The following is a 112866-nucleotide window of genomic DNA, read 5'->3' as shown; positions in this document are numbered from 1 at the left end:
CCTGGACAGCCTCGATCTTCTGGCCGAGGCCCGGGGTGGCCATGTGGAACTGGACCACTCCGCGACCCAGGACTGGGCGGCCCTGCGCGCCCGGGTGATCGAGGTGGGCATGCGCAATTCCAATGTGCTGGCCATTGCGCCCACCGCCACCATCTCCAACATCGTTGGCGTCTCCCAATCCATCGAGCCGGCCTATAGCCAGCTTTATGTGAAGGCCAACATGTCCGGCGACTTCACGGTGGTGAACGCCCATCTGGTGCGCGACCTCAAGGCCCGAGGCTTGTGGGACGAGGTGATGGTGTCCGATCTCAAATATTATGATGGCATGGTGAGCGCGATTGATCGGGTGCCGGAAGATCTGAAGGCGCTTTATGCCACCGCGTTCGAGATTGCGCCGGAATGGCTGATCCGCGCCGCCGCGCGGCGCCAGAAATGGATCGATCAGAGCCAGTCGCTCAATCTCTACATGGCCGAACCCTCGGGCCGGAAGCTGGACGAGGCCTATCGCTTCGCCTGGCGGCAGGGGTTGAAGACCACTTATTATCTGCGCGCCCGCTCCGCCACCCATGTGGAGAAGTCCACCCTGAAGGGCACAGACGGCAAGCTCAATGCCGTCGGTGCCGCGCCCATCCTGGTGGAGGCGCCGCGCGCCTGCGCCATCACCGATCCCACCTGCGAAGCCTGCCAGTGAACGGGCAAGGAGATATGGACATGCTCGATTGGTCGGAGCCCGCGGCCCCTCCCTTTTCCGATGCGCCGGTGCTCCCGACGGCATCCGGGCAGAGGGCCGAGCCGCCGCCGGCGGATGCCACCGGACTTGGTGCCATCGATCGTTCCGGTGGCCGGGTCAGCGTGGATGAAAAGCGCATGATCAATGCGCGGGCGGATGTGAACCAGATCCTACCCATGAAATATAAGTGGGCATGGGAGAAGTATCTGTCTGCCTGCAACAATCATTGGATGCCCACCGAGGTCTCCATGCAGGCGGACATCGCCTTGTGGAAGTCGAGGGACGGGCTGACCGAGGACGAGCGGCGCATGGTGAAGCGCAATCTCGGCTTCTTCGCCGCCTCCGAGAGCCTGGTGGCGAACAATATCGTGCTCGCCATCTATCGCCATCTCACCAATCCCGAATGCCGGCAATATCTGCTGCGCCAGGCGTTCGAGGAGGCGGTTCACACCCACACCTTCCAATATATTGTCGAAAGCCTGGGCCTTGATGAAGGCGAGCTGTTCAACATGTATCGCGAAGAGCCTTCCATTACCGACAAGGCCGCCTGGGCCCTCGCTTACACGCAGAATCTGGCAGATCCCCTGTTCGCCACGGGCACCGCCGAGACGGACCAAGCCTTTTTGCGCGATCTGGTTGCCTTCTACGTCGTCTTCGAGGGCATGTGGTTCTACACCGGCTTTGCGCAGATCCTCTCGCTGGGCCGGCGCAACAAGATGGTGGGTATTGCCGAGCAGTATCAGTACATCTTGCGGGATGAGAGCATTCACCTGAATTTCGGCATCGACGTCATCAACCAGATCAAGGCGGAAAACCCGCATCTGTGGACGCCGGCGTTTCAGGACGAGGTGCGCGGCATGCTCAAGGATGCGGCGGAACTGGAGGTGGCCTATGGGCGCGATACCATGCCCCGCGGCCTGCTGGGCCTGAATGTGGGACTGTGCGCGCAATATATGCACGTCATCGCCAACCGCCGTTGCGCGCAGCTCGGCCTCGCCTCGGTGTTTGCCGAGGCGGAGAACCCCTTCCCCTGGATGAGCGAGGCCATGGACCTGAAGAAGGAAAAGAACTTCTTCGAGACCCGGGTCATCGAATACCAGAACGGCGGCGCCCTGGCCTGGGATTGAGGGCGGGATAGACAAAGGCCGCGGTCTCGCGCCGCGGCCTTTGTCTTACTTCAGGAGGAAAGGGCGGCCCGTGGCCACCCGGGCTCAATCCACATCCGGCGTCAATCCACGTCTTCGACCTGCTCCGGTCCGCCGCCGTAGGCGCGCTGGGCGAGCGCGGCCTGCATGAAAGCGTCGAGATCGCCGTCGAGCACCTCCTGCGGGGTGCCGGAGGTGACGCCGGTGCGCAGGTCCTTGACCAACTGATAGGGCTGCAGCACGTAGGAACGGATCTGGTGACCCCAGCCGATGTCGGTCTTGGCGGCCTGCTCGGCGGCGGCTTCCGCCTCCCGCTTCTTCAGTTCAAGGTCATAGAGCTTGGCGCGCAGCATGTTCCAGGCCGTGGCGCGATTCTTGTGCTGGGAGCGGTCGCCCTCGCTCACCACCGCGATGCCGGTGGGAATGTGGGTGAGGCGCACCGCCGATTCGGTCTTGTTCACGTGCTGGCCGCCAGCGCCGCCGGAGCGCATGGTGTCCACCCGCACGTCCGCCTCTTTGATGTCCACCACGATGCGGTCGTCCACCACCGGGTAGACGTCGACGGAGGAGAAGGAGGTCTGACGACGGGCGTTGGAATCGAAGGGGGAGATGCGCACGAGCCGGTGCACGCCGGCCTCGGTTTTCAGCCAGCCATAGGCATTGTGCCCCTTCACCTGGATGGTGGCTGACTTCAGGCCGGCCTGCTCACCCTGCGATTCGTCCATCAGCTCCACCTTGAAGCCGTGCCGTTCCGCCCAGCGCGTATACATGCGCAGCAGCATCTCGGCCCAGTCCTGGCTGTCGGTGCCGCCGGCGCCCGCATGGACTTCGAGATAGGTGTCGTTCGAATCGGCCTCGCCCGAGAGCAGGGATTCCAATTCGCGCCGGGCGAGCTCGGCCTTGAGGGTGTCGAGAGCCATGCTGGCTTCACCCACCACCCCTTCATCACCCTCCGCCTCGCCGAGCTCGATGAGCTCCACATTGTCGGCGAGGTCCTGGCTCACCCGGTCGATGGCGCCCAGCGCATCTTCCAGGGTGGTGCGCTCCTGCATGATCTTCTGGGCGCGCTCGGGCTCGTCCCACAAGGTGGGGTCTTCCACCATGGCATTGAGCTCGTCCAGGCGCCGACGGGAACGGTCCACGTCGATGTGGGACCGCAGCAGATCCAACGACTGTTTGATCTCGTCGACTTTCGCGGCGAGTTCCGCACGCATGGCTTCATCATCTCCGGGTAGGGCGGCGGAAAATAGCGGCGGGCGGCACCGGTGTAAACGGGGCCCGCATGGGTCTCTCGCAATGGCGGGCTTCGCTGCACCGCCACGGCGCCCCCATCATGGTGGGTCAGGTCAGGGATGCGGGCTCGACGCCGGTCGCGGCGCCAGGTCCGCAGCCGCGGGCGAGGCGCCCCTCGAGCCAGCCTTCGAAATCGGCGGGCGCGAGCGCGCGGGCGAACAGATAGCCCTGCGCGGCGTCGCAATCCAGCTCCTGTAGCAGCCGCATCTGCTTGTCCGTCTCCACGCCTTCGGCCACCACCGTCATGCCCAGGCTCTGGCCGATGCGGATGACCGCCGTGGCCAGAGCCTGGGCATGCTGGTCGCGCTCCAGGCTCAGCATGAAGGAGCGGTCGATCTTCAGCTCGGCGATGGGCAGGCGGGCGAGGGCGGACAGGCTGGAATAGCCGGTGCCGAAATCGTCCATGGCCAGGCGCACGCCCAGGGCCTCGATGGCGCGGGCGGTGGCCAGCGAGTTGGGGTGCTGATCCATCATCACCCGCTCGGTGATCTCCACCCGCAGATCCGAGGGGGTGAGCTGATGGCGGCGGAGCTCCTCGACAATGACGTCGACGATGGCATCGGAACGGAAACTGACCGGCGACAGGTTGACGGAAATGTGGGGCACGGGCCGCCCCTCCGCCCGCCACTTGGCCATCTGCGCGCAGGCGGTTTCCACTCCCCACTGGTCGATGCCGGAGATGAGGCCATATTCTTCCGCCAGGGCGATGAAGCGCGGCGCGGGCACATCGCCATGCACCGGGTCGTGCCAGCGCGTCAGCGCTTCCACGCCGTGCAGCGTGCCGGTGTCGATGCGCACCTGGGGCTGGTAGTATTGCTTCAGCGCGTGGCTCTGGATCGCCTTGCGCAGGGCGACGCTGAGCACGAGGCGGCTCTGGACCCGCTGGTTGAGGTCCTCGGTGAAGAAGCGGAACTTGCCGCGCCCCTCCCGCTTGGCTTCGTACATGGCGGTGTCTGCGTGCTTCAGCAGGGTTTCGGCATCCACCCCGTGGTCCGGGTAGAGGGCGATGCCGATGCTCACCGACATGGCAAGGGTGAGCGCCTCCACATTGAAGGGCGCCGCGAGGTATTCCAGCAGCCGGCTCGCTATGCGGCTCGCCTCGTCGCCGCGGCAATTGTGGATGAGGATGACGAATTCGTCGCCGCCGATGCGGGCCACCATGTCGCCGGTGCGCAGCTGGGCCTTCAGGCGGCGGGCCATTTCCACCAGCAATTGATCGCCAGTGGAATGGCCGAGGGTGTCGTTCACATCCTTGAAGTGATCGAGATCGAGGAACAGGAAGGTCAGCGGCAGCTGCAGGGCCTCCGCCCGCAGGATCTCCTTGCCCATGACACGCAGCAGCTCGCTGCGGTTGGGCAGGCCGGTGAGCGTGTCCATGGTCGCCAGCCGGTCGATATGGCGCTTGGAATCCTGCCGCTCCATGGCGAGCGCCGACAGGCCGGCGCAGGCGTTGACGATCTGCTGGTGCCAGGGGGAGGGGGTGCGCCGATCGGTGAAATAGAAGGCGAATGTGCCGGCCACCTTGCCACAGCGCAGCTTCACCGGAATGGACCAGCACGCCAACAGCTCGGGAGGCAGAGGCAGCCAGCGAAAATCGTCCCACAACGGGCTGGTGGCGATGTCTTCCACCAGCACCGGCTCACCCAGGAAGGCGGCGGTGCCGCAGGCGCCCACCTTCGGACCGATGGTGAGGCCGGTGACCGCAGCGGTGAAGCTGGGCGGCAGGCTGCGGCCGGCCAAGGGTTGCAGCTGGCCGTCGTCGGTGACGCTGATGAGCGAGCACAACACGCCGGGGGCGATGGCTTCAACCTTGGTGCAGATGAGGTCGGCCACGTCGGCGAGCGGCTCGTCGGAGACGATGGCGGCCAGCACGTCGCGCTGCAGCTCCTCGATCTGCTTCGTCTGGGTGATGTCCGCCAGCACCGCCACGATGTTGCGCAGCTCGCCGGTCGCATCATCCTGAACGCGGTTGAAGGTGGCAGACACCCAGACGCCCTTTCCCGAGCTGTCGTGCAGAAGAACCTCTTCGGTGAAGCCGGTGGTCGTCGTCAGGCGCTCCACCAGCCCTTCACTCAGCTCCCGGTGTTCATGATCCTTCGAGAGACGGTCGAAAGGCAACGTCCCGGCCACGTCCGGAAGGGCATAGCCGAACATCTCTGTGAAGGCGTGGTTAACGTAGACAATCCTGGCGTGAGAATCCGTGACGAGCACAATCCGGCCCGTGGTTTCGGCCACCAGGGACAAGATGCGCAATTGCTCGCGCCGGCTCACGTCTTCGGTTACGTCCCGCACGAAGGCGGCGTAATAGCTGGCGTCGTTGAGCTCGATGGCGGTGAGCGCCAGCTGGCCCCAGACGCGGCTGCCGTCGCAGCGCTCGATTGGCATCTCTCGGCTCGAGCCGACGATACGATTGACGCCGCTGGTGCGATGGCGCGCGATGAAGTCGTCGTGATGGGCGCGCATCTCCGGCGGTACCAGGCAGCGGACGTTCTTATGCAGGACGGTGTCGGCGGAGACGCCCCAGAGGCGTTCGGCGGCGGCATTGAAGAAGACGATGTCGTTCTTGTCGTCGATGAAGACGACGGCATCCAGGCACTGGGTGAGGGCCGCGAAATTGAGTTCCATCAGCCCTTCTGTGCCCATGCCCATCCCCCCGCCGCCCCGCGGGGCGGGAATGGCTCTGACTGCACGCACGGCGAGCGTGCCGATCCGCCGACTTCGCCCACTCCTTTGTTAAAGTTAGCAAATTCCTCAACGTTGTACAGCTTGACGCGCGGTTTTCACGGCGGGTTGTAAAATCCAACTGCCGATTGTGTTGCGCGGAGTAGCCTATGCTGAAGCGCAGCGGGCCGTCCCAAGGACGGCCCGCTGTCAATCTTCAGTAGAGCCCGCCGGTGGCGGCCGGTGTGGCCGCCGAAGGCCCGCCGCTGGACGGCCCGGAGTAGTCCGACACCGAATAGCTGTCCGGCGGGGCGGTGCCGGGCTTGAACGCCTCGAGGATGGCGTAGCCGCCGGGGCCGGTGCGCTGGCCGCTCTTGCGATCGACCCGCACCAGCTTGATGCCGGCGGGAACCGGGAAGGGAATGGCCGGCCGGTCCGCCAGGGCGGTCTTCATGAAGTCGCGCACGATGGGCGCGGAGATGAGGCCGCCGGTGGAACCCTTGCCCATGGGCTTGGGCCGATCGTAGCCGAGGTAGACGCCCACCACCATTTCCGGCGTGAAGCCGATGAACCAGGCGTCCTTCTCATCATTGGTGGTGCCGGTCTTGCCGGCGATGGGCTTGCCCAGATCCTTCAGCGCGGTGCCGGTGCCGTACTGCACGACGCCTTCCATCATGGAGGTGATCTGGTAGGCGGTCATGGGGTCGAGCACCACCGGCCGCCGATCAATCAGGGTGGGTTCCGGCTGGTTCTCCCACTTCGTGGCCTCGCAGTCGCGGCATTCGCGCTCGTCGTGGCGATAGATGGTGTGGCCGTAGCGGTCCTGAATGCGGTCGATGAGCGAGGGGGTCACCTTGTGCCCGCCATTGGCGATCATGGCGTAGGCGCCCACCATGCGCATCAGCGTGGTCTCGCCGGCGCCGAGCGACATGGACAGGAGCGGCGGCATCTCGTCATAGACGCCGAAGCGCTTGGCATATTCGGCGATGATGGGCATGCCGATGTCGTTGGCGAGCCGCACCGTCATCACGTTGCGCGAATTGGTCAGGCCGAAGCGCAGGGTCTGGGGCCCATAGAACTTGCCGGAATAGTTCTCCGGCCGCCAGGTGGCCTGGCCGGTCTGCTCCAGCTCGAACGGCGCATCCATGACGATGGACGAGGGGGTGTAGCCATTGTCGAGCGCGGTGGCATAGACGATGGGCTTGAAGGAGGAACCCGGCTGCCGCATGGCCTGGGTGGCGCGGTTGAACTGGCTCTCGTCGAAGGAGAAGCCGCCGGTGAGCGCCAGCACGCGGCCGGTGGTGGGTTCCATGACCACCATGGCGCCTTCCACTGCCGGCAGCTGGTGCAGGCGGAACTGTCCCTGGCGGTTGGGCAGGGCTTCCACATAGACCACGTCACCGGGCTTGAGGACGCTGGTCAGGGGCCGGCGGGTCCATTTGGCGCCGTCGGGCGTGATGAGGCCCACCTCGCGCTCGGTGGAGCGGGCGCCGGACTTGGTGCGCGGCGGCTGCAGGCCGATGCGGGCGGCGTCCTTGTTGACATCCAAAACCACGGCGAGGCGCCAGGGAATGTCATTCAGCTCCTTCACCTCGCCCAGCTTCACGCCCCAATCGGCGGCAGAAATGTCGATGGTGGTAACGGGCTTGCGCCAGCCGCGCTGCTCGTCGAAGCGGATCAGGCCGTCGGCCAGGGTCTTCTTCGACAGCGCCTGCAGCTTGGGGTCGAGGGGGGTGCGCACCGAAAGCCCGCCCTCATAGAGCTTGCTCTCGCCATAGCGCTCGTAGATCTGCCGGCGCACCTCCTCAGCATAATATTCGGAGGCGAAGATCTGCGCACCGGACGTGCGGTTCACCACGTCGAGGGGGGCGTTCTTGGCGGCCTCGCCTTCGGCGGGGGTGACGAAGCCGTTCTCCACCATGCGATCGATCACCCAGTTGCGGCGATCGGTGGCGCGGGCGCGCTCGCGGAAGGGGTTATAGGTGGACGGCGCCTTCGGCAAAGCGGCGAGATAGGCCACTTCCTGAACGTTCAGCTCGTCCACCGACTTGTCGAAATAGACCAGTGCCGCGGCGGCGATGCCATAGGCCCCCATGCCGAGATAGATCTCGTTGAGATAGAGCTCGAGGATGCGATCCTTGGAATAGGCGCGCTCGATGCGCAGGGCCAGCAACGCTTCCTTGATCTTGCGGTCGATGGACACCTCATTGGTGAGAAGGAAGTTCTTCGCCACCTGCTGGGTGATGGTGGAAGCGCCCTGGGGGCGGACGTTCTTGCCGTAGTTCTGCAGATAGAAGGACGCGGCGCGGAAAATGCCGGTGGGGTCGACGCCGCCGTGCTCGTAGAAATTCTTGTCCTCGGCGGAGAGGAACGCCTCGATCACCAGCTTGGGCACCGACTCGATGGGGATGTAGAGGCGGCGCTGCTTGGCATATTCAGCGACCAGCGCGCCATCGGCCGCGTGCACGCGGGTCATCACCGGCGGCTCGTAATTCTGCAGCTGGGTGTAATCAGGCAGGTCCTTGGAATATTTCCAGACCATATAGGTGGCGCCGGCGGCCCCCACCAGCAGGACGAGGGTGCAGAGCGCGAACACGAAGCCCAGAAACCGCATCAACACACGCATCTCGCCGGGTTCCTCCGCAACAGAAAGGGCGCGCCGCACGCACCATCTGCCCCAAACCGCACCGGTTCACCGCGCGGACAGAAAGGGGCGACATCGCCTTACCGCGACTCGGCTCCGCTGCGAAGTGCCATGTGTGCGTGCGGCGCCGATCAGCCGCAACTGCCCCATCACATCCGCGCGAAGCCCCCGGTGCGACGGGACGGTGGCCACGGGGCGGCCGAAAGCCCATCGTCACCATCGCGGTGGCGCTGCTGCGCCTGCTATGAGGGCCAAACATGGCCGCTTCGCGACGGGGCGCCGGTGCGTTGCCCGCGGGCCTCAGTTCGCAGGCCTTTGCTCCGCCCGGGCGGCACGCCAGGGGCCACCGGCGCGGGTGGCGAAGAAGGCGTCGACGGCCCCCGCCATGGCATCGGTGACACGGTCCCGCCATTCGCTGGAGGTCAGCTGCTTCAGGTCCTCGGCGCTCGACATGTAGCCGAGCTCCACCAGAACCGAGGGCACATCATGCGCCCGCAGCACCCGGAACCCAGCGGATTTCAACGGCGTGCGATGGGTGCGCACGGTGCGTTTCAGCTCCTGCACCAGATCGCGGGCGAAGTGGGCGGAGAAGCTGCGGGTCTCCCGCTGGGCCAGGTCGACGAGGATGCCGGCGACCTCGTCCGGCTCGTCGCTGAGGTCGACGCCGGCGATCAGGTCCGCCTTGTTCTCCTGCTCCGCCAGGTGGGCGGCATCGGCATCGCTGGCGGTATCGGAGAGGGTATAGACGCTGGCGCCGCGGGCCTGTCCATCGTTGCGGGCGAGAGCGTCCGCATGCAGGGAGATGAACAGGGCGGCGCGGTTTTTCCGGGCGATGCGCACCCGCTCGCCCAGGGCGATGAAGGTATCTGTGGAGCGGGTCAGCACCACGCGGTAATGGCCGGTCTTCTCCAGCTTGTCACGCAGGGTCAGGGCGGCTTCGAGCACGATGTTCTTTTCGGCGAAGCGGCTGTAGCCGGTGGTGCCGGAATCGATGCCGCCATGGCCGGGGTCGAGCACGATCACCGGTCGCGCATCGGTTGCCGTCTCCGGCGCCGGTGCCGCTGTGGTCGCCTGGGCCGCCGCGGTGGCGCGCGCCACCGTGCGGCGGAACGTCTCGGCATCGGTCGGCACGAGGTCCACCACCAGCCGCGCCGGCTGATCATCCACCGGATCGAGCACGAACGCCTTGTCGATGCGCACCGGGCCGGTGGCATCCAGCACCATGCGCGCCTTGCCGGCGGCGAAGACACCGTAGCGATAGGCGGAAACCAGGCCGCGCCGCTGCGGGCCCGCCTCGCCGGACATGGCGAAGACCGTGTCGGTGAGGTCCACCACCACGCGGTACGGATCGGCCAGGGTGAAGGTCCGCACTTCCACCGCGCGGTTGAGATCCACCACCAGCCGGGTGCGCTGGGCGTCGCCCGCCAGGAGAAGGTCGTGGGCGACCACCGGTTGGGCTGTCGTGGCCGGGGATGGGGCGTGGGCGGCCGGAGCGACGTCGGTGCCGGCGGGCGAGGGTGTGGATAAGCCGAAAAGGCCGCACCCCAGCACCGCTGCGGCCAGGGCCACCCGCCAGCGGGGGGCGGAAAGGCGCCGGGGTGGCAGTATTCCGCTGCCGCTTGCGGCGGCAACCGAAGCTGCGATGTGCTCGGGCGTATGGTCCATGCGCATCCCGTGTTCGCCAGCGTCCCTCTCCCACAAGGGATAGGAGCGCGTCCGTTAACTGAAGGTTGACGGCGGGAGCGCGGCCCGCAGCAGGGTATGTTCCCTTGGGATATGAGGGGTCGCGCGGCGCGTTTTGGTGCGCCGATGGATCATGAGCACACGCATAAACCTTGCCAAGCACGAAGTCGCGCGCGTAAAAATGGGCGGTACACAGTTCGCGTTCCGGACCAGGCTCTTCGGCCCCCGGCTGCCGCGGCTGCCGCGGGTGTTGGTCGCGGCCGGGAAATCCACGGGGATCCTTTGCGGGTCCCGTGTTCCGGCTGGTGTCCTCGCCCTTTCGCAGGTGGTTTCCCGGGCTCGCGGCTCCGTCGCGGCATTGTCCGGGTGCCTTGCGCGGCGGTTTCGATCAGCCTTCCGAAGCACGCCTTCGAGGGACGATTTGGGGAATCGGGCGGGCGTGTGCCGTGCTGGGTCGGGGCTTTCCGCTTCGGATCCAGTGGGACCCTTCATTGAGGATCGGGTAGCCGAGGGCATGGATTTTTCTCCGCACGACAGGCGCGTTCGCCGCGCCACCGTGTGCCCCGACGCCGCGGGTGTGAACGACACCCCGCGGCGCGACCGAGCCTCCGACTCTTTACGTCATCACATCCGGCGTTCTTGCGGCGCCCGGGCGGGTCTTTTGGAGATCCGCGCCCGGGGCTTGTGGCGGAGCCTTGGCTCCGGCGCCGTGAAGAGAGAATTCCATGGCCAACAAGATGCTTATCGATGCGACCCATCCGGAGGAGACCCGGGTGGTTGTCGTGCGCGGGAACCGGGTCGAAGAGTTCGACTATGAATCCGCATCCCGCAAGCAGTTGCGGGGCAACATCTATCTCGCCAAGGTGACGCGGGTGGAGCCCTCGCTCCAGGCGGCGTTCATCGAATACGGCGGCAACCGCCACGGCTTCCTCGCCTTCAGCGAGATCCATCCGGACTATTACCAGATCCCGGTGGCCGACCGGCTGGCGCTGATCGAGGAAGAAGAGCGCGCGGCCCGCCTAGCCGAGGACGAGGCCGACATGCGCGAGAAGCGTCGCGAGCGCGGCCGCTCCAAGAAGGCGCGCGCCGATGCCAGCGTGAGCGAAGAGGCCGAGGAGCCCGTCGCCGCAGAGGTGGAGCCGCAGTCCGCCGAGGGGGCCGACGCCGCCCCCGAAGCTGCCGCGCCCGAGGCCGAGGCCGCCGCCGTCGAGGCGGCTGTGGGAGAGGCCGCCCCCGCTGCCGTGGAGCCCGCCGAGATCACTGCGCCCGAAGAGGCCCCCTCCGACGAGGTGACCGAACCGGCCGAGGCGCCGGTGGATGTGCCGGCGGCCGAGGATCATCCGATCCGCCATGTGGATACCGTCAGCGAGCTGCTGATTCCGGCCGAAGCGGTCGCGGCCAGCGAGGAACTGGTGGAGGCGGCGGCCGACGCCGTGCTGGGTTCCGCCCTGCCGGCGCCGGTCGAGCAGGAGCTCGACGACGCGCGCGCCCGCCGCCAGGAGGCGGAAGCCGGCGAATCCCATCCCGCGCCGATCCTGCCCGAGGATGACGAGGCCGGTGACGAGGTCTCCGCTGAGGCTCCGGCGGAAGCCCGTCGCGCCGAGGAGGACGACGAGGACGAGGACGACGGCGACATCCACCAGATCGACGAGGACGAGGAGATCGAGCACCTCGGCGCCGATGAGGACGCCCTGGAAGAGGTGCCCGAGCGCGCCCCGCAGCGTCGCGCCCGCACCTATAAGATCCAGGAGGTGATCCGCCGCCGCCAGGTGATGCTGGTGCAGGTGGTGAAGGAGGAGCGCGGCAACAAGGGCGCTGCCCTCACCACTTACCTCTCCCTGGCCGGCCGCTATTCGGTGCTGATGCCCAACACCGCCCGGGGCGGCGGCATCTCCCGCAAGATCACCAACACCACCGATCGCAAGCGTCTCAAGGAAGTGGTGCAGGACCTGGAGGTGCCGGAGGGGATGGGCGTCATCCTGCGCACCGCAGGGGCCAACCGCACCAAGACCGAGATCAAGCGCGACTTCGAATACCTGCTGCGGCTGTGGGAGACGGTGCGCGAGCTCACCCTGTCGTCCGCCGCGCCGAGCCTGGTCTATGAGGAGGGCTCGCTGATCAAGCGGGCCATCCGCGACCTCTATAACAAGGACATCGACGATATCCAGGTGGCCGGCGAGGAGGGCTACAAGGAAGCCAAGGACTTCATGCGCATGCTCATGCCGAGCCATGCCAAGGCGGTCCTGCCCTATCGCGAGCCCCAGCCCATCTTCGCCCGGTTCGGGGTGGAGCAGCAGCTGGACGCCATGTTCTCCCCGGTGGTGCAGCTGAAGAGCGGTGGCTACATCGTCATCGACCCCACCGAGGCGCTGGTCTCCATCGACGTGAACTCGGGCCGCGCCACCCGCGAGCACCATATCGAGGACACGGCGCTCAAGACCAATCTGGAGGCGGCCGAGGAGATCGCCCGCCAGCTGCGCCTGCGCGATCTTGCCGGCCTGATCGTGGTCGACTTCATCGATATGGAGGAGAAGCGCAACAACCGGGCGGTGGAGCGCAAGCTCAAGGATTGCCTCAAGAACGACCGGGCGCGCATCCAGATCGGCCGCATCTCCCATTTCGGCCTCCTGGAAATGTCGCGCCAGCGCATCCGCACCGGCGTGCTGGAAAGCTCCATCGAGGTCTGCCCCCATTGCGGCGGCACCGGCCACGTGCGCTCGGCGGCCTCGGTGGCGCTGCAGCTGCTGCGGGCGCTGGAAGAGCAGCTGCTGCGCTCGGTCACCCACAATCTCGTCGCCCGCACCCGCACCGAGGTGGCGCTCTATGTGCTGAACCAGAAGCGCGCCCATCTGCGCGATCTGGAAGAGCGCTTCAACGTCACCCTCTCGGTGGCAGCCGACGATACGGTGACCGGCCACCAGCCCTTCATCATCGACAAGGGGGATCTGGCCGCCCCGCCGCCGCCGCCGCCCCGCGCCGCCCCGGTGGTGCACCCCGATTCAATCGCCCCGGAAGAGGCGTTCCTGGATGAGGAAGAGGACGATCTGGAGGAGGCCTCCGCCGAGACCGACGCCCAGGGCGAGGACGCCGGGGACAAGGGAGACGAGAACGGCCGCCGTCGCCGCCGCCGTCGCCGTCGCCGGCGGCCCGATGAGCGGGAGGAGAGCCGCGAGGACGCCGCCGAGGGCGAGGATGAGGACGAAGCCGCCGCTGCCGCAGACGACAGCGAGGGCGAGGACGACGCCCAATCCGATGAGGAGCGCGGCGATGACGACGCCGCCGATCGCCGCCGCCGCCGGCGCGGTCGTCGCGGTGGCCGCCGCAATCGCCGGGAGCGCGATGGAGAGGGCGACGAGACGGCGTCCGACGACACCGCCGATGATGCCGCCACCGGGGACATGGCCAGTGAAGACACGGCGAGCCAGGACACGGTGACCGGCGCCGAGACCGAGGACAAGAGCCCGGCGACCGAGCCGGTCGCCGGCGCGGACGACGCGACCGCCGCCGCACCTGCCGCCGTCACCGAGGCCCCCGCCGAAGGCGCGGCATCGGTGAGCGCGCCGGAACCGGTTGCCGAAGCGGTGGAAGAGCCGGCCGCGCGGCCGGCGCGCCGTCGCCGTTCCACGGTGCGCGAGAAGGCACCGCCGGTGGCCGCCGGTGCGCCGGTGGAACCGGTCGCCGAGCCTGCCGCGAAGCCTGAGGCCGAGCCCGCCGAGGCCCCCCTGGAGCCGGCCTCGGCCGAGACCCGGGAGGCCGAGACCCCAGAGGCCGCGCCCAGCGAAAGCACCCCCTCGGAGCCGCCGCCCGCCGAGGCCTCCGCCGAGCCGGCCCCGACCGACCCGGACACCCCGCCCGCCAAGCCCCGCTCGGGCTGGTGGCAGCGCAAACTGTTCGGCGGCTGACCGACAAGCAGCCGGCGGCGCGGCCGCCGGCTGTCCTCAGATGAGAAAAGCCGGAGTTGGGGCCTGATGCCCCGGCTCCGGCTTTTTTGTTGGTGTGAGGGGGAGGGCTTCTAATATTTCGGGGCGGGGGCTTGTTGGACCCATCGCGGACGTTCGAGCGTCCGTTATGTGGGCGTGATATTGGGCTTGGGGTTATTTGTGGGCCGTGAAGCATGTCGGCTGACGGGGCCCGATTGTCGTCACCAGCACTGTGCGAGCACTTCAACCGAATGCCGGGCGTGACGGGCGAGAATGGCCTGAGCACTATTCCGAAAGCTGATCCGGCATGCGGCACAACAGAAGATGAATTGCGGGGACGGCAGATCTGCTGCAGGTTTTGATTTGGACCATCGTTTTACCATTGGAGACAGTGTGGGTCGGTTGCCGTCGCAGCACATCCAGCATGGGCGGCAGATGCCGCCTATCGTGCGTTGGGTGACGCTGGGCATCGCCATGGGCTGGCTGGCCTTGGCGGCCGGGCTGGGGTGGTGGATGTCGCAGCGCCTCATGGCCGAGGAACTCGAAAGCCTAGCCGCCAGCGCTGAATATGAAGCCAATATGACCGCGCGCGTCGTTGATCGGTTGTTCACCGAATTGACCAGCATGGCGAATATGGTGGCAAGCCAAAGTCAGGTGGTTCAGCTCGCCGCACGCTATCGCGTCGATCCGCCCGGCTTCGCCGAATTGACACGTGAGGAGCGCGCTGCAAAGTTCACGAGCGATCCCTTGGTGCGCAGGGTCGGTGATTTCATGACGCGGCTATCCAATGACCTGCGTTATGCTCGAATTTATATGAATAATTTGTCACATGATACGGTGATCGCCAGCCAATGGGCGGAGCCGTTTAACATCGTGGGCCAGATCTACACGGGCCGGGCCTACCTTATTGATGCGTTGCGCGATGGCAGCGGGCAGCAGTTCGGTATCGCTCGCCTGAACCACACGGCATCCTATTTCGTGGCCAGTCGTATCGATGATGCCAACGACGTGCCGCTCGGCTCGGTCACCGTGAAGTTCGACGCGCCGGATATGGCGCTCTATCTGACTGGCCGGCATATGGCGCTGATCGTGAACCGTCAGGGGCGCGTGACCACGGCTTCGTCCGCGCCGTTCATCCTACGCAATGTGGCGGCACTTCTGCCGCCGGACACTCTGCGACGTTCCGACAACGACGACGAAGATCCCGGCAAGCCGATGGACGTGCGCGCGTTGGCCGGCTCTGGCCTCGGCGATCAATGGCTCATCGACGGGCACCCCTATCTGCTCCGCCGTCAGCCATTGAACAACGCGCAATATCAGTTGCTCACGCTGGCTGCGCTCGATCACCTCGCGCCCATGCGCCGGCAGCACTTTTGGATCGCGAGTTTAGTGGCGGGCTTCGGCCTTGTCTTAGTTCTGCTGTCCGGTCGTCTCGCTGGAGAAATGGTAAGCCGCCACCAGGAAGAGCGGCATGCAGCGCGATACGACGCGCTGACCGCGCTGCCAAATCGCCGGGCGATTCTCGCGGAGTTGGCTCGGTATTTCGCTTTGGCGAAGCGTACGAAGCAGTTTGTCCTGGTGGCATTCATTGATCTGGATGGGTTTAAGGCGATCAATGACACCTATGGGCATGAGATCGGCGACGAGTTCCTGATCGAGGTTGGGCGGCGCCTCTCGACCGGTCTGCGTGCGGGCGACATGCTGGGGCGATGGGGGGGCGATGAGTTCGTCGTGATCGGGCTGACGGCCTCTTCCGGGACCGATGATCCAGGCGGTGCATCGGAGGCGATGCGCCGACGATTGGCGCCGCTCCTGAGCGGTACATATGCTTTTGCCGAGTGCCGTTTCGACTATCCGGGCGCAAGTCTGGGCATTGCCAGCGCCGATCCGTCTGTCAGTTCGTTGCAAACTGTACTTAAGGAGGCCGATCAGCTCATGTATGCCGACAAACAGGAACGGCGGGCGCGGGTTGGCTCGCCGCAGAGGACGGAAGCCTAGGCGAAGACGGTCCCGGACCAATGACGATGTCATCATGCGCTTGCTTGGTTTGGCCCGGCTGTTGTTGAGGTCGTTCTGCCGCGGAGTGGCCGCGCCGGTTCGCGCATAGGAGAGGGCGCTCCGGTAAACGCTTGCGCGGCTTCGGCTTGTCGTCCCTGACGTGCGCCCGTGAATTCCTGCATATCCGTTCGTGGGCGTTGTTTGCGGAATGGTGGTCGGGCGCGGAGGTCTCGCCTGCCGCTGACAGAACTGATGTTGCGTCTGCAGCGTGATGACTGGCGTGTCGGTATCGTCTGAATTTGCCGGCCATGTGGTCGGATCGGCGGCAGGCCGGCGCTGGCGGGGGCTGTGGCAGCCCGCGCCGTCTCCGCCCCCCAACTGGCGCGCAATATGCCTGCGGGGGGCGGGCCCGGCGGTTTGGTCGGGTTTACGACGCAGAACCCGACAGGAGCCGATCTTGCCCGTATTGCAGGAAACCCGCGTCAGCGTTGCCCTCGCTCCCGCCAAGCCGGTTGGCCTGGCCGATCTCGGGGTGCCCCTCGATGACGCCACCGTGGTGAAGAAGGGCCGCGTGCACGAGTTCCATCAGCTTTTGGCGGAAGGCGCCATCGGCCGGCGGTTCCAGGATCTGAAGGTCATCGCCATCAAGACCACCGAGGCGGGGCTCGCCGGCGCCAAGGTGTTCGTGCAGTTCGAGGCGTTCGGCGACAATACGGCAGCGGTCGGCCCGGCCGGCACGTTCGAGGCCACTTTCTTCGCCGGGGAGCGGGTGCTGGCCACCGTCGCCTCCAGCGATCTGTTCCTGCCCTATGCCAGTTTCTGGTACGCCAACCGCTTCGTGTTCGCGCTGCCGCTCGCCGATTTCGACGCCGCCGACCGCATGGCGTTCATCGCCACGCCCGCCGAGGTGCGGATCGTCTAGGGGCGGAGGGGGCATGATCTATCCGCGTGTGACGCGCGTTCCGCACCGCCTGTTGGGCGACATGCTGCGCATGAGGCTGAGCGAGACGGTGTCTTTCGACCTCACCCTGGAGGAGGGACGCACGCTGTCGCGGGCCTTCACCGCGGTGGCCCATGATTTTCGCCGCACCGATGCGCTCTATCTGAGCCCGGTGGGGAGCGATGATGCATTTTCCGCCGCCGTCGACGCCGGCGGCGTCCATGTGGAAACCCCCGCGGGGCCCCACCACCTCAGCTGGGAGGACGTGAGCGAGCTGGCGGAGCGGCTGGCGGTGGAGTGAGGGGCCGGCCCGTCCTCAATTGGACCAGTGGTCGATCCACATGCGCTCGCCGATGGTGCAGGAGATGCGCGGGGCGCCGGCGGCCGTGGGCACCACGAGACCCGGGCCCGGCGGCGGCACCACGCCGGCCACCTCCAGCACCAGCTTGGTCTTGATGGCGCGGGCGAATTCGCTGGTCCGCTCCACCGGGATCACGAACGCGCCCGGCCCGCCGATGACGCAATCTTCGTAATAGACGTCGATCTCCGGCACATCGATGGCGGCTGAGCTGCCCCGCTTCAGCACCAGGGGCAGGCCGTTGATGGTGATGCCCCGCTGCACCACCGCGTCGCGCACCAGGTGAACCGGCGGCCCCTGGTTGTTCACCCCGTCGCCCGAGACGTCGATGACCCGGCGCAGGCCCTTGAAATCATTCTGGTCGAACAGGTCGGCGCTGAACAGCAGGGCGCTGGAAATGGAGGTGCGGTAGACCCGGTGCTGCGGCGCCGTGGCGATGGCGTCGGCAAAGGCGCGGGCACTCTGCGGCCCGTCGATCAGCTGCCAGTCCACCACCACCCGCTGCTCATGCTCGCCGGCCCATTCCACATAGAGGACGGCGATGCGGCCCTCGGGGCCTTCCCGCAGCGCCTGCAGGAATTCGGCGGAGGTGATGGCGCTCACATAACCCTGGCGCTGCAGGGTCTGCTCTTCCGTGTCCATGGAGTAGGACACGTCCACCGCCAGCACCAGCTCGAGGTCCACTGGCCGCCCGCCGGTATCGGCCGCCGCAGCGCCCGGCGCCAGCAGCAGGGCGAGGCCGGCGCCCTGCAGGCCGGTGCGCCAGATCCACCCCCATTGTTCCCGCCAAGACGTGCGCGTGCTCATGCTGTGTCACTCCCCGACGGGCGGTGTCCACCGCGACATTGCGTCGCGATGATGCTGACACCTTCCGGTCGGGGGCAAAAGAGCTGAGCCGCCTCTTTTCCCCTTGAAGTGGCGGCTACTGGTCGACGGTCTCCGTATCGACGATCTCGATGCCGAAGCCGCCGAGCCCCACATAGGTGCGGGTCTTGGAGGCCAAAAGGCGGATGGAGACGATGCCGAGATCCCGCAGGATCTGGGCGCCGAGGCCCACCTCGCGCCAATGGCGGTCGCGCTCGGCCTCGCTCGGGGTCATCTCGCCGGCGCCCATGGCTGCCGGCGGCACGCCGGCGGTGCCATCACGCAGATAGACCAGCACGCCGCGGCCCTCCGCGTCGATGCGCTCCAGCGCCTTCTGGATGGTCCGCCCACCGGCGAAGGCGTCGGCGATGGGGTCGGCCCGGTGCAGGCGCACCAGCACCTTCTCGCCATCTCCGATGCGGCCCTTCACGAGGGCCAGATGGTTCACCGAGTCGAAGGGGGTGGTATAGGAATAGCCCTGCAGCTCGCCCACGCAGGTGGGCACCGGGAATTCGGCGGCCCGGGTCACCAGCTTCTCGCGCGACTGGCGATAGGCGATGAGATCGGCCACCGAGATGCGGGTGAGTTTGTGGGTATCGGCGAACTCGGCCACCTGGGCGCCGCGCTTCACGGTGCCATCGTCATTCACCAGCTCGGAGATGACGCCCACCGGCGGCAGGCCGGCGAGGCGGCACAGGTCCACCGCCGCCTCGGTATGGCCGGAGCGCATGAGCACGCCGCCTTCCTTGGCGATGAGCGGGAACACGTGGCCGGGCCGCACGAAATCGGCGGCCCCCATGTTGGGGTTGGCGAGCGCGCGCACGGTGTTGGTGCGCTCTTCCGCCGAGATGCCGGTGGTGGTGCCGTGCTTCACGTCGATGGAGATGGTGAAGGCGGTGCCGAGCGGCGCGTCGTTGGCCGACACCATGGGGTCGAGCCGCAGGCGCTTCGCCTCGGAGGGGGGCAGCGGCGCGCAGACGATGCCGGAGGTGTTGCGGATGATGAAGGCCATCTTCTCCGGCGTCGCCAGCGAGGCGGCAACGATGAGATCGCCTTCATTCTCACGGTCATCGTCGTCAGTGACGACAATGATCTCGCCGCGGGCGAAGGCTTCGATGGCGGCTTGGACGCGGGCCTGGGTGGTATCGGTCACGGGCAATTCTCGCACGCTGAGCGGAGGAAGACCGAGGAAGTCGTTGGGCGTCACCTCGTGGCCGGTGGCCTCTGCGATCCTCTCGGCCGTCTCGCGGGAGATCCAGGCCCTGTCATCGTTGCACAGCGCGGTGACGCTGGCGGGCGACAAGCCCACCTGCCGCGCGAACGCGCTGCGCTTGGTGCCGGTGCTGGAAAGCCATTCCGCGAGCTTCATGGCCCCACCATAACGCCGCGAATTTCAGTGACAATGAAAAACGCGAAATTTCGCTATCACTGAAATTTGCCGTCAGCGGGGAAACGGCCAGTGTGTACCGTCCCCCACCTGGCCGCGATGGCGCAGCAGGTGATCGGCGAGCACGCAGGCCATCATGGCTTCGCCCACCGGCACCGCGCGAATGCCCACGCAGGGGTCGTGGCGGCCCTTGGTGAATAGCTCCGTCTCTTCGCCGAACTTATCGACGGTCTGGCGCGGGGTGAGGATGGAGGAGGTGGGCTTCACCGCGAACCGCGCGACGATGGGCGCGCCGGTGGAGATGCCGCCCAGAATGCCGCCGGCGTGGTTGGCGAGGAAGTGGGGGTGGCCCTCATTGCCGCGCCGCATCTCGTCGGCATTCTCCTCGCCGGTGAGGCGGGCGGCGTTGAAGCCCTCGCCGATCTCCACCCCCTTCACCGCATTGATGCCCATGAGGGCGCTGGCGAGATCGCCGTCGAGCTTGCCATAGAGCGGTGCGCCGAGGCCCGCCGGCACCCCTTCCGCCACCAGCTCCACCACCGCGCCGATGGACGAGCCTTTCTTGCGGATGGCATCGAGATAGTCGGTCCAGGCCGGCACGGTGCCGGGATCGGGGCAGAAGAAGGGGTTGTTGTCCACTTCCGCCCAGTCCCAGCGGTTGCGGTCAATGGCGATGTCGCCGATCTGCACGAGGGCGCCGCGCACCACCACGCCCGGCAGCACCTTGGCGGCGATGGCCCCCGCCGCCACCCGGGTGGCGGTTTCCCGCGCCGAGGAACGGCCGCCGCCGCGATGGTCGCGGATGCCGTATTTGATGTCATAGGTGAAATCGGCGTGGCCCGGCCGGTAGGCGCCGGCGATGTCCGCATAATCCTTGGAGCGCTGGTCCACATTCTGGATCAGGAGGGCGATGGGGGTGCCGGTGGTGACGAGCCCGCCGTCCGGGTGGGGCAGGGTGCCCGACAGCACCTCCACCGCATCGGGCTCCCGGCGCTGGGTGGTGAAGCGCGACTGGCCCGGCCGGCGCCGATCAAGCGCCGCCTGCACCTCTTCCAGGGTGAAGCGCAGGTTCGGCGGGCAGCCGTCCACCACGCAGCCGATGGCCGGCCCGTGGCTCTCGCCGAAGGTGGTGACGCGGAACAGATGCCCGAAAGTGTTGAACGACATGGCGCGACCTTGTTGCCTCTGCTGTGCTCAATAGACGAGCCCGGCCGCGATGCAAACGGCGGCGCGCCGCATCGAGGGCCCGATCGGGCGCGCGATGCCCTCTCTGATGCCCTCTTCGATGCGTCCTCGGGTGCGGCGGCTGGGCGCGGCAACGCGGCGCCGTTCGGCAGCTGCCCCAATCGGCGGCAGATGTGCTAAGGAGGAGCCGACGGAGCCCTATTTCCCGCCATGCCTTTCCTTGAAATCATCATCGTCCTGGTCCTGGTGCTGCTCAATGCGGTCCTCGCCGCCGGCGAATTGTCCATCGTCTCGTCCCGCCCCGCGCGGCTGAAGCCCATGGCGGAGCGCGGCCAGCGTGGCGCCCGGGCGGCGCTCATGCTGGGGGCCGAGCCCGGCCGCTTCCTCTCCACGGTGCAGATCGGCATCACGCTCATCGGCATTCTGGCCGGCGCCTTCTCGGGCGCCAGCCTCGGCGCCCAGCTGGGCGATGTGCTGCGCGATGCCGGCATGCCGGCCGGCTTCGCCGGGCCGGTGGGCTATGCCACGGTGGTGGCGGCCATCACTTATGTCTCGCTGGTGATCGGCGAATTGATCCCCAAGCGCATGGCGCTGCAGAATCCGGAGAAGCTCGCCTGCCTGGTGGCGCCCATCATGGTGGCGTTGTCCAAGGTCTCGGCCCCGGCGGTGTGGCTGCTGGATGGCTCCACCCGCATCATGCTGCGCCTGCTGGGCGCCGGCGACGATGGCCGCAACGCGGTGACCGACGAGGAAATCCGCGCCATCATCACCGAGGCGGAGACCGCCGGCGTCATCGATCCGGCGGAGCGGCGCATGATCTCGGGGGTGATGCGCCTCGCCGACCGGCCGGTCACCGCCATCATGACGCCGCGCCCGGACGTGGAGTGGGTGGATATCTCCAAGAGCCCGGACGAGGTGCGCGCCGCCCTTTTGGACACGCCCCATTCCCGCCTGCCCGCCTGCGAGGGCTCGCCCGAGGAGACGGTGGGCGTGATCCAGGCGAAACGGGTGCTCGACGCCTATCTGAAGGGCGAAAATCCGGACCCGCGCGATTTCGTGCAGCAGGTGCCGTTCCTGGTGGAGAGCGTGGGCGCGCTGGAAGCCATGCGCATCCTGCGCGGCGCCTCGGTGCCCATGGGCATCGTGGTGGATGAATATGGGGACATGGCCGGCGTGGTGACCGGCTACGACCTTCTCGACGCCATCACCAGCACCGTGCCGGTGGACGAGCAGGGCGAGCCCGGCGAGCGCAATATCGTGGAGCGGCAGGACGGCTCCTATCTGGTGGCCGGCGATACGCCCATCGACGAGCTCATGGAGCTTTTGGCCGTCGACCTGCCGGTGGACGAGGGCTACCACACGGTGGCGGGCTTCGCCCTCTCGCGCATCAAGGAACTGCCGGAGGAGGGCGCGGTGTTCCACGACCTCGGCTGGCGGTTCGAGATCGTCGACATGGACGGGCGCCGCATCGACAAGCTCCTGGTCTCCCGCCCCCACGTCCTCCACCGCCAGAAGGTCGCCGGCGGGGAGTGAGGGGCGGGCGCGGGCTGCGCGCCGAAGCAGCCCTTTGTCGTCCGTAGCCGCGCCGTCCGCTCGTTCGCTCCCTCTCCCGCCTGCGGGGGAGGGCTGGGGAGGGGAAAGGCGCAACGCTCCGGGTCTGCGCCGGCGCTTGGAGTTTGGCTCCCGCCCATTGGCGGATGAGGTGCGCGCGGCTGCGGGGCGTGCCCCCTCCCAACCCTCCCCCGCAGGCGGGAGAGGGCTTTAGCGCGCGCCCTCCGCCATGTGTGGCGGCTCCGGCCCGCGGCCTTAATCCCGTCGTGCGAGTGAGCGCAGGAAGCCTTCGTATTCCTCGGTCAGCTCCATATCCACGCCGAACGCATTCTTCAGGAGAAGGTTGGCGATGAAGGCCTGGTCGTTGCGCGGGTCGTCCAGGGTGTCGCGCAGCACCGGCACCGTGTCCTCGATGTGCTTGAGGAAGGCGATTCCCTTCTCCAGGGTTTCGGTCCACTTGGCGCGGTGCCACAGGGCCAGCGGATACATGATCTCGTGCACGAAGTTAGATTTGCGGGCCTTTTCAAAGAAGCGCAGGCCGGCGCTCCAATTCTCCTTGGCCCGCAGCGGCGGCGGCGGAATGTCGCCGAGCAGCATCTTCTTGCCCGCCTGGCCGACGAAATCATCCAGCGTCACCGGCGCGTCGATCTGGGCGCGGAAGTGCCAGAGGGCGAAATTGCCAGGATATTCCTTGCCCATGGCGGCGACGAGCGCCTCTTCCACTTTGTCCACGGCGGCCTTGTCGCCCTTTAGCGCGGCGGTCATGGCGAAGGCGAACAGGGTGTCGTTGCCCACCGTGTGGACGCCGCCGGTGGCCAGCTGCTGGGGCGTCAGGGTTGGCGTCTTGCCGTCCACCGGGGCCACCGGCTCGCCGGCGCGCTGGGCCATGATGTAGGTGGTGATCTCCAGCCACGGCACGTAATGGGTGATGAAGGCGTCGGGGTCCACATGCACGATGGCCAGGTTGAGGGGCATCTTGCGCTTCTGCAACTCGGCCATATCGGTCATGGAAACCCCCGGGGCAATGGGACAATGAGGCAAAGGACGCCGTGAAAAATGGCGCGTGAAGGCGACGCGACGCCGCCGCGTCGGCTTCACGACACGGGGACGCGATGCGGCGCGCCGCGGAGAAAACGCAGCAAGAACAATGCCAGGGAAGGGGTGGGACTCAGTCAGCGACGGCGAAGCGGCCGCCGGAGACCACATAGACCGCGCCTTGCCGCACCGGCAGGCCGGAGGCCTCCGCCACCGGCATGCCGGCGAGCACGTGCAGCGCCGCGCGGATGACGCCGCCATGGGTCACCACCACCGCATCCCCGGGCAGCTCGTTGATGGCGGCGGCCACCCGGTGGCTGAGCTGAACGTAGTTCTCGCCCTCCGGCGGGGTGAAATGCCAGGGGTCGCGATCGCGCTTGCGCACCGCGTCGTAATTGCGCCGCCGCAGCTCCGGCCAGGTCTGGCCTTCCCAGCGGCCGAAGGAGAGCTCGGCGAAGCGGATGTCGGTGGCGAAATCGTGCGCCGGCAGATCGAGGCTGGTGCGCAGGATGCGCATGGTCTCGGTGGCGCGCACCAGCGGGCTGCAGACGAAGGACAGGGTGTGCGGTGGGCGGGCGAGGCGGTGCAGCACCCGGCCGACGCTGCCCGCCTGAATGCGCCCCAGGGCATTGAGCGGCACATCGCGGCGCCCCTGCAGGCGGCCGGCGACGTTCCAATCGGTCTCGCCATGGCGCACCAGGAACAGGCGGCGCCCGCCCGGCGGCGGCGCGGCGCCCTCTTCGGTGCGGCGGGCGGGGTCCATGCCGGCGGTGTCGCCGGGGGCGGTGCTCAACGGGCCGGCACCGGCACGACGTGATCGTACCAGGCCCCGGTCACCGGATAGGTCACGCGCAGGGAAACGGTTTCGCCCGGCCGGCGCGGCCCCTTGTAGGTCACCACCGTGCCCTTGAGGGTCTGGCCCACGCATTTGGTGGTGGCGCCGCCATTCAGGCCGAGGGCGCCGCCATCGATGCCGGTGGCGACGAAGCGGCCGAAGCCGATGCCGATCTTGGCGCCGGCCGGGGCCGACAGCACCTTGATGGTGGGCACCTGGGTCTGCTGGCAGTTGAAGTCGGTGGTGCCCGCCGCGAAGATGGCGCCCTTGGCCGAGCCGACGCCGGTCATATAGGACGTACCGCCCTCGCTGGGGTTGGAATAATCGGGAAACAGCGCGCCGCCCGGGCCGAAGACGCGGTCGCGCAGCGGATATTGCTGGAAGGTCGGCAGGGTCTGGGCGACCGCGCCGCCGCAGAACGCCGGCGCGCCACCGAGGAGGGCGACGGCCACGACCATCCGCAGAGCTGTCCGCATCATCAGTCTCCTGTGCGTGCGCCCGAGGCCCTCAGTCCTGCGCCAGAGCGAGGTCGGGGGCGTCCGGGTGCTTCATGCCGACGATATGATATCCGGCGTCCACATGGTGCACTTCGCCGGTCACACCGCGTGACAAATCGGAGAGGAGATACACGCTGGTGTCGCCCACCTCGTCGGTGGTGACGGTGCGGCGCAGCGGCGAATTCAGCTCGTTCCACTTCAGGATGTAGCGGAAATCACCGATGCCGGAAGCCGCCAGGGTCTTGATGGGGCCGGCGGAAACGGCGTTCACGCGAATCGCCTTGGGGCCGAGGTCGGCGGCCAGATACCGCACCGAGGCTTCCAGCGCCGCCTTGGCCACGCCCATCACGTTGTAATGGGGCATCCACTTCTCGGCGCCGTAATAGGTGAGGGTGAGCAGCGAGCCGCCCTCGGTCATCAGCTTCTCGGCCCGCTGGGCGATGGCGGTGAACGAGTAGCAGGAGATGAACATGGTCTTGGTGAAATTGTCCGCCGTGGTGTCCACATAGCGGCCATCGAGCTCGTCCTTGTTGGAGAAGGCGATGGCGTGCACCACGAAGTCGAGCTTGCCATAGAGCCGGGCCGCCTCGGCGAACACCGCGTCCAGGGTCTCCGGCTCGGTCACGTCGCAATGACCCACCACCTGGGCGCCCAGCTCGTTGGCGAGGGGCTCCACCCGCTTCCTCAGGGCCTCGCCCTGGTAGGTCAGGCCAATCTCCGCGCCCTGGGCGCGGGCCGCCTTGGCGATGCCGTAGCCGATGGATCGGTTGTTGGCGACACCGAGAATCAGCCCGCGCTTGCCCTTCAGAAGACCGCTCGCGAAACCGTCCGTCGCCATTTGCCCTTACTCCACATTGTCAAAATCATTACAGCCACACGGAGAGACCCCGCGGGCCGGCATCCTATGGCATGGGGCCATCCACCGTTCAAGCGAGCAAGGTGCACAACACCCCTTGCATCTGCGCAGCGGAGCATGTTAGAGGCATCGCCCTGGCCACGGAGTGTAGCGCAGTCTGGTAGCGCACCACGTTCGGGACGTGGGGGTCGCAGGTTCAAATCCTGCCACTCCGACCAGTTATCGCAGTCTTCTCCCGATGGGGGCTGCGGAAAGTCTGCCTTCCCCACGCGGGCAGCATCGAGGTTTCTAGCCTCGCCTTTCCCGATTTCTCTCCTCATCTTTCGCAAAGCCGAGCAAAGGCTGCCTTTTGCCCGGCAATATTCCGGCAAGAGATCCGCGCGGACACGGGCCCCGCTCGCACCCGCGGGCATTCAGGCCCGTGAGCGCGAATCGCCGGCAGACGCGCCGAATCGTGCGCGAATCGGCGCGCTGGCAGCGGGGTGTGGAGCCAGGCCGAGCAGCCGGCGGCTGGCCCTACGCCCCCGGCCGACTCACTCGCCCGACTGCGCCCGCCCCTTGCTTCCGCCCCTTGCGCCAGACCTGAACGCTTGGGGATGCGGGATGGTGCGATTCGCCGGCTCCCGTGATGGCGCGCTGTTGCCAGAAGGCGGTGCGGGACAGGGCACTGGGGTGGTGGTGTCGGTCGGTGCGCCGGCGGCGCCGAGTTGCATCGGCAGGCCGCGGCGGGCCGCCTTGGTCGCCGCGGTGGTTCAGAAGAACTTCACCGGCTCCTGGCTGCGCTCGGCGGGACGCTGGCGCTCCAGCCGGTCGAACAGCTCACGCAGGCGCGCTTCCACGCGCATCATCCACACCAGAGCCACGACGATGAGAATGGCAGTGATGGCGGTCATCATAACGAAGCATTCCTCAGAAACTGGGGCCGTCTCGCAGGCCTCCGGGGGATAACGACCGATCCCGCCCCAATACGCTGGGCGCTACCTTCAGGTTGCAGCAAGTTGCGGCAACCATCAATCGTATTCTGAGAAGGTAAAATATTCCGGCTGACAGGCTCAGGGAATGCTGATCTCGACCCCGAGGGAGAGGCTGTAGCGCATGGGCGCGAAGCGCTGCCACAACGCGGTCATGGCGGCGATGTCGAGGGGCTGCAGGCGCACGTGGGCGCGTCGGGCGGCCGCCTCGGGGGCGAGGCCGAGGGCGACGGCCGCCGCCTGCAGCTGCTCCGGGGCGATGACGGGCTGGGCCAGCAACTGCGCCGTCGTCGCGCCGATCAGCCGGTGAATGGCGAGATCGCTGGGACCGAAGGCCCCCGCCAGCAGCCGCAGCCGCCAGGAGGGGGCAGGGCGGAGGGGCGCCTGTGGCTTCGGCGCGGGATCGCGCCACGGCTCCAGATCGTAAAGATGAAGGAACAGCCCGTTCTCGGGCGCGCGCCAGGGAGAGCTGACGGCGACCATCGCCGCCGGGTCGATGTCCGCCACCGCCTCGGCCAGGGCCCTGCGCAGGGCTTCCACCGCGAGGGCGGGCAGATCGGATTGCGCCATCTCGCCCTCCATCCGCTTCGGGCGCCGCCTTACAAAATGGTGCCGTGCAGGAACACCCAGGCCACCGAGAAGTAGATGACGATGCCGGTCACGTCCACCAGGGTGGCGACGAACGGCGCCGAGGCGGAGGCCGGATCGAACCCCACGCGCTTGACGATGAAGGGAAGCAGCGAGCCGGTGATGGAGCCGAAGGTGACGATGCCCACCAGCGCCGCGCCGATGGTGACCGCCAGCAGCGTCCAGTGTTCGCCATAGTCGAAGATGCCGGTTTCCTGCCAGATGGTGATGCGGATGATGCCGATGACACCGAGGATGGCGCCGAGCACGATGCCGGTGGGCAACTCGCGCAGGGCCACGCGCCACCAGTCTTTCAGCTTCACCTCCTGCAGCGCCAGGGCGCGGATGATGAGGGAGGTGGCCTGCGAGCCGGAATTGCCGCCCGAGCTCATCACCAGCGGGATGAAGAGGGCGAGCACGATGGCCTTCTCCAATTCGTCGGAAAACACCTGCATGGCCGAGGCGGTGAGCATTTCCGCCAGGAACAGCACGCACAGCCAGCCGGCGCGCTTCTTGATCATCTGCGCAAAGGAGATGTCGAGATAGGGCTCGTCGATGGCTTCCATGCCGCCCATGCGCTGCACGTCCTCGGTCTGCTCCGAGATCATGGCGTCGATGACGTCGTCGACGGTGACGATGCCGATGACGTGGCCGGTGCTGTCCACCACCGGGGCGGCCAGAAGGTCGTATTTGGAGATGGTGCGGGCCACCTCCTCCCGCGGCAGGGTGGGGCTGACGGAGATGGGGGCGTAGGGCTGGGCGACGCTGCGGATGCTGGCATCCGGCGCCCCCGAGATCAGCCGCCGCAGGGTGACGATGTCCAACAGCCGGCGGGTGAGGGGGTCGAGCACATAGATGGCGTAGATGGTTTCGCGGCTGCCTTCCACCGCGCGGATGTGGTCCAGGGTCTGCTGCACCGTCCAGTCGCCGGGCACGCTGACGAACTCGGTGGTCATTAACGAACCGGCGGTGCCCTCGGGATAGGTCAGCAGGTGGTCGATGGCGGTGCGCGTTTCGGGGGTGAGGCCCTCGCGCAGGCGGGTGCGGGCGTCGTCGCTCACCCAGCGCAGCATATCCACCGCCCGGTCGGCCGACATGCCTTCCAGAAGCGCCACGGCCTTCTCCTGCGGCAGCGCCTCGATCACCTCACAGGCATCGTGGAACTGCGGCTGGTCCAGCACCTCCACCGCCCAGGTGAGCGGCATGGCCGCCACCAGCTCGGTGGCCTCCTCGGGGGGCTTGGAATTGAGGAGCTCGACGATGTCGGCCACGTGCTCCTGGCCGAGCCGGCTGGCGAGCGCGGCGGAGGCCGCGGTGGTGACCGTGTCGGTGCGGACCTTGTCCATGTTCATCCTCACGCCTCCTGTCGCAGGGATGCCCCCCGCGATCCGCACGAGATCTCGACAACGGACCCTCGCGCGGAGGATCCATGGGCGGCGCTCCGGTGGGCGGGCCCAGCCGGCGCAAGAGACCCGGTTCCCTGAGGTCGGGGAGCCGGGCGGGAGTTGTCTAGCCTGGGGCTTGTGACAGTATTAAATCACCACCGTGCGCGACCTGCTGCACCGCGCCCAGACGGATGCGCATGGAGCGGCTCGAAATGGAGCGCCTCGAAATGGGGCGCCTCGAAAAAGTCAGCTTGTGCCGCAATCCCGTGACGCCGCGCGGCGCCGTCACGGGATGGTGTGGGCTTAGACGGCTTTGAAGGCGCCGTCATCCTGTAAAAGCTCGAGCTTGCCGGTGGCGACGCCGAAATAGGCACCGTGCAGGGCGAGATCACCGGCAGCCACCCGCTCGCGCACCCAGGGGAAGCTCGAAAGATTGCCGAGCGAGAGCTTGACGCAGCACTGCTCGCAGAAGCGATGCCGCTCCGGTTCCGGCAGGCCGGAGGCCTCGGTTTCCCGCCGCGCGGGCTCGGCGATGGTCATCCATTCGGCGATGAAGTCGCCGGCCTGGGGCGGGGCGCCCTCCAAGAGGGCATGCACGCCGCCGCACTGGGCGTGGCCCATCACCACCACATGCTTCACTTTCAGCACCCGTACCGCGAATTCGATGGCCGCCGAGGTGCCGTGATAATTGGCGTCCGGCTGGTAGGGCGGAACGAGATTCGCCACGTTGCGCACGATGAACATCTCGCCAGGGCCGGCATCGAAGATCATCTGCGGGTCGACGCGGCTGTCGGAGCAGGCGATGACGAGGGTTTCCGGCTTCTGACCCTTGGCCGCGAGCTGCTCGAACAGTTGTTTGCGACCCGGCCAGGCCACTTCCCGAAAGCGCTGGTACCCCGCAATCAGATCGTCCACGGCCTTGCTCCTTCTCATCGTTCCGGCGCACGGAAGTCTGCCCGGTGGCGCGCGTCAAGAGGGGGCATGCGGCGCGTGGCGCCCCAGCGGGCCCGCCGTCCCCGACCGCGAGACAGATCCATCGCCGCCGGGGGCCCTGCGGGCACGCGCATTTCGTCAAGAATTGGGCATATGCCTTACTTACAGGCAGTTTTCCGGCAGATTTCTGGCCTGCAGCGCCTGTCCCGGGCCCATGCCGGTTCAGCTTTACCGTCTTGCTCCGAAGGCCGTTGCGTCGACGCTCTTTGGCACACCCCTTGCTGCCAGGAGGGGCGGGTCAGGCCAGAAACGGACGAGGGAGACCGCGCATGCTCGGTATGTTCAAGAGGGCAGCCCGGGGGCTGGGCGCGCTGGCGGCGGTGGCTGCCGTGGCGGGCAGCATCGGTGCCGCACGCGCCGAGGACACCATCAAGGTGGGCATTCTGCATTCGCTGTCGGGCACCATGGCCATCAGCGAGACCACGTTGAAAGACGTGATGCTGATGCTCATCGAGGAGCAGAACAAGAAGGGCGGCGTGCTGGGCAAGAAGCTCGAGGCGGTGGTGGTGGACCCCGCCTCCAACTGGCCGCTGTTCGCCGAGAAGGCCCGTGAGCTCATCACCAAGGACAAGGTGGCGGCGGTGTTCGGCTGCTGGACTTCGGTCTCGCGCAAATCGGTGCTGCCGGTGTTCAAGGAACTGAACAACATTCTCTTCTACCCCGTGCAGTACGAGGGGGAGGAGAGCGAGCGCAACGTGTTCTACACCGGCGCCGCGCCCAACCAGCAGGCCATTCCGGCGGTGGACTACCTCGCCAACGAGGAAGGGGTGCAGCGCTGGGTTCTGGCAGGCACCGACTATGTCTATCCCCGCACCACCAACAAGATCCTCGAAGCCTACCTCAAGTCCCGTGGGGTGAAGGACGAGGACATCATGATCAACTACACGCCGTTCGGCCATGCCGATTGGCAGACCATCGTGTCCGACATCAAGAAGTTCGGCTCCCAGGGCAAGAAGACGGCGGTGGTCTCCACCATCAATGGCGATGCCAACGTGCCGTTCTACAAGGAGCTGGCCAACCAGGGCGTCAAGGCCACCGACATTCCGGTGGTGGCGTTCTCGGTGGGTGAGGAAGAGCTGGCGGGCATCGACACCAAGCCGCTGCTCGGCCACCTCGCGGCGTGGAACTACTTCATGTCCATCGACACGCCGGAGAACAAGGCCTTCATCGAGAAGTGGCACGCCTTCACCAAGGATCCCAAGCGCGTCACCAACGATCCCATGGAGGCCCATTACATCGGCTTCAACATGTGGGTGAAGGCGGTGGAGAAGGCCGGCACCACCGATCCCGACAAGGTGATCGCGACACTGCCGGGCATCAAGCAGGCCAACCTCACCGGTGGCATTTCCGAGATGCTGCCCAACCACCACATCACCAAGCCCGTCTTCATCGGCGAGATCGAGGGCGATGGCCAGTTCGACGTGGTGTGGAAGACCAAGGACCTGATCCCCGGCGAAGCCTGGTCGCGCTACCTGGATGGCTCCAAGAACCTGGTGGCCGACTGGGTGAAGTATAATTGCGGCAACTACGACACCGTGAAGAACGTCTGCCTGGGCGCCGCCAAATAAGGCGCCGTCAAAGCGCCGCCGCAGCCGGAGGTAACCCCGGGTGCGGTGGCCGCAGGGCGGGCGGAGCAGAACCGGAGGGTGCCCTTGTGGCGCCGTCCCAGGGTTCGCCGGGGTGAGTTCCGGGGCCCTCCCGGTGGGGGGTGTCGGGGCACGGCGAAGGACCGGCTTCCGCGGCAAAGCTCTCGGCTGCGGCGGTGGTCTCTCACCCAGCCCTCTCCCCCCTGCCCGGGGAGAGGGCGCACAACGGCCACCCGGCCGCAGCCGGCTCCCCGCCGCAGTCCAGCGGTGGCGCGCGGGTCGCGGCGGCCGGGTGCGACGCCGGCGCTTCGGCGTTTCGATCTCACTGGATGCCCCCATCGCGCCCCGTCCGGAGCGCCTGATCTGGAGCGAGCGCGTGGTGCCAGTTTCTGCCGAGCGAAGTCTCCTTTTCGGACGTTTCCTTTTGCCGATGCGCGGCGGGCGGCTTGCCGCCCTGGCATCGGGGCTGGGCCCGTTGCTGTTGCTGGCGCTGCTGCTGGCCGCCCCCGGAGCGGCCCGAGCCCAGGGCACGCCCGAGGCGCCGGTGACCCCTGCGGTGCCGGTGACGTCCGGGGCGCCCCCGGCGGTGACCGCCGACACGGGTTTTGCCGCCATCCTCGGGAAATTCTCCACCGATCGCTATGCCGACACCGCCGCTGCTTTGGCGGAACTCGCCACCAGCCCCAGCCCGCAGGCGGCGGCGGTGGTGGACGCGCTGGCGGACGGGCGGCTGCTCTATGACGGGGCCAGCAAGGCGGTGTTCATCCGTACCCCCGCCGGCGCGATCCGCGATGCCGCCACCGGCGCCCCGGTGGCGAGCCCGCCGGTCGATCTCAGCCCGGTGCGGGCTAACAACCGGGTGCGGCGCGCCATCGAGGCGGCCATGGGGGCCCTGTCGCTGCTCGATGCCGATGCCGACCGCCGGCGGGAGGCGGCGGCCGCGGTGTTCAAGTCGCGCGATCCGGCGGTGCTGCCGACCCTTGATGCCGCTTTGGCGCGGGAGGGCGTGCCGCAGGTGAAGGCCGCCCTCGCCGAGGCCCGCGCCGCCATCCTCCTCAATTCTCCCGCAGCGCCGGAGGCGGAGCGCCTCTCGGCGGTGAAGCTTCTGGTGGACCGGGGCGACCAGGAGGCGCTCGGCCTGTTGCGCACCGTGCCGGCCGATGCGCCGGCGGCGGTGAAGAGCGCCGCGCAGGTCGGCATCGTGTCCATCGAGCGCGATCTGAAGTTCTGGGCGGTGGCGCAGAACGTCTGGTACGGCCTCTCGCTGGGCTCGGTGCTGCTGCTCGCCGCCATCGGCCTCGCCATCACCTTCGGGGTGATGGGAGTCATCAACATGGCCCATGGGGAGATGGTGATGCTGGGCGCCTACACCACCTTCGTGGTGCAGGATGTCATCCGCTCCAGCGCGCCCCATCTGTTCGACTGGTCGCTGGCCATCGCCTTGCCGGCGGCCTTCCTGTTTACCGGCCTCGTGGGCGTGGTGCTGGAGCGCACGGTGATCCGCTTCCTCTATGGCCGGCCGCTGGAAACCCTGCTCGCCACCTGGGGCGTCTCCCTGATGCTGCAGCAGGCGGTGCGCTCCATCTTCGGCCCCACCAACCAGGAGGTGGGCGCCCCCTCCTGGATGTCCGGCGCATTCCAGGTGGGACAGATGTCCATCACCTATAACCGGCTGTGGATCATCGTCTTTTCGCTGCTGGTCTTCGTCGCCCTGCTGCTGGTGCTGAAGCGCACCTCGCTCGGCCTTTATGTGCGGGCGGTGACGCAGAACCGGCGCATGGCGGCGGCCATGGGCATCCGCACCGGCCGCATCGATGCCCTCACCTTCGGCCTCGGCTCGGGCATTGCCGGCATCGCCGGGGTGGCGCTCTCGCAGATCGACAATGTGAGCCCCAACCTCGGCCAGGGCTACATCATCGACAGCTTCATGGTGGTGGTGTTCGGCGGGGTGGGGAACCTCTGGGGCACCTTGGTGGGGGCCTTCACCCTTGGTGTCGCCAACAAGCTTCTGGAGCCGTTCGCCGGGGCGGTGCTGGGCAAGATCGCGCTGCTCGTCTTCATCATCCTGTTCATCCAGAAGCGCCCGCGCGGCCTGTTCGCGCTCAAGGGCCGGGCGGTGGAATCATGAGAGACGGCGTGTCCGCAGTGAACAGCGCGCTCCCCCCACCCGCCGTCGTGCTCCAGCTTGACCGGAGCACCCAGCGCGCCCTCGGCTCTCTGCGTCGGGCCGAAGCCTGGGCCCTCCGGTCAAGCCGGAGGGCGACGGGGCGGTTTGAGCTGTGCGGCGTGCGCGGGTTCATCGCTGCCACAGGGGGAGGCCGCCGGTGAACCGCACCCGCATCATCGACCGCACCGGCGGCATTTTCCTCGTCATCGTGCTGGCGGCAGCGGTGCTGGTGCCGGCCTCCAACCTGCTGCTGTCGCCCACAAATCCGCTGCACGTGCCGGATTACATGATCCCGCTCCTGGGCAAATATCTCAGCTACGCCTTGCTGGCGGTGGCGGTGGATCTGGTGTGGGGCTATTGCGGCGTGCTCTCCCTGGGGCACGGCGCCTTCTTCGCCCTCGGCGGCTATGCCATGGGCATGTATCTGATGCGCCAGATCGGCCCGCGCGGGGTCTATGGCAATCCCGTTCTGCCGGATTTCATGGTGTTCCTGAACTATAAGGAACTGCCCTGGTTCTGGCTGGGGTTCGACTGGTTTCCCTTCGCCGCGCTCATGGTGCTGCTGGTGCCGGGGCTGCTCGCCTTCGTGTTCGGCTGGTTCGCCTTCCGCTCGCGGGTGACGGGGGTCTATCTCTCCATCATCACCCAGGCCATGACGTTCGCGCTGATGCTGGCCTTTTTCCGCAACGACATGGGCTTCGGCGGCAACAACGGCCTCACCGATTTCAAGGACATCCTGGGCTTTTCCATCCAGGCGCCGCAGACGCGGCTGGTGCTGTTCGTGGCCTCGGCGCTGGCTTTGGCGCTGGGCTATCTGATCTGCCGGGCGCTCGTCACCTCCAAATACGGCAAGGTGCTGGTGGCGGTGCGCGATGCGGAAAGCCGCACGCGGTTCCTCGGCTACCGGGTGGAGAATTACAAGCTGCTCGCCTGGACCCTCTCGGCCATGCTGGCCGGGGTGGCCGGGGCGCTCTATGTGCCGCAGGTGGGCATTATCAACCCGTCGGAATTCGCCCCCGCCCAGTCCATCGAAATGGTGATCTGGGTGGCGGTGGGCGGGCGCGGCACGCTGGTGGGGGCGGCGCTCGGCGCGCTCATCGTCAATGCGGGCAAGACCTGGTTCACCGGCGTTTTGCCCGATGCCTGGCTGTTCGCCCTCGGCGCCCTGTTCGTGGTGGTCACCTTGTTCCTGCCCAAGGGGGTTCTGGGCCTCGGTGCCCAGATCTCCGGCCGGCTGCGGCGCCGGCCACCCGTGCCGGTGGAGAGCACGCCATGAGTGAGATCTCCTCCGATGCGGTGAAATCTCCCGGCGCCATCTCCCTGGAGGTGGACGATGCCGTGTTCGCCGTCGATCATCCCGTGCGCGATCCGCAGGCGCTCACCTCGGCGCTGCTCTATCTCGATGCCATCACCGTCTCGTTCGACGGTTTCCGCGCGCTCAACGCTCTGTCGCTGGTGATCGGCGACAGGGAGATGCGGGCCATCATCGGCCCCAACGGCGCCGGCAAGACCACCATGATGGATGTCATCACCGGCAAGACCCGGCCCAATACGGGCACCGCTTTGTTCGCCGGCATCAACGATCTGACGACCCTCGACGAAGCGGCCATCGCCCAGCTCGGCATCGGCCGCAAGTTCCAGACCCCCACCGTGTTCGACATGCACACGGTGGAAGACAATATCCTGTTGGCGGTGAAGGCCGACCGGCGCGCCTTCGCCAACATCCGCTGGCATCGCACCGCCCATGAGAGCGCGCGGGTGGACGAGCTTCTGGAGCGGGTGCGTCTGAAGGATCATCGCTTCCGCCGCGCCGGCGATCTCTCCCATGGGCAGAAGCAGTGGCTGGAAATCGGCATGCTGCTGGCGCAGGAGCCGCGCCTGCTGCTGGTGGACGAGCCCGCCGCCGGCATGACCGACCAGGAAACGGCGGATACGGCGGTGCTGTTGAAGGAGATCGCCAAGACCCGCTCGGTGGTGGTGGTGGAGCACGACATGCAGTTCGTGCGCGATCTTGATGTGAAGGTGACGGTGCTGCACGAGGGCTCGGTGCTGGCCGAGGGCCCCCTCGACCAGGTGAGCGCCGATCCCCGCGTCATCGAAGTCTATCTGGGACGGTGAGCCATGGTCGCGCCGCTCTCTGTTTGCTGTCGCCAGCTTGGCCCGCTCGATCCCGCCGGTTTCCGCTTGCGCCCGGCCGCTCCCTCTCCCGCCTGCGGGGGAGGGCCGGGGAGGGGGCGGGAGGCTGTGGGTCCAGGCGCAGCTTGGCGCTCGGGCGCCAGCGCTCCCGGCCGACCGGTGCGGCGGGCCGAAAGCGCCGCTTTCCCCCTCCCAACCCTCCCCCGCAGGCGGGAGAGGGCTTGCGGTGGCTGTGGCGATGGCCGCCTGGTCCGCCTGCGATCGCGGGGGCGATTTGCAGTGGCAGGGGCCGCCGGCTCGCACCCTCCCGCTCGCGGTGGCTGGAGGGGTGAGACGGCTTTGATGTTCGGATCCGATACCCGCCGGGAGCGCGTTGCATGCTGAAGGTGGAGAATCTCGATCTCTATTATGGCGCCGCCTACACCTTGAAGAAGGTGTCGCTCAGCGCCGAGGCGGGGAAGGTCACCTGCGTTCTGGGGCGCAACGGGGTGGGCAAGACCTCGCTGCTGCGGGCCATCATGGGGCAACGGTCCATCGCCTCCGGTTCCATCACCCTCAGCGGCGAGGAAATCTCCCGCCTCTCCACGCCGGATCGCGCGGCCCGGGGCATCGGCTTCGTGCCGCAGGGGCGGGAGGTGTTTCCGCTGTTGTCGGTGAAGGAGAATCTGGAAACCGGCTATGCCCGCCTGGCGGCCAAGGACAAATATGTGCCCGACGAGGTGTTCGAGCTGTTTCCGGTGCTGAACTCCATGCTGAGGCGGCGCGGCGGCGATCTGTCCGGCGGCCAGCAGCAGCAGCTCGCCATCGGCCGGGCGCTGGTGACGCGGCCCCGCCTGCTGCTTCTGGACGAGCCCACCGAGGGCATCCAGCCCTCCATCATCAAGGACATCGGCCGCGCCATCTCCTATCTGCGCGACAAGGGCGACATGGCCATCGTGCTGGTGGAGCAGTATTTCGAGTTCGCCCGCGAGCTGGCCGACAGCTTCATTCTGATGGACCGCGGCGAGGTGGTGGCCGCGGGCGACCGCAGCGGCCTCGATGGCGACAATGTGCGCCGGCTGATGGCCATCTGATGCCGCAGCGCGGAACCTTGCCGTCCAAAGGGCGTTGAAGGGCCAGGCGCTCATCCGGGCGCGCAGTCCCGCGTTTCCAGTTCCGCGTTGCCAGTCCTGCGTGCCCCTTGGCGCTGACCCTTGCGTTCATCTCTGGAAGGAGGTTTTCCCATGGCTGTCGTGCGCTCGCTGACGAAGGCGACCCCCGCCCTTGCCACCCCCACGGATCTCGCCCCCGCTGACGTGGCCAAGGTGGCACAAGCTCTCAACAAGGTGCTGGCCGATGCCTTCGTGCTGCATCTGAAGACCAAGAATTTCCACTGGCACGTCTCGGGCAAGCATTTCCGCGACTATCATCTGATGCTCGACGAACAGGCGGAGAGCATCGCCGCCACCTTCGATCCCCTGGCCGAGCGGGTGCGCAAGCTGGGGGCGCCTACGATCCATTCCTATGGGGAGATCCTGAAGCTCACTTCGCTCAAGGAGAACGAAGCCGGCTTCACCACGCCCCAAGCCATGTTCGAGGAGCTGATGGCGGACAACAAGGCGGTCATCAAGACCATCCGCGCCGCCCACGCGGTGTGCGATGCCGCCGACGACATTGCCACCGCCGGCCTGCTCGAACAATATGTGGACGAAGCCGAGAAGCGTCTGTGGTTCCTGTTCGAGACGAACCAGAATCGCGACAGCAGCGCCGCCTGATCCGCACCCGGCGGGCCGGTGGCGCCGGAGTTGAATGAATGATCCGTGCCACTGCCATTGTCCGCCGTCCCGCCGTCCGCGACGAAAAGGTCGCGGACGCGGTCACCCTCGATCACCGCGCCCGCCAGGGCCGCCGCTTCGCCTTCACCACCGAGGGTGGCCTCGCCATCGCGCTGGAGCTCGAGAAGGCGGTGGCGCTCGATGACGGCGATGCGGTGAAGCTGGAGGATGGCCGGCTCGTGCGCGTGCGCGCCGCCGCCGAGGCGCTGATGGAGGTGACAAGCCCCAATCCGGCCCGGCTCCTGAAGGCGGCGTGGCAGCTGGGCCAGCGGCACCTGCCCACGGAGAGCACCGAGACCGCGCTCTATGTCCCCGCCGACGGCGCCCTGATGGAGACCCTGCGCGGCCTCGGCGTGAGCGCGACGCCGGTGACCCGCCCGTTCCGTCCCGACAAGGCCACCCTGGAGGCCGCCGGCGCCGGGCATCACCATGGGCACGAGCATCATGGGCATGAGCATCATGGGCATGAGCACCCGGCCCATGAGCACCCGGCCCATGAGCACCCCGCCCATGAGCACCCCGCCCATGAACACTCGGCCCATGAGCACGCGCATCATGGCCACGACCATCACCATCATGAGGATGGCCATCACGGCCACGCGCATCATGTTGCCGAGGCAGCTCCCGTGAAGGTGTCACCGGAGCATGTGCGGTCACCGGAGCATGTGCATGGGCCCGACTGCGGGCACGCTCATGATCACGCCCACGCGCATGATCATGGCCATAAGCATGAGCATCACGAACATGAGCATTCCGGGCACGTGCATGGCCCGGGCTGCGGCCACACGCACCGCTGAGGCCGGGGCGCGCGGTCCACGCGCCCCGGCCTCAGGGCGTGTCGGTCTGGCCGGTTCAGCGCTCGCCCTTGCAGGCCGTCTCGAACTGGGCGAGGGCCGCCTTGGCGCCGGTGAGGGCGACCTGCTGGCGGGCGCCTTTCACCTCGATGGTGAGCAGGCCGCTGCCTTTCAGCAGCGCCTTCACGTCGGCCATCCGGGCCGGCGCCTCCACATCCACATGGGTGTTCTCGTCATGGCCGATGGCCTTGCCGGCGAACGTCTTCTTCACGCCGGAGCCGGACAGTACCAGGCGGGCGGCGGATTCCCGCTCCAGCCCCTTGGAGCCGATCATGCTCTGCACGGTCACGCCCTCCGCGCCCGGCTTGCAGAGGAAGAAGACCATGACCTCCTCGCTCTCGGGCACGCCGAACACCAGCGCGGCGTTGTCGCTGCCGTCCTGGGTGTGCCAGGTCATCTTCTCCTGCGCCGCGGCCGGAAGGGTAAGCGCCATCAGCAGCGCGACACCGGCGGCGGCGCGGCCGGCGCGCCGCAGGCGGGGGGCAAGTGGGCGCAGGGCAAGTGGGCGCGAGGCAATGGCGCGCAAGGCAAGGGGGTGGAAGGGGCGACGCATGGATGCAGGCTCCAGTGAGACCGCGCCGATCAGGGCCGGTGCGCAGGACAGAAACAGCAGGTCGCGCGCCGCCGCCGGTTCATTTGCGGCCGAGGCAGGCGCGGCGGAAATCCACCACCTTGGCCTTGGCGCCGGCCAAGGGAAACGCGGTGTTGGAGCCGGGCAGGCGCACGGTGAGGATCTCGCCATCGGCGAACAGGTCCAGCACCCGGTCTTCCAAGGCCACCGCGGCCTCCGCCACCACCTGGCCGTCGGTGGCGCCACGGAAGGCGGACGCGGCCAGCTCCAGCCGCCTTTTGCCCACCTGCAGCGCCACCGCCACCCCGTCGCCGGAGCGAATCTTGGCGGATGTCACCTCCACCGTGAACTGCAGCAGCCCGGCGCTGGGCTGGCAGGCCACCGCGAACACGGGGTCGGCCGCGCCGGGCGCACCATAGCGCAGCACCAGCGTGTCGTCGGCCCGGGCCAGCACCCAGACGCGATTGTCCTTGGGGGTGGTGGCGCGTTGGCTCGCCGGTTCCCGCGCCGCTCCGGCGGGTAGAGCGCCGAGGCCGAGGCTGCCCGCGACCAGCCCCGCCAGCAGGCCCATGGTCCTGGTCGCGCGGGCGCGGCCGCCTCCGGGCGGAATGGGCGTTCGAGACGCGGCAGGATGGTCCGGTGCGGTGCGCCGGCATGGTCGCGTGGTGTGGTTGCCGGTCTGCGCCCCGATCGACTGCTGCATCATTCCCCATCCCGGCCCGCCATCCACGACGTGTCCGCGCGGCGCAGACAACTTTGCCGCGACCTGGGCGCATTCCGCCGGGAACTGCAGCGCTTGTCAATTTGCGTCGCTCGACACCTTCGCATATCACGGCCCTCGCCGGCTTGCGACGCGCCGTGGCACGGCTTGACGTCGCGGGGGCGCCCCAGCTTCCGCGCCGGCGGACGGGAGCCGGACGGGGACACAGAAGGCGCGGGTGATGCGCATCGATCGATTGTTGGTGGAACGCGGGCTGTTCGAGAGCCGGGCGCGGGCCCAGGCCGCCGTGGCCGCCGGGCTGGTGCGCGTGGACGGGGTGGTGGTGGCCAAGGCCTCCGCCGAGGTGGACGCGCAGGCGCGGATCGAGGCGGCGCCGGTGCATGATTATGTCTCGCGCGGCGCGCTGAAGCTCAATGCGGCGCTGGAGGCCTTCGCCCTCGATCCCTCAGGCCTCCGGGCGCTCGATGTGGGCGCCTCCACCGGCGGCTTCACCGAGGCGCTGCTGCGGGCCGGTGCCGCCCATGTGGTGGCGGTGGATGTGGGACGGGACCAGTTCCACGCCCGCCTGCGCGGCCACGGGGCGGTCACCCTCATGGAGGGCACCGACATCCGCAGCCTTGATGCGGCGGCCATCGGCGGGCTGGTGGATCTGGTGGTGGTGGATGTGTCCTTCATCTCGCTGAAGCAGGTGCTGCCGGCGGCGCTGGCGCTCGCCGCGCCCCGGGCGCGGCTGGTGGCGCTGGTGAAGCCGCAGTTCGAGGCCGGCCGCGAGGCGCTGAAAAAGGGCATCGTGCGCGATGACGCGGTGCGCGAGCAGGTGTGCACGGACATCGCCGCCACGGTGGCGGGGCTGGGCTGGCGCGTTACCGGGCGGATGGCCTCGCCCATCACCGGTGGCGACGGCAATGTGGAATTTCTGTTGGGAGCGGAACGAGCGTGAGTGACGCGGTGCTGGAACTGGACGTGCGGCGCGTGGGCGCCCAGGGCGATGGCGTCGCCGAGGGGCCGTCCGGCCCGGTGTTCGTGCCCTATGGCCTGCCCGGGGATCGGGTGCGGGCCGAGGTGGCGGGCGAGCGCGGCCGCATCGTCGCGCTGATGCAGCCGAGCCCGGAGCGGGTGGAGCCGGAATGCACCCATTTCGGCCGCTGCGGCGGCTGCCTGCTGCAGCACTGGTCGCTCGCCCCCTACCTCGCCTGGAAGCGCACCCTGGTGGAGGAGGCATTGAAGCGCGAGGGGCTGGAGGCGGACATTCTGCCGGTGGTGGACGCCCATGGCGCCGGCCGGCGGCGCGTGATCTTCCATGCCCGCCAATATGGCGCGCGCACCGTGGTGGGCTTCGCCGAGCGCAAGTCCCACGCCATGGTGGCGCTCGATGCCTGCCCGGTGCTGGCGCCGAGCCTCGCCCGGGCGCTGCCGGCGGCGCAGGCGGTGGCGGCGGCCTTGGCGCCGCGCAAGAAGCCGCTGGATCTGCAGGTGATCGCCACCGACACCGGCCTCGATATGGATGTGCGCGGCTCGGGCCCGCTGCCGCCGGCGCTGCTGGGCGCGGTGGCGGAACTGGCGGAGCGCTTCAACCTTGCCCGGCTCACCCGCCATGGCGAGCTGGTTCTCCAGCGGGCGGCGCCGGTGCTGGCCATGGGCGCGGCCCGGGTGGCGCTGCCGCCCGCCGCCTTCCTGCAGGCCACCGCCGAGGGCGAGGCGGTGCTCAGCGCCGCCGTGGTGAAGGCCACCGAAGGCGCCCGCACGGTGGCGGATCTGTTCTGCGGCGTCGGCACTTTCGCGCTCAGGCTGGCGGATCGCGCCCGGGTGCATGGGGTGGAGAGCAATGCCGCGGCGGTGGCGGCGATGATGCAGGCGAGCCATGCCCCGGGCCTGAAGACGGTGAGCGGCGAGGCCCGGGACCTGTTCCGCCGCCCTTTGATGGCGCAGGAGCTGGCGGCGTTCGAGGCGGTGGTGATCGATCCGCCGCGCCAGGGGGCGGAGGCCCAGGCTCATGAGTTGGCCCACCGCACGCCCGCGTCCAAGCTGGAGCGGCTGGTCTATGTTTCCTGCAACGTGGCCACCTTCGCCCGCGATGCCCGCACCCTGGTGGCGGGCGGCTGGCGGCTGGGGCCGGTGATGCCGGTGGACCAGTTCCGCTTTTCGCCCCATGTGGAGCTGGTGGCCGGCTTCACGCGCTGAGCTTCTAAAAATCAGAAATATTCTGTAATATATTTCTACATGCCGATTTTGTGTGGATTTTGTCGGGATGGGCGTGTAGGTCAAGTGAAATCGCGGCGGGGTGGGTCGCGGCATGAAGGAGCAACCGGGTCGATGTCGTCCGAGCGTATGACGCATCTGAAGCGTCTGGAGGCCGAGTCCATCTTCATCATGCGGGAGGTGGCGTCCGAGTTCCGCAATCCGGTGATGCTCTATTCCATCGGCAAGGATTCGGCGGTGATGCTGCATCTGGCGGTGAAGGCCTTCTATCCCTCGCGCCCGCCGTTTCCGCTGATGCACATCGACACCACCTGGAAGTTCCGCGAGATGATCGCCTTTCGCGATCGCATGGCCAAGGAACTGGGCTTCGAGCTGATCGTCCACACCAATCAGGAGGGGCTCAAGCAGGGCATCAACCCGTTCGAGCACGGCTCCTCCCTTTATACCCATGTGATGAAGACCGAGGCCCTGAAGGAGGCGCTCACCGCCCACGGCTTCGATGCGGCCTTCGGCGGCGCCCGCCGCGACGAGGAGAAGAGCCGCGCCAAGGAGCGCGTGTTCTCCTTCCGCACCGCCAACCACGGTTGGGACCCCAAGACCCAGCGGCCGGAACTGTGGAACCTCTACAACACCCGGGTGAAGGGCGGCGAGAGCATCCGCGTGTTCCCGCTCTCCAACTGGACCGAGCTCGACATCTGGCAATATATCCTGGCCGAGCGCATCCCCATCGTGCCGCTGTATTTCGCCGCCGATCGGCCAGTGGTGGAGCGGGGCGGCCAGCTCATCATGGTGGATGACGAGCGCCTGCCGCTCGCCCCCGGCGAACAGCCGCAGATGAAGCACATCCGCTTCCGCACGCTGGGCTGCTACCCGCTCACCGCGGCGGTGGAGAGCGACGCCGACACCCTGGAAAAGATCGTGCGCGAGATGCTCACCGCCCGCACCTCCGAGCGCGCCGGCCGGCTCATCGACCATGACGAGGCCGCCTCCATGGAGAAGAAGAAGCGGGAGGGCTATTTCTGATGACCGCCAAGCCCGATATTCAGCCCCAGATCGAGGCCGATTTTTCCGCCTATCTCGCCGCCCAGGAGCACAAGAGCCTGCTGCGCTTCCTCACCTGCGGCAGCGTGGATGATGGCAAGAGCACGCTCATCGGCCGGCTGCTCTACGACACCAAGCTGTTGTTCGAGGACCAGCTCGCCACCCTCTCCTCGGATTCCCGCAAGCATGGCACGGTGGGGGACGACCTCGATTTCGCTCTGCTGGTGGATGGCCTCGCCGCCGAGCGCGAGCAGGGCATCACCATCGACGTGGCCTATCGCTTCTTCGCCACCGACAAGCGCAAATTCATCGTCGCCGACACGCCCGGGCACGAGCAATACACCCGCAACATGGCGACGGGGGCCTCCAACTCCGATCTGGCGGTGATCCTGGTGGATGCCCGGCAGGGCATCCTCACCCAGACCCGGCGCCACTCCTATATCGTCAAGCTGCTGGGCCTGAAGCACGTGGTGCTGGCGGTCAACAAGATCGATCTCGTCGATTTCTCGCAGGAGCGGTTCGACGCCATCGTGGCCGAGTATGCCGCATTCGCGGCCGATTTCGGCTTCGAGACCCTGGTGCCCATTCCGCTCTCCGCCCGCTTCGGCGACAATGTCATCACCCGCAGCGCCAACACGCCCTGGTATTCCGGCCCCAGCCTGCTGGAGCATCTGGAGGCGGTGGAGGTGGCGAGCAACGCTTTGGCGCGGCCGTTCCGCATGCCGGTGCAGTGGGTGAACCGGCCGAACCTCGATTTCCGCGGCTTCTCCGGCACCATCGTGTCGGGCCTGGTGCGGCCGGGGGATGCGGTGGTGGTGGCCGGCTCGGGCGCCACCAGCCGCATCCGATCCATCGTCACCAAGGACGGGGATTTGGAGGAGGCCGGCGCCGGCGAGGCGGTGACCCTGACCCTCACCGATGAGGTGGACGTCTCCCGCGGCGACGTGCTGGCGGCCGCTGCCGACCGGCCGGAGGTGTCGGACCAGTTCGCCGCCCACCTCATCTGGATGCATGACGAGCCGCTGCTGCCGGGCCGGCCCTATCTCATCAAGATGGGCACCCGCACGGTGGGCGCGCAGATCACCGAGATCAAGCACAAGCTGGACGTGAACACCTTCCAGCGTCTTGCCGCCAAGACCCTCGGCCTCAACGAGGTGGCGGTGGTGAATATCGCCACCCACGATCCCGTCGCCTTCGATCCGTTCGCCGATGTGCCGGAGACCGGCGCCTTCATCGTCATCGACCGCATGAGCAACCTCACGGTCGGCGCCGGCATGGTGGATTTCGGCTTGAGGCGCGCCACCAACGTGCATTGGCAGGCGCTCAACGTCTCCAAGGACAGCCGCGCCGCCATGAAGGGGCAGAAGCCGGTGGTGCTGTGGTTCACCGGCCTCTCCGGTGCCGGCAAGTCCACGGTGGCGAACCTGGTCGAGAAGAAGCTCAATGCCGAGGGCCGGCATACCTACATGCTGGATGGCGACAATGTGCGCCACGGCCTCAACCGCGACCTCGGCTTCACCGATGCCGACCGGGTGGAGAACATCCGCCGGGTGGCGGAAGTGGCCCGCCTGTTCGTGGATGCCGGCCTCATCACTCTGGTCTCGTTCATCTCGCCGTTCCGCGCCGAGCGGCAGATGGCCCGCGAGCTGATGGGCGCGGGCGAGTTCGTCGAGATCTTCATGGATACCCCCCTGGCGGTGGCCGAAAGCCGCGACGTGAAGGGGCTCTACAAGCGGGCGCGGGCCGGGCAGATCAAGAATTTCACCGGCATCGACAGCCCCTATGAGGCGCCCGAGGCCGCCGAGATCCGCCTGGAGGCCGGCGCCACCGCGCCCGAGGCCATGGCCGACCAGATCATCGCCTATCTCAAGGCTGGCGGCTATCTGGGCTGAGGCGCCGCGCGTCATCTGCCCTCCCCGTAGCGCGTCCACGGGGAGGTCTTCCGCAGCGGGATGGTTCTCGCTGATGGACCTCCCGCATTTTCTTCACGCGAACCGGTGGCCAGCGCGCTCGAAAATGCTTTAGAGGGAGCCATGAGCCGATCGCCCGCCCAGACGCCAGCCGCTGCGCCAGCCGCTCCGCCACCCGATGCCGCGCCCGAGACGGGGAAACCGTTCTGGCGCACCACGCCCCTGGCGGCCATGAGCACCGAGCAATGGGAGAGCCTGTGCGACGGCTGTGGCCGCTGCTGCCTGGTGAAGTTGGAGGACGAGGATTCCGGCGCCATCGCTTATACGGATGTGGCCTGCCGCCTGTTCGACAGGGACAGCTGCCGCTGCGCCGATTATGCCCACCGCTCCGAACAGGTGGCCGATTGCGTGCGGCTGACGCCGGAAGCGGTGGCGAGCCTCTCCTGGCTGCCGCCCACCTGCGCCTATCGGCTGCTGGACGAGGGCAAGGACCTGCCGTTCTGGCACCCTCTGGTGTCCGGTGATCCGGACAGCGTGCGGGCGGCGGGCATTTCGGTGGCCGGCAAGGTGGCGGGGCTGGAGGATGAGTTCGGCCTGTTCGAGCTGGTGGACCACCTCGCCACCTGGCCGGTGCGCTGGCCGAAGGGGGCCAAAGGCCCGGCGAAGGGGCCGGCCAACCCGAAACCCCGCGCCCGGCGGCGCTGAGGGGTCAGCGGAACGGCGGCACCCGGCCGAGGGCGTTCAGCAGATAGGCGTACATGGCATAGTTCGGCGCCCACAGGCTCACCAGCACCGAGGCCACCGCCGAGCCGATGAACAGGAAGGTGCGCCGCTGGCCGGCACTGCCCTGCGTGCGCACGGCGGCGGGCACTTCCATGCGATGCAGGGGCAGCGAAAGCAGGCCGAGGCCCGCCATGTTGAAGGCATAGACCCAGACCGCAAGGGGCAGGTGCCCATAGCGCCCCACCAGTGCCGATGAGAACGGCACCATGGTGACGAACAGCAGGAACCACAGCCACACCTGCAGCGCCCGCCCGGAGACCGCCTCGGTATCGTGGCGGATGGCGATGGTGGCGCGCCATTCCGCCGCCAGCACGAAGAACGAGATCACATAGGCCACCGCCTGGGGCGTGAGGCGGGTGAGCTGCTGCGCCAGCTCGGCGGAGGTGGTGACGGCGAGCCCCTCCGGCAGGCGGATGTCCACCACCAGCAGGGTCATGGCGAAGGCGAAGATGCCGTCGCACAGGGCATCCACGCGAGCTTTGGGGAACGGGCGCATATGAGGTTCGACTGTGAGGTTCGACAGCGGGGCGCGATGCGGGCTTGAAGGCAAGTCTAGCGGCATTCTCCGTCCGCCGGCAGAGGGGCCGCGGCGCCGAGGGGCGGCCTGTTGCGCGGTTTTTGATCGTGATCAAGGTTTGGGCGATGGCCCGTGTCTAGTCTCGAAAACGGAGGCTTTCCGCCCTCCGCGCGGCGCCGATTGCGTGGCCGGAACCGCGCAGAAGGTGGGCCTTCTTTGATCCGGCCTGCCCCTGGCGGCCCCTTTGTTCATCAAGGAGCTTTCCATGTCTGAAGTTGCCGAGACCGCCGAGAACGTTCTCATTCACGTGCGCTTCCAGCCCAACGCGGAAGTGTGGACCATCGACAGCTGCCCGGACGGCGTGAGCCCGAAGGCGTGGTACGAGCGCCTGCTGGCCGGCGCTTCCGCCTATTACCAGGCGCTGTCCAACGGCCGCGGCTTCTTCCGCATTCCGGCCTCGACCTACGCCTCGATCGCCGCGCACTGAGCGCCAAGAGGTTCCCTATTTTTCTGGCGCGTGCCGTGCTCCGGCGCGCGCCTTTTCTTTTGCGACTTCAATTTTGGCCCGCGCCAAAACGCCGACCGGCCTCGATGGTGAGGCCGATGCCCACCGAGCCGAAGGTGTCGCCCTCCACCACCCGGGCGCCGGGCAGGGCCGCGGTGATGGCCGCGCGCACATGGGCGAGGCGGGTGGAGCCGCCGGTGAGGAACAGGGCGTCGATGCGCTCGCGGCCAAGGCTGGCGGTCTTCAAGAGGGAATCGATGCGTGCGGCGATGCGGTGCGCCAGCTCGGCGGTGGTGCCGGTGAGCTCCGCCTGGCTCACCCCCAGGGCCCGGCCCGCCTCCATCCAGTCCAGCGGGATCTCCACATGAGGGGTCTCGGCGAGGCCGATCTTGGCCGCCTCCACCGCCCCGGCCAGAGCATGGCCGCGCCGCTCCTCGATCACCTGTTCCAGCCGTTCCAGCCGCTCCGGCTCCCGCGCCTCCCGCTTCACCTCACGGATCTCGCGGGCGATCTTGGGCTCGTAGATGCGGTTGATGGAGTGCCAGCTGGCGAGATCGTGGAAATAGGAGGAGGGCACGTCCAGGTTGGCGCGCTTCATGGGGCTGCCGAAGCCCAGGAGCGGCATCAGCGTCTTCAGGCTCAGCACCCGGTCGAAATCGGTGCCGCCGATGCGCACGCCGTCATTGGCCAGGATGTCGTCGGCCCGCTCCACCTGCCGGCGGCGCTCGGGGCTGATGCGGACGATGGAGAAGTCCGACGTGCCGCCGCCGATGTCGGCGATCAGCGCCAGTTCCTCGTGGCTGATCTGCTGCTCATAGTCGAGGGCGGCGGCGATGGGCTCGTATTGGAACTCGATGTGGGAGAAGCCCACTTCGGTGGCGATCTGGCGCAAGGTGTCCTCGGCCTTGCGGTCGCCCTCGGGGTCGGCATCCACGAAATGCACCGGGCGGCCGTGCACGACGGCATCAAGCGGGCGGCCGGCGGTGGCTTCGGCGCGGCGTTTCACCTCCGCCAGAAAGGCGGTGATCACCTTGCGGAAGGGCGCCCGCTCGCGGCCCACCAGGGTGGTCTCGTCGATGAGGGCGCTGCCGAGCACGGACTTGAGCCCGCGCATGAGCCGGCCCTCCACCCCTTCCACATAAGCGTCGATGGCGGCGCGGCCGATGCGGGTGAGGCCGTCGGCGCCGAAGAACACGGCGCTCGGAACGGTCACGTGGCGCCCTTCCAGCGGGCACAGGGCGGGCGCGCCCTGGGCCAGGGTGCCCAGCGTGGTGTTGGAGGTGCCGAAATCCAGGCCGCAGGGGCCGCCGCTGGGAGTCATGGGCGTGTGTTCGCGTCTTTCTCGAGGGCCGGGGTTCTTGGGCGACTTCGCCGGCGAATGCAAGCCCGGCGCGGCCACGGCAGCCATGCGGGTGGCGCCGTCGCGATGCCGATCATCGTGTCGCAGTGCATCGCCGCATCACGGCCACGCTTCCCGCTCCCGCACCGCCACGTTCTCGGCTATGGTCCTCGATACCATGGATGAATTGTCCGCCCACCTGCGTCACCTCCACGATGAGAGCCCGCTACTTGTGGCGGTTTTCGACGGCGCCGATCGCTTACGCTACGCCAACCCGGCGTACCGGCAGGCCTATGCGGTCGCGGAGGGGGAAAGCCCCACCTGGGCCGAGCTGATGCGGCGGAATGCGCTGGCCGGGCGCGGCCTGGTCATCGACGCGCCGGACATGGATGTCTGGCTCACATCGGCCTTCTCCCGCCGGGGCAAGACCCCCTACCGCACCGTCGAGGCCAAGCTGCATGACGGGCGCTGGCTGCTGATGGCCGAAACCGTCTCCGCCAGCGGCTGGATGCTGTGCGTCGGCACCGACATCACCGAGATGCGGGCGGATGCGCGCGCCGTGCGACGGGATCGGGATGCAGCCATCCGCGCCGCCCATACGGACGACCTCACCGGCGTCGCCAACCGCCGCTTCGTCACCGCCCGGGTGGAGGACATGCTGGCCCGCTCGGGCCTGGCCCTGGGCCTTGGCACGCCCGGCTGCCTGGCCGTGCTCGACCTCGACAATTTCAAATATATCAACGACCGCTACGGCCATCAGGCGGGCGACGCGGTGCTGCGGGATTTCGCCCGCCGCATCAACGTCCAGGTGCGCCGCTCGGACTGCTTCGGCCGGGTGGGGGGTGAGGAATTCGTTCTCGTCCTCCCGGATACAGCGCTGGACGAGGCCGCCCTCATCGTCGAGCGCATGCTGGGGCTGGTGCGCACCGCGCGGCCGCTCGATGACCGGCCGGATTTCGCCTATACCTTCTCGGCCGGTGTCGCCATGGCCCGTTCGGGCGACACATTCTCCGAACTCTATGGCCGCGCCGACAAGGCGCTCTACGCCGCCAAGATGGACGGTCGCAACCGGGTGCGGCTGGAGGAGGCCCCGGCCCCGCCGCTCAGGATGGCCGAAAAAGGAATTTAGTCCTTGACAGCGGTGCGCTGCCGGGGTAGGTTTCTGTCATGTTCGAGAGTTGCGCCTGGCGCGACGGGCTCGGCCACCGCTTCCCAGCTTCGGAATTGCCCATGTCTCCCACACCGCCGCGTCGGCAGGCGCCCGCGACGGCGGGCTTGGCACGTCAGCTCTATGCCGAGGGCCTGCCCATCGCCGAGATCTGCGCCCGCACCGGCCTCTCCACCGGCGTCGCCTATCACTGGATCGACCGCGAGGTGGGTCCCGATGGTGCGGTGGCGCTGAAGCCCCAGGCCCGGCGTGCCCGCAACAGCTTTCAGATCCGCCCGGAGGAGACCCCGCGCGGCCGCCTGCTGGCGCGGCTGTGGCGCACCGCCGAGCGGCAGGTGGCGGAGATCGAGGCGCGCATGCACCACGCCGCCGAGGGGGAGGGGCCGCCGCGCCCCTCCGCCGATGGCGAGAAGGATGCCCGCGCCCTCGCCCTCATCGCCCGCACCCTGCGGGAGCTGGCCGCCGCCGAGGATGCGGCGGACAAGGCCGCCCGCGACACCCCCGCCCAGCCTGCGAAGGACGCCGATGACACCGTGCGCGATCTCGACGAGTTCCGCCGCGAGCTTGCGCGCCGTCTTGAGCGCCTGCGCGCGGAACCCGAGGACGATCCCCCGCCTGCTGGCTGAGATGAGCGAGGCGGAGGCCCGCCGGCTCGTCACCGACTGGGCCCTGTGGGCCCGGCCCGACCAATTGCCGCCGGAGCTGGCGCAGGGCGGCGGCGCCTGGAGCACCTGGCTGGTGCTGGGTGGGCGCGGCGCCGGCAAGACCCGCGCCGGCGCCGAATGGGTGCGCGGCCTCGCCCTCGGCCGCTCGCCGTTCGCCGACGCGCCGGTGGGGCGCATCGCCCTGGTGGCGGAAACCATGGCCGATGTGCGCGAGGTGATGGTGGAGGGCGTCTCCGGCCTTCTCGCCGTCCACGACACGGGCGAACGGCCCCGCTGGGAGCCCTCCCGGCGCCGCCTCGAATGGCCCAATGGCGCGGTGGCGCAGGGCTTTTCCTCGGAGGATCCGGAAAGCCTGCGCGGCCCTCAGTTCGGCGCCGCCTGGTGCGATGAGCTGGCCAAATGGAAGCGGGCGGATGCCACTTTCGACATGCTGCAGTTCGGCCTGAGGCTCGGCACGCGGCCCTGCCAGATGGTGACCACCACGCCGCGCCCCACGCCCCTTCTGAAGCGGCTGTTGGCCCATCCCGACACCGCCGTGTCGCGGGCGCGCACCGCCGACAACGCCTTCAACCTCGCCCCCGGCTTCCTGGCACAGATGCTGGACCGCTACGGCGGCACCCGGCTCGGCCGCCAGGAGCTGGAGGGCGAGATCATCGAGGACCGGCCGGATTCCCTCTGGTCCCGCCCCGCTCTGGAGGCAGCGCGGGAAGCGGGCGCGCCACCGCTGCGACGGATCGTGGTGGCGGTGGACCCGCCGGCCTCCTCCCGCGCCGGGGCCGATGCCTGCGGCCTGGTGTGTGCCGGCATCGACGGGGCGGGGGTGGTGCATGTGCTGGCGGATGAGAGCGCCGGCGGCCTGCGCCCGGCCCAGTGGGCGGCGCGGGCCATCGCTCTGTTCTATCGCTTTTCCGCCGACACGGTGGTGGCGGAGGTGAACCAGGGCGGTGAGATGGTGCGTGCCGTGCTGGCGGAGGTGGATGCCGATGTGCCGGTGGCAGCGGTGCGGGCGACCCGCGGCAAATATGTGCGCGCCGAGCCGGTGGCCGCCCTTTACGAGCAGGGCCGGGTGCGCCACGCCGGCCGCTTTCCCGAGCTCGAGGACGAACTCTGCGATTTCGGCACGGATGGTCTCTCCGGCGGCCATTCGCCCGATCGGCTCGATGCTTTGGTGTGGGCGGTGACGGCCCTGGCCCTCGGCCCCCGCGCCGGCGCGCCCCGGGTGAGGGAGCTTTAGGCGCCTTTCAACACTCAGCGCGCGCGGCTTGGCCCGTGCGCCGCACCCCTGCGTTCCCCGCAGCGCTGCTCCCTCTCCCGCTTGCGGGGGAGGGCTGGGGAGGGGGCAAACGCTGGAAGGACGGGCCGCGGTCTCGAAAATCCGGAAAGACTTAAAACTCAAGCGCCTGTGCCGCTGATGCGGTCCCGGCCCCCTCCCTCATGCCGGAGAGGGAACGCGCCCTTTGACAGGCCGTTTCTCTTGAACGTCGAGCGGTCCCCTGCGCCCTCAGCTTGCCGGGCGCACGGTGATGTCGAGCCCGGCGGGGATCTCCACCTGCACGCACAGGCCGGTGACGCTCTGGCCCGGCGCCAGGTCCGGCCACGCCTTGGAGCGCTTGATGTCGGCGCCGAGGCAGCCCCGTTCGCTGCGGTAATAGCCGATGACCTTTTGCGACACCTCGCTCGACAGATAGGGCGGGGCGACGGGGTAAGGCCAAGGGCCGACTGAGACCGGCTGAATGATGGTCGTGGACGTGATGACGAGAACCAGAGCGTAGAGCATGGCGCCCTCCCGGTTTCCCCACGTTTCTCCCCCACGCCCGGCATTCTACGCCTCTCCCGGCCGTTGCGAAATGCCTGCCGCGCGTTCGGGGGGCGTGAACCTGTTCCGTTTTCACATGGGTTTCATCCTCGCATCTGGAGCCGCTGATGTTTGCTTCGCTTCTCGCGCCGTTCCGCGCTTCCGGGGCGCCCACCGAGGCCAAGGCGAGCCGCACCGCGGCGCTGGTGGCCCTGCTCACCACCGGCCGGCCGCGCTGGACGCCGCGCGACTATGCCTCCCTCGCCCGCGAGGGCTTCACCCGCAACGCCATCGCCTATCGCGCCGTGCGCATGATCGGCGAGGCGGCGGCGACCGTTCCCTGGGTGCTGATGGAGGCGGGGCGCGAGCACGATACCCACCCGCTGCTCGATCTCCTGAACCGGCCCAACCCGCGCCTCACCCGCTCGGGGCTGTTGGAGGCCATGGCCTGCCATCTGCTGGTGGCCGGCAATGCCTATGTGGAGGCGGTGGCGGTGGAGGGGCAGCTGCGCGAATTGCACGTGTTGCGGCCCGATCGCATGCGGGTGGTGCCGGGGCCCGATGGCTGGCCGGAAGCCTATGACTACACCCTGTGCGGGCGCACCCTGCGCATTCCCCAGGCGAGCGTGGTGGAGGGCGCGGAGGTGCCGGCCATCCTCCACCTCACCGCCTTCAACCCTTTGGATGACCACTACGGTTTTCCTCCGCTGGAGGCGGCGGCCCAGGCCCTCGACCTGCACAATGCCGCCAGCGCCTGGAACAAGGCGCTGATCGACAATGCGGCGCGGCCCTCCGGCGCGCTGGTCTATGGCGGAGCGGGCTCGCTCACCGAGGAGCAGTTCGAGCGGCTGAAGGGGGAATTGGAAGCCTCCTTCCAGGGCGCCACCAATGCCGGCCGGCCGCTGCTGCTGGAAGGGGGGCTGGACTGGCGGCCCCTGTCCCTCTCCCCGAAGGACATGGATTTCGAGGCCGCCCGCAACGGCGCCGCCCGCGAGATCGCCCTGGCGGTTGGGGTGCCGCCCATGCTGCTGGGCATTCCCGGCGACAACACCTATGCCAATTATGCCGAGGCCAACCGCGCCCTGTGGCGCCAGAGCGTGGTGCCCCTCATGCGCCGCATGGCGGAGGGGCTCGCCACCTGGCTCGGCCCGGCCTACGGCCCCGCCCTGGAGCTGGTGCCCGACCTCGACCAGGTGGAAGCCCTCTCCGCCGAACGCACCGAACTCTGGTCCCGCATCGCCACCGCCGACTACCTCACCGACGCCGAGAAGCGCGCGGCGGTAGGGTGGGGGTGAGGAGGCTTTGGGCTCACGCCCGCTGCGTTGGGAATGTCGCATGGATTTTCATATGTCATCCGTGCGTCTGCGAGATGGCCGCAGCCTTTGCATCTCGGCTGAGGCCATCCGTGTTCCCATCTTTGCTTTCGCATGCGGCGCTTTCTTTCCAACTTAGAATTTCTGCGCTATTGTCAAAGTAATATCAGTGAAAATGGTATGAATATTTTAAGAAATTTGCAAATTTGTTATTTATACAAAGTTATTTATTTAATTCATTTGCGATATCTGAAAGCATAAGAGATACACTTGATCCATCTTCTGAGTATTTATTTAGTAATTTTTGTGCTATAATTTTAATTTTTGAAATGTCGTTGTCCGATAGTTTCAATTCTGGAAAGCTTGGTAAGGAGATTGTATTCCTTTCAGTCGCAAAATTAATCGTTTTTCCGCGATGGTATTCAATAATATATATTCCTGAAAATTTTGATTTTCCGTTCTTGACGTAAAAATCAAGTATATAATCATCTGGATAAAACTCTTTCGTCCATCCTTCATATTGAGCGAATTGAGAAAGCGTTGAATTTTCGTTTATTAGGGCTGTTGCCTCCTTTTTCCCTTCCTTGCTGATGCCGGCAGACCAAAGGGCGACGCGCACCCTGCGCCATGAGGGATGGTCCGGTGCTTGGGCATAGGCTTGAAGAAGATCTCCACAGAGAGCCACTCCTGGAGCTGCTGCGCGGGATCTGTAGTCCCACAGGGATTGCGCCAAGCTCAGGTCATGGTCGGTGATGATCCGCGCCTCATCCAGGCGCCGATTGAACCAGTCTTCAATTTCCTGGAGCAATCTTCGATCAGAGATAAGGATGTTGGCTTCAGCCCAGCTCCGAGCCACATTGCCTTCGACGGCGAGCCCATTCGCAGATGCGTTCGATGAGCCGACGATAGCGCGATCGGGTGTCCAATAGACCTTCGCGTGCAGACGCGGGTGGGAGTGAACGCGTGCTGGTGGCAAGGTGCTCATGATTGATTTCAGCGCGGCTGGGTTACAGCCGCCGGAATCAAGATTGCAAATGAGTTTTACATCGAGGTTCGTTCGACCGATATCGAGTTGCTCAAGTGCTCCCTGCCCCCAGAAGGCGACTGCAATTTTCGCCTCCCTCGCTGCGGCCAGCATCGACTTAATCTCTTTGAGGACAGCCTTCTCGTCCAAGAAGCGCATGGCGCTTGTGTCTGTCATCGGCGGTGCTCCGGGTGAAATCTCAGTAGACTCAGCTACGTGATGCGCAGGGCCTTATGCGAGCATCATACAACCTTTCGGTGTCGTTTGGCCCGAGCTTGAGTGTGCAAGGCGGTGGGTGGCGGGCCAGCGGAATCGCGGTGACCCGCTTCGATCGCCCATGCCGCATCCAGCATAGGGAGCGGCTTTTGTCGGGTTGGTGCTCTATGACGCTGATCTTAGGAGCCTACCTCATGTCGGCCCGTCGGTTGAGCGGTTGGGTTAATCGACGCTGGCGGTAATACCGACTAGTCAGAGCCTTCACTCCTCCATCTTGCTGCTCCCCGGCTGGGCCGCGTCCCCCATCGCCCTTAGCTTGGCATTCCGCATCGGCGCGTTCGTCGCGTATGTCGGCTATCTGCGACCGTCCGCGCCTCGCTAGTGATCCCGACAGCATCCTGGAGCACAGAGTAGAGGCTTATTCATAGCTCCCGTCTCCGCAACAGTCTTGTCATGGATTCTATTTAATATTCTAATGTATTTATGGTGCAAATCGGCTATCTTCGAGCTGAAATGCGGCCTTTGGGTGGTGCTGCCCTATGCCGAACAGAAGTTCCGTGGCGCGGTGGGCACCACGTTCAAGGATTCCGATCCGGCGGCGTTTCCCGCGCCCATCACCGCCCCCAAGGGCGCGCCCAACGTTCTGGTGATCCTTCTGGACGACGTGGGCTTCGGGCAGTTTGCCGTGTCCGGCGGGCGAGCACACGGTGCGGATGGACTTCGCCTATGAAGGGGGCCAGGCGGTCGGCAAGGGCGGCACGGTCACCCTCTTTGTGGATGGCCAGGCGGTGGGATCAGGGCGGGTGGAGAAGACCACGCCCTATAAATTCTCCCTGTCCGAGAACCAGGACATCGGCACCGATACCGGCACGCCGGTGACCTCTGATTATCGGGCGCCCTTCACCTTTGAGGGCAGGCTGGAAGAGGTGGTCGTCGATCTCAAGAAATAGGCCGTGCCGCCGGGCTGCGCAGGGGAGGGCGGACCCTCACCCCTCCAGCTTCGCGTGGGCGCCGGCTTCGCCGCGGACCCAGTAGCCGGCGGCCTTCAGCCAGGATTTGGGGTGGGCGCGCTCATCCAACATATAGGCCTTCAGGGTGCGGGCCACCTGCGCCTCGGCGGCGATCCAGACATAGCCTTCGCCCGCGGGCGCCTGCCAGCGGGCCAGGGCTTCGCGCAGCAGGGTGGCGTCGTCGGCGTCGCGGCCGGCGCGGAACACCCAGATGGCATCATGGCGGGCGGCGGTGGTGACGGCCTGCACGTCGGCTTCGCTTTCCACCACCACCACGCTGGTGACCGGAACGCCGGCCCGCAGGCCCTCGATGCGGCGGGCGATGGAGGGCAAAGCGGCTTCATCGCCCAGCAGCAGGTAATAGTCGAAATCATCGGCAACGCTGCTGGAGCCCTTGGGGCCGCCGATGGCAAGCTGATCGCCCACCTGGGCGGCCTCGGCCCAGCGGGTGGCGGGGCCAGCCTCGTGCCGGGCGAAATCGATGGTGAGGCTCAGGCGTTCCGCATCGAACCGGCGCGGGGTGTAGTCCCGCATGTTCTCGCCGGAGGGCACCGCCGGGTTGGGCAGGAACAGCTTGATATGATCGTCGGGTGCCGGGCTCACGAAATCGGCGAGATCAGGCGAGGTGAAGGTGATGCGCCGCATGTGGGGCGTGATGTCCTCGATCGCCGTCACTGTGAGCAGGCGCCGCTTGGGCTCCTGGCGCAGGCGGGTGGTCTGATGACGGGGGGTGCTGTTGGTATCCATGGACGTGTCTTTCATCAGCGCGCACGCCGGCATTCGGGCCAAGGCCCGTGGGGTGCGCTGCAGGTTGGGGAGGATGGCTGGGGTGCGGAGTTCAGCTCCGCGCCACCTCAGCTCCGCTCGATGGTGACGGCGGCGGTGTCGAGGGCCTCGGCCACGGCCTGGGCCTCGGCATCGGAAAGCGGGCCGCGCTCCATGCGCAGGCGCAGGGCGAACTTGAGGTTCTCCATGGCCCGCACCACTGGGGCCGGGGCATCGCCGCGGCGCTCGCGCACCTCACTCATGCGGGCCAGCATCTGGTCCACCTGGGCCTGGTTGGCGGCGAGATAGGCCGTGCCCGGCGCCGTGATGGCGAACAGCCGGCGATTGCCTTCGCTGGCCTCGGCATGGATATAGCCCTGCTCCTCCAGGAGGGTGAGGGCCGGATAGATGGTGCCGGGGCTCGGGCTATAGGCGCCGCCCATCCGCGCCTCGATGGATTTGATGAGTTCGTAGCCGTGGCGCGGCTTCTCGGCGATCATGAACAGCACCAGCAGGTGCAGGTCGCCATGGGCGAACAGCCGCCCCAGCCGGCCGCCGCGCCGCTCCATCGGGCGCTCTTGCGGGCGCTCCATTGGACGCCCGTCGAAGCGGTCGTGTCCATGGCGCGGGTCGGCGCCGCGGCCGCCATGCTTGCCGAACCCATCGCGCGAACCGGAACGAGACACGGACCCCCACCTCATGATGCGCGGCCTCCGGCCGCCTGGATGATGTCCTGAATATCCCGTTTCCGCACATTCACGAAGAGCCGTTCCGCCGGAGCCCCGCTGGATGCGGAAAAGCCGGGCGCCGAGGAGGCGACCACCACCGGGCCTTCGTCGCACATTTTCAGGCAGCGGCAGGTGGTGACCTCCACCGCCTGGCCGCTGGCGGCCGCCGCGCGCTTCAGGTCATCCACCAGCGAGGGGCTGTCCTGCCGGGCGCGGCAGGCGCGGCCGGTGCACACCGAGAGCCGCACGGGCGCCTGTGTGCGCTGCGCTTCGGGCCGAGTGGACGGGCGCGGCGCGTCGGCGGTCCGCTGATCGGCGAGGAGCGCGCGGGCCGCCTCGTAGAGGGCGAGGGCAGCGCTGGCCAGCTGCCGCGTGGCATCGGCCTCACGGCCGCCGCGCGTGCCGGCCTCGGCGCCATCGAAACCGGGCCGCTGGCCCAGTCGTCCGTGTCGGTGGCCGCGATCGCCGCCATGCGCGTCGCCGCGATCACCACCTTGGTCGCCCCCTCTGTGCTGCCCGTCCGGGCGGCCCTGATGCCGGCCGCCGGCGAAGCGGGGATTGGTATCGTCGCGTCCGCCCTGGCGTCCTTCGCCTTCGGGCCGGCTGCGACCGCCGCGATGGGGGCCGTGGGAGTCACCCTGAAACCCGTGGCCGCGATCGCCGCGGCCCGCTCCGTGATGGCCACCATGGCCATGTCCTTTCGAAAAACTGCGCAAGTGCGCCTCCGTATCTATTTCGATGCGATTTAGATATATCGAAATAGACTCGAATTCAAGAGGGTGCGACAGGACTTTCTCAGGTCCCGTGCGGCGCCCCGCAAACCGTTGGGCCTGCTGATGGATGCCTTGATCCGCACCTTTGCCGAGCGGGGCGATCTCGCCCATGTGGCGCTGCTGCTGTGGGCGCTTGCGGCCTCGCTGGCCTGCTGGCGGATGCTGGGGGAGCTCGCCCGGGCGAGCGCGCGGTTCGATGCCTTCATTCGCGAGCTCGCCCGCTTCAACGCCCATTACGACGACAAGCCCTGAGCGCCGCCGCGCCTGCTGTGTCCGGCCGATGGGCGGCGTCTGCGTTTCCTATCCCCACCTCTGGAGAAGTCTCATGCGTGCTCCCTTCCAGAAGGCGCCGGCGCCGCGCATTCGCGCGCTTGGCGGCGCCCCCTCGCGGGCCAAGGCGCCCCATCCGGTCGCCGCCGGCTCCACCGCCACCGCCGTGTTCCGCGATTTCGTCGCCACCCTCGAGAAGCTCGACAAGGGCCGCAAGCGCCGCAAGCCATCGGGCAAGGAGGGCTGAGCGTGGCACTGCCTTTCGCTTCTCCCCCCGCTGACGATGGCTTCGCCATTGCCGGCTATGCCTGCCTGTTCGGCATCGCCGATCTCGGCCGCGACATGGTGCTGGCCGGTGCTTTTGCGGAAAGCCTCGCCCGCACCGGCCCGGCCGGGGTGCGCATGCTCTACCAGCACGATCCCGCCGAACCCATCGGCGTGTGGACCGAGGTGGGGGAGGATGCGCGCGGCCTTTATGTGCGCGGCCGCCTCTCGCCCGCCGTCGCCCGCGCCCGCGAATGTGCGGCGCTGGTGCGCGAGGGGGCGCTCGATGGCCTCTCCATCGGCTTCAAGGCGGTGGAGGCCCGCACCGATCCGCGCACCCGGGTGCGCCGGCTCGCCCGCATCGATCTGTGGGAGGTCTCCATCGTCACCTTCCCCATGCAGCCGGGGGCCCGCATCGCCCCCGCCGAACGGCCATCAGACCCGCTCCTGGCCCTTGCCGGCGCCACCGCCCGGCTGCGCGCCGCTTTGGCCTGAACCGGTCCCCCCTTTCGTCCAACCCTGAGGAATCTCCATGTCCCATGCTGTCAGCGCCCCCGAGACCAAGGTGGCTGCGCCCGAATTGAACACCCCCGAGGCCCGCATCGCCGTGGCCGATTTCCTCTCCGCCTTCGAGGCCTACAAGGCCGCCAACGACGCGCGCCTTGCCGATGTGGAGCAGCGCGGCACCGATGTGGTGGCCGCCGAGCAGCTGGCCCGCATCGATGCCGCCCTCGACGCCCACCAGGCGCGGCTCGATGCCCTGGCCACCAAGGCCGCTCGTCCCGCCCTCGGCGCGCCCGAGCGCACCGGTACCACCCGTGCCCATGGCGCCGCTTTCGACACCTATGTGCGCCATGGCGAGGCCGGCGGCCTCAAGGCGCTGGAGGCCAAGGCCCTGTCCGCCGGATCGGGGGTGGATGGCGGCTATCTGGTGCCCTCCGAGATCGAGAGCGAGATCGGCCGGCGCCTCACCGCCCTCTCCCCCATCCGGGCGCTGGCGGCGGTGCGCACCATCGGCGCCGGCACCTATCGCAAGCCGTTCATGACCTCCGGCCCGGTGGCCGGCTGGGCGGCGGAGACGGCGGCCCGCCCGCAGACCGACAGCCCGGTGCTGGCGGAGCTCACCTATCCGGCCATGGAGCTCTACGCCATGCCCGCCGCCACCCAGGCGCTGCTCGATGATGCGCAGGTGAATGTGGACGAGTGGATCGCCCAGGAGGTGGACACCGCCTTCGCCGAGCAGGAAGGCGCCGCCTTCGTCAATGGCGATGGCGTGGCCAAGCCCAAGGGCTTCCTCGCTTATACCAAGGTGGCCGAAACCGCCTGGGCGTGGGACAAGGTGGGCTATGTGGCGAGCGGCGGGGCCGGCGCCTTTCCCGCCACCGATCCCGGTGATCCGCTGATCGAGCTGGTCTATGCGCTGAAGGGCGGCTACCGGCAGAACGCGAGCTTCGTCATGAACCGCCGCACCCAGTCGGCGGTGCGCAAATTGAAGGACGAGAACGGCAACTATCTGTGGGCACCGCCCGCCGGGGCCGGCCAGCCGGCCAGCCTCATGGGCTTTCCGGTGGTGGAGAGCGAGGACATGCCGGACATCGCCGCCGATGCCTTCTCCCTCGCCTTCGGTGATTTCAGCCGCTTCTATCTGGTGGTGGACCGGGCCGGGGTGCGGGTGCTGCGCGACCCCTATTCGGCCAAGCCCTATGTGCTGTTCTACACAACCAAGCGCGTGGGCGGCGGCATCCTCGATTTCGACGCCGCCAAGCTCATGAAGTTCGCCGTCAGCTGAGCAGCCATGACGAAGGTCCGCCCCGTGCGCGGGGCGGGCCTTTCAGTTGGGCAGCACGATGCAGGGCGCGCCCGCCCTGCGCAGGCGGGTGCACAAGGCGCTGGCGTCGGCCCGGGTCTGCGCCGGCAGGCGCACCCGGTAGAAGGGCCGCGCCCCGCGCCCCGCCATGCGGGTGGCGATGATGACCGGGGTGTGATCCTCGAACGCCGCCGCATGCTTTTCCGCCGCCCGGCGGAACGAGGCGAGCGCCAGATCGCGGGAGAAATTGCCGGAGATCTGAACCCCCCAGGGGGCGAACAGGGCATTGGGCTCCGCTCCCGGCGCCGGTGCGCCACCGCGCAGGGCGGCGAGGGTGACGAGGCACGGCTCGGCGGGAAACTCCGGCGCCGGCGCGCTTTGGCGCTTGAGGGCGGCCCAGTCCTCCGCCGTGCGGCCGGTGATGAGGCGCACATAGGTGCGGGTTTCCTGCGGCAGCCCACCGCCGGCGAGAAAGGCGCTGACCCGGCTCGGCCCCGCATTATAGGCGGCGGCCGCCAGGCCCAGGTTGCCGAAGCGGCGCGCCAGATCCGCCAGCAGGGCGGCGGAGGCGGGAATGGCCGTTTGCGGATCAAACGGATCGTCCAGGCCCCGCTCGCGGGCGGTGCCGGGCATGAACTGCGCAATGCCCTGGGCGCCGGCGCGGCTCACCACATGGGGGCGGAACGAACTCTCCCGCCAGATGAGGCGGGTGAAGACCGTCGCCGGCAGGCCCTCCTTCGCCGCCGCGCCGTCGATGAGCCGGCACAGGGCCGCATCGACGGTTTCGCCCGCGGAAGCGGGGGCGTCAGAGGGCGCGGGTTCGGCCCGCAGGCTGCCGGAGCCGGTCAGCAAAAGAATGCAAAGGAGAAGGGCGCGGCTTCCGATCCGAAGGGGGAGGCCGGCCCGGACCATGGCTAACGACCGAGCGGGCTGCCGAGGGCGGCGGCCGTGTCGGTGATCCAATCCCGGTGCAGCGACACCAGGGTGACGCCGGTGACGCCGCCGCAGCCGCGGGCCCCGCCCGCCGCCGTGGCCCAGCCGATGACGCCGGCTACCGCACCATCCTGGAACGCCGGGCCGCCGGAATCCCCGGTGCAGGCGCCTGCCGCGCCTTGGCTGGGAGCGAGGCGCACCATGATGCCGCCGGTGGTGCCGATGGAGGGCAACTGCACCGATCGCAGGGTGCCGGCGCCTTTGCCCTCACCCTTGCTATCGGAGGTGACGCCGAAGCCCGCCAGAGTGAAGAGCGTGCCCTTGGCCGGTAGGCCCTGCGCGGCGGTGAGCCGGGCCGGCGCAAAGCGGCCGGGCAGCGGCTCCGCCAGCTTCACCAGCGCCAGATCGGGGGTGGGCCGGCGGGTGCGGAACTGGTCGCCATCGAAGCGCGGATGCACGGCGATGCGGGCGGCGGGCACCAGCTTGGGCGGCCCGTCATCCACCAGCGCCACCGCATAGTCGCCGGCGGGTGCCACGCAATGGGCGGCGGTGAGCAGAAGGTCCGGCGCCAGCACCGTGCCGGTGCAGGTGGCGCCGCGGGTGGAAACGATCATCACCGTCTGTCGCGCCAGCGCGGCGCCGGCGGGCGTTCCGCCCACCAGAGCGCGGGCGGGCAGGGGGCCGAACAGCACAGCGGCGGCCATCAGGGCGGCGGAAGCGAAACGGGCGCGGATCATGCGCCGGTTCTGCCGCCGCCGCGCGGGGCCGTCAATGGCGCGTCGCGCGCCGCATTGTCTTCAACCGCGCCGAAAACGGAGCCACCCATGGCAGAACTTCTCAGCGGCCCCGCCGCCGAGCCGCTCACCCGCGCCGAGGCAAAGGCCTTCCTGCGCATCGATCACGAGGCCGAGGATGCGCTGGTGGATGCCCTCATCACCGCCGCCCGGCGCACGGTGGAGGCCGAGACCGGCCGGGTGCTGCTGGAGCAGACCTGGCGCTTCAGCCGCGATGCCTGGCCCTTAAGCCGGGTCATCGCCACGCCGGTGGCGCCGGTGCGGGCCATCCTCTCCGCCACCGTCACTTTGGCCGATGGCTCCACCGTCGCCGTGCCCGAGGGCGGCCTCGCCCTGAAGGCGGACCGGGCGCCGGCGCTGATCCATGTGGACCCCGCCCGCGTGCCCCTGCCGGGGCCGACGGTGGGCGGCATCGTCATCACCGTCACCGCCGGCTACGGCACCGGCGCCGATGATGTGCCGGCGGATCTGCTGCAGGCGCTGCGGCTGGTGCTGGCCCATTTCTACGAGCATCGCGACGGCCTGGGAGAAACGCAGAAGCTGCCGTCCACCCTCGGCGCGCTGCTTGCGCCCTATCGCTTGGTGCGGTTGTGAGCGCGGTCGGCGCCCTGCGCCTCCGGCTGGCGCACCAGACTTTCGTGGACCTGCCCGACGGGGCCGGCGGGGTGGAACGCAACTTCCTCACCGTGGACCAATTGTGGGGGGCCATCGAAACCAGTTCCACCGAGTTCGGCCTCGGCGAGGAACGGCCGCGCGCAACATCGGTGGTGCACATCACCGTGCGCGCGCCTAACACCCTCGCCCCGGGAGACCGGATGGTCCTGGGCGCCCGCGTGTTCCATGTGGAGGCGGTCACCGATGTGGAGGGGCGCGGCCGTTTCTCACGCTGCCGGTGCCGGGAGGAGCAGCCATGACGGGAGCAACAATGAAGGCGCGCGTCACCACCCGCGGCCTCGACGGTCTCGGCGCCCGGCTGGCCGCCCGTGCGCTGCCCGTGGCCACTGAGGCCGCCGCCGCCCGTGCCGCCCGCCGGCTGGCCGGGCTGGTGGCGGCCGAAACCGGCCAGGCTCCGGAGATCGCGGGCGATGCGGCCCGCCCTCTGGTGCGGGTGCGCGATGCCGCGGTGCTCACCCGGGTGCGCGGCTCCGCCCAGCAGGAGGGGGAGCCCTTGCTCGATCGCGCCCGCCTCGCGTTCGCGCGAAAGGAGACGGCGGAGGCCGTGCCGGACGGGGAGGAACGGCCATGAGCGTGCCGCTGACGAGCCCCGCTTTGGCCCTGCGCAAGGCCATTCACGGGGCATTGGCGGCCGATGGGCCGCTGCTGGCGCTGCTGGGCGGCGCCCGCATCTTCGACGTGCCGCCGAAGGATGCCGCCTTTCCCTTCGTCGCTCTGGGCGAGGCGGTGGTGAGCGACTGGTCCACCGCCACCGAGGCGGGGGCCGAGCATGCTTTGACCCTGCATGCCTTCTCCCGCAGCGGCGGGCGGGCGGAAGCCTATGCGCTGGCCGCCGCCGTGCAGGCGGCACTGCACGATGTGCCGCTGGCGCTCACCGGCCATCGCCTCGCCAATCTGCGCGCCACCACCGCCGAGGTGGTGCGCGACAAGGATGGGCGCACCTTTCACGCTCTGGTGCGGTTCCGCGCCGTCACCGAGCCCCTGTGATCCGTTTTAAGTGGAGGTTCCATGAGCGCGCAGAAGGGCAAGGACCTGTTGCTGAAGGTGCATGACGGCACCTCTTTCGTCACCGTGGCCGGGCTGCGCTCGCGCACCCTCGCCTTCAACGCCCAGAGCGTGGACGTGACCCACGCCGAATCCGCCGGCCGCTGGCGCGAGCTGCTGGAGGGGGCGGGGGTGAAGCGGGCCAGCGTCTCCGGTTCCGGCGTGTTCAAGGACGCCGCCTCCGATGCGCTGGTACGGCAGGCCTTCTTCGAGGGCACGCTGCCCCAGTGCCAGGTGCTGGTGCCCGATTTCGGCACCGTCACCGGGCCGTTCCAGATCACCGCCTTGGAGATCGCCGCCGAGCACGATGGGGAGGTGACCTTCGACCTCACCCTGGAGAGCGCCGGCGCCATCGCCTTCGCCGCGCTGTGAGGGGGATGGCCATGCCCAATCCCCGTCGTGGCGAGATCGAGGCCGTGCTCGATGGCCGCCCGCGCGTGCTGGTGCTCACCTTGGGCGCCCTGGCGGAGCTGGAGGCTGCGTTCGGCGCCGAGGACCTGATGGCTCTGGCGGCTCGTTTCGAGCAGGGCCGGCTGTCCGCCGCTGATGCGGTGCGCATCCTCCATGCCGGCCTGCGTGGCGCCGGCGAGGAGGTGAGCCTGGAGGAGGTGGCGCGCATGCGGGCCGATGGCGGCGCCGTCGGCTTTGTTCGTGCCGTTGCCGCGCTGCTCGCCGCCACCTTCGGCGCGGAGGAGGGGGCCTCCCCTCCGCTGCCGCAGCGGGCGTGAGGGGCGAGATGTCCGCGCCGCGCGCCTTTCCCTGGGCGCAGGTGATGGGCATCGGCTTCGGCCTGCTGCGGCTCTCCCCCGACGCCTTCTGGCGCCTCACCCCGCGCGAACTGGCCAGCGCCATCGCCATGCTGGCGCCGCCCCGCCCGCCGGCGCTGGGGCGGGGCGATCTTCAGGCGCTGATGACGCGCTTTCCCGACCGGGCCGGCTGAGGCCGGCGATCCCCTCAAATACGGAGCACCCCCATGACTGAGAGCGTGGATATCGCGGTGGACGTGGACACCCGCGACGCCAAGGCGGCTTTGTCCGACATGGAGGTGTCGGCCAAGGGTCTGGCCCGGGCTCTCAGCTCCGCCTTCACCGGCCTCGTGGTGCAGGGCAAGGACCTCGGCTCGGTGCTGGAGCAATTGGGCGTGCGCCTCTCCAACCTCGCGTTGACCGCCGCCCTGAAGCCGCTGGAGAGCGGGCTCAGCAGCCTGTTCTCCTCCGCCGTCGGCGGGCTCGCCTTTGCCAAGGGCGGCGTGATCGATGGGGGAGGGGTGCGCCCGTTCGCGGCCGGCGGCGTGCTGGCGCCGACGCCGGAGGGGCCCCGGGTGCGCCCCTTTGCCCGCGGTGGCGTGGTGGCGGCGCCCACCTATTTTCCCCTCGGCGGTGGGCAGAGCCGTGTCGGGCTGATGGGGGAGGCGGGCGCCGAGGCCATTTTGCCCCTCAGTCGCGGGGCCGATGGCAGCCTGGGGGTGCGGGCGGCGGAGGGCGCTGGCCGCGCCCAGGTCACCGTCAACGTGGCGACGCCCGACCTCGGTGCGTTCCGCCGCTCCGATGCCTATGTTTCGGGGATGGTGGCGCGCGCGGTCGCGCGAGCCCAGCGCGGGGCGTGAGCTCCCGGGGGCATCAGCGCGCCCGTTTCCAGGGGTCGGTGCTGGCGCTATCCGTGCTGCCGGCATCCATATCGGTGACCGTGTTGCCGAACGACCAGGTGTTGGAGATGCCCCGGGTGCCATAGGCATCCACGGTCGCCGCCGCATGGGTGCGGATGCAGGTGTTGGAATCTGGCACCCGCACGAAGCCTGGGCCCAGCTCCGGGCAACTGGTGGAGCGGGCGGGGCTCTTGGCGTTCTGCGCCGCAGCGGGCGAGATGCCGGCCAGCGCCAGCAGGCCCATCAGCACGGTGGCGACGACAAGCTGCCGGTGCGGGACCGGGTCCGGGCCCTTGGGGCCGCAGAGGGAGCCTCCAGCGGATGCGACGGAGCCGGGGGCGGCAGGCATGTTGTCCATGCCGCGATCCTGCGTCCCACTGATATGCGGTGCGCCTGCGTGCAACATCCTCATAGCAACGCCCTTCGCTCGCATCAGGGGGGCGACGCGGCTGGTCCATGCGCGGCCGATGGCCATGACCGATCACCTGACCGAGAATGGGTTATGGCACAGGAGGTCCGGCTCGCCAATTGGTCTCCCGGCGCGATCCGCTGGAGGCTCCCTCTGCGGCCCCAAGGGCCCGGCGCCGGCATGGCCCCCGCACCGAGGGGGCCGCGACGGTAGGGCCGGGGCGTGCGTCCGGACGGGCGAGCGCTCTGTCGGGCGATCGCGGGAGGGGTGCGTGGCAGGTCGGACGAGCCCAGATCGGATGAGCGCCAGGATTGGCGCGCATCACGACGGACATGTGGCTCATGCCTGGGCCAGCTGAACGTTTAAGCGTGCCATGACCGCACCGACGATCGACCCGTGCCGTGATAGGATGCGGTATCGCTGTCCGAGCCTCAGCCTCTCCAGCCTTGAGCGGGGCCGCACGGAAAGCGCGAGCAACCCACCCCGCTGGATCATGCGAGGTGGCGGCCGATGCACGGTGCGCGTCGACGCAAACACGCCGTGCGGCACCCGGAGCAGGCCCCTGTTACCGGCCCGCATGCAGCCCCGAAGCCCCGGCGGTGCCGGCACTTCGGGGCAGCACAAGCGGGGTCAGGCCTTGGCAGCCGCCTTCGCGGGCTTGGCCGCCTTGGCCTTCGCCGGCGCAGACTTGGTCGCCGCAGGTTTGGCCGCAGCGGTCTTGGCCGCAACGGTCTTGGCCGCCGCGGGCTTCGCTGCAGCCGGTTTGGCTGCAGCAGCCTTCACCGTAGCGGGCTTGGCCTCTGGCGGCTTCGAAGCGGCAGTCTTGGGAGCCGCAGTTTTGGGAGCCGCAGCTTTGGCGTCGGCGGCCTTGGCTGCCGGCTTGCTGGCCTTCGCTGCGGGCGCCTTGGTCGTGGGTGCAACCTCGGTCGCGGCCTTCGGCGGGGTCGTCTTGGGCGCCGCAGCTTTGGTGGCGGCGGGCTTGGCGCCCGCTTTGGCCGCAACCTTGGTCTTCGCGGCGCCGGCCTTGCCGGTCCCGGAGGCTTTCTTGGGTTCCGGCACGGGGCTCGCCGCCGGCGCACTGGCCGGTGCCTTGGCGACGATCTTGGCCGAGGCAGCCTTGGGCGCCGCGGTCTTCGCCGCTGCCGCCTTCAGCGCCATCGTGGCGGGCTTCTGGGCCGTAGGCTTCGACGTCGCAGACTTGGGCGCGCCGCTCTTGGCGGGTTTCGTGGAGGCAGCCTTGGCGGAAGAAGGCTTGGCGGAAGACGCCTTGGCCGGCGCCTTGGGGGGCTCCACCTTCGGTTCCGTTACCTTGGGCGCGGCAGCCTTGGGCGCGGCAGCCTTGGGCGCGGCGGGCTTGGATGCGGCGGGCTTCGCGGCCTTGGTCGCGGGCGCCTTTGTCTTGGATGCGGTGGTCTTGGATGCGGTGGTCTTCGGCGCCGTGGTTTTGGCGGCGGCCGGGGCGTCAGTCGCCGGGGCGGGCGCGGGGGTCTCGGCGGCCTTGGCGACGGGTGCGGCCTTCACCGCAGCCGCCTTTTTCGCGGCGGATTTCTCCGCGGCGGCCGCAGGCTTCTTGGCGGGCTTCGTGGCCATGCAAATGCTCCATCCTCAGCGAGGCCCCGAAAGTCAAGGCGCCGCCCTCAACTATGTCAAGGCGGTTTCTATTGCTGAGGCAGAAGAATTGGGTGTGAGGGCAATAAATGAGCGGCTTCCATGAAATTCTGTTTCCGCTGGAGGTGGCATTGGGCGCTTCCGGGGGGCCTGAACGGGTCACCGAGGTGGTCACCACCGCCACCGGACGCGAGGAACGCAACACGCGGCTCGCTGATTCGCGGCGGCGCTGGGATGCGGGCTATGGGGTGAAAAGCCTCGCCGCCCTCGCCGAGATCCTCGACTTTTTCGAGGAGCGGCGCGGCCGCCTTTACGGCTTCCGCTGGCGCGACCGGCTGGACCATGCGTCCTGCCCCCCGGGAGCGGTGCCAAGCCCTCTCGATCAGCGCCTCGCCGCCGGCGATGGCAGCACCGCCACCTTCCCCCTGCTGAAGACTTATGGCGGCCTGCACGCGCCCTATGCGCGGCCCATCGCCAAGCCTGTCGTGGGCTCGGTCTCGGTCGCCGTCGACGGGGTCGAGCGTCTTGAGGGAACGCATTTTTCCCTCGACGCCACAAGCGGTCGGATCACCTTCGCGGAAGGGCATCTGCCGTCCGCCGGCGCGGTGGTGACGGCGGGCTTCCTGTTCGATGTGCCGGTGCGGTTCGATACCGATTTTCTTGAGGTGAATCTCTCGGCCTTCGCGGCCGGTGACATTCCCCGCATTCCCATCATCGAGATCCGCTCCTGATTGTTCGTGAGGAGGCGTCATGCGCACTGTTCCCACGGCCCTCGCCAGCCATCTGGCGGGCGGCGCCACCACCCTGTGCTCGGCCTGGCGGCTCACCCGCCGCGATGGGCTGGTGCTGGGCTTCACCGACCATGATCGCGACCTCGAGCTGGAGGGGCTGACGCTGAAGGCGGCCTCCGGCATCGCCGCGTCCGAGCATGCCAGCGCCGAGGGCCTCGCCGTCACCGGCGCCGAGCTGTCCGGCGCCTTGAGCGCCGAGGCCCTGAGCGCCGATGATCTCGCCGCCGGCCTTTATGATGGCGCCGCCATCGAGCTCTTGCGGGTGAACTGGGCCGATCCCGCCCAGCATCTGCTGCTCACCCGCGGCACCATCGGCGAGGTGCGGTGTGAGGACGGCAGCTTCACCGCCGAGATCCGCTCCCAGACCGATGCCCTGAACCAGACCCGCGGCCGGCTCTATGGGGTGCGCTGCGATGCCGATCTCGGCGACGCCCGTTGCGGGGTGGATCTTGCGGCAGCGGCCTATGCGGCGAGCGGCGTGGTGGTCGCCATCGACAGCGCCCTGCGGCTGCGCCTCGAAGGCCTTTCCGACTACGCCGCCGAGACCTTCGCCCGTGGCACCGCGCGCTTCACCAGCGGCGCCAATGCCGGCTTCTCCACCGAGGTGAAGAGCCACACGCTGGAGGATGGCGTGGCCGCGATACGGCTGTGGCAGCGGCCGCCGTTTCCGGTGGCGGTGGGCGACGAGGTGGCGCTGACCGCCGGCTGCGACAAGCAATTCTCCACCTGCCGCGACCACTTCTCCAATCACCTCAACTTTCAGGGCTTTCCCCACATGCCGGGCAATGATTTCGTGCTCACCGTGGCGGTGCCCGGCGAGGGCGGATACGACGGGAGCCTGCTGGAATGAGCACCCCCGTTACCGCGGCCCAAGTGGTCACCGCGACCCAAGTGGTCACCGCGGCGCAGGTGGTCACTGCGGCCCGCGGCTGGATCGGCACGCCCTATCGCCACCGCGCCTCGGTGAAAGGCGTGGGGGCCGATTGCCTCGGCCTCGTGCGCGGAGTGTGGCGGGAGCTGCTGGGGCCCGAGCCGGAGCCGCTGCCGCCCTATGCGCCGGACTGGGCCGAGGCCCACCGCCGCGAGACCCTGGCGGAGACCGCCGGGCGGCACCTTCAGCCGGTGTCCCTCTCAGCCATCGAGACCGGCGACGTGGTGCTGTTCCGTTTCCGTGTCCACCTGCCGGCCAAGCATGCGGCCATCCTCTCCGGTTCCGGCCGGATGATCCATGCCTATGACGGCACGGCGGTGTGTGAGAGCGAGCTGTGCGCCTGGTGGCGCCGGCATCTCGCCTTCGCCTTTCGCTTTCCGGGCGTCGCTGACATCTGAGCCGCCCCATCTCATCGAGGATTTTCCATGGCGACCTTGCTTCTCGGCGCGGCCGGCGGCCTGCTCGGTGGCGCCCTGTTCGGCCCCATCGGCGCGGTGGCGGGGCGGGCCCTGGGCGCCCTCGGTGGCGCGGTGCTGGACCAGACCCTTCTCGGCGGCAACCGCTCCAGCACCGTGGAAGGTCCGCGCCTTACCGATCTCGATGTGATGGCCTCCACCCAGGGCGCGGCCATTCCCCGCGTCTATGGCCGGGCGCGCCTTTCCGGACAGGTGATCTGGGCCACCCGGCTGTTCGAGGTGAAGAAGACGGAGACCCAGTCGGTGGGCGGCAAGGGCGGCAGCCTCGCGCCCAAGGTCAGCACCGTCACCTACACCTATTATGGCAATTTCGCCGTCGCCCTGTGCGCCGGGCCAGTGTCGCGCATCGGCCGCATCTGGGCTGATGGCAAGCTGATGGAGCAGGCCGGCATCACCGTGCGGCGCTATCTCGGCGCGCACGACCAGTCGCCCGATCCCTGGATCGTCGCCAAGCAGGGGGATGTGGGGGCTCCGGCCTATCGTGGCATCGCCTATCTGGTGTTCGAGAATCTCGACCTCACCGACTATGGCAACCGCCTGCCGCAGATCACCGCCGAGGTGGAGCGCGGGGTGGGCGCGCTGGAACCGCAGGTGCGGGCGGTGACGCTGATCCCCGGCGCCACCGAATTCGGCTACGACACGGTCAACACCCTGCAGATGTACGGACAGGCGAGCTATGGCCGCGAGGCCCGCCACGTTTCCACCCACGCCACCGATTTCGTCGCCTCGGTGGACCAGCTCCTGGCCGCCTGCCCGAACCTGGAGCGGGTGTCGCTGGTGGTGTCGTGGTTCGGCGATGATCTGCGCGCCGGTGCGTGCCTGGTGCGGCCCAAATGCGAGCGGCACAACAAGACCACCGTGCCGCAATCCTGGTCGGTGGGCGGCCTCTCCCGGCTCATGGTGCCAGCCGTCTCCCAATATGACGGCCGCGCGGCCTATGGCGGCACGCCGTCTGATCTCTCCATCGTGCGGGCCATCACCCGGCTGAAGGAGGCGGGGGTGAAGGTCACCCTCAACCCCTTCGTGATGATGGATATTCCCGCCGACAACACGCTGCCCGATCCGTGGACCGGCGCCGCTGCCCAGCCGCCCCATCCCTGGCGCGGGCGCATCACGTGTGATCCGGCGCCGGGACGGGCGGGCACGGTGGAGGGCACGGCCGCCTGCGGCGCGCAGGTGGGCGCCCTGTTCGGGAGTGCGGAACCGGGGGATTTCCTGCGGGTGGGCAGCCTCGTCCTGTTCACCGGCACCGCCGAATGGAGCCTCAGGCGCATGGTGCTGCACTATGCCCATCTGGCGGTGGCGGCGGGCGGCGTCGAGGCCATTCTCATCGGCTCGGAGATGGAGGCGCTGACCCGCCTGCGCGATGGTAGCGGCGGCTTTCCGGCGGTGACGGAGCTGATCGCGCTTGCCGCGGACGTGAAGGCGGTGGTGGGGCCTGAGACGCTGGTGTCCTACGGCGCCAATTGGGCGGAGTATGGGTCCCAGGTGTATGATGGGAACGAGGTGCGCTTCCCGCTCGATACCTTGTGGGCATCCCCTGACGTGGACTTCATCGGCATCGATTATTACCCGCCTTTCACCGATTGGCGGGATGGCACCGCCCATCTCGACGCCTCCCTCGCAGCCTCCCTCCACGATCGCGCTTATCTCAAGGCCAGCCTGCGCTCCGGAGAGGCCTACGACTGGTATTATGTCGATGATGCCGCGCGGCTCGCCCAATCACGCAGCCCCATCACCGATGGGGCTTATGATGAAGCCTGGATCTATCGGCAGAAGGACCTGTGGTCGTGGTGGGCTAATCCTCATCATGAGCGCTTCGCCGGGGTGCGGGCGGCGAGCCCCACCGCTTATGTCCCCGGGGCCAAGCCCATCCGCCTGATGGAGGCGGGCTGCGCGGCGGTGGACAAGGGGCCGAACCTGCCCAGCGCCTTCCCCGATCCCAAGTCCTCCGAGAACGCCTTGCCGCCCTTCTCCTCCGGCCAGCGTGACGATCTGGTGCAGCGGCGCATGCTGGAGGCGATCCTCGCCACCTTCGAGCCGGCGGCCGGCGCCAGCCTCACCGACAATCCGCAAGCGCCCCTCTATGGCGGGCGCATGGTGGACGAAGGCTGTGTGTTCCTGTGGACCTGGGATGCGCGGCCCTATCCCCAATTCCCCCTGCTTGACGACGTGTGGGGCGACGGCAGCAACTGGACGGCGGGCCATTGGCTCACCGGCCGGCTGGGCTCCGCCCCCCTCGACGGGCTGGTGGCGCAGCTGTGCGCCGATTTCGGCGTGGGCGATGTGGAGAGCGCGGGGCTTGCCGGCGTGGTGGAAGGCTATGTGGTGGAGCAGCCCATGACCGCCCGCGCCGCTTTGGAGCCGCTGGCCCGCGCCTTCGCATTCGAGGCCCGCGAAGCGGATGGGCAGATTGCCTTCCACCAGCGCGGCGAAGGCGCCATCACCGATCTTGCCGCTGACGATCTGGTGCAGCCGGACGACGGGGCTCTGCTGAGCCTCACCCGCACCCAGGAGACCGAGCTGCCGCTGGAGGTGAGTGTCGGCTTCATCGATCCCTTGCATGATTATCGCAAGGCCACCGTCTCCTCCCGCCGGCTGGTGGGGCAGAGCCGGCACGTCACCCAGGCGGATCTCGCCTTGGTGGCGGCGCCCAACGTGATGGTGCGCGCCGCTGATGTGTGGCTGCAGGACCTGTGGGCGGGCCGGGAAAGCGTGAGCTTCTCCCTGCTGCCCTCCCGCGCCGCGCTGATGCCGGGGGATCTGGTGCGCCTGACGCTCGACGGGCGGGCACGGCTGCTGGAGATCACCCGGGTGGAGGAGGCGGAGGCCCGCGCCATCACCGCCCGCAGCATCGAGCCGGACGTGTTTGACACGGCTCTTGAAGGGTTGGACAGCGGCAGCGTCGCCCTGCCGGCAGTGTCCGGCCCGCCGGCGGTGGTGGTGCTCGATCTGCCGGCGCTGGCGGCGAGTGATCCCCTGCCGCTGCAATATCTTGCGGCGGCGGCCTCGCCCTGGCCCGGTACGCTGGCCGTGTGGCGCTCCAGCGATGGCGAGAGTTTCGATGCGGTGGGCCCCATCACCGCCTCCGCCACCCTCGGCACCCTGGCCGGCGAACTGCCGCCCGGGCCGCTGTGGCGGTTCGATCGCTTCAACACCGTGCTGGTGACGTTGGAGACCTCGCTCTTGGTGTCGGCCAGCGCCACACAGGTGCTGGAGGGTGCCAATGTGCTGGCGCTGCTGGCGGACGGGCGCGATCCGGAGATCATCCAGTTCACCGAGGCCGAGCTGGTGGATACCAGCACCTACCGTCTCTCCGGCCTGCTGCGTGGCCGCGCCGGCACCGAGGCGGCGGGAACTGAGCCCTGGCCGGAAGGCACGCGCGTGGTGCGGCTCGATGGCACCCTGGTGACGGTGGCGAGCGGGCTTTCCGCCCTCGGCCGCAGCAGCATCTACCGCGTGGGCGCCGCCAGCGGCGATTATGGCGATGAGGACGTGAGCGAGGTCACCGCTACCGCCACCGATGCGGCGTTCCGGCCTCTGTCTCCGGTGCATGTGCGCGGCCGGCGTACGGAAGCCGGCGTCGTCCTCTCGTTCATCCGTCGCACCCGTATGGACGGCGACAGTTGGGAGGCGGTGGAGGTGCCCCTGGGCGAGGATGCGGAGGCCTACCGGGTGGAGATCCTTTCGGACGCGGCGGTGGTGCGCACGCTGAACACCGCAACCCCCTCTGTCATCTACGCGAGCGCCGATGAGCTCGCGGATTTCGGCGCCGTGCAGGCGAGCCTCACCGTGCGGGTGTGCCAGCTCTCGGCCACCGTCGGCGCCGGCACGGCGGCGACCCGCACCTTGGCACTCTGAGGCCTCCCCCTTTCACCATCGAGGATCGGTTCATGGCGTCCGATGAAACGGCGCGCCTGGCTCTGCCCTATCTGGCGGCAGCGCAGGCGCAGAAGCATGTCACCCACAACGAGGCGCTGCGGCGCCTCGATGCCTATGTGCAGCTCGCTTTGGAGAGCGTTACCGCGCTGGAGCCGCCGGTGAGCCCGGCCGAGGGGGCCTGCTGGTTCGTCCCCGCCGGCGCCACCGGCAGCTTCGCGGGACAAGACGGAACGCTCGCTACTTATGAGGCCGGCGCGTTCGACTTCCTGGCCGTGCCGGCGGACACACTGGCCTTCATCCGCGATGAGGATCGCTTCGCCCGCCATGACGGCAGCGCCTGGGTCTCGCCTCTGGCCGATGCGGTGGTGGCCCTTGCGGCGCGCACCCAGCTGGTGTTGGAGAGCATCACCGATGCCGCTCCGCCGGCGGCGCCAGAGGCGGGCGGGCGCTGGTTCGTGCCGGCGGGTGCCACCGGTGCTTTCGCCGGCCAGGCGGGCACCCTCGCCGTGTTTCAGGATGGGGCGTTCACCTTCCTGGCCCTCGAAAGCGGGGCGCTCGCCTTCATCCGCGATGAATGGCGGCTTGCGCTTTATGATGGCGGCGCCTGGGTGTCGCCGCTGGCGGTGCGGCCGAGCCGCGCCGCCATCGAGGCCGAGGTGCTGGAGCAGGACCTGGTTCTGTCCGGAACCAGCGTGGCCACCACCGTCGCGATCCCCGCCCGCGCCATCGTGCTGGGGGTCTCCACCCGCACCCTCTCCGGCGTGACGGGGGCGACGTCTTATGATTGCGGCATCGCCGGTGAGGCGTCCAAGTTCGGCGGCAGCCTCGGGGTGGCGCAGGGCGCAGCCAATTCCGGCGTCATCGGTCCGACGGCCTTTTATGCGGAGACGCCGGTGGTGGTGACCGCCAATGGCGGGGCGTTCACCGGTGGGCGGGTGCGGGTGTCCATCCATCTGCTGCGCTGCCCGGTCTCGGTGTTCCCAGACTTGGAACAGGCGTGGTGGACGCAGGCCGAACACCAGCTCGATGGTGTGGCGCCGGCCCTGGCGGCGGATTTCGTGGGCGAGCGCTATGCGTTGGGTGGCGCGCATGTCTCCTCCACGACGCTGTTCCAGCGCACGGGCAGCGCCAAGATGGTGGTTGCCGGCTCCGGCGAGCTGATGCAGGCCCCGGCCAACACCCTGGCCTTCGATTACCACAGCGGCGGGCGGCGCCTGCTGCTGGAAGGCGCGGCCACCAATCTATTTTATCCCTCGTCGGCGCCGGGCGCCGCTGTCTCGCTTAGCGTGACGGCTCAGGTCTACACCTTGAGCTTCTGGGGCACGGGAGCGATGGCTCTGTCGGGTGCCCATGTCGCGACGGTGAGCGCCGGCGGCGGGCGGACCACCTACACCTTCACGCCCGCCGCCGGCAGCCTCTCGCTTACGCCATCCGGCACGGTGCTCCGGGCGCAGCTGGAGGTGGGGGCGATCGCAACCAGCTATATCGCCACCACAACGGCCGCTGTGACGCGCACCACTGATATCTGCCAGTGGTCCGGTGCGGCGGTCGCCGTTCTGGGTGGGTCTGGTGTCGGGCCCAACAGTCTGGTCTGGCGTGGATCGCTCGGGTCCTCCGTCGATCTTCAGGACATGATCTGCTTTCAGCGCGATGCGGTCGCCAAGCAGTTCCTTCGGCAAGTCGGCTCCTCGATCCAGATCATTACCCCGGCGCGCGGAACCCTCTTCGATGTCAAATACCTGGAGATCGCCGCTCCGGCGAGGTTTGCCGTTTGTGTCGGCTGGGGCGGCGACGGAATGGCCGCTTACGCCAGCGGCCTTGCGACGGGTGTCACCGGGACACGGGCGGGGCAGGGCACCGTTGAAGGCATCTTCCTGGGCGGGCCGAGCGGATTCCCGAATGGTGTCGCGCAGCTGATCGAGGACATCGTGGTCTGGCCCCTCATGGGCAGTGCCGCGGCCCTCCAGTCTCAAGCTCACATCTCGGGAGTGGGATCATGACCACCATCTACCTGCGCTTTGCTGATCGGGCGACGGCCTGCGCGACGCTGGAGAGCGTGCTCGGCTTCGATGGGGCGCAAGGCGAAGACGGCCGCCAGCTCTATTCCTCCGGCCTTCACGGGACGACGCGATACCACCTGTGCTTCCTGGCCGATGCCGGCGTGCGCACCGGTGGCGGCGAGGACCACGTGAACCTGCTGTGGCCCGATGGGGCCGCGCCGGTGCCCGACTTTGGTCTGGCGGCGATCGGCCCGCTGACGCCGAGCTGCATGTTCGGCTCGCCCGGTTAGTTGAACCAATAGAGCAGGAACCAGCCCATCAGGGTGAACATCAAGAGCGTGGTGCGGAAATCATCCATTGTGACCCAGCATGCCCAAGGGGAATGTCAAAGAATAGGTCAAATTCAAAGGATGTCGCGCCGAATTTTTCAGCAGTTCCGTAACGTTTTGGCCGCCATGGGCGGCCATTTTCATTTCATGGAGACCGAAATGGCTCGAACCTATGCCTTTTCCGCGCTCAAGGGCGAGTATCAGCAGCGCTGGGAGCAGATGGCGATCACACCGCGCCAGCAAGGGGCGATCGATCGGGCGGCGATGACAATCCTCGCCGCCAAGTCGCGGTATCAGGTGGTGGCGGCTCAGACGGGCGTGCCCTGGGCCTTCATCGGCGTGCTGCACTGGCGGGAGGCCAGCTGTGATTTCGCCGGGGTGCTGCACAATGGCGAGAAGATCCTCGGCACCGGCCGCAAGACGCGCCTGGTGCCGAAGGGGCGGGGACCGTTCCGGACCTGGGAGGAGGCGGCCCGCGATGCCCTCGCCCTCAAGGGTTACGCGCCGGGTTCTCCCTGGAGCATCAGCCGCTGCCTTTATGAGGGCGAACGTTTCAATGGCTTCGGCTACCGGATGCACCAGGTGCCGAGCGCCTATCTCTGGTCCTTCTCGAACCAGTATGTGCGCGGCAAGTATGTGGCGGACGGGGTGTGGAGCCCCACCACCGTGGACCGGCAAATGGGCATTGCCCCGCTCATGAAGCGCCTGCTGGCGCTGGACGGGGATGTTTCCTTCGAGGCGGCCACCTCTGCCGCATCGAGTGGGCCCACGGCCGGCGACGGGCTCGACGCGCGCGCGGTCGCCGCGCTGCAGCAACGTCTGCGGGATCTGGGATATTTCGAGGTCGGTCAGGTCGATGGCCAGTGGGGAGCGCGCACGGTGGCCGGGCTGAGCGCCTTCCAGGCGACCGCGGGCCTGCCGCTGACGGCGGTTCCCGGGCAGGCGCGGGTGGACACCGCGACCGCCGCCGCGCTGGCCACGGCTTCCACCCGGGTGGTGGCCCCTGCGCGCGCCGCGCTGACCGCCCGCGACCTGCTGCAGCGGGGCGACGGGATGCTGCGGGCGGCCTGGTGGAGCAAGTTCTGGGCGTGGCTCATCGGCGCACCGGCCCTGGTCATCGGGGTGCTGGAGCAGGCGCCGGAGGCGACGGGACGCCTCGACGGCCTGCGGGCCACTTTCGCTCAGATGCCGGGTTGGGCGTGGTCACTGCTCGTGGTTGGTGTCGCCCTGTCGCTCTTCATGCTCTCACGCCGGGTCGAGGCGGATCGGGTGGCGGCGGTGCGCAGCGGGCGCGACAGCGGACCTGCGTGAGGACAAGGCCGCCGCGACGACCCTGACTCGCGTTGCAAATGCTGCCATTCTAGGCCCCGTTGCGGGGGAGGACATCGTGCGATTGCTGGTGGTGGAGGACGATCCGGATTTGAACCGGCAGTTGGTGACCGCCCTGGGGGACGCCGGCTACGCGGTGGATCGGGCCTTTGACGGTGAGGAGGGGCATTTCCTGGGCAGCACCGAGCCCTATGACGCCATCGTCCTGGACATCGGCCTGCCCAAGATGGATGGGCTTTCGGTGCTGGAGAACTGGCGGCGCGCCGGGCATGCGATGCCGGTGCTGATCCTGACCGCGCGCGATCGCTGGAGCGACAAGGTGCAGGGGTTCGATGCCGGTGCCGACGACTATGTCGCCAAGCCCTTTCACATGGAGGAGGTGCTGGCGCGGCTGCGGGCTCTGCTGCGGCGCGCCAGTGGCCATGCTTCCAGTGAACTGTCCTGCGGGCCGGTGCGGCTCGATACCCGCTCGGGACGGGTGGCGGTGGACGGCAATCCGGTGCGCCTCACCTCCCACGAATACCGCCTGCTGTCCTACCTGATGCACCATGCCGGACGGGTGGTGTCGCGGACCGAACTGGTGGAGCATCTGTACGATCAGGATTTCGATCGGGATTCAAACACCATCGAAGTGTTCGTCGGCCGTCTGCGGCGCAAGCTCGATTGCGATGTGATCCAGACCGTGCGCGGGCTCGGCTATCTGCTCGCGCCTCCGGAGGAGCCGCGATGACCGTGGTGGCATGGGCGACGGCGCGGCCATGAAGCGCACGGCCGATCCGGGGTCCCTGGCTTTTCGCCTGTTCCTGTCGGCCATGGCCATCACCCTTGTGGTGCTGGCCGTGGTGGGGCTCGCCCTGTCCTCGCTCTATGCGCAGGCGGCGGAGCGCTCGTTCGACCGGCGGCTCGATGTCTATGTGAAGACCCTGGTGGCCGAGGTGGCCAACGCCACCAACGATGCGGCGCTCGAGCCGCAGGCCATGGCCGAGCCGTTGTTCTCCTTCCCCCGGTCGGGTTGGTACTGGCAGATCGTGCGCCAGCGGGACGGGACCATGGACCGGCATGCCTCGCGCTCGCTGGGTGCCGATCGACTGCCGGTGCTCGGGGGCGAGCATGCGGGTGCCACGCCGGGCGGCATGCGCCAGGGCTTTGCCGTGGGGCCCGACGGCGAGCGCATCCGTGTGGTCGAGCGGACGGCGGACTTCGGCTCCGACGGCACCTTCGTGGTGTCGGTGGGGGCCACCGCGGCCGAGCTCGATCATGACATCTCCAGCTTCAACGTCGCGCTGATCGGCACGTTGATCGTGCTGGCTCTGGCCTTCCTGCTGGTGGTGCTGTTCCAGGTGCGGTTCGGCCTGCGGCCCCTGTCCCGCGTTTCCCAGGCCCTCGCCGATGTGAGGTCGGGCAAGGCGGTGCGGCTGGAGGGGCGCTATCCCGAGGAGATCGTGCCGCTGGTGCGCGAGGTCAACGCGCTGATCGCCGCCAATCAGGAGGTGGTGGAGCGGGCTCGCACCCATGTGGGCAATCTGGCGCACGCTTTGAAAACCCCCCTCTCGGTTCTGCTCAACGAGGCCGGCACCCGCGATGACCCGCTGGCGATGCGGGTGCGCGACCAGGCCGGCGTGATGCGCGATCAGGTGGCGCATCACCTGGAGCGCGCGCGCATGGCGGCGCGCGTGTCGATGGTGGCCAGCGTCTGCGACGTGGGCGAGATCCTCACCGCGCTGGCGCGCACCATGCAGAAGATTCACCGTGGTCGCGCGTTGGCCATCGACGTGCGTGTTCTGGACGGCGCCCGTTTCCGTGGCGAGCGCCAGGATCTGGAGGAGATGATCGGCAATCTGGTGGACAACGCCTGCAAATGGGCGTCGGGCCGGGTGGAGATCGAGCTGGCGGTGAGCCGCGCCCCCGGCCCGGGGGGCCGCGCCTTCTTCCGCATCACCATCGACGATGACGGGCCGGGCCTCGATCCGGCGCGGCGGCTGGATGTGGGGCGGCGTGGCCGCCGTCTGGACGAATCAAAGCCGGGCTCCGGGCTCGGCCTGTCCATCGTGCACGAACTCGCCATGCTCTATGGCGGCCATTTCGAGCTGAGCGCCGCGCCCAGCGGAGGGTTGCGGACCGAGCTGGTGCTGCCCATGGTGGCGGGCAATGGCGAGGCGGCCGCGTGAGGAGCCCTCCGGGTCCCTGCGCGGCCCCTGCGGCACCGGCAGGTGTCGGCGCAGCTTCCCCTTGCGACGAAGTGCCACTAAAAGGCGGAGGAGGTCAGCGCTATTGACCTCCTGTTTCGTCTGCGCCGCTTTGGCGCCCGCGTTGAGAGATGGCTTGAGATGCCGGTCCGCATGGTGCCCGCCGTTCTGCTTGTCACGGTCCTCGGCGCCCTGGTGTCGGGGTGCGCCAGTGATGCCGGAGCCAATCTCAAGGGGCCGGGGAACATGGCATTGCCGACCTCGCCGGTGATGCGGGGGGCGGTATCCGGCGGGCTGATTAGCGGCGCCATCGGCAACGGCCTCAGTGATGCCGACCGCCAGCGCGCCTATGACGCGGAGATCTCCGCCCTGGAGACCGGCGGCCCCGGCTATCCGGTGGGCTGGAAGGGCGATGGCGGCACGCGCGGCACGGTCATCGCCGGGCCGGCCTATCATCGGCCCGGCTTCCAGAGTTGCCGCGATTATTCCCACACCATCTATATCGACAACCGCCCGCAGATCGCGCGCGGCGCCGCCTGCCGCACCACCGAAGGCCAGTGGCAGGCGGTGAGCTGACCGCCTACTGCCCGGGCTACACCCGGGGTATCGGCTGGGGTGTGCCGAGACGGTGTCGCGAGAAGGCTTTGTCGGTCTCCATCAGCAGCAGCAGGCCAAGCGCCACCGCGCCCAGTTCCAGCCACTGCCGCGCCGGGATGGGGGCGATTTCCAGCACGTCACGCACGCCGGGCACATAGCTGGCCAGCACCTGCACCGCCTGGGCGCCGAAGATGGCCGCCATCAGCGGCCAGTTGGCGCCGGGCGGCAGCAGAAACACGGAACGGGTTTCCGAGCGGGCATTGAACGCCTGGACGTTGGCGAACAGCACCATGAGGAACAAGAGCGCGTTGCGCGCCTCGAACGGGGCGAGGCCCTGGGCCAGCCAACACCAGAAAAAGGCGAACGCGACGCACCCCATGAACAGGGACGACAATAGCGTCCGTCGGATCATCAGGGCGTCGAAGATCGGCTCACGCGGGGCGCGGGGCCGGCGATCGAGCAGGCCGGGTTCCGGCTTTTCCAGGGCCAGCGTCACGTCCTGTGCGCCATTGGCCACCAGGTTCAGCCACAGCAACTGCACCGTGGTGAGGGGCACCGGGGTCTGCAAGGCGACGGCGAGCAGAAAAAGAACCACCTCCGCGGCGCCGATGGAGACGAGCAGGAAGATGAGCTTGCGGATGTTGGCATAAGCGGCGCGCCCTTCCTCGACACCGGCGACCACGGAGGCCAGATTGTCGTCGGCGATGACCAGGGCGGCGCTGTCGCGGGCCACGTCCGTGCCGCCGAGGCCCATGGCGATGCCCAGATCGGCGCGGCGCAGGGCGGGGGCATCATTGACCCCATCGCCGGTCATGGCGACCACGTGCCCCGCGGCCTGCAGGGCATCGACGATCTCCAGCTTCTGGGTCGGCTCGACCCGCGCGAACACGCGGGTGCGCTCGATGCGCCGCATGGCCGCCTCTGAGCCGGTCTGGAGGGCGGCGAGTTCGCGTCCGGTCATCACATCGGCTTCGTCATGGGCGATGCCGAGATCGCGGGCGATGGCCAGGGCGGTGGCGGCATGGTCGCCAGTGATCATCTTGACCGCGATGCCGGCGCGGTGACAGGCCGCCACCGCGTCTTTGGCCTCCGGCCGGAGCGGATCGATGAAGCCTACCAGGCCCAGCGGCTGCAGGTGCTGCAGCCAGCCGTCGAAATTATCGGTTTCGCCCGGCGCCACATCGAGCCGCCGTCGGGCGATGGCCAGCACCCGTTGTCCCTCCCGCGCCATGGCTTCCGCCCGCGCCAGGAGCACCTCCCCCGCCGCTCCGCACAGGGGCAGCACGGTCTCCGCGGCGCCCTTCACATGCAGCACGGCGCCAGCCCCATCGGCATTCAGGCTTGCCGCGAGGCGTCGTTCGGCGCTGAAGGGCAGGTGGGCCAGCCGGGGCTGCGCCGATCGCGTCGCCTCGATCAAGAGGCCCGCCTGCTGGGCCAGCACCAGCAGGGCAATGTCGACGGTGTCACCGCTGGCGCCCTGGCGCCCGCTGACCGGATGCAGGGTGGCGTCGTTGCACAGGCTCACGGATACCGCCAAGGCGTCGATCTGCGCCTGCGTGCCGGCGTCGCCGTGCTCATTGTCGGAGCGGAACGGGGGATCGTGTTCGTCTTCCGGAACCTGCAGCACCATGCCCGAGGGCAATACCAGCCGTGTTGCGGACATGCGATTGAGGGTGAGGGTGCCGGTCTTGTCGGTTGCGATCACGGTGCAGGCGCCGAGCCCCTCCACCGCCGGCAGGTGCCGCACGATCACATGGCGGCGCGCCATGCGGCGCGTGGCCACCGACAGGGCGATGGTGACCGCCACCGGCAATCCCTCGGGAATGACGGCGACGGCCAGCGCGGCCGCCATCAGGAAGGTTTCCACCATCCCTGCGCCCGCCATCAGGCGGCCGACGATGATCACTCCCATCAGCACCAGGGTGGCGGCGCCCAGCATGCGCGAGAAGCGTTCCAGGCGGCGGCTGAGGGGCGGCGGCGTCGCCGGCGTGTCCAGGGCCTGGGCGATGTGCCCGAGCGCGGTGTCACGCCCGCTCGCCACCACCAGCCCCTGGGCCTGGCCCCGCAGCACATTGGTGCCGGCGAACACCATGTTGGCGCGCTCGGCCAGGGGCGCCTCGTCCGGCAGCACGATCGCGGCGCTCTTCTCCACCGGGAGCGACTCGCCGGTGAGGGCGGCCTCGCTGGTTTCGAGATCGCTGGCGCGCACCAGCCGCAGGTCCGCGGGCACCCGGTCGCCGGCCTCCAGCAGAACCAGGTCGCCGGGCACCAGCTCGGCACTGTCGCGCAGCACCACGGTGCCATCCCGGGCCACGCGGCTGTGGGTGGTGATGGCGTGCTTCAGCGCCGCCGTGTCGGCTTCAGCGCGGGCTTCCTGTAGGGCGCCGACGCCGGTGTTGAGCGCCAGAACCACGAAGATGAAGAGCGAGTCCTCAGCATGGCCAAGGGCGATGGAGATGCCCGCGGCCACCAGCAGCAGATAGATGAGTGGACTTTGCAGCTGGCCCAGCAGCAGCCGCCAGAGGCTGCGACGGGGCGCTTCCGGCAGGCGGTTGGGCCCCCACCGGTCGCGGCGACGCGTGACCTCCTCGTGCGCCAGTCCGTCGAGATCGCAGCCGAGCCGTGCCGCCGCCGCCACTGGGGCCAGGGCGTGCCACGCCGGGGCAGGGGCCTCAACCGAGGCTCCTGGCGGGGCCGGAGCCATGCTCAGTACGACATGAGCAGCGGAATGGAACTGTCCTTCAACAGCGATTGCGTGACGCCACCCAGCACCCATTCCTGCATGAGCGAATGGTTGAAGGCGCCCATCACCAGCAGATCCGCACCGAACAGGCTGGCCTGCTCGCGCAAAGTGGCTTCGATGCCGCCTTCCTGGACCACCAGGTCCTTGACGTTCACATGCACGCCGTGGCGGGCGAGATGCGGCGCAATCTCGGCGCCGGGCACGGTCTTGGCGAGCTGCTTCTCGGTGGCGATGGCCACCACTTCCACCGCTTCCGCCGACCGCAGGATGGGCATGGCGTCGTTGACGGCGCGGGCCGCCCGGGCGCTGGCATCCCAGGCAATGAGCACCCGCCGGTGCTTGAAGCTGTCCCAGGCGGGCGGCACGACGATCAGCGGGCGGCCGCTGTCGAACAGCAGGGCCTCGATCAGGCCGCGGTCGGCATCCACGCTGGCGCGCTGGGCGTTGAGCACGGCGATGTCATGCACCCGCGCCTGCGCCACGAAGGTATCCACGAGCTGGCCATAGGAGAGCTGCAGCGTTTCGACGGAACAGGAAACGCCCTGGGCCTGGGCATCTCCCCGGGCCCGTTCCGCCAGGCTGCTGGCAAGCGCGTTCAGGCGCCGGTTGTGATCGGCCACCAGGCTGCTGGCGACGCTGCTGACGAAGGTGTTGCCCACCACCACCTTGAGCGAGGCCGCCTGGATGGTGGCATGGGCGCCCGCCTGCTGGGCCAGGGAAAGGCCATAGCTCAGCGCCGCGGCCGAGACCTCATCGCCTTCCTCGGTCATGCCGATGAGCACGCTCTTGATATTCTGCAGCATGGGGCTTTCCTTGCACGATGACCCACCCTAATGGGCCCGGCATAGCGGGGCGTTGCGTTACGTCAACAGCACCCGGGGTGATTATCCCACTCTAAATGACATCGCGAAATCACATCTCGCCGCCGGGCCCGGACCTGAGGCGGCTCAGGCCTCCGGTTCCGCCAGCAGGCGATAGCGGCCGCGGTAGTACAGCAGGGGAGCGTCGTCGCCCTCGGCATGCATGTGCACCACGCGGCCCACGAAGATGATGTGGTCGCCCCCGTCGTAATGCGCGTAGGGCACGCACTCGAAGGTGGCATGGGCGGCGGTGAGCCGGGGCGCGCCGCTTCGGCCCGGATGCCAGTCGGTGCCGGCGAATTTGTCCTCTCCCGCCCGGGCGAAGCGGTTGGAAAGCTCCTGCTGGCTCTCCAGCAGGATGTTCACCGAATAGGCCTTCACCTGCTCCAGCCGGGCCAGGGAATTCAGGGTGCGGGCCATGCAGAACAGGATCAGCGGCGGATCGAGCGAGACGGCGGAGAAGGAATTCACCGTCACCCCCATCAGCCCCTCGTCGTCGCCGGCCATCACCACGGCGATGCCGGTGGCGAAGCGGCCCAGCGCGTTGCGCAGCTCACGCGGATCAAAGCTGGCGTCCAGATCAATCGTCGAAGTCCTCGTCGACATGGGCAATGCTCTCTCGTGCTGGAAAAAGCCCCGTACACACGCCACGGCAATGTCGGGCGCGCTGCAGTGCTGCAGGCAAGAGGTATAAGGCGCATCGCCTCCCACGCAAGCCAGCCCATCGGTCGCCATGGCTTTTCCCGCGCGGCGCTTCGGTTTAAACGCAGGGCCCATGGCCTATGCTGTCAAAGAGATCTTCCTGACCCTCCAGGGCGAGGGCGCCCAGGCCGGCCGTGCGGCCGTGTTCTGCCGTTTCTCCGGCTGTAATCTGTGGTCGGGGCGCGAGGAAGATCGCGCGGCGGCGGCCTGTCGCTTCTGCGACACGGATTTCGTCGGCATGGATGGCGAGGGCGGCGGGCGGTTCGGCTCGGCAACGGCTCTGGTGGCGGCCTTGTCCGCCACCTGGGGCGAACGGGCCGGCCGCCGCTTTGTGGTTTTCACCGGGGGCGAGCCACTGCTGCAGCTGGACGCCGCCCTGATCGCCGCGACCCATGCCGCCGGCTTCGAGATCGCGGTGGAGACCAACGGCTCGGTGGCGGCGCCGGACGGCATCGACTGGATCTGCATGAGCCCGAAGGCCGGCGTGGAGCTGGTGCAGCGGCGTGGCCACGAGCTGAAGCTGGTGTTTCCGCAGCCGGACCTGATGCCGGATGTCGTCGCCGGGCTCGACTTCGACCATTTCTTCCTGCAGCCCATGGATGGGCCGGACCGGCAGCGGCACACGCAGGCGGCGGTGGCCTATTGCCTGGACCATCCCCATTGGCGGCTGTCCCTGCAAACCCATAAGATGATCGGCATCCCATGAGCGCATCCCCCCGCCAAATGCGGATCACCCAGGCCTTCACCTTCGAGGCCGCGCATTTCCTGCCTCGCGTGCCGGAAACCCACCGCTGCCGTCGCATGCATGGGCATTCCTATCGCATCGAACTGACGCTGGAAGGCCCGGTGGATGACGACAGCGGCTTCGTCGCCGATTTCTTCGACATCGAAGCCGCCTTCGCGCCGCTGCTCGCCCGCCTGGACCACCATTGTCTCAACGACATCGAGGGGCTGGACAACCCCACGGCCGAGCACATCGCCGTCTGGATCTGGACCCGCCTGAAGGCGCAGGTTCCCCTTCTCGCCAGCGTGCGGGTGTTTGAGACGCCCATGTCTTATGCGGAATACACCGGCGCCTGAAGCGCCGGTCACATCTGCCGGGCCACCTGCGAGTCGGTGTCGTGCAGCTCCGGCTCAGGCACCGCCGCCGCTGCCGCCCGCAACGCCGGTAGGATCTCTTCCACCCGATCGACGTTGAGCAGGGTCATGGGCGCGCGGGGCGGCAGGAAGCCGGTGGTGTCCATGTGGGCCATGAGGTCCAGGAACGGATTCCAGAAGCCGTCGATATTGGCCAGCAGGATCGGCTTGCGGTGTCGGCCGAGCTGCGCCCAAGTCAATTGCTCCACCAGTTCCTCCAGGGTGCCGACGCCGCCCGGCAGGGCCACGAAGGCATCGGCGCGCTCGAACATCAGCTGCTTGCGCTGATGCATGTCCTGTACCTCGATGATCTCGGCCTTGTGGCGGAACCTGCGTTCCGCACGCACCAGAAAGGTGGGGATGATGCCGGTGACGGCGCCGCCGGCCAGCGACACCGCACCCGCCACCTCACCCATGAGGCCGACACCGCCACCCCCATAGACCAGGCGAACGCCTTCGGCGGCGAGCAGACGGCCGAACTGGCGCGCGGTCTCCGCGAAGACGGGATTGGTGCCGAAGGACGAACCGCAATAGACGCAAACACTTTCAATCTTAGCCATGCATCCACTCTAGCACTGTTTCGGCCGCATCCGGGAGTGTGCGCATCCGTTGCAACGCCGCGGTGAACGCGGGCGGGGCGCCTTGAAATCCTCCATTTTATCGTTTATCGCCGATGAACGATGGCCGAGCCTCCCGTCTTCTCTCCCGCATCCGCCGACCTGCCCGACCTGGAGCCGCTGGCCGAGCGCCTGCGGGCGCTGGCGCATCCGGCGCGGCTGGCGGTGCTGCGCCGTCTTGCCCATGAGAAGTGCTGCGTCTGCGGCGCCCTGGTGGACGGGCTGCCTTTGGCGCAATCCACCGTCTCCCAGCACCTCAAGGTGCTCACCGACGCGGGCTTTCTGCGCAGCCGGGCGGACGGCGCCCGCACGAGCTACTGCCTCGATGCGGAGGCCTTGCGCGCGCTGCGTGTGGAAATCGACGATCTGTTCGCGGCCCTGCTTCCGTCCGGCGCCGGCGAGCGATCGCAGGAAAGCTAGGGTTCAATGTTCTTTTCTTTCTTTGCCAAGGCCGCCAAAGACCCCTCCGCCGCCGGACCGCGGGATCGCTTCCTGGGGACGCTGGAAGCGCTGTGGCCCTATCTCTGGCCGCAGGATCGGGCCGACCTCAGGCTGCGGGTGGTGGTCACGCTGCTGCTGCTGTTCGGCTCGAAGGGCGCCACCATGGTGGTCCCCTTTGTGTTCAAATGGGCGACTGATGCCCTGACGGCGGAAGTCAACGGTACACCGACCCCCACCGGCTGGGCCTATATCCTCGGTGCGCCGGTGGCGCTGACGCTGGCCTATGGCATCGCGCGCATCGTCATGGCCGCCGTGACCCAGGTGCGCGACGGCATCTTCGCCAAGGTGGCCCTGCACGCGGTGCGCAAGCTCGCCATCCGCACCTTCCGTCACATGCATGAATTGTCGCTGCGCTTCCATCTGGAGCGTAAGACCGGTGGGCTGACACGGGTGCTCGAGCGCGCTCGCAACGGCATCGAAACCATCGTGCGGATGCTGGTACTGCAGCTGGCGCCCACCATCGTCGAATTGGCGATGGTGCTGGCGGTGCTGCTGTTTGCCTTCGACTGGCGCTATGTGGCGGTGCTGGTGGTGACGGTGGCGGCCTATGCGGTGTTCACCTATCGCGCCAGCGAGTGGCGTCTCAACATCCGCAAGGAGATGAACGACAGCGACACGGAGGCCAACACCAAGGCGGTGGACAGCCTTCTGAACTATGAGACGGTCAAGTATTTCAGCGCCGAGGCCTGGGAGAACGCCCGCTACGACCGGTCCATGGCCCGCTATGAGCAGGCGACGGTGCAGACTTTCACCTCCCTGGCCTGGCTCAACGCCGGCCAGGCCATCATCTATTCGCTGGGGCTCACGGCGGTCATGGTGCTGTGTGTGCTCGACATTCGGGCTGGCCGGCAGACCGTGGGCTCGTTCGTCATGATCAATGCCATGATGATCCAGCTTTATGTGCCGCTGAATTTCCTTGGTTTCATCTATCGCGAGATCAAGCAGGCGCTGCTCGACATCGAGACCATGTTCGCGGTGCTCGCCCGCGCGCCGGAGATCGTCGACAGGCCCGGCGCGCCGGATCTGGTGGTGTCCGGGGGCACCGTGCGGTTCGAGGACGTTCGGTTCGCCTACGAGCCGGGCCGCGAGATCCTCAAGGGGGTGTCGTTCGAGGTGCCGGCCGGGCGCACGGTGGCCATCGTCGGCGCCTCGGGCGCCGGCAAGTCCACCCTGTCGCGACTGCTGTTCCGCTTCTACGATGTCTCCTCCGGGCGCATCGTCATCGATGGCCAGGACATCCGGGATGTCAGCCAGGCGTCGCTGCGCCGGGCCATCGGCATGGTTCCGCAGGACACGGTGCTGTTCAACGACACCATCGCCTACAACATCCGCTACGGCCGCCAGGATGCCTCTGAGGACGAGGTTCGGGCCGCAGCGCGGATGGCGCGGATCGACGATTTCATCCAGGCCACCCCTAAGGGCTACAAGACCGAAGTGGGGGAGCGCGGATTGAAGCTCTCCGGTGGCGAGAAGCAGCGCGTCGCCATCGCCCGCACCTTGCTGAAGGCCCCACCGATCCTGGTGCTGGACGAGGCCACCTCGGCCCTGGACAGCCGCACGGAGAAGGACATTCAGGACGCGCTCGACCGTGTCTCCGAGGGGCGGACCACCCTGGTCATCGCCCATCGGCTGTCGACGGTCATCGGCGCCGACGAGATCCTGGTGATGGACGCCGGTCGGGTGGCGGAGCGGGGCAGCCATGCGGCGCTGCTCGCTCTCGGCGGGCTCTATGCGGGCCTCTGGCAGCGCCAGCAGGAAGCGGAGGCGGCAGCCGGTGCCGACACGGTGACGACCAAGGATGACGACGCCCCCGATGATCTCGCCCCGGGCCGGGTGGAAGACGAGATGGCGGGATTCAACGAGAATGCGTCCACCGCGCTCGGCTGAACGGTACGGGCGGCATCACGGCGCCGTGATCCACATTACGGAAAGGTAATCCCATAGCCAGGGAACTGTAAGGGAGCGCCCGTTAGCTTGCCTCTCGAACCTGCTGAACGGCTGAGCGCCGCCCAGCGGCAACCCGTTGGCAAGAGAGAGATACGAACGCATGACCCGCTCCAGCAACACCCCCTCCGTGACGAAGCGTCGCCGCCAGGCTCTGCTCGCCGGTGTGTTCGGCCTCGCCATCGCCGGCGTGGTGGCCGGCGAGCTCATCCCGGGGGCGGCAACGCCGGCGTTCGCGCAGATCACCACCAGCCAGCCGGCCGGCACCTTCTCGTTCGCGGACATCGTCGAGAAGGTCTCCCCCGCCGTGGTCTCGGTGAAGGTGAAGAAGGACGCCGGCGAGGCGGTGGCCATGGGCGAGGGCCCGGGCATGGGCGGCAACATTCCGCCCCAGATCGAGCAGTTCATGCGGCGCTTCGGCTTCGGTGATGGCCAGGGTCCGATGGGTCCCATGGGTCCGCGCGGCCAGCGGGGCGGTCCCCGCGGCGAGCGCCCGGTGGTGGGCCAGGGCTCCGGCTTCATCATCTCCGCCGACGGTTATGTGGTGACTAACAACCACGTGGTGGACGGCGCCGACGAGGTGGATGTGACCACCACCGACGGCAAGGAGCATGTGGCCAAGGTCATCGGCACCGATCCGCGCACCGACGTGGCGCTGCTGAAGATCACCGACGGAAAGGATCTGCCCTGGGTCAAGCTGGCCGACAGCGCGCCGCGGGTGGGTGACTGGGTCATCGCCGTGGGCAACCCGTTCGGTCTCGGCGGCACCGTGACCGCGGGCATCGTCTCGGCCCGGGGTCGCGACATCGGCTCGGGTCCCTATGACGACTTCATTCAGATCGACGCGCCCATCAACCGGGGCAACTCGGGCGGCCCGACCTTCTCGCTGAATGGCGAGGTGATCGGCATGAACACCGCCATCGTGTCGCCCTCTGGCGGCAACGTCGGCATCGCCTTCGCCATCCCGTCGGAGACGGTGAAGACGGTGGTGAACCAGCTGCGCGAGAATGGCTCGGTGGCCCGTGGCTATATCGGCGTCCAGATCCAGCCGGTGACCGAGGAACTCGCGTCCGGTCTGGGCATCAAGGAGGCCGAGGGCGCCCTGGTGGCCCAGGTTCAGCCGAACACCCCCGGTGCCAAGGCGGGCCTGAAGGCTGGCGACGTGGTGGTCAAGCTCAACAACGAGGCCATCAAGGATGCGCGTGACCTCACCCGCAAGGTGGGTATGCTCAAGCCCGGCACCGAGGTGCAGCTCGCCATCATCCGCGATGCCAAGCCCATGACCGTGAGCGTGAAGCTGGATCAGCTGCCCAACGACAAGGTGGCGCGTGCCGATCAGGGTGAGGACGATGCCGGTGGCATGGGCAAGGACCTGCCGCGGCTCGGTCTCCAGCTGGCCCCGGCCAAGAGCGTCGACGGTGCCGGCGGTGAGGGCGTGGTCGTCACCGGCGTGGACCCGAACGGTCCGGCCGCCGCCCGTGGCTTCCGCACCGGCGACGTGATCCTCAAGGTGGGCGACAAGAGCGTCACCACCCCGAAGGATGTCCGTGATGGCCTCGCCGCCGCCAAGGCTGAGAACCGCAAGGCGGTGCTGATCCAGGTGAAGAGCGAGCAGGGTGTCCGCTTCGTGGCCATCACCCTCGACTCCAAGGCCAAGGGCTGAAATCGGGCTGAGCCCTGCTGAAGTCTCCTGAACATGACGACGCGGGCTGCGGCCCGTGTCGCGCCCCTCGACCGGATCGCCGCCCCTGCGGTCCGGCCTACCGATCGGCGAGGCGCCCCGCCCCTTGCCCCCAGTCTCGCCGATCGGTCCTTTCCAGAGCCGAGGCCGACGACCCCGTCGCCCCCCAACGTCGCCTTGGCCTGCAGGCGCGGGAAGCTCCAGAGGCTTCCCGCGCCTTTCTTCTGTCCACGGCTTTCTGTCCCTGGCGCTTCCGCCGCGCGGCCACGGATCTGCAGCATGGACCTGCGGAACAGCTGAGCTAGAGTGAGATGAACGCGAATCTCAACCCGGACACCCTCACCGCCATGCGCCTCCTCCTTGTCGAGGACGACCGCGACGCCGCCGAATATCTCCGCAAGGCCTTTCGCGAGGCCGGCCACGTGGTGGACCATGCCGCCGACGGCGAGGCGGGGCTCGCGCTTGCGCTCGACGGCAAATACGACGTGCTGCTGGTGGACCGCATGTTGCCACTGCGCGATGGCCTCTCGCTGGTGGCGGAGTTGCGCGGGCGTGGTGACAATACGCCAGTGCTCATCCTCTCCGCCCTTGGCCAGGTGGATGACCGGGTGCAGGGCCTGCGGGCCGGGGGCGACGACTATCTGCCGAAGCCTTACGCCTTCACGGAGCTGTTGGCCCGCGTGGAAGCTCTGGCGCGGCGCGGCGGGCCGCAGGGCACGGACACCCTCTACAAGGTGGCGGATCTCGAGCTGGACCGCCTCGCCCACCGCGTGACGCGGGGCGGCAAGGAGATTCCGCTCCAGCCCCGCGAGTTCCGGCTGCTGGAATATCTCATGCGCCATGCCGGCCAGGTGGTGACCCGCACCATGCTGCTGGAAAATGTGTGGGACTATCACTTCGATCCGCAGACCAACGTGATCGACGTCCATGTGTCGCGCCTGCGCTCCAAGGTGGACAAGGGCTTCGAGGTGCCGCTCATCCACACCGTGCGTGGCGCGGGCTATATGGTGCGCGCGGGGCTCCGGTGATGGGTGCGCTGCGACTTCGCGCACACGGGCGGAGGCGGGCGTGAAGGCGCTGGCCTATCTTTCGCGGCTGGTGCGCACCACGGCCTTCAAGCTGCTGGCCGCCTATCTGGTGGTCTTTGCCGTCTTCGCCGTCTCGGTCATCGCATATACGGCCTGGCACACACGAGAGCTGATTCAGAACCAGGTCGCCGATGATCTCGAACGGGAGGTGCGGTTCCTCTCGGAGCAGTATCAGAGCGGGGGCATCCAGCGGCTCGTCTATGTGATCGACCGGCGCTCGCGCCGGCCCGGCTCCTCCATCTACATGCTCACCAATTTCCAGGGCGAGGTGCTGGCCGCCAATGTGGCGGACCTGTCCCTCGGGCTGCTGAACAAGCCCGGCACCCGCTTCGCCACCTACAATCGCCCGGATGACGCCGGCGCCAGCCGCAGCCATGTGGCCTTCGTGCAGGTGTTCATTCTGCCGGGCGGCTATCGCCTCTTGGTGGGGCGCGACATCGAGGAGCGCGACACCCTGCGCGATCTGGTCGCCCGGCCGGCTCAGGGGGCAGTGTTGCTGATCGTGGTGCTGGGGCTCGCCGGCGGCATCTTCGTGACCCGCCGTGTGCTGAAGCGCATCGATGCCATGACCGCCACCAGCGAGACCATCATGGCTGGCGATCTCTCGGGCCGGTTGGCGGTGGCGGGCACCGGAGACGAGTTCGATCGGCTGGCTCACTCCCTCAATGCCATGCTGGAGCGCATCGAGACCCTGATGCAGGGCTTGAAGGAGGTCTCGGACAATATCGCCCATGATCTGAAGACCCCGCTCACGCGCCTGCGCAACCGGGCCGAGGAGGCGTTGCGCACGGCGCACACCGAGGAGCAATGGCGGGCCGCGCTCGAAACCACCATCGAGGAAAGCGACGGCCTCATCCGCACCTTCGATGCCTTGCTGATGATCGCCCGCGCGGAGGCCGGGCAGGCCGGCGCCAGCATGAGCGAGGTCGATCTGGCCGATCTCACCACCGATGTCTGCGAGCTGTATGAGCCGCTGGCCGATGAACAGGGGCTCGACCTGATCGTTTCGGTGGAGCCGGTGCGCGTCCATGGCGTGCGCGAACTGATGGCCCAGGCGCTGTCCAATCTGCTGGACAACGCCATCAAGTATGGCCGTCCGCCGGAAGGCACCCGTGGGCGGATCTCGGTATCGCTGGCGCGGGACGGCACGGGCGCGGAGCTGCGCGTGGCTGATTGCGGGCCCGGCATTCCCGCCGCTGACCGCGAGCGGGTGGTGGAGCGCTTCGTTCGGCTCGAAGCCAGCCGCACCCGCCCGGGGTCCGGGTTGGGCCTCTCCCTGGTGGCGGCGGTGGCGCGGTTGCATGGCGGTATCTTGAGCTTCTCGGACAATGCGCCGGGTCTTGCCGCAACCCTGCGGCTGCCGGCTGTCCCCTCGCCAGAGGCGACGGCGCGCCGTTAACCCTGTCATCGAGTCGTCACAGTGCCGCTCCCGGGGTCACCGCGCCCGTGTCCGCGCCGCTTTTGCCCCATGCTTGCTGGCTCTAAGGTGGGCGGGTCGCGCCCGCGCTGCCGCGCGGGGGCGACGCTTGTGCCGTTTGGGGGGTTGCACATCTCGTCCCCCCGTGCCTTTAGGTCCATCCATGCGCGCGCCCCACGTTCCGGATTCGCCCGAAGGTTCACGCCTTGCCGCCCTGATGCGGGAAGCCCCAGTGCTCGTGGATGCCGAGGGCGCCCAGCTCAAGCTGAGTTTCGCCCTCGATCGTTTGGCGCCGGCGGAGCAGGAGGTCCTGGAACGGCTGTTCGCCGAAAAACCCCTGGCCCATCAGGTCTGCCTCGGTGTGGCGGAAGGCTCGCCCTTTCTGCTGGAGCTGATCCGTTCCGAACCCCAGCGTCTGCTGCGCATTCTCACCAGCGAGCCGGATCATCACTTGGAACGGCTGATCGCCGCGTGCGATGGCGTGGCGCATGCCGCGCCGGAGGAAGCCGAGGTGGCGCGCGCCCTGCGACGGATGCGTGCCGAGGCGGCGCTGCTGATCGCTTTGGCCGACATCGGCGGGGCCTTTGATCTGGTGGACGTGACGGCCGCGCTCAGTGACGTCGCCGACGCTGCCGTGCGTGGGGCCCTGGACTTCCTTCTGCTGGATGCCGCGCGGGCGGGGAAGCTGCTGCCACCCGATGGGGCCAATCCCAGCCTGGGCTGCGGGCTCGCGGTGATCGCCATGGGCAAGCACGGCGCGCGGGAGCTCAACTATTCGAGCGACATCGATCTCATCGTCATCTACGACCGCGACCTCGCACCGCTGGCGGATGGCGTGGAGGCGAGCCCGTTCTTCGTGAAAATCACCAAGGGGCTGGTGCGGCTGCTGCAGGAGCGGACGGTCGACGGCTATGTTCTGCGGGTGGATCTGCGGCTGCGGCCCGATCCCGGCTCCACCCAGGTTGCCCTCTCCATCAATGCCGCACTCGACTATTACGAGCGCGAGGGCGCCACCTGGGAGCGGGCCGCCTACATCAAGGCCCGGCCGGTGGCGGGTGATCTGGAGGTGGGACGCGGCTATCTGGCCGATCTCGCGCCATTCGTGTGGCGCCGGGTGCTCGACTTCCAGGCCATCGCTGACGTGCACGCCATGAAGCGCGAGATTCATGCGTTCCGCGGCCATGACGTGGTGGCGGTGGAAGGTCACAATGTGAAGCTTGGTCGTGGCGGTATCCGCGAGATCGAGTTTTTCGTCCAGACCCAGCAGCTCATCGCCGGCGGCCGGGATCCCTTGCTGCGGACCTCGCGCACGCTCGATGCGCTGGAGGCCCTCACGGTTCACCGCTGGATCGCTCCCAAGGTGCGTGACGAGCTCACCGAGGCCTATCTGTTCCTGCGGCGGGTCGAGCACCGGATCCAGATGGTGGCGGATGCCCAGACCCACGAGCTGCCGGAGAGCCGCGCGGCCGTGGAGGCCTTTGCTCACTTCATGGGCTATGCCGATCGCGATGCCTTCGCGGCCGCCCTGGTGGAGCGCCTGCAGCGGGTGCAGGGGCATTATGCCCAGCTGTTCGAGGATGCCCCGCCGCCGGCCGTGCTCGATGCCGACCTCGTCTTTCCGGAAGCGGAGAACGACCGCCAGACCCTGGCGGCTCTGGCGCGCCTCGGCTTTCGCGAGGCGCCGGCGGCAAGCGGCATCGTGCGCGGCTGGATGGCCGGTGGGCCGCGCGCACTAAAGACCCAATCTGCCCGTCAGCATCTCGCCCGCATCGTTCCGCTGCTGCTGGAATCCCTCGCCCGCGGGGGCGATCCCGATGGCGCGCTGATTGCCGCGGACCGCTTCCTGACCGAGCTGCCTGGGCCCCACCTTCTGGCCGCTCTCGACCGACATCCGGATCTGGTGCGCCTGCTGGCGACCATCCTCACCGCGGCGCCCCGGCTTGGCGAGACCCTGGCGCGTCGACCATCCCTGACCGATGCTCTGCTGGATCCGGCCTTCTTCGACGTGCTGCCCGATGAGGAGAGCCTGGAGACGCTGCTCAATCACCTCCTGGACACGGCCGAGACCGAGGAGGAGCAGTTCGATCGCGCGCGGCGCTTCCGCCAGGAGCAGCATGTGTTGATCGGCGTGCGGATCGCCTCGGGGACCCTGGCGGCGGCGCGCGCCGGCGAGGCTTATGCGCGGCTGGCGGAAGTCATCATCCGCGCCCTGCATTGGCGGGTGTGGCAGCGCTTCGTGGAGGCCCACGGCACCATTGCCGGCGCCCGCACCGCGGTGCTGGCCATGGGCAAGCTCGGCGGGCGCGAGATGACGGCAGGCTCCGATCTCGATCTGATCGTGCTCTACGATCACGATGCCGATGTGGACCCCACCTCCGATGGCCCCCGTCCCCTGCAGGGCGCGCAGTATTTCGCGCGCTTCACCCAGCGGCTGGTGACGGCGCTCACCTCCCTGACCAATGCCGGCAAGCTCTACGACGTGGACCTGCGGCTGCGGCCCTCCGGCCGCTCTGGGCCCCTCGCCACCCGCCTGACCACCTTTGCGGTCTATCAACGCGAAGATGCCTGGACCTGGGAGCACATGGCACTGACCCGCGCGCGGGTGATCGCGGCGGACAGCGACTTCCAGGCCCGGGTGCAGGAGGTGATCTGCGCCGTCATGCGCCAGCCGCGCGATCGGCGGCGCCTCGCCCGGGACATCCTCGACATGCGTGTCGCCATCGCTGCCGAGAAGGGCGAGGACGACAAATGGAACCTCAAGCACGCGGCCGGTGGCCAGGTGGATGTGGAATTCCTGGCCCAATATCTGGTCCTCGCCCACGGGCATGATCATGAAGGAATCGTCGACACCGCTACCGCGCGGGTGCTGGCGGCCGCCGAGCGTCTGCACCTGTTGGAGGCGGAGGACGCGCAGGTTCTCATCCGCGCCTGCCGGCTCTACCAGGACCTGACCCAGGTGCTGCGCCTGGCCGTGGATGCACACATCGTTCCCTCGGATGCGAGCCCGGCATTGCGGGCCTTGCTGGCGCGGGCCGGCGAGATGCCGGATTTCGGCACAATGGAAGCCTATCTGGTGGATACGCAGGCCAAGGTGCGCGCCATCTTCCAGCGGGTCCTTGAAGACGCTGCGGCGTAATGCGCCGCTGGCGCGTCCTTCGGTCCACTGGCGGTCGAGGCCATTCCGTTGCGGAATGAGGGCTGCCGGGCCATGCACAACATGAGGGAGGACCGTTCCGTTATGACCGTTGTTCCGTCGTCACCGCCCCAACGGGTGCTTCTCGCCACGGATCTCGGCCCACGCTGCGATCGCGCGTTGGATCGCGCGGTGGCCTTGGCGGACCAGTGGGGGGCGGAGCTGATCGCGGTGCACGCGCTCGAGGAGAACGACGTTCCCGCCATTGCTGAGGCTGAGCAGGATCTGCCGTCCTGGCGCCGCGGCCCGCGCCCGCTGGAGTTGGCACAGGCGGCCCTCAATCGCGCCTTGGAAGGCGTGTCGCGGCCGGTCACCACCGTGGTGGAGGAGGGGGAAGCGTCGGAGGTGATCCTTGCCGCCGCGCAGCGCAAGGCGTGCGACGTGATCGTGATCGCCGTGGCGCGTGACGAGCCCCTGGGGCGCTTCTTCATCGGCTCCACGGTGGATCGGGTGCTGCGCAATGCGCGGGTGCCGGTGCTGGTGGTGCGGCAGCGGCCGCGGCATGCCTATGGCAGCATCGTCGTCGGGGTCGACCTTTCGCCCGCGTCGCGGGTGGCCCTGGGTGTCGCCGGCACCTTCTTCCCCGGTGTGGGCTATCGCGTGCTGCATGCCTATGAGCCGCCGCTCGGCGGTATGCTGACCGATCCGACCGACTATCGGGATGCCTATGGCAAGGTGGTGACCAACGATGTCCTCGCCTTCCTGAAGGAGGCGGGCGCGACCGGGCCACAGCTTCTGGATGTGCTGGTGGAACGCGGCGCACCGGCTCAGCTGATCCAGCAATATGTCAGCGCCTTCAGCGCCGATCTGGTGGTGCTCGGCACCCAGGGCAAGGGCCCGCTTCTGGAGCTGCTGGTGGGCAGCACCGCCAAGTCGGTGCTGGATGGCTTGAGCTGCGATGCGCTGGTGGTGCCTGCTGCCGAGGGCTGAGGCCCGGCAGCGGCGCGCCTCATTTGCGTGATCGCGTGAAGGTTCCAAGCCCGTTCTCGTTGAGGAACTCGACAGTCATGGCGCTGGCGCGCGATCCCTTGCGCGTGAACGTCACCTGCGACACCGAGCCGGCCGGGGCGCTTTCCCCCGCGGGAACGAAGGTGAAGACGTCCCCGCTCCAGTGCGCCAGCGGATATTGCATGGGCTTGGGGCCCACGGTCAGCACCAACCCGCCATTCTTGAGAGTCACAGACGCGGGTCCGAAATAGCCGTTGGCGTACGTGCCTGTATAGGTCGTGAGCGGCCGCGCCGGCGTGGCGGTTGCCGGCTCCACATGGCCCGCAAGCGCGCCGAGGGGCTGGTACATGGGCGCCATCAGGCCGTTGTAGGCGGCATACCAGTCACGGGTCAGGGTGCCGAACTCCACCATGTCCATGAACTGCATGGCCAGCGCCTCCGCCGCACCCACGGGCTGGGCATTGGTGAGCACGGCAATGGCGATGTTGGCCGAGGGCAGCATCATGAAGGTGGTGCCGGCGCCCAAGAGGAACGCGCCGGAGTGCGAGAGCATCACCCGTGCGGCGGGGGTGACGGACACCCCAAAGCCGTGTCCGTAAAAGCTCGGGCGCGCGGTGGGTGTGGCTGAGGGCGCCGAGATGATCTGGGCGGTGATGGCCGGCAAGAGCGCCGACGCGGGCGCGATCTCATGTCCGTCCACGGTGCCATTGCCGAGCACGAAGGCGAGCCAGCGGCCCATGTCCCGCGCCGACGACGAGACGCCGCCAGCCGGACTCTGCGCATCCGGCTGCCGCTGGTACTTGGCAACGAACACCTCCTTCTCACGCACATGCGGCACCGCGCGGTTGGCGCGAGCCATGAAGTCGCTGAAGCGGGAGGAGGTGGCGGTCATGCCGAGCGGCCTGTAGAGCGCCTCCTCGGACAAGGTCGCCCAGTCCTTATGGGCCGCTGCGGCCACGGCTTCGGCGCCCGCCGTCAGGCCGAAATTGGTGTAGGCATAGGAGATGCGGAAGGGGGACAGGGGCAGCTCCCGTAGCCGCTTCAGAATCTGCCGCTGGTCGAAGCCGAGGTCCTCCAGGATGTCTCCCGCGTGATCCGGCAGGCCGGAGCGATGGGTGTAAAGGTCGGCGATGGTGACGTGCCGGGTCACCCAAGGATCCTTCAAGGCGAACCAGGGCAAGTGTTTCGTGACCGGCGTATCCCAGCCCACCACGCCCGCGCCGACTTCATGGGCGACGACGCTGGCGCCGATGGCCTTGGAGAGGGATGCCAGCTGGAACACGGTGTCGCCGTCAACGGCCCCTTCGACCCCGACCTCGCGGACCCCGAACCCCTTGAGGTAGATGGTCTTGCCATCGCGAACCACCACCACGGCCATGCCGGGAATGCCGGACCGCTTCATGAGGCCGTTGGCGAAATCATCCAGCTTGGCGACGGCCGCGTCGATCTGGCCTTTGGCAATCGGCAGCGCGATGGTTTCCGGTGGCGGCACTTTTGGGTCGAACGGCTTGGCGCCTTCCGCAGCGGTGGCTCCGCCCGCGCCGGCCAGCATCAGGGAGATCACGAGGGATGCCGAAAGGGCGGCCGCGCACAGCGTTTCGCGGGTGCGCGCGATGGGCCGGGCAAGCGGCAGGCGGAACAGCGCGAAGCGGCCGCATCCGGACCGTTGCGGGCGGGGGAATGTCTCGATCATGGAATCCTGCCAGGCCTCTGGAGAGGGAGCGCGGGGCGCGGGGGCACGGCTGGCAGGGAAGCTGCGTCGCGGCGGGGCGTCAAGGGCTGCCGCGACGCAGGTGCCGTATTCGGCTCACATGACGGCGGCGAGCTTGGGTGTCTCGTTGGAATTGGCCGCGCGCCCGTCCACCGGCAGCCGCACGATCACGGAGGTGCCCATGCCTTCCGTGGAACGGATGCGCATGGCGCCTCCGTGCAGCTCCACCAGCGACTTGGCGATGGCGAGGCCGAGGCCGGACCCCTTGTGGGTCTTGGTGAACTGACTTTCCACCTGCTCGAACGGCCGGCCGATCCGCGCCAGCGCGTCCTTGGCGATGCCGATGCCGGTATCCTCGATGGCGATCACCGCCGCAGTGCCGTTGACGCGTGCCTTCACCGAGATCCGACCGTTCTCGGGAGTGAATTTCACCGCGTTGGACAGAAGATTGAGGAGGATCTGCTTCAAGGCCCGACGGTCCCCCTTGATGGCGAGGTTTTCGCCGGCGGTGACGGTCATCTTGATGCCCTTCTCGTCGCCGTTGACGGCGGTCACCCGCATGGCATCGGCGATGATCTCGTCGAGGGCGACCTCCTCCACCTCCAGCTGCATGCGCCCCGCCTCGATCTTCGACATGTCGAGGATGTCGTTGATGACGTCGAGCAGGTAGGTGCCGGAGCCTTTGATATCGGAACAATATTCCGCGTACTTGGGCGAGCCGAGCGGGCCGAACATGCCGCTTTCCATGATCTCGGAAAAGCCGATGATGGCGTTGAGCGGGGTGCGCAGCTCGTGGCTCATATTGGCCAGGAACTCGCTCTTGGCGCGGTTGGCGCCTTCCGCCTTGTTGCGCTCTTCCGAGTATTTCTCTGCCAGTTCCGCCAGCTGCTGGGCCTGATGCTCCAGGGTCTGCTGCGATTTCCGCAGGTCCGCGACGAGCGCCATGAGGCGTTTCTCGTTATCCATGAGGCGCTCCTCATGGCGCTTCATGGTGGTGATGTCGGTGCCCACCGAGACGTAGCCGCCGTCCTTGGTGCGGCGCTCGGCGATCTTCAGCCAGCGGCCGTTGGAGAGCTGGGCCTCGAAGGCGCGGGAGCCTTCCTCCGGCCGGTCTTCCGGCTTGAGCGGCGTGCGGGTCACGGGGTGGCGGCCGACCGAGGCGATGGTCTCGAAGGGGGTGCCGGCGTGGATGGCCTCATCGGGCAGCTCATGCAGGCTCTGGAACTTGGAATTGCACAGCACCAGCTTGTTCTGGCTGTCCCACAGCACGAAGGATTCCGAGATGCTCTCGATGGCGTCCCGCAGGCGCATGTCGGCGGTCACGGTCCGCTCGGCCATGTGCTGGGTCTCGGTCACGTCCATGGCGATGCCGATCAGGTGAGGACCATCCTCGCCCGCCTGCTGAACCACTTCGGCGCGCATGCGCAGCCACACATAGTCGCCCTTGGAGGTGCGCATGCGGAACACGCGATCCACCGACGCCCCGGGCCGGTCCGCCAGCTCCTGCGCGAGCTCGTAGAGGTCGCCGTCGTCCGGGTGGACCAGCTTGGTGATCTCGCCGAAGGAGATCAGCTCATCCTTGCGCTCCAGGCCGAGGATCTCGAACATGGTGTCGGACCAGTACATGCGCCCGCGCGCCATGTCCCAATCCCACATGCCGCAGCGGCCACGGTTGAGCGCGGTGTCGATGCGGCGGCGCACCGTGTCGTAGATATGGTCCGCCTCGCGGGCGCGGGTGGCCTGCCAGTGGAAGGAAAAGCCGAGGATCAGCAGCACCGCGCCAGTGGTGGTGAACAAGGTCACCGTGAGGGTCGTCGTGTCCGCCCACGCGGCGAGGGCGCGGTCGAGGGGCTGGACATAGACGATCTGGCCCAAGGGCGACTTGAGATTGCGGATGGTGGCCAGTGCGGTGTCGCCATCGACGGGGACTTCGAGCACGCCGGCCTGCTCGGCGAAGATGGCGAGGGGCTGGGCGGGGTCGATCAGATCGGCCAGGGTCGCGGGGGTGCGCGCCAACTGCGGCGCGGTGGCGACGATGCGCCCGGTGCTGTCGGTGACATAGACCCGGCGGCCGGACTCGGTGGCGCGCGGCGGCAGGCTGTCGGCGAGCGCCGAGGCGATGGAGGTCGACCCGGCGCGCTGCGCCAGCCCCTCGGCCGTGGCGAGGGCCAGCAGGGAGAGATCGTCCTTGGCATTCTCGAGGACGTTGAGCCGATGGCTATGCACCTGCACCACCGCACCCGCTCCTATCACCACCAGAAAAGTGATGATGAGGGCAGGGACGATCCGCCGGAGGACCGGCTCAGCATCGAGCAGGCGCTGGTAGGCAGGGCGCGCAATCGACCGTGCCAGACCTCGAATGGCTTGGTCGCGCGCGCCGACGCTCGCAGCGTTGGCGCGTGCCATCGCCGGTCTCCTTCGGGTCTCTCGGAAGCCTTGAGCGGCCTAAGCTCGCAGCTTCCACGTCCTAGATCTGGAGGGACGTGCCGCATCTCTCCGAATCGTCTCCATTGGAATCGAATCGCGGGTGATTTGTCCAGGCTTGGCGGGTGTCAAGGGCGGAAAAATCACGCTCCATTGCGGGCTGAATTGCGTGAGCGGAGTCGCTCGCGGGCCGAATGACCCTCTCGCGTGCAATTGGGGAAAATGGGGACAACTTTTCATGCCGGCCAGCGCGCCGATCACAGCGGGACGTGTTGGCGCATGGACGGGGCGGGGCGAGGCTGCTTGTGTGCGGCGTCGGGCAGCGGCGGACGTTAACGCCGTCGTATGAAACCCGAATGTCGTGGGAAGGACGCGCAATGACGGACATCTGGTTCAAGACGGGTGAGGCAACGGTTCTGGCGCGGGACGGGCAAGCCACCGATGCCATGCCGGAAGTGCTGATCGGCTCGGTGCGGGGCCCGGTGGGCCAGGCCTTCGCCAGCATGATGGGGCAGGTGGAAGGGCATACGCGCATGTTCGTGGTGCGCGACCTGAACCAGCAGGTGCGGCCGGCCACCATGATGACCACCAAGGCCACCATCCGCTCGGCCGAATATGTGGAGCTGCTGGGGGGCGTGGTTCAGGCGGCCATGGGCGATGCCATCGTCGACTGTGTCAGCAACGGGATCCTGCCGAAGGACGAGGTCGACGAGCTGTGCATGATCATCATGGTGTGGCTCGATCCGCGCTGCGCCGAGGATCCCGATCTCGACCGGGCGGATCTCTATCGGACCAATTACGAGGCGACCAAGCTCGCTATCACCCGCGCGATGACCGGCAAGCCGAGCATCGACGAGCTGATCGCCAACCGCAAGACCATCAAGCACTATGCCTTGGAAGGTGTGGTCGACTACTGACGCCGCGGCGCGGGTGGCGCCCTCAGGTGGCCGGCAGGTCCGGCACCAGGTGCTCCACCCGCCGCACAAAGGCGGAGAGCGGCTCGCGGACGGTCGCAAAACGATTTTCAGGTGCATTCGGATCGGCATGGCCAAGGGCCATGCCGCACACCAGCATCTGCTCGTCGGGGATGGCGAGCCGGTGGGCGATGATCGAGGCGTGGTGGATGAACGCCGCCTGGGGGCAGGTATCCAGCCCGAACGCGCGGGCGGCGACCATGATGTTCTCCAGGAACATTCCATAATCGAGCCAGGAGCCCAGCTCCAGATCCCGGTCGATGGTGAAGATCAGCCCCACGGGGGCGTCGAAGAAGCAGAAGTTGCGCGCGTGCTGCGCGCTCATGCGCTCGGCATCCGAGCGCCCGATGTTGAGCGCGCCATAGAGGTCCCACCCCACCTTCCGGCGCCGGGACAGATAGGGCTCCCGCCACTGCTTGGGATAATAGGCATAGGCGGGCTGCTCGCTTTCGCCGGCCCGGGCGCGGGCCACCAGTTCCTGCGAGAGCGCGGCGAGTGGCGCGCCGGTGAGCACCCAGACCTGCCAGGGCTGCATATTCGTGCCGCTGGGTGCGCGGGCCGCGATCTCCAGAATCCGGTCGATGGTCTCCGGAGCAACCGCCGTCGGCAGGAAGGCGCGCACGGCGCGGCGTGAGCCGATGGCGTCGAGGGCGGACATAGGCGCGGCGCGAGATGTGGGCGGAGCGGGGGTGAAATCGGTGCAGCGCTGATCCATGGGCGTCCTCCTCGTTCTCGCGCGCCGGCTGCCGGGCAGGCCGGGGCGGCACGTTCCTTTGCGGTGGTGCGCCCAAGCATAGCGATCGCGGAGGCCCTTGCCAGGGTGGTTTAGGCGGCGGAGCTGGAAACCACCGCCGGCGCAGGGCGCTCCGTGCGGAACCAGCGGCCGAAGGCGTCGGCCAGGAAGTCCAGGAACACCCGCACCTTGAGGTCGAGTGTCGCCCGCGCGGGAAAGAGCGCCACCGTTTCCAGCGGTTCACGCCGTTCCCATTGCGGCAGCACCACTTCCAGCTCGCCGATGTCGATGCGCCGGCGGCTGAAGCAGCGGGAGAGCAGCGTGATGCCCCCGCCGCTGATGGCGTGGCGCGCCGCCAGAAGCGGGTCGTTGGTCACGAGGCTGGGCTCGATGCGCAGCTCCACCCCGCCTTCGGGGCCTTCCAGCGCCCAGATATTCTGACCGGGATCGGAGCGCACGTCGATCAAGGCGTGCTGCAGCAGGTCTCGCGGGTGCTCGGGCCGTCCGGCCTGGTCCAGATAGGCCGGGCTCGCCAGCAGGTGCAGGGGAGAAAGGCCCAGCCGCCGGACGTGATAGCTGGAATCGCGCACCGGCCCCTGACGGATGGCCAGATCGAAGCCGTGCTCCACCAGGTCGAGGGGGTGGTTGTCCAGCGTGATGTTGAGCTGCACCTTGGGATAGCGGGCGCGAAACGCCGCCAGTTCCGGTTCCACCACCAGTACGCCGGTGCCGTGGGTCATGAGCACCCTGAGGACCCCCTCGGGCTCTTGGGTGAGGGCACGCACCTGCGCATCAGCCTGATCCAGGAGTGCGACCGCACTCACGCAGCGCTGGTAATAGGCCTGTCCGGCATCGGAGGGCCACACGCGCCGTGTGGTCCGGTGCAACAGCTGCACCCCCAGCCGTTCTTCCAGCGCCTTCACCTTGCGGCTCACCGATGTGGCGGGCAAGCCGAGCTGCTGGGCCGCGCCGTGAAAGCTGCCGCGCTCCACGACGCGCACAAAGACTTCCACATCATCAAAGCGGGCCATGGCGTCCTCCTGTGGGTGTCGAGGGCGGCGCGATGGGGCCCTCGACGCGCCAACCGGGGCGCCCGTTCTCGCGGGCACTCCGGTTGGACCTTCGCAGCTTAGATAGGCGAGGAAACGGCGTCTGCCAGATCAGTTGGTGCCGAGGCCGCGGTCGCCCTGCTCCATGAAGCGCTGATCGGCGGTCTTGGCCGCATCGTGGCTGAAGATGGCCTCGACATTCTGCATGCGGCTGCTGGCGGGCGTGGCATAGCCGAGGGCACCAGGGGCCGCAGCCTTGTTCTGCTGTGCTTCCAGCCAGGACTGCTCGGCCACTTTGTAGGCTTCCAGATTGCCGTTTGTCACGGTGTCGTCGGCCCGGGCGATGCCGGCCAGCGAGAGCGAAGCGGCAAGGGCGAGAGCGGTATAAGTCAGAGTACGCATTGGTGTTTCTCCCAATCGGTGCGGCGTCATTGGCCGCGTTTGGTGACGGGGAGATAGGCCTGGAGTGCCTGCGGGATAATAGCGCCAGAACGAATGAGTTTATGCCATTTTGCGCAGCAATTGGCCTTATACGTAGCGATTTCCATCGATGTTCTCGCACTGCGCAAAATGCTTTATAAAATTGAAATATAATGATTATTTCGCGACCCTTCTAGGGTCGGTCGGCCCGCCGCGGGAGGCTTGTCCGCGCCGGGCGTGCCGGCGGTGAAGCGGCTGGCACGCTGCGGTGATCACGTCTTCTTCAACGTGGCGGCGGTAGGCGAAGACGGGCAGGCCGTGGCGCGGCTCGTAAACGCCGATCGGGGCGCACGGTTTTCACCGTGCGCCCCGATCGGGTCAAGGAAATGGAGTCATGGAGCGGCAGGCAGTTGAGCCCGGCCGCGGATCAGTTGGTGCCGAGGCCGCGGTCGCCTTCTTCCATGAACTGCTGGTCGCGGGTCTTGGCGGCGCCGCGCTCGAAGATGCCTTCGACATTCTGCACGCGGCTGCTGGCCGGCGCGGTGTAGCCGAGGCGGGCGGCGGAGGCCTTGTTCTGCTGTGCTTCGATCCAGGACTGCTCAGAGACCTTGCGGGCTTCCAGATTGCCGTTTGTCACGGTGTCGTCGGCCCGGGCGATGCCGGCCAGCGAGAGGGAAGCGGCAAGGGCGAGAGCGGTATAAGTCACGGTACGCATGGTGTTTCTCCCGATGGTGCGGCGTTGGTTGGCCGCGTTCGATGACCGAGAGATAGGCCGTGCGGAGGTTCGGGATAATCCAGCGATTGTGAGGGATGTTATCCCGTTTCTGGCAGCAATGGCGTGGCCGGCGGGAGGCGCCGGCCGCATCGTTTCATATGCCGGAAGCGCTCACCCGAGGGCGCGGGTGGCGATGTCGAACACGTCGGCGGACAGGCCCGGCGTGCCGGCCACCCGGCGCAGGGCGGCCTCGGCGCTGGCGCGGCGCATGGGCTCCAGCTGGCGCCAGGTCTTGAACGACGACAGCAGCCGCGAGGCCACCTGCGGGTTCTTCGGGTCGAGCGTCAGCACCACGTCGGCCACGAAGGCATGGCCGGCGCCGTCGGCGCGGTTGAACTGGGTGGGGTTGCCGGCGGCAAAAGCGCCGATCAGCGAGCGCACCCGGTTGGGGTTGCCGAGGGAGAAGGCGGGATGCTCCATCAGCCGCTGCACCCGCTCCAGGGTGTCGGGGGCGGCGATCTGCGCCTGCAGGATGAACCACTTGTCGATGACCAGGGCATCGGCCTTGAAGCGCTCGTAGAAGGCGGCCAGGGCCTGTTCCCGTTCCGGCCGGTCATGCTGGGCGAGCACCGCGAGGGCGGCGAGCCGGTCGGTCATGTTGTCGGCGGCCTCGAACTGGGCGCTGGCGCGGGCGATGCCTGCGTCGTCGCCCTTCACCGCCAGATAGTCCAAGGCGAGATTGCGCAGGGCGCGGCGGCCGGCGGACGCGGCATCGGGCGTGAACGCGCCGCTGGTCGCGAGCGCCTCATAGGCGCCCTTGAAGCCACTGGCGAGGGCTGCGCCCACCGAGCCCTTGAGAGCCTTGCGCGCCGCATAGATGGCGTCCGGGTCCACATCGGTGGCGAGCTCGCGGGCGACTTCGCCTTCGCCGGGCAGGGCCAGGGCCTGAGCCTTGAAGGCGGGATCGAGGGCCGGGTCCGCCAGCAGCAGCTCGGCCGCGCCGATCAGCGCCTCGGGGGCTGCCGGGGCTCCGGTGCGCGCGCTCTCCTTGAGCAGACCCAGCGCGAGGCCCTGCAAGGCGTCGAAGCGGTTAAAGGGGTCGGCGTCGTGGGCAGCGAGGAACACCCGCTCTTCCGCAGACAGCTCGCTCACCACGTTCACCGGTGCCGAGAAGCCGCGGTTGAGGGAAGGCACGGGCTGCGCGTCGATGCCGGTGAAGAGGAAGCTCTGCTTCGGCTGGGTGATCTCCAGCACGCCGCGCGGCACCGGCGTATTGCCCAGCATCAGCGGCATGTCCTTGCCGTCCGGCCCCACGAGGCCGAGCACCAGCGGGATCACCATGGGCTTCTTGTCGGTCTGGCCCGGGGTGGGCGGCACCGATTGGGCCACGTCCAGGCGGTAGGTGCCGGCGGCGGCGTCATAGGTGCCGTTGACCGTGAGCACCGGCGTGCCCGATTGCTCGTACCACAAGGCGAATTGGGAAAGGTCGCGGCCGGTGGCATCGGCGAAGGCGGCGACGAAATCCTCGATGGTGGCCGCTTCCCCATCGTGGCGCTTGAAGTAGAGGTCCATGCCCGAGCGGAAGCCGTCGTCCCCCAGAAGGGTTTTGAGCATCCGCACCACCTCGGCACCCTTCTCATAGACGGTGGCGGTGTAGAAGTTGTTGATCTCGCGATAGGTCTGCGGCCGCACCGGGTGGGCGAGGGGGCCTGAATCCTCGGTGAACTGGGCCGCCTTGAGCGCCCGCACGTCAGCGATACGCTTCACCGGGCGGGAGCGCTGGTCGGAGGAGAATTCCTGATCGCGGAAGACGGTGAGGCCCTCCTTTAGGCACAATTGGAACCAGTCGCGGCAGGTGATGCGGTCGCCGGTCCAATTGTGGAAGTATTCGTGGGCGATCACCCCCTCAATGCCGGAGTAATCGGCATCGGTAGCGGTCTGCGGGCTGGCCAGGACGTATTTGTCGTTGAAGACGTTGAGGCCCTTGTTCTCCATGGCGCCCATGTTGAAATCGGACACGGCGACGATGTTGAACACGTCGAGATCGTATTCGCGGCCGAAGGCGGTCTCATCCCAGCGCATGGAGCGCTTCAGCGCATCCATGGCGTAGCCGGCACGGTCCTGCTTGCCTTCCTCCACATAAATGCCGAGCGCCACCGGCCGCCCCGAGGCGGTCACGAAATGGTCGGCGACCTTGGCGAGCTTTCCCCCCACCAGCGCGAACAGATAGGACGGCTTCGGCCAGGGATCATGCCACACGGCATAATGGCGGCTGGTGCCGGGGATGGGGCCCGCCTTCTCCAGATTGCCGTTGGAGAGCAGGATGGGCGCCTCGTCCTTCTCCGCCTCGATACGGGTGGTGTAGACGGCGAGCACGTCCGGCCGATCGGGAAAGTAAGTGATGCGGCGGAAGCCTTCCGGCTCGCACTGGGTGCAGTAATTGCCGGAGGAGCGATAAAGCCCCATCAGCTGGGTGTTGGCGGTGGGGTCCACCAGGGTCTCCACTTCCAACGTGAAGTTGTCGGCCGGCGGATGGGCAAGGGTGAGGCGGTCGGGCGTCGCCTCAAAGCTGGAACCGGCCAGCGCCTGGCCGTCCACGGCGAGCCGCACCAGGGTCAAACCGTCGCCTTCGAGCACCACCGGCGCATCGGCGGTGCCCGCCGGGTTACGGCGGAGCGCGAGGCGGGCGGTGACGCGGGTCTGGGTGGGGTGCAGCGCGACATCCAGGTTGACGGTCTCCACGAGCCATTCGGGCGGGCGGTAATCGGCAAGGCGAATGGGCTGCGGCTCGGCATCACGCATGACAAGGCTCCCGGAGGCATCGGCGGGTGTGGGGTGAGGCGCCAGGGGCGCAACCCGCGATGCTGTTTCGGCGCAGAGACTAGGACGCGATCGTGGCCGTGGAAAGCCGGCCCGCGCCTCAGGCGTGTCGCCAGACTTTGATGGCGGAGAGCAAGAGGATGAGGCCGAGGGCCGGCAGCAGGAGGGCGGAGGGCACGAGCCCCAGCAGCCGTCCGCCGATGAAGGCGCCGATGATGGAGCCGAGCGCCATCATAACCACGAAGGCCTTGTTTTCACCCAGCACGGCGAAGCTACGATCCTGGCTGTAGCGGGCAAATCCCACCAGCATGGTGGGCAGGCTGATGGCGAGAGACAGGCTGCCGGCGAGCTTGATGTCGGCGCCGAACAGCAGCACCAGGGTCGGGATCAGCAGTTCGCCGCCGGCCACCCCCAGCAGCGACGCGAAGATGCCGATGACGAAACCGGCGGCGATGCCCGCAACCACCAGTGTCATGCCGCTGAATGGCGCCGCGCTGCCATCGGGATCATGCAGGGTCACCAGCACCACTGCGATGACCACCAGCAGCGCCGCGATGACCCGGAACAGGGTGCGGGATGCGAGCTTGGTGGCCCAGCCCGCCCCCAGCCACGCCCCCAGCAGGCTGCCCGCCAGCAGATTGGCGATGATCCCCCAATTCCCCACAAGCGCGTCCAGCGGCACCGCGGCCATGCGGAACGGCAGGGCCGAAGCCACCACCACGAGGCTCATGGCCTTGTTGAGGATCACCGCGGCCAGGGCATCGAAGCCGAAGGCGCCGATCAGCAGCGGCAGACGGAACTCGGCGCCGCCGAGCCCGATGAGCCCGCCCAGGGCGCCGATCCCCCCGCCGCCCGCAAAAGCACCGAAAAGACGCGGCCAGGAGGATCTGGAGGGAAACGGATGCGATGTCATGGCAATGCTCGGCAAAATGCAAAGCTTGAGCATGGCATTAATGCCGCATCCGCGCACCTGGTCGCGCGCGACCGCCTCGTGTCAAACCGCCTCAGGCGCCGGTGCGGGCGCCAGCGAGCCGGGCTTCCAGCGCCTCGAAGAGGGGATTGTCGGAGGCGAAGACGTATTCGATGGGGGCCACCGTCACCATGCTCGCGCCGCGGGTCCGCAGGAAGGTGGCGAGGCCGTGCAGGGTGTCGGGCGGGCAGTGCAAGGTCAGCATGCCGGAGGAGGTGGGACCGCCAAACGGCGCCACGCAGCGGAACTGCGCCACCGCTTCCTCCACCAGCGACATGTCGCAGCTGGCGAAGCGGGTGCGCACCTCGCGCATGGTGCGGGCGCGCTTCTCCGCGCCCAGCCGATCGAACATGGCGCGGGCGGCGGCCCGCGTGCCCGCGTCCCATTCGGCGGTCAGGGAGGCGACGAGGTTCGCCTCGGATTTCAGCATGATGCCGTCATCCACCACTTTCAGGCCGTTGGCGGCCAGGGTCGCGCCGGTGGTGGTGATGTCGACGATCAGCTCGGCGCTGCCGGCGGCCGGCGTGCCCTCGGTGGCGCCGGCGCTCTCGACGATGCGGTAATCGACGATGCCGGAGCGAGCGAAGAAGCTGCGGGTGAGGTTCACATATTTGGTCGCCACCCGGATGCGCCGGCCGGTGCGGCCATGAAAGTGGCTCGCCACGTCGTCGAGATCGTCCATGGTGCGCACGTCGATCCAGGCCTGCGGCACCGCCACCACCACATTGGCATAGCCGAAGCCCAGCTTTTCCAGGAGCGCTACCCGGGCGTCGGCGTCCACGATGTTCTCGCGCACCAGATCTTCGCCGGTCACGCCCAGATGGGCGGCGCCGGAGGCGAGGGCGGCGGCGATCTCGGAGGCCGAGAGATAGGCGACTTCCACATTCTCCACGCCGCGGAGGGCGCCGCGATAGTCGCGGGCGCCGCGGGCTTGCGTCAGCGCCATGCCGGCGCGGGCGAAGAAGGCGTGCACATTCTCCTGCAGGCGGCCCTTGGAAGGGACGGCGAGGATGAGCGGGTTTGCAGGGGTCATCGGGAAAGCCCGCTGGTGTTGAAGCCATCCACCGCCGCGAGCCGCTCCACCCAGGCGGCGAGGCCGACGGCAGGCACGCAGGTTTCGGCGCCGAGGCGCGACAAAAGCCGGTCATAGCGCCCGCCCGCCACCAGCGGGCCGGGCGCGCCGCCACCAGGGGCGTGCAGCTCGAACACCATGCCGCTGTAATAATCGAGCGGCCGGCCGAAGGCGGTGGAGAAGGCCACGTCGGCGAGATGCACGTTGTGGGCGGTGAGGAAACCGGTGCGCCGGTCGAACAGGTCGAGGGCACCACCAAGGTCGATGCCGGCCTCTGTCGCCAGCGCGCGCATCTGCGCGGAGGCGACCTCGGGCTGGCCGCGGATGGCCAGATAGCGCGTCAGGATCGCCGCCGTCTCGTCGGACAGGCCACCGCCGGCGTCGAGGGAGGCCTGCTCCAGGAAGCGCGCGGCGATTTCCGAGACCGAGCGCCCGCCCACCGTGGTGATGCCGGCGATGGACAACAGATCGGTGATGAGGGCCTTGGCGGCTGCCGGGTCGGCGCCGGCCAGCGCTGCCAGCACGCCGGAATGGGCCGCCGCCGGGGAGGGCGCCGGCGCGGCGCGGGGCATCTCGGTGTCGAGCCGGCCCTGGCCGAAATCCTTCAGGAGCCGCCGGCGCAGGGCGGGGGCGAGGGGCAGGGCCTCCAGAAGCGCGGCGAACAGGCCCACGTCGCCGAGCCGGATCTCCGGCCGTTCCACCCCGTAAAGGGCGCATACGTCGAGGCCGAGGGAGAGGATCTCCGCATCGGCCGCCTCGATGTCGGCGCGGCCGAAGGATTCCACACCCGCCTGGCGGAACTCGCCGGATCCCTCTCCGCGGAAGCGGAACACCGGGCCGAGATAGCTCACCGCAGCCGGCATCGGCACCTGATCGGCCAGAACGGCGCGGGCCACCGGAATGGTGAGATCCGGCCTCAGACACAGTTCGTGGCCTTCCGCATCCGCCGTCAGGAACATGCGGCGCCGGATGGATTCTCCGGAGAGATCCAGGAAAACGTCGGCGGGTTGGAGGATCGGCGGATCGAGGCGCGTGTATCCGGCCGCATCGAAGCGGGCGATGAGCGCCTCTTCGAGAATGCGGGGATCGTGCGCGGAAAGGGGCGCGGGGGCCGCGGCGGACATGGGTCGAGTTTCCATCTGATTGGCGCGCTTCTAGCAAAGGGGCGCGGTGAGGGCCACCCCTCGCACTTCAAGGGGCGCCCGCGCCTCCGCTATGGTGGCGCCACGGAATCACGGGAGACGGCCATGAGCGAGGCAGGAACATGAGCGAGGCAGGAACAAGCGCACCGGCGAAGGGCGCCAAGGGCGCGAAAGCGGCCGATGTGGCGGGGCTCTCCTTCGAGCAGGCCCTGGCGGAGCTGGAAACCATCGTGACCAGCCTGGAGAAGGGCAACGTGCCGCTGGAGGAATCCATCGCCATCTATGAGCGCGGCGAGGCCCTGAAAGCCCGCTGCGAGGCGCTGCTCAAGCAGGCCGAGGCCCGGGTGGAGACCATCACTCGCGATGCCGAAGGCCAGCCGGCCGGCCTCGCCCCCCTCGATCCGGAGCGCTGAGCGTCCCGTTTCGGGACGCCGTGGGACGGGACCGGGAACAGGCCGTGTCCGAATCGCGGCGCGCGCCTTGTTCTGCATCTGGTCCGTTGAGTGGGTATGCGCGGCCTGTCCCATCTTGAGACAGGCCGGCTGATCGCAGCGGCCGGACCGGGAACAGACCGGGCGCGAATCGCTTCCAGCGCCCGGTTCCGCCTTTCCCCTCGCACCTGTGCCGGATCGGGACACCTTCCGGCGTCGCGCGGATTGAAGCGGGAACACAGGGTGTCCGAATCGCTTGTGGCCCGCCAGACGCGCTTTGTTCTTGGGACTTGCGCTGTCCCATTCTGGCACAGGCGTGCCGGCGGGTATTCTCGCACAAGGGAACACAAGCGGTCCGAATCGCGGGCGGCGCCCGGACCGCGCTTTGTTCTCAATAGATGCCGGGAATGATCCGTTTGGTGCGGCGGACATAGGCGTCATATTCGGCGCCGAAGGCTTCCCGCATCATCTGTTCCTCGCGGCCCACGCGGAAGAAGAACAGGATGCCGAAGCCCACCAGGCCCGCCGGGCCGGCGATCCAGTTGGGCAACAGCAGGGCCTGCGCCAGCGCCCACATGAAGAAGGCGGAGTACATGGGGTGCCGCACCTGGGCATAGACGCCGGTGGTGACGAGCTCGTGCTTCTCCTTGATCTCCAGCGTCACCGACCAATAGCGGCCGATGGCCCGGTGGGTGCGCCAGAACAGCCACAGCGCGGCGATGAACACCACCACCCCCGCCACCACCTGCACCAAAGTGATGGGATAGGAGGCGAAGCGCGGCACGCCGGTGAGGGCATAGATGGCCGGCGTCACCCCAAGGCCGAGGGTGGAGATGGTGAGCAGCGTCATGTCGCGGGCGTTGCGGTGGGCCGCATTGGTCACCTTCATGCGCCGCGCCTTGCGCTCGAACGGGATGCGCAGCACGTACCAGGCCGCGACGCCGACCGCCCAGGCGATCTTGGAAAAGGCGATGAGGGTCATTGCACTCTCAAGGGTTGGAAGAAAGGGGGCGGCGCGGGTCCGCCGCATGTCGCACCAGCCGGCCGAGGCTGTCCACGAAGGCGAGGAGCCCGCCGGTCTCCGCCGCCAGGGCATCGAACGGCACCGGGCCGCAGACATAGGCATAGAAATCGTGGTGGGCCCGCTTGTCGCCGGCGAGGAAGCATTGGCAGTGCAGCCGGAACACGTCGAAACGGAAGCGGCGGTAGGTCTCGGCGCTGATCATGTCGCGGATGGCGGCGTGGCGCACCAGCGGGCGGGCGCCGTAGTCGCCCGGCGCGGTGTTGTGGTCGGTGATCTCGGCAGGGCCGAGGGTCACCGGGTTCACCTTGTAGAAGCTCACCATATCGTCACGCGACTGGATCTCCAGCCAGCCGATGGCCGGAGCCCGCGCCACCTTTTCCGCCGCCTGCCGCAGCCGCAGGCCCGCCGGATGCAAGGCGAACTTCGCCGTGGTGCTGCCCAGGGTCAGCAGCCGCACCGGCACGCGGGTGCCGAAGGCCGGGTCCGCATCCAGGATGTGGGCCAGCGCGCTGATGAGGTGCATGGCGCCGAGGCTGTGGCCGGCGAGCACGATCTCATCCACGTCGCCTTGTTTCTCGCCGTGCTGCGCCACCGCGGCGATGCGGCGGGCGAAGGCGCGCACCCGCTCATCCACCTCCCGGTGGCGGCCATGGGCGAAATCCACCGAGAACTCGGCAAGATCCAGGGATTGCTTGAGGTGGAACTTGCGTCCCGGCCAGCGCATCAGCGCCAGCCCGGCAATGAGGGTCGCGCCAATGCCCGTGAGCCAAGACCCCGTGCCGGAGAGCTGCGGGCTGACCCATGCGGCGACGGCGGTGCCGATGGCGGCGGCGCCCAGCCACACCGCGGCCAGCAGCAGATAGGTGAACAGGAAAAACAGACCGTAGCGGCGGCTGGCGCGGAAATAGCGGGCGAGGGTGCCGGAGGTGATCATGTCCACCACGGCCCGCGCCTGGCCCTTGAGGTGCGACCAGACGGAACGGTCCATGTCGGTGCGGGCGAGGTCATCCCACGCCAGAACTTCGAATGTGGTTTCGGTGCGCCAGTTGGCGCCGGTGACGGCCAGCTCCCAGCTTGCCCCGGTGGGGGTAGGCTGCGGCGGCTGGCAATGGGCCTCCACCGACCACACGCCGGCAAAGCGGCGCAATTCCCGCTCGAACACGCGGAAATGCTCCTGCGTGGTCATGGGATGGTATCCCGCCACAAAGAACACATGGCGACGCATGGCGCGTCCGCTTGAGCCGTCCCGCATGCGGGCGCTTCTAATGGATTCCACGCGCGTTTTGAACGCGAAATGCGGTGGCGGTAATACCGTAATTCTGCGTCAATCTCCCGTTGCCGCGTGCTTGCGAGGGCTCGGGCCCCGGGCTAGCCTCGCGTCAGGCGCGTGATGCAGCCGGCGGGATGCCTGGGTGAAGCTCA

General features: G+C 68.2%; 105 protein-coding genes and 1 tRNA gene (2 of these 106 running past the window's edge). 62 read left to right on the top strand and 44 right to left on the bottom strand.

Annotated features, from left to right (window positions below; all coding sequences use genetic code 11):
• Both MEU52_RS06580 and MEU52_RS06575 read left to right on the top strand, forming a co-directional pair.
• Positions 1-691: the end of a ribonucleoside-diphosphate reductase subunit alpha gene (locus tag MEU52_RS06580; protein ID WP_238120748.1), read on the top strand. Its footprint begins 2159 nt before the window's first position; 691 of the gene's 2850 nt are visible here — the last part of the coding sequence; its start codon lies beyond the left edge, outside the window; the stop codon is at positions 689-691.
• Positions 692-711: 20 nt separating this feature from the next.
• Entirely contained in the window at positions 712-1857 is a 1146-nt protein-coding gene (locus MEU52_RS06575; protein ID WP_238120749.1) for a ribonucleotide-diphosphate reductase subunit beta, read from the top strand.
• A 101-nt stretch (positions 1858-1958) separates the two neighbouring features.
• On the opposite strand, the gene prfB is transcribed toward MEU52_RS06575, so the two are convergent.
• The 4 genes from prfB to MEU52_RS06555 all read right to left on the bottom strand — a co-directional run bounded on the left by prfB (position 1959) and on the right by MEU52_RS06555 (position 9922).
• Positions 1959-3089, bottom strand: a complete 1131-nt coding sequence (gene prfB, locus MEU52_RS06570) for a peptide chain release factor 2 (RefSeq protein WP_238120750.1) — start codon at positions 3087-3089, stop codon at positions 1959-1961.
• Positions 3090-3216: 127 nt separating this feature from the next.
• Positions 3217-5793, bottom strand: coding sequence for an EAL domain-containing protein (locus MEU52_RS06565; RefSeq protein ID WP_238120751.1), 2577 nt, complete (start codon positions 5791-5793; stop codon positions 3217-3219).
• Positions 5794-6046: 253 nt separating this feature from the next.
• Complete coding sequence (locus MEU52_RS06560) at positions 6047-8455, bottom strand: penicillin-binding protein 1A (protein ID WP_238120752.1); 2409 nt, start codon at positions 8453-8455, stop codon at positions 6047-6049.
• Between the two features lie 318 nt (positions 8456-8773).
• The gene (locus MEU52_RS06555; protein WP_238120753.1) at positions 8774-9922 is read right to left on the bottom strand and encodes an N-acetylmuramoyl-L-alanine amidase; all 1149 of its coding nucleotides are present in this window, start codon (positions 9920-9922) and stop codon (positions 8774-8776) included.
• Positions 9923-10881: 959 nt separating this feature from the next.
• Between MEU52_RS06555 and MEU52_RS06550 the strand changes: the two genes are divergently transcribed.
• The 4 genes from MEU52_RS06550 (at position 10882) to MEU52_RS06535 (ending at position 17315) form a co-directional block, all read left to right on the top strand.
• Complete coding sequence (locus MEU52_RS06550) at positions 10882-14058, top strand: Rne/Rng family ribonuclease (RefSeq protein WP_238120754.1); 3177 nt, start codon at positions 10882-10884, stop codon at positions 14056-14058.
• 453 nt (positions 14059-14511) lie between these two features.
• The gene (locus MEU52_RS06545) at positions 14512-16074 is read left to right on the top strand and encodes a GGDEF domain-containing protein (protein ID WP_238120755.1); all 1563 of its coding nucleotides are present in this window, start codon (positions 14512-14514) and stop codon (positions 16072-16074) included.
• Between the two features lie 457 nt (positions 16075-16531).
• The gene (locus MEU52_RS06540; protein WP_238120756.1) at positions 16532-16996 is read left to right on the top strand and encodes a hypothetical protein; all 465 of its coding nucleotides are present in this window, start codon (positions 16532-16534) and stop codon (positions 16994-16996) included.
• A gap of 13 nt (positions 16997-17009) precedes the next feature.
• A complete protein-coding gene (locus MEU52_RS06535; protein WP_238120757.1) occupies positions 17010-17315 on the top strand; it encodes a hypothetical protein in 306 nt (101 codons plus the stop codon).
• Positions 17316-17330: 15 nt separating this feature from the next.
• Here the strand turns inward: MEU52_RS06535 and MEU52_RS06530 are convergent, their stop codons facing one another.
• The 3 genes from MEU52_RS06530 to aroC all read right to left on the bottom strand — a co-directional run bounded on the left by MEU52_RS06530 (position 17331) and on the right by aroC (position 20790).
• Positions 17331-18179: a DUF1194 domain-containing protein gene (locus MEU52_RS06530; RefSeq protein WP_238120758.1), complete on the bottom strand. Its 849-nt coding sequence runs from the start codon at positions 18177-18179 to the stop codon at positions 17331-17333.
• 115 nt (positions 18180-18294) lie between these two features.
• Positions 18295-19605: a 3,4-dihydroxy-2-butanone-4-phosphate synthase gene (ribB, locus tag MEU52_RS06525; protein WP_238120759.1), complete on the bottom strand. Its 1311-nt coding sequence runs from the start codon at positions 19603-19605 to the stop codon at positions 18295-18297.
• Positions 19606-19677: 72 nt separating this feature from the next.
• Positions 19678-20790 (bottom strand): chorismate synthase, encoded by a 1113-nt coding sequence (aroC, locus tag MEU52_RS06520; protein WP_238120760.1) that lies wholly within the window; start codon positions 20788-20790, stop codon positions 19678-19680.
• Between the two features lie 228 nt (positions 20791-21018).
• Here aroC and MEU52_RS06515 point away from each other — a divergent pair, with 228 nt between their 5' ends.
• Positions 21019-22341 (top strand): hemolysin family protein, encoded by a 1323-nt coding sequence (locus tag MEU52_RS06515; RefSeq protein ID WP_238120761.1) that lies wholly within the window; start codon positions 21019-21021, stop codon positions 22339-22341.
• Positions 22342-22614: 273 nt separating this feature from the next.
• On the opposite strand, the gene MEU52_RS06510 is transcribed toward MEU52_RS06515, so the two are convergent.
• The 4 genes from MEU52_RS06510 to fabI all read right to left on the bottom strand — a co-directional run bounded on the left by MEU52_RS06510 (position 22615) and on the right by fabI (position 25564).
• The gene (locus MEU52_RS06510; protein ID WP_238120762.1) at positions 22615-23367 is read right to left on the bottom strand and encodes a hypothetical protein; all 753 of its coding nucleotides are present in this window, start codon (positions 23365-23367) and stop codon (positions 22615-22617) included.
• 160 nt (positions 23368-23527) lie between these two features.
• Complete coding sequence (locus tag MEU52_RS06505; protein WP_238120763.1) at positions 23528-24187, bottom strand: histidine phosphatase family protein; 660 nt, start codon at positions 24185-24187, stop codon at positions 23528-23530.
• Entirely contained in the window at positions 24184-24708 is a 525-nt protein-coding gene (locus tag MEU52_RS06500) for a hypothetical protein (protein ID WP_238120764.1), read from the bottom strand. Before MEU52_RS06500 ends, MEU52_RS06505 begins: the two co-directional genes overlap by 4 nt.
• A gap of 28 nt (positions 24709-24736) precedes the next feature.
• Positions 24737-25564 carry an enoyl-ACP reductase FabI gene (fabI, locus tag MEU52_RS06495; protein WP_238120765.1) on the bottom strand — a complete coding sequence of 276 codons (828 nt, stop codon included), beginning with the start codon at positions 25562-25564 and terminating at the stop codon, positions 24737-24739.
• A gap of 159 nt (positions 25565-25723) precedes the next feature.
• Here fabI and MEU52_RS06490 point away from each other — a divergent pair.
• Positions 25724-25800, top strand: a tRNA-Pro gene (locus tag MEU52_RS06490).
• A gap of 534 nt (positions 25801-26334) precedes the next feature.
• On the opposite strand, the gene MEU52_RS06485 is transcribed toward MEU52_RS06490, so the two are convergent.
• The 4 genes from MEU52_RS06485 to MEU52_RS06470 form a co-directional block, all read right to left on the bottom strand.
• A complete protein-coding gene (locus MEU52_RS06485; protein WP_238125008.1) occupies positions 26335-26475 on the bottom strand; it encodes a hypothetical protein in 141 nt (46 codons plus the stop codon).
• Between the two features lie 159 nt (positions 26476-26634).
• Entirely contained in the window at positions 26635-27123 is a 489-nt protein-coding gene (locus tag MEU52_RS06480; RefSeq protein ID WP_238120767.1) for a Pvc16 family protein, read from the bottom strand.
• Positions 27124-27152: 29 nt separating this feature from the next.
• Entirely contained in the window at positions 27153-28532 is a 1380-nt protein-coding gene (mgtE, locus tag MEU52_RS06475) for a magnesium transporter (RefSeq protein WP_443266104.1), read from the bottom strand.
• A gap of 336 nt (positions 28533-28868) precedes the next feature.
• Complete coding sequence (locus MEU52_RS06470) at positions 28869-29480, bottom strand: carbonic anhydrase (protein ID WP_238120768.1); 612 nt, start codon at positions 29478-29480, stop codon at positions 28869-28871.
• A gap of 356 nt (positions 29481-29836) precedes the next feature.
• Here MEU52_RS06470 and urtA point away from each other — a divergent pair, with 356 nt between their 5' ends.
• The 7 genes from urtA to MEU52_RS21775 all read left to right on the top strand — a co-directional run bounded on the left by urtA (position 29837) and on the right by MEU52_RS21775 (position 38058).
• The gene (gene urtA / locus MEU52_RS06465) at positions 29837-31126 is read left to right on the top strand and encodes an urea ABC transporter substrate-binding protein (protein WP_238120909.1); all 1290 of its coding nucleotides are present in this window, start codon (positions 29837-29839) and stop codon (positions 31124-31126) included.
• A gap of 448 nt (positions 31127-31574) precedes the next feature.
• Positions 31575-33272, top strand: a complete 1698-nt coding sequence (gene urtB, locus MEU52_RS06460) for an urea ABC transporter permease subunit UrtB (RefSeq protein ID WP_238120910.1) — start codon at positions 31575-31577, stop codon at positions 33270-33272.
• A 196-nt stretch (positions 33273-33468) separates the two neighbouring features.
• Positions 33469-34587 carry an urea ABC transporter permease subunit UrtC gene (gene urtC / locus MEU52_RS06455; protein WP_238120769.1) on the top strand — a complete coding sequence of 373 codons (1119 nt, stop codon included), beginning with the start codon at positions 33469-33471 and terminating at the stop codon, positions 34585-34587.
• Entirely contained in the window at positions 34584-35429 is an 846-nt protein-coding gene (gene urtD, locus MEU52_RS06450) for an urea ABC transporter ATP-binding protein UrtD (protein WP_238120770.1), read from the top strand. Before urtC ends, urtD begins: the two co-directional genes overlap by 4 nt.
• Positions 35430-35824: 395 nt before the next feature.
• A complete protein-coding gene (gene urtE / locus MEU52_RS06445; protein WP_238120771.1) occupies positions 35825-36520 on the top strand; it encodes an urea ABC transporter ATP-binding subunit UrtE in 696 nt (231 codons plus the stop codon).
• 150 nt (positions 36521-36670) lie between these two features.
• A complete protein-coding gene (locus MEU52_RS06440) occupies positions 36671-37201 on the top strand; it encodes a Dps family protein (RefSeq protein WP_238120772.1) in 531 nt (176 codons plus the stop codon).
• 38 nt (positions 37202-37239) lie between these two features.
• Positions 37240-38058, top strand: a complete 819-nt coding sequence (locus MEU52_RS21775; RefSeq protein ID WP_273546105.1) for an urease accessory protein UreE — start codon at positions 37240-37242, stop codon at positions 38056-38058.
• Between the two features lie 55 nt (positions 38059-38113).
• On the opposite strand, the gene MEU52_RS06430 is transcribed toward MEU52_RS21775, so the two are convergent.
• Both MEU52_RS06430 and MEU52_RS06425 read right to left on the bottom strand, forming a co-directional pair.
• On the bottom strand, positions 38114-38668 hold the full coding sequence (locus MEU52_RS06430; RefSeq protein ID WP_238120773.1) for a hypothetical protein: 555 nt from the start codon (positions 38666-38668) through the stop codon (positions 38114-38116).
• A gap of 79 nt (positions 38669-38747) precedes the next feature.
• Positions 38748-39392: a hypothetical protein gene (locus MEU52_RS06425; RefSeq protein ID WP_238120774.1), complete on the bottom strand. Its 645-nt coding sequence runs from the start codon at positions 39390-39392 to the stop codon at positions 38748-38750.
• Positions 39393-39627: 235 nt separating this feature from the next.
• Between MEU52_RS06425 and MEU52_RS06420 the strand changes: the two genes are divergently transcribed.
• The 5 genes from MEU52_RS06420 (at position 39628) to MEU52_RS06400 (ending at position 45262) form a co-directional block, all read left to right on the top strand.
• A complete protein-coding gene (locus tag MEU52_RS06420) occupies positions 39628-40347 on the top strand; it encodes a TlyA family RNA methyltransferase (RefSeq protein WP_238120775.1) in 720 nt (239 codons plus the stop codon).
• On the top strand, positions 40344-41588 hold the full coding sequence (locus MEU52_RS06415; RefSeq protein WP_238120776.1) for a class I SAM-dependent RNA methyltransferase: 1245 nt from the start codon (positions 40344-40346) through the stop codon (positions 41586-41588). The genes MEU52_RS06420 and MEU52_RS06415 overlap by 4 nt, the downstream gene beginning before the upstream one ends.
• 132 nt (positions 41589-41720) lie before the next feature.
• A complete protein-coding gene (cysD, locus tag MEU52_RS06410; RefSeq protein ID WP_238120777.1) occupies positions 41721-42629 on the top strand; it encodes a sulfate adenylyltransferase subunit CysD in 909 nt (302 codons plus the stop codon).
• Positions 42629-44539 carry a sulfate adenylyltransferase subunit CysN gene (gene cysN / locus MEU52_RS06405; protein ID WP_238120778.1) on the top strand — a complete coding sequence of 637 codons (1911 nt, stop codon included), beginning with the start codon at positions 42629-42631 and terminating at the stop codon, positions 44537-44539. The genes cysD and cysN overlap by 1 nt, the downstream gene beginning before the upstream one ends.
• Positions 44540-44680: 141 nt before the next feature.
• Positions 44681-45262 (top strand): YcgN family cysteine cluster protein, encoded by a 582-nt coding sequence (locus MEU52_RS06400; RefSeq protein ID WP_443266098.1) that lies wholly within the window; start codon positions 44681-44683, stop codon positions 45260-45262.
• 4 nt (positions 45263-45266) lie between these two features.
• On the opposite strand, the gene MEU52_RS06395 is transcribed toward MEU52_RS06400, so the two are convergent.
• A complete protein-coding gene (locus tag MEU52_RS06395; RefSeq protein ID WP_238120779.1) occupies positions 45267-45836 on the bottom strand; it encodes a TMEM175 family protein in 570 nt (189 codons plus the stop codon).
• A 286-nt stretch (positions 45837-46122) separates the two neighbouring features.
• Between MEU52_RS06395 and MEU52_RS06390 the strand changes: the two genes are divergently transcribed.
• Positions 46123-46344, top strand: a complete 222-nt coding sequence (locus tag MEU52_RS06390) for a hypothetical protein (RefSeq protein WP_238120780.1) — start codon at positions 46123-46125, stop codon at positions 46342-46344.
• Between the two features lie 67 nt (positions 46345-46411).
• On the opposite strand, the gene MEU52_RS06385 is transcribed toward MEU52_RS06390, so the two are convergent.
• Positions 46412-47683 carry an Hsp70 family protein gene (locus MEU52_RS06385; protein WP_238120781.1) on the bottom strand — a complete coding sequence of 424 codons (1272 nt, stop codon included), beginning with the start codon at positions 47681-47683 and terminating at the stop codon, positions 46412-46414.
• 196 nt (positions 47684-47879) lie between these two features.
• On the opposite strand from MEU52_RS06385, the gene MEU52_RS06380 reads away from it, so the two are divergent.
• From MEU52_RS06380 to MEU52_RS06370, 3 genes are all read left to right on the top strand, one after another.
• Positions 47880-48830 carry a sensor domain-containing diguanylate cyclase gene (locus MEU52_RS06380; RefSeq protein ID WP_238120912.1) on the top strand — a complete coding sequence of 317 codons (951 nt, stop codon included), beginning with the start codon at positions 47880-47882 and terminating at the stop codon, positions 48828-48830.
• 146 nt (positions 48831-48976) lie between these two features.
• Complete coding sequence (locus MEU52_RS06375) at positions 48977-49495, top strand: helix-turn-helix domain-containing protein (RefSeq protein ID WP_238120782.1); 519 nt, start codon at positions 48977-48979, stop codon at positions 49493-49495.
• Position 49496: 1 nt separating this feature from the next.
• Positions 49497-50768, top strand: a complete 1272-nt coding sequence (locus MEU52_RS06370) for a DNA-packaging protein (protein WP_238120783.1) — start codon at positions 49497-49499, stop codon at positions 50766-50768.
• A 267-nt stretch (positions 50769-51035) separates the two neighbouring features.
• On the opposite strand, the gene MEU52_RS06365 is transcribed toward MEU52_RS06370, so the two are convergent.
• Positions 51036-51311 carry a hypothetical protein gene (locus tag MEU52_RS06365; protein WP_238120784.1) on the bottom strand — a complete coding sequence of 92 codons (276 nt, stop codon included), beginning with the start codon at positions 51309-51311 and terminating at the stop codon, positions 51036-51038.
• Positions 51312-51457: 146 nt separating this feature from the next.
• On the opposite strand from MEU52_RS06365, the gene MEU52_RS06360 reads away from it, so the two are divergent.
• Positions 51458-52624, top strand: coding sequence for a phage portal protein (locus MEU52_RS06360; RefSeq protein WP_238120785.1), 1167 nt, complete (start codon positions 51458-51460; stop codon positions 52622-52624).
• Positions 52625-52865: 241 nt separating this feature from the next.
• Here MEU52_RS06360 and MEU52_RS06355 read toward each other — a convergent pair whose 3' ends face one another.
• Positions 52866-53843: a phospholipase D family protein gene (locus MEU52_RS06355; protein ID WP_238120786.1), complete on the bottom strand. Its 978-nt coding sequence runs from the start codon at positions 53841-53843 to the stop codon at positions 52866-52868.
• Between the two features lie 565 nt (positions 53844-54408).
• Here MEU52_RS06355 and MEU52_RS06350 point away from each other — a divergent pair.
• Both MEU52_RS06350 and MEU52_RS06345 read left to right on the top strand, forming a co-directional pair.
• Positions 54409-54612 (top strand): hypothetical protein, encoded by a 204-nt coding sequence (locus tag MEU52_RS06350; protein ID WP_238120787.1) that lies wholly within the window; start codon positions 54409-54411, stop codon positions 54610-54612.
• Positions 54596-54832, top strand: a complete 237-nt coding sequence (locus tag MEU52_RS06345; protein WP_238125007.1) for a hypothetical protein — start codon at positions 54596-54598, stop codon at positions 54830-54832. The genes MEU52_RS06350 and MEU52_RS06345 overlap by 17 nt, the downstream gene beginning before the upstream one ends.
• Positions 54833-54868: 36 nt before the next feature.
• Here the strand turns inward: MEU52_RS06345 and MEU52_RS06340 are convergent, their stop codons facing one another.
• The 3 genes from MEU52_RS06340 to MEU52_RS06330 all read right to left on the bottom strand — a co-directional run bounded on the left by MEU52_RS06340 (position 54869) and on the right by MEU52_RS06330 (position 56633).
• Positions 54869-55639, bottom strand: a complete 771-nt coding sequence (locus tag MEU52_RS06340; RefSeq protein ID WP_238120789.1) for a siderophore-interacting protein — start codon at positions 55637-55639, stop codon at positions 54869-54871.
• Positions 55640-55746: 107 nt separating this feature from the next.
• Positions 55747-56226 (bottom strand): PadR family transcriptional regulator, encoded by a 480-nt coding sequence (locus tag MEU52_RS06335; RefSeq protein ID WP_238120790.1) that lies wholly within the window; start codon positions 56224-56226, stop codon positions 55747-55749.
• 128 nt (positions 56227-56354) lie between these two features.
• Positions 56355-56633 carry a (2Fe-2S) ferredoxin domain-containing protein gene (locus tag MEU52_RS06330; RefSeq protein ID WP_238120791.1) on the bottom strand — a complete coding sequence of 93 codons (279 nt, stop codon included), beginning with the start codon at positions 56631-56633 and terminating at the stop codon, positions 56355-56357.
• Positions 56634-56831: 198 nt separating this feature from the next.
• Here MEU52_RS06330 and MEU52_RS06325 point away from each other — a divergent pair, with 198 nt between their 5' ends.
• The 5 genes from MEU52_RS06325 to MEU52_RS06305 all read left to right on the top strand — a co-directional run bounded on the left by MEU52_RS06325 (position 56832) and on the right by MEU52_RS06305 (position 59481).
• A complete protein-coding gene (locus MEU52_RS06325) occupies positions 56832-57134 on the top strand; it encodes a hypothetical protein (RefSeq protein ID WP_238120792.1) in 303 nt (100 codons plus the stop codon).
• A gap of 87 nt (positions 57135-57221) precedes the next feature.
• Positions 57222-57410 (top strand): hypothetical protein, encoded by a 189-nt coding sequence (locus MEU52_RS06320; RefSeq protein ID WP_238120793.1) that lies wholly within the window; start codon positions 57222-57224, stop codon positions 57408-57410.
• A gap of 73 nt (positions 57411-57483) precedes the next feature.
• Entirely contained in the window at positions 57484-57675 is a 192-nt protein-coding gene (locus MEU52_RS06315) for a hypothetical protein (RefSeq protein ID WP_238120794.1), read from the top strand.
• A 2-nt stretch (positions 57676-57677) separates the two neighbouring features.
• Complete coding sequence (locus MEU52_RS06310; protein ID WP_238120795.1) at positions 57678-58187, top strand: HK97 family phage prohead protease; 510 nt, start codon at positions 57678-57680, stop codon at positions 58185-58187.
• Between the two features lie 37 nt (positions 58188-58224).
• Positions 58225-59481: a phage major capsid protein gene (locus MEU52_RS06305; protein ID WP_238120796.1), complete on the top strand. Its 1257-nt coding sequence runs from the start codon at positions 58225-58227 to the stop codon at positions 59479-59481.
• A 42-nt stretch (positions 59482-59523) separates the two neighbouring features.
• Here MEU52_RS06305 and MEU52_RS06300 read toward each other — a convergent pair whose 3' ends face one another.
• On the bottom strand, positions 59524-60411 hold the full coding sequence (locus MEU52_RS06300) for a lytic transglycosylase domain-containing protein (RefSeq protein ID WP_238120797.1): 888 nt from the start codon (positions 60409-60411) through the stop codon (positions 59524-59526).
• Between the two features lie 2 nt (positions 60412-60413).
• Positions 60414-61169, bottom strand: a complete 756-nt coding sequence (locus MEU52_RS06295) for a S1 family peptidase (RefSeq protein ID WP_238120798.1) — start codon at positions 61167-61169, stop codon at positions 60414-60416.
• A gap of 87 nt (positions 61170-61256) precedes the next feature.
• On the opposite strand from MEU52_RS06295, the gene MEU52_RS06290 reads away from it, so the two are divergent.
• Genes MEU52_RS06290 through MEU52_RS06255 form a run of 8 tightly spaced genes read left to right on the top strand, consistent with a single transcriptional unit; the run spans position 61257 to position 64551 of the window.
• The gene (locus MEU52_RS06290; RefSeq protein WP_238120799.1) at positions 61257-61820 is read left to right on the top strand and encodes a head-tail connector protein; all 564 of its coding nucleotides are present in this window, start codon (positions 61257-61259) and stop codon (positions 61818-61820) included.
• Entirely contained in the window at positions 61817-62140 is a 324-nt protein-coding gene (locus MEU52_RS06285) for a head-tail adaptor protein (RefSeq protein WP_238120800.1), read from the top strand. The genes MEU52_RS06290 and MEU52_RS06285 overlap by 4 nt, the downstream gene beginning before the upstream one ends.
• Entirely contained in the window at positions 62137-62472 is a 336-nt protein-coding gene (locus MEU52_RS06280) for a hypothetical protein (RefSeq protein ID WP_238120801.1), read from the top strand. The genes MEU52_RS06285 and MEU52_RS06280 overlap by 4 nt, the downstream gene beginning before the upstream one ends.
• On the top strand, positions 62469-62888 hold the full coding sequence (locus MEU52_RS06275; RefSeq protein ID WP_238120802.1) for a DUF3168 domain-containing protein: 420 nt from the start codon (positions 62469-62471) through the stop codon (positions 62886-62888). Before MEU52_RS06280 ends, MEU52_RS06275 begins: the two co-directional genes overlap by 4 nt.
• A gap of 21 nt (positions 62889-62909) precedes the next feature.
• The gene (locus MEU52_RS06270; RefSeq protein WP_238120803.1) at positions 62910-63317 is read left to right on the top strand and encodes a phage major tail protein, TP901-1 family; all 408 of its coding nucleotides are present in this window, start codon (positions 62910-62912) and stop codon (positions 63315-63317) included.
• Positions 63318-63328: 11 nt separating this feature from the next.
• A complete protein-coding gene (locus tag MEU52_RS06265; RefSeq protein WP_238120804.1) occupies positions 63329-63673 on the top strand; it encodes a gene transfer agent family protein in 345 nt (114 codons plus the stop codon).
• Between the two features lie 8 nt (positions 63674-63681).
• Positions 63682-63885 carry a rcc01693 family protein gene (locus tag MEU52_RS06260; protein ID WP_238120805.1) on the top strand — a complete coding sequence of 68 codons (204 nt, stop codon included), beginning with the start codon at positions 63682-63684 and terminating at the stop codon, positions 63883-63885.
• Between the two features lie 33 nt (positions 63886-63918).
• Positions 63919-64551 (top strand): phage tail tape measure protein, encoded by a 633-nt coding sequence (locus MEU52_RS06255; protein ID WP_238120806.1) that lies wholly within the window; start codon positions 63919-63921, stop codon positions 64549-64551.
• 13 nt (positions 64552-64564) lie between these two features.
• Here the strand turns inward: MEU52_RS06255 and MEU52_RS06250 are convergent, their stop codons facing one another.
• The gene (locus tag MEU52_RS06250; protein ID WP_238120807.1) at positions 64565-64948 is read right to left on the bottom strand and encodes a hypothetical protein; all 384 of its coding nucleotides are present in this window, start codon (positions 64946-64948) and stop codon (positions 64565-64567) included.
• Positions 64949-65629: 681 nt separating this feature from the next.
• Complete coding sequence (locus MEU52_RS06245; protein ID WP_238120808.1) at positions 65630-66589, bottom strand: hypothetical protein; 960 nt, start codon at positions 66587-66589, stop codon at positions 65630-65632.
• 107 nt (positions 66590-66696) lie between these two features.
• Here MEU52_RS06245 and MEU52_RS06240 point away from each other — a divergent pair, with 107 nt between their 5' ends.
• From MEU52_RS06240 to MEU52_RS06195, 10 genes are all read left to right on the top strand, one after another.
• Positions 66697-67338 (top strand): DUF2460 domain-containing protein, encoded by a 642-nt coding sequence (locus MEU52_RS06240; protein WP_238120809.1) that lies wholly within the window; start codon positions 66697-66699, stop codon positions 67336-67338.
• 19 nt (positions 67339-67357) lie between these two features.
• Positions 67358-68248, top strand: a complete 891-nt coding sequence (locus MEU52_RS06235; RefSeq protein ID WP_238120810.1) for a DUF2163 domain-containing protein — start codon at positions 67358-67360, stop codon at positions 68246-68248.
• On the top strand, positions 68245-68727 hold the full coding sequence (locus MEU52_RS06230) for an NlpC/P60 family protein (RefSeq protein WP_238120811.1): 483 nt from the start codon (positions 68245-68247) through the stop codon (positions 68725-68727). Before MEU52_RS06235 ends, MEU52_RS06230 begins: the two co-directional genes overlap by 4 nt.
• A gap of 27 nt (positions 68728-68754) precedes the next feature.
• A complete protein-coding gene (locus tag MEU52_RS06225) occupies positions 68755-72666 on the top strand; it encodes a baseplate multidomain protein megatron (RefSeq protein ID WP_238120812.1) in 3912 nt (1303 codons plus the stop codon).
• Between the two features lie 32 nt (positions 72667-72698).
• Positions 72699-74687, top strand: coding sequence for a DUF2793 domain-containing protein (locus tag MEU52_RS06220; protein WP_238120813.1), 1989 nt, complete (start codon positions 72699-72701; stop codon positions 74685-74687).
• Entirely contained in the window at positions 74684-74977 is a 294-nt protein-coding gene (locus tag MEU52_RS06215) for a hypothetical protein (protein ID WP_238120814.1), read from the top strand. The genes MEU52_RS06220 and MEU52_RS06215 overlap by 4 nt, the downstream gene beginning before the upstream one ends.
• Positions 74978-75175: 198 nt before the next feature.
• On the top strand, positions 75176-76327 hold the full coding sequence (locus tag MEU52_RS06210) for a peptidoglycan-binding protein (protein WP_238120815.1): 1152 nt from the start codon (positions 75176-75178) through the stop codon (positions 76325-76327).
• A 76-nt stretch (positions 76328-76403) separates the two neighbouring features.
• Complete coding sequence (locus tag MEU52_RS06205; RefSeq protein WP_238120816.1) at positions 76404-77075, top strand: response regulator transcription factor; 672 nt, start codon at positions 76404-76406, stop codon at positions 77073-77075.
• Positions 77076-77103: 28 nt separating this feature from the next.
• The gene (locus MEU52_RS06200; RefSeq protein WP_238120817.1) at positions 77104-78513 is read left to right on the top strand and encodes a sensor histidine kinase; all 1410 of its coding nucleotides are present in this window, start codon (positions 77104-77106) and stop codon (positions 78511-78513) included.
• Between the two features lie 159 nt (positions 78514-78672).
• Positions 78673-79107: a hypothetical protein gene (locus MEU52_RS06195; RefSeq protein ID WP_238120818.1), complete on the top strand. Its 435-nt coding sequence runs from the start codon at positions 78673-78675 to the stop codon at positions 79105-79107.
• Positions 79108-79123: 16 nt separating this feature from the next.
• On the opposite strand, the gene MEU52_RS06190 is transcribed toward MEU52_RS06195, so the two are convergent.
• The 3 genes from MEU52_RS06190 to MEU52_RS06180 all read right to left on the bottom strand — a co-directional run bounded on the left by MEU52_RS06190 (position 79124) and on the right by MEU52_RS06180 (position 83337).
• Positions 79124-81832, bottom strand: a complete 2709-nt coding sequence (locus MEU52_RS06190) for a cation-translocating P-type ATPase (RefSeq protein WP_238120819.1) — start codon at positions 81830-81832, stop codon at positions 79124-79126.
• A gap of 2 nt (positions 81833-81834) precedes the next feature.
• Complete coding sequence (locus MEU52_RS06185) at positions 81835-82674, bottom strand: universal stress protein (RefSeq protein WP_238120820.1); 840 nt, start codon at positions 82672-82674, stop codon at positions 81835-81837.
• A 144-nt stretch (positions 82675-82818) separates the two neighbouring features.
• Positions 82819-83337 carry a flavin reductase family protein gene (locus tag MEU52_RS06180; protein WP_238120821.1) on the bottom strand — a complete coding sequence of 173 codons (519 nt, stop codon included), beginning with the start codon at positions 83335-83337 and terminating at the stop codon, positions 82819-82821.
• 169 nt (positions 83338-83506) lie between these two features.
• Here MEU52_RS06180 and queE point away from each other — a divergent pair, with 169 nt between their 5' ends.
• Together queE and queD are read left to right on the top strand one after the other, a co-directional pair.
• Positions 83507-84139 (top strand): 7-carboxy-7-deazaguanine synthase, encoded by a 633-nt coding sequence (gene queE / locus MEU52_RS06175; RefSeq protein ID WP_238120822.1) that lies wholly within the window; start codon positions 83507-83509, stop codon positions 84137-84139.
• Between the two features lie 17 nt (positions 84140-84156).
• Positions 84157-84513 carry a 6-carboxytetrahydropterin synthase QueD gene (gene queD, locus MEU52_RS06170; protein WP_238120913.1) on the top strand — a complete coding sequence of 119 codons (357 nt, stop codon included), beginning with the start codon at positions 84157-84159 and terminating at the stop codon, positions 84511-84513.
• An 8-nt stretch (positions 84514-84521) separates the two neighbouring features.
• Here queD and MEU52_RS06165 read toward each other — a convergent pair whose 3' ends face one another.
• A complete protein-coding gene (locus MEU52_RS06165; RefSeq protein WP_238120823.1) occupies positions 84522-85130 on the bottom strand; it encodes a TIGR00730 family Rossman fold protein in 609 nt (202 codons plus the stop codon).
• 120 nt (positions 85131-85250) lie between these two features.
• Between MEU52_RS06165 and MEU52_RS06160 the strand changes: the two genes are divergently transcribed.
• The 7 genes from MEU52_RS06160 (at position 85251) to MEU52_RS06130 (ending at position 95941) form a co-directional block, all read left to right on the top strand.
• On the top strand, positions 85251-85607 hold the full coding sequence (locus MEU52_RS06160) for an ArsR/SmtB family transcription factor (RefSeq protein WP_238120824.1): 357 nt from the start codon (positions 85251-85253) through the stop codon (positions 85605-85607).
• A gap of 6 nt (positions 85608-85613) precedes the next feature.
• A complete protein-coding gene (locus MEU52_RS06155) occupies positions 85614-87575 on the top strand; it encodes an ABCB family ABC transporter ATP-binding protein/permease (protein ID WP_238120825.1) in 1962 nt (653 codons plus the stop codon).
• 160 nt (positions 87576-87735) lie between these two features.
• On the top strand, positions 87736-89295 hold the full coding sequence (locus MEU52_RS06150) for a Do family serine endopeptidase (RefSeq protein WP_238120826.1): 1560 nt from the start codon (positions 87736-87738) through the stop codon (positions 89293-89295).
• A gap of 329 nt (positions 89296-89624) precedes the next feature.
• Complete coding sequence (locus MEU52_RS06145) at positions 89625-90341, top strand: response regulator transcription factor (protein WP_273546106.1); 717 nt, start codon at positions 89625-89627, stop codon at positions 90339-90341.
• 49 nt (positions 90342-90390) lie between these two features.
• Positions 90391-91800, top strand: a complete 1410-nt coding sequence (locus tag MEU52_RS06140; protein WP_273546140.1) for an ATP-binding protein — start codon at positions 90391-90393, stop codon at positions 91798-91800.
• Positions 91801-91981: 181 nt separating this feature from the next.
• Positions 91982-94954, top strand: coding sequence for a bifunctional [glutamine synthetase] adenylyltransferase/[glutamine synthetase]-adenylyl-L-tyrosine phosphorylase (locus tag MEU52_RS06135; RefSeq protein ID WP_238120828.1), 2973 nt, complete (start codon positions 91982-91984; stop codon positions 94952-94954).
• A 102-nt stretch (positions 94955-95056) separates the two neighbouring features.
• Entirely contained in the window at positions 95057-95941 is an 885-nt protein-coding gene (locus MEU52_RS06130) for a universal stress protein (protein WP_238120829.1), read from the top strand.
• Positions 95942-95960: 19 nt separating this feature from the next.
• On the opposite strand, the gene MEU52_RS06125 is transcribed toward MEU52_RS06130, so the two are convergent.
• Together MEU52_RS06125 and MEU52_RS06120 are read right to left on the bottom strand one after the other, a co-directional pair.
• Positions 95961-97652 (bottom strand): serine hydrolase, encoded by a 1692-nt coding sequence (locus MEU52_RS06125; RefSeq protein WP_238120830.1) that lies wholly within the window; start codon positions 97650-97652, stop codon positions 95961-95963.
• Between the two features lie 114 nt (positions 97653-97766).
• Positions 97767-100076, bottom strand: coding sequence for a sensor histidine kinase (locus tag MEU52_RS06120; RefSeq protein WP_238120831.1), 2310 nt, complete (start codon positions 100074-100076; stop codon positions 97767-97769).
• 395 nt (positions 100077-100471) lie between these two features.
• On the opposite strand from MEU52_RS06120, the gene fae reads away from it, so the two are divergent.
• Positions 100472-101011: a formaldehyde-activating enzyme gene (gene fae, locus MEU52_RS06115; protein ID WP_238120832.1), complete on the top strand. Its 540-nt coding sequence runs from the start codon at positions 100472-100474 to the stop codon at positions 101009-101011.
• Between the two features lie 22 nt (positions 101012-101033).
• On the opposite strand, the gene MEU52_RS06110 is transcribed toward fae, so the two are convergent.
• The 8 genes from MEU52_RS06110 to MEU52_RS06075 all read right to left on the bottom strand — a co-directional run bounded on the left by MEU52_RS06110 (position 101034) and on the right by MEU52_RS06075 (position 109971).
• Complete coding sequence (locus MEU52_RS06110; protein WP_238120833.1) at positions 101034-101783, bottom strand: nitroreductase; 750 nt, start codon at positions 101781-101783, stop codon at positions 101034-101036.
• A gap of 110 nt (positions 101784-101893) precedes the next feature.
• Positions 101894-102832 (bottom strand): LysR family transcriptional regulator, encoded by a 939-nt coding sequence (locus MEU52_RS06105; RefSeq protein WP_238120834.1) that lies wholly within the window; start codon positions 102830-102832, stop codon positions 101894-101896.
• A gap of 129 nt (positions 102833-102961) precedes the next feature.
• Positions 102962-103252 carry a hypothetical protein gene (locus tag MEU52_RS06100; RefSeq protein WP_238120835.1) on the bottom strand — a complete coding sequence of 97 codons (291 nt, stop codon included), beginning with the start codon at positions 103250-103252 and terminating at the stop codon, positions 102962-102964.
• A 445-nt stretch (positions 103253-103697) separates the two neighbouring features.
• Positions 103698-103985 carry a hypothetical protein gene (locus MEU52_RS06095; protein WP_238120836.1) on the bottom strand — a complete coding sequence of 96 codons (288 nt, stop codon included), beginning with the start codon at positions 103983-103985 and terminating at the stop codon, positions 103698-103700.
• Positions 103986-104156: 171 nt separating this feature from the next.
• The gene (gene pepN, locus MEU52_RS06090) at positions 104157-106787 is read right to left on the bottom strand and encodes an aminopeptidase N (protein WP_238120837.1); all 2631 of its coding nucleotides are present in this window, start codon (positions 106785-106787) and stop codon (positions 104157-104159) included.
• A 118-nt stretch (positions 106788-106905) separates the two neighbouring features.
• On the bottom strand, positions 106906-107718 hold the full coding sequence (locus MEU52_RS06085; protein ID WP_238120838.1) for a sulfite exporter TauE/SafE family protein: 813 nt from the start codon (positions 107716-107718) through the stop codon (positions 106906-106908).
• Between the two features lie 91 nt (positions 107719-107809).
• A complete protein-coding gene (gene hisG, locus MEU52_RS06080; RefSeq protein WP_238120839.1) occupies positions 107810-108808 on the bottom strand; it encodes an ATP phosphoribosyltransferase in 999 nt (332 codons plus the stop codon).
• Entirely contained in the window at positions 108805-109971 is a 1167-nt protein-coding gene (locus tag MEU52_RS06075; RefSeq protein WP_238120840.1) for an ATP phosphoribosyltransferase regulatory subunit, read from the bottom strand. The genes hisG and MEU52_RS06075 overlap by 4 nt, the downstream gene beginning before the upstream one ends.
• 140 nt (positions 109972-110111) lie before the next feature.
• Here MEU52_RS06075 and MEU52_RS06070 point away from each other — a divergent pair, with 140 nt between their 5' ends.
• Positions 110112-110402 carry an exodeoxyribonuclease VII small subunit gene (locus tag MEU52_RS06070; protein ID WP_238120841.1) on the top strand — a complete coding sequence of 97 codons (291 nt, stop codon included), beginning with the start codon at positions 110112-110114 and terminating at the stop codon, positions 110400-110402.
• A gap of 409 nt (positions 110403-110811) precedes the next feature.
• Here MEU52_RS06070 and MEU52_RS06065 read toward each other — a convergent pair whose 3' ends face one another.
• A complete protein-coding gene (locus MEU52_RS06065; protein WP_238120842.1) occupies positions 110812-111402 on the bottom strand; it encodes a protein-S-isoprenylcysteine O-methyltransferase in 591 nt (196 codons plus the stop codon).
• A 7-nt stretch (positions 111403-111409) separates the two neighbouring features.
• Entirely contained in the window at positions 111410-112630 is a 1221-nt protein-coding gene (locus MEU52_RS06060) for a hypothetical protein (protein ID WP_238120843.1), read from the bottom strand.
• 226 nt (positions 112631-112856) lie between these two features.
• Between MEU52_RS06060 and MEU52_RS21930 the strand changes: the two genes are divergently transcribed.
• Positions 112857-112866: the 5' end (the start) of a glycosyltransferase family 9 protein gene (locus tag MEU52_RS21930; protein WP_238120844.1), read on the top strand. Its footprint extends 1217 nt past the window's final position; the window shows 10 of its 1227 coding nt (coding positions 1-10); the start codon lies at positions 112857-112859; its stop codon lies off the right edge, out of view.

This window comes from Xanthobacter sp. NM-25 (assembly GCF_022138605.1).
Taxonomy (GTDB): domain Bacteria; phylum Pseudomonadota; class Alphaproteobacteria; order Rhizobiales; family Xanthobacteraceae; genus Xanthobacter.
Note: the sequence above shows the minus strand (reverse complement) of the source record. Positions and strands in the feature narration are given on the sequence as shown.

Bases quoted from the DNA above. Each gene is read 5' to 3' on its own strand.
- urtE (WP_238120771.1), top strand. From the start codon at position 35,825: ATGCTGAAGGTGGAGAATCTCGATCTCTATTATGGCGCCGCCTACACC.
- MEU52_RS06400 (WP_443266098.1), top strand. From the start codon at position 44,681: ATGAGCCGATCGCCCGCCCAGACGCCAGCCGCTGCGCCAGCCGCTCCG.
- MEU52_RS06485 (WP_238125008.1), bottom strand. From the start codon at position 26,475: ATGACCGCCATCACTGCCATTCTCATCGTCGTGGCTCTGGTGTGGATG.
- MEU52_RS06420 (WP_238120775.1), top strand. From the start codon at position 39,628: ATGCGCATCGATCGATTGTTGGTGGAACGCGGGCTGTTCGAGAGCCGG.
- MEU52_RS06075 (WP_238120840.1), bottom strand. From the start codon at position 109,971: ATGTCCGCCGCGGCCCCCGCGCCCCTTTCCGCGCACGATCCCCGCATT.
- MEU52_RS06370 (WP_238120783.1), top strand. From the start codon at position 49,497: ATGAGCGAGGCGGAGGCCCGCCGGCTCGTCACCGACTGGGCCCTGTGG.
- cysD (WP_238120777.1), top strand. From the start codon at position 41,721: ATGTCGTCCGAGCGTATGACGCATCTGAAGCGTCTGGAGGCCGAGTCC.
- cysN (WP_238120778.1), top strand. From the start codon at position 42,629: ATGACCGCCAAGCCCGATATTCAGCCCCAGATCGAGGCCGATTTTTCC.
- MEU52_RS06190 (WP_238120819.1), bottom strand. From the start codon at position 81,832: ATGGCTCCGGCCCCGCCAGGAGCCTCGGTTGAGGCCCCTGCCCCGGCG.
- MEU52_RS06430 (WP_238120773.1), bottom strand. From the start codon at position 38,668: ATGCGTCGCCCCTTCCACCCCCTTGCCTTGCGCGCCATTGCCTCGCGC.
- MEU52_RS06210 (WP_238120815.1), top strand. From the start codon at position 75,176: ATGGCTCGAACCTATGCCTTTTCCGCGCTCAAGGGCGAGTATCAGCAG.
- MEU52_RS06240 (WP_238120809.1), top strand. From the start codon at position 66,697: ATGAGCGGCTTCCATGAAATTCTGTTTCCGCTGGAGGTGGCATTGGGC.
- hisG (WP_238120839.1), bottom strand. From the start codon at position 108,808: ATGACCCCTGCAAACCCGCTCATCCTCGCCGTCCCTTCCAAGGGCCGC.
- MEU52_RS06390 (WP_238120780.1), top strand. From the start codon at position 46,123: ATGTCTGAAGTTGCCGAGACCGCCGAGAACGTTCTCATTCACGTGCGC.
- MEU52_RS06290 (WP_238120799.1), top strand. From the start codon at position 61,257: ATGGCAGAACTTCTCAGCGGCCCCGCCGCCGAGCCGCTCACCCGCGCC.
- pepN (WP_238120837.1), bottom strand. From the start codon at position 106,787: ATGCGTGATGCCGAGCCGCAGCCCATTCGCCTTGCCGATTACCGCCCG.
- MEU52_RS06165 (WP_238120823.1), bottom strand. From the start codon at position 85,130: ATGGCTAAGATTGAAAGTGTTTGCGTCTATTGCGGTTCGTCCTTCGGC.
- MEU52_RS06265 (WP_238120804.1), top strand. From the start codon at position 63,329: ATGCCCAATCCCCGTCGTGGCGAGATCGAGGCCGTGCTCGATGGCCGC.
- MEU52_RS06270 (WP_238120803.1), top strand. From the start codon at position 62,910: ATGAGCGCGCAGAAGGGCAAGGACCTGTTGCTGAAGGTGCATGACGGC.
- MEU52_RS06480 (WP_238120767.1), bottom strand. From the start codon at position 27,123: ATGGCGCAATCCGATCTGCCCGCCCTCGCGGTGGAAGCCCTGCGCAGG.
- urtB (WP_238120910.1), top strand. From the start codon at position 31,575: ATGCGCGGCGGGCGGCTTGCCGCCCTGGCATCGGGGCTGGGCCCGTTG.
- MEU52_RS06230 (WP_238120811.1), top strand. From the start codon at position 68,245: ATGAGCACCCCCGTTACCGCGGCCCAAGTGGTCACCGCGACCCAAGTG.
- MEU52_RS06565 (WP_238120751.1), bottom strand. From the start codon at position 5,793: ATGGAACTCAATTTCGCGGCCCTCACCCAGTGCCTGGATGCCGTCGTC.
- MEU52_RS06280 (WP_238120801.1), top strand. From the start codon at position 62,137: ATGACGGGAGCAACAATGAAGGCGCGCGTCACCACCCGCGGCCTCGAC.
- MEU52_RS06380 (WP_238120912.1), top strand. From the start codon at position 47,880: ATGGATGAATTGTCCGCCCACCTGCGTCACCTCCACGATGAGAGCCCG.
- MEU52_RS06215 (WP_238120814.1), top strand. From the start codon at position 74,684: ATGACCACCATCTACCTGCGCTTTGCTGATCGGGCGACGGCCTGCGCG.
- MEU52_RS06545 (WP_238120755.1), top strand. From the start codon at position 14,512: ATGCCGCCTATCGTGCGTTGGGTGACGCTGGGCATCGCCATGGGCTGG.
- MEU52_RS06060 (WP_238120843.1), bottom strand. From the start codon at position 112,630: ATGACCACGCAGGAGCATTTCCGCGTGTTCGAGCGGGAATTGCGCCGC.
- MEU52_RS06095 (WP_238120836.1), bottom strand. From the start codon at position 103,985: ATGCGTACCGTGACTTATACCGCTCTCGCCCTTGCCGCTTCCCTCTCG.
- queD (WP_238120913.1), top strand. From the start codon at position 84,157: ATGCGGATCACCCAGGCCTTCACCTTCGAGGCCGCGCATTTCCTGCCT.
- MEU52_RS06085 (WP_238120838.1), bottom strand. From the start codon at position 107,718: ATGACATCGCATCCGTTTCCCTCCAGATCCTCCTGGCCGCGTCTTTTC.
- MEU52_RS06425 (WP_238120774.1), bottom strand. From the start codon at position 39,392: ATGATGCAGCAGTCGATCGGGGCGCAGACCGGCAACCACACCACGCGA.
- MEU52_RS06300 (WP_238120797.1), bottom strand. From the start codon at position 60,411: ATGGTCCGGGCCGGCCTCCCCCTTCGGATCGGAAGCCGCGCCCTTCTC.
- urtD (WP_238120770.1), top strand. From the start codon at position 34,584: ATGAGTGAGATCTCCTCCGATGCGGTGAAATCTCCCGGCGCCATCTCC.
- MEU52_RS06245 (WP_238120808.1), bottom strand. From the start codon at position 66,589: ATGGCCACGAAGCCCGCCAAGAAGCCTGCGGCCGCCGCGGAGAAATCC.
- MEU52_RS06345 (WP_238125007.1), top strand. From the start codon at position 54,596: ATGGACTTCGCCTATGAAGGGGGCCAGGCGGTCGGCAAGGGCGGCACG.
- MEU52_RS06145 (WP_273546106.1), top strand. From the start codon at position 89,625: ATGAACGCGAATCTCAACCCGGACACCCTCACCGCCATGCGCCTCCTC.
- MEU52_RS06195 (WP_238120818.1), top strand. From the start codon at position 78,673: ATGCCGGTCCGCATGGTGCCCGCCGTTCTGCTTGTCACGGTCCTCGGC.
- aroC (WP_238120760.1), bottom strand. From the start codon at position 20,790: ATGTCGTTCAACACTTTCGGGCATCTGTTCCGCGTCACCACCTTCGGC.
- MEU52_RS06395 (WP_238120779.1), bottom strand. From the start codon at position 45,836: ATGCGCCCGTTCCCCAAAGCTCGCGTGGATGCCCTGTGCGACGGCATC.
- MEU52_RS06105 (WP_238120834.1), bottom strand. From the start codon at position 102,832: ATGGCCCGCTTTGATGATGTGGAAGTCTTTGTGCGCGTCGTGGAGCGC.
- MEU52_RS21775 (WP_273546105.1), top strand. From the start codon at position 37,240: ATGATCCGTGCCACTGCCATTGTCCGCCGTCCCGCCGTCCGCGACGAA.
- MEU52_RS06150 (WP_238120826.1), top strand. From the start codon at position 87,736: ATGACCCGCTCCAGCAACACCCCCTCCGTGACGAAGCGTCGCCGCCAG.
- MEU52_RS06360 (WP_238120785.1), top strand. From the start codon at position 51,458: ATGTTTGCTTCGCTTCTCGCGCCGTTCCGCGCTTCCGGGGCGCCCACC.
- urtA (WP_238120909.1), top strand. From the start codon at position 29,837: ATGTTCAAGAGGGCAGCCCGGGGGCTGGGCGCGCTGGCGGCGGTGGCT.
- MEU52_RS06065 (WP_238120842.1), bottom strand. From the start codon at position 111,402: ATGACCCTCATCGCCTTTTCCAAGATCGCCTGGGCGGTCGGCGTCGCG.
- MEU52_RS06130 (WP_238120829.1), top strand. From the start codon at position 95,057: ATGACCGTTGTTCCGTCGTCACCGCCCCAACGGGTGCTTCTCGCCACG.
- fabI (WP_238120765.1), bottom strand. From the start codon at position 25,564: ATGGCGACGGACGGTTTCGCGAGCGGTCTTCTGAAGGGCAAGCGCGGG.
- MEU52_RS06560 (WP_238120752.1), bottom strand. From the start codon at position 8,455: ATGCGTGTGTTGATGCGGTTTCTGGGCTTCGTGTTCGCGCTCTGCACC.
- MEU52_RS06385 (WP_238120781.1), bottom strand. From the start codon at position 47,683: ATGACTCCCAGCGGCGGCCCCTGCGGCCTGGATTTCGGCACCTCCAAC.
- MEU52_RS06530 (WP_238120758.1), bottom strand. From the start codon at position 18,179: ATGAGCACGCGCACGTCTTGGCGGGAACAATGGGGGTGGATCTGGCGC.
- MEU52_RS06250 (WP_238120807.1), bottom strand. From the start codon at position 64,948: ATGGACAACATGCCTGCCGCCCCCGGCTCCGTCGCATCCGCTGGAGGC.
- MEU52_RS06355 (WP_238120786.1), bottom strand. From the start codon at position 53,843: ATGACAGACACAAGCGCCATGCGCTTCTTGGACGAGAAGGCTGTCCTC.
- MEU52_RS06260 (WP_238120805.1), top strand. From the start codon at position 63,682: ATGTCCGCGCCGCGCGCCTTTCCCTGGGCGCAGGTGATGGGCATCGGC.
- MEU52_RS06125 (WP_238120830.1), bottom strand. From the start codon at position 97,652: ATGATCGAGACATTCCCCCGCCCGCAACGGTCCGGATGCGGCCGCTTC.
- MEU52_RS06185 (WP_238120820.1), bottom strand. From the start codon at position 82,674: ATGCTGCAGAATATCAAGAGCGTGCTCATCGGCATGACCGAGGAAGGC.
- MEU52_RS06135 (WP_238120828.1), top strand. From the start codon at position 91,982: ATGCGCGCGCCCCACGTTCCGGATTCGCCCGAAGGTTCACGCCTTGCC.
- MEU52_RS06235 (WP_238120810.1), top strand. From the start codon at position 67,358: ATGCGCACTGTTCCCACGGCCCTCGCCAGCCATCTGGCGGGCGGCGCC.
- MEU52_RS06295 (WP_238120798.1), bottom strand. From the start codon at position 61,169: ATGATCCGCGCCCGTTTCGCTTCCGCCGCCCTGATGGCCGCCGCTGTG.
- MEU52_RS06535 (WP_238120757.1), top strand. From the start codon at position 17,010: ATGATCTATCCGCGTGTGACGCGCGTTCCGCACCGCCTGTTGGGCGAC.
- MEU52_RS06275 (WP_238120802.1), top strand. From the start codon at position 62,469: ATGAGCGTGCCGCTGACGAGCCCCGCTTTGGCCCTGCGCAAGGCCATT.
- MEU52_RS06515 (WP_238120761.1), top strand. From the start codon at position 21,019: ATGCCTTTCCTTGAAATCATCATCGTCCTGGTCCTGGTGCTGCTCAAT.
- fae (WP_238120832.1), top strand. From the start codon at position 100,472: ATGACGGACATCTGGTTCAAGACGGGTGAGGCAACGGTTCTGGCGCGG.
- MEU52_RS06255 (WP_238120806.1), top strand. From the start codon at position 63,919: ATGACTGAGAGCGTGGATATCGCGGTGGACGTGGACACCCGCGACGCC.
- MEU52_RS06070 (WP_238120841.1), top strand. From the start codon at position 110,112: ATGAGCGAGGCAGGAACAAGCGCACCGGCGAAGGGCGCCAAGGGCGCG.
- MEU52_RS06220 (WP_238120813.1), top strand. From the start codon at position 72,699: ATGGCGTCCGATGAAACGGCGCGCCTGGCTCTGCCCTATCTGGCGGCA.
- MEU52_RS06365 (WP_238120784.1), bottom strand. From the start codon at position 51,311: ATGCTCTACGCTCTGGTTCTCGTCATCACGTCCACGACCATCATTCAG.
- MEU52_RS06575 (WP_238120749.1), top strand. From the start codon at position 712: ATGCTCGATTGGTCGGAGCCCGCGGCCCCTCCCTTTTCCGATGCGCCG.
- MEU52_RS06440 (WP_238120772.1), top strand. From the start codon at position 36,671: ATGGCTGTCGTGCGCTCGCTGACGAAGGCGACCCCCGCCCTTGCCACC.
- prfB (WP_238120750.1), bottom strand. From the start codon at position 3,089: ATGCGTGCGGAACTCGCCGCGAAAGTCGACGAGATCAAACAGTCGTTG.
- MEU52_RS06335 (WP_238120790.1), bottom strand. From the start codon at position 56,226: ATGGAGCGGCGCGGCGGCCGGCTGGGGCGGCTGTTCGCCCATGGCGAC.
- MEU52_RS06155 (WP_238120825.1), top strand. From the start codon at position 85,614: ATGTTCTTTTCTTTCTTTGCCAAGGCCGCCAAAGACCCCTCCGCCGCC.
- MEU52_RS06500 (WP_238120764.1), bottom strand. From the start codon at position 24,708: ATGATGCGGACAGCTCTGCGGATGGTCGTGGCCGTCGCCCTCCTCGGT.
- MEU52_RS06320 (WP_238120793.1), top strand. From the start codon at position 57,222: ATGGATGCCTTGATCCGCACCTTTGCCGAGCGGGGCGATCTCGCCCAT.
- ribB (WP_238120759.1), bottom strand. From the start codon at position 19,605: ATGAAGCTCGCGGAATGGCTTTCCAGCACCGGCACCAAGCGCAGCGCG.
- MEU52_RS06315 (WP_238120794.1), top strand. From the start codon at position 57,484: ATGCGTGCTCCCTTCCAGAAGGCGCCGGCGCCGCGCATTCGCGCGCTT.
- MEU52_RS06100 (WP_238120835.1), bottom strand. From the start codon at position 103,252: ATGCGTACTCTGACTTATACCGCTCTCGCCCTTGCCGCTTCGCTCTCG.
- MEU52_RS06200 (WP_238120817.1), top strand. From the start codon at position 77,104: ATGAAGCGCACGGCCGATCCGGGGTCCCTGGCTTTTCGCCTGTTCCTG.
- MEU52_RS06340 (WP_238120789.1), bottom strand. From the start codon at position 55,639: ATGGATACCAACAGCACCCCCCGTCATCAGACCACCCGCCTGCGCCAG.
- queE (WP_238120822.1), top strand. From the start codon at position 83,507: ATGGCCTATGCTGTCAAAGAGATCTTCCTGACCCTCCAGGGCGAGGGC.
- MEU52_RS06120 (WP_238120831.1), bottom strand. From the start codon at position 100,076: ATGGCACGCGCCAACGCTGCGAGCGTCGGCGCGCGCGACCAAGCCATT.
- MEU52_RS06180 (WP_238120821.1), bottom strand. From the start codon at position 83,337: ATGTCGACGAGGACTTCGACGATTGATCTGGACGCCAGCTTTGATCCG.
- MEU52_RS06305 (WP_238120796.1), top strand. From the start codon at position 58,225: ATGTCCCATGCTGTCAGCGCCCCCGAGACCAAGGTGGCTGCGCCCGAA.
- MEU52_RS06160 (WP_238120824.1), top strand. From the start codon at position 85,251: ATGGCCGAGCCTCCCGTCTTCTCTCCCGCATCCGCCGACCTGCCCGAC.
- MEU52_RS06510 (WP_238120762.1), bottom strand. From the start codon at position 23,367: ATGACCGATATGGCCGAGTTGCAGAAGCGCAAGATGCCCCTCAACCTG.
- MEU52_RS06110 (WP_238120833.1), bottom strand. From the start codon at position 101,783: ATGGATCAGCGCTGCACCGATTTCACCCCCGCTCCGCCCACATCTCGC.
- mgtE (WP_443266104.1), bottom strand. From the start codon at position 28,532: ATGAACATGGACAAGGTCCGCACCGACACGGTCACCACCGCGGCCTCC.
- MEU52_RS06225 (WP_238120812.1), top strand. From the start codon at position 68,755: ATGGCGACCTTGCTTCTCGGCGCGGCCGGCGGCCTGCTCGGTGGCGCC.
- MEU52_RS06550 (WP_238120754.1), top strand. From the start codon at position 10,882: ATGGCCAACAAGATGCTTATCGATGCGACCCATCCGGAGGAGACCCGG.